The organism is Streptomyces sp. MRC013, assembly GCF_023614235.1.
Classification (GTDB): domain Bacteria; phylum Actinomycetota; class Actinomycetes; order Streptomycetales; family Streptomycetaceae; genus Streptomyces.
Window position 1 is genome coordinate 3,252,522 of record NZ_CP094264.1, and the last position, 115,343, is coordinate 3,367,864.

At 75.0% G+C, this 115,343-nt stretch carries 86 protein-coding genes, 2 tRNA genes, 13 pseudogenes and 1 riboswitch (1 of these 102 only partly in view); of the genes and pseudogenes, 60 read left to right on the top strand and 41 right to left on the bottom strand.

Annotated elements, in window-relative coordinates; genetic code table 11:
* Positions 1–46: 46 nt before the first annotated feature.
* Positions 47–259: a hypothetical protein gene (locus LUW75_RS14970; RefSeq protein ID WP_250336062.1), complete on the top strand. Its 213-nt coding sequence runs from the start codon at positions 47–49 to the stop codon at positions 257–259.
* A 316-nt stretch (positions 260–575) separates the two neighbouring features.
* On the opposite strand, the gene LUW75_RS14975 is transcribed toward LUW75_RS14970, so the two are convergent.
* Positions 576–2,204, bottom strand: coding sequence for a penicillin-binding transpeptidase domain-containing protein (locus tag LUW75_RS14975; protein ID WP_250336063.1), 1,629 nt, complete (start codon positions 2,202–2,204; stop codon positions 576–578).
* Between the two features lie 123 nt (positions 2,205–2,327).
* On the bottom strand, positions 2,328–4,121 hold the full coding sequence (locus LUW75_RS14980) for a dolichyl-phosphate-mannose--protein mannosyltransferase (RefSeq protein WP_250336064.1): 1,794 nt from the start codon (positions 4,119–4,121) through the stop codon (positions 2,328–2,330).
* Positions 4,122–4,271: 150 nt separating this feature from the next.
* Between LUW75_RS14980 and rsmI the strand changes: the two are divergent.
* From rsmI to LUW75_RS14995, 3 genes and pseudogenes are all read left to right on the top strand, one after another.
* Positions 4,272–5,151: pseudogene (gene rsmI, locus LUW75_RS14985) on the top strand (16S rRNA (cytidine(1402)-2'-O)-methyltransferase).
* 72 nt (positions 5,152–5,223) lie between these two features.
* Complete coding sequence (locus LUW75_RS14990) at positions 5,224–5,682, top strand: hypothetical protein (RefSeq protein WP_250336065.1); 459 nt, start codon at positions 5,224–5,226, stop codon at positions 5,680–5,682.
* An 88-nt stretch (positions 5,683–5,770) separates the two neighbouring features.
* Positions 5,771–6,643, top strand: coding sequence for a TatD family hydrolase (locus LUW75_RS14995; RefSeq protein WP_250336066.1), 873 nt, complete (start codon positions 5,771–5,773; stop codon positions 6,641–6,643).
* A 65-nt stretch (positions 6,644–6,708) separates the two neighbouring features.
* Here the strand turns inward: LUW75_RS14995 and LUW75_RS24680 are convergent, their stop codons facing one another.
* Positions 6,709–7,704, bottom strand: coding sequence for a pentapeptide repeat-containing protein (locus LUW75_RS24680; protein WP_349816421.1), 996 nt, complete (start codon positions 7,702–7,704; stop codon positions 6,709–6,711).
* Between LUW75_RS24680 and LUW75_RS15000 the strand changes: the two genes are divergently transcribed.
* The 5 genes and pseudogenes from LUW75_RS15000 (at position 7,586) to LUW75_RS24980 (ending at position 11,985) form a co-directional block, all read left to right on the top strand.
* Positions 7,586–8,740 (top strand): ubiquitin-like domain-containing protein, encoded by a 1,155-nt coding sequence (locus tag LUW75_RS15000; RefSeq protein WP_462933739.1) that lies wholly within the window; start codon positions 7,586–7,588, stop codon positions 8,738–8,740. The two genes, LUW75_RS24680 and LUW75_RS15000, sit on opposite strands and share 119 nt — an antisense overlap.
* A pseudogene (rsmA, locus tag LUW75_RS15005) lies at positions 8,737–9,593 on the top strand (16S rRNA (adenine(1518)-N(6)/adenine(1519)-N(6))-dimethyltransferase RsmA). The gene LUW75_RS15000 and the pseudogene rsmA overlap by 4 nt, the downstream one beginning before the upstream one ends.
* Positions 9,590–10,483 (top strand): 4-(cytidine 5'-diphospho)-2-C-methyl-D-erythritol kinase, encoded by an 894-nt coding sequence (locus tag LUW75_RS15010; protein WP_250336067.1) that lies wholly within the window; start codon positions 9,590–9,592, stop codon positions 10,481–10,483. The pseudogene rsmA and the gene LUW75_RS15010 overlap by 4 nt, the downstream one beginning before the upstream one ends.
* A 135-nt stretch (positions 10,484–10,618) precedes the next feature.
* A complete protein-coding gene (locus LUW75_RS15015) occupies positions 10,619–11,830 on the top strand; it encodes an acyltransferase family protein (protein WP_462933740.1) in 1,212 nt (403 codons plus the stop codon).
* Positions 11,803–11,985 (top strand): hypothetical protein, encoded by a 183-nt coding sequence (locus LUW75_RS24980; protein ID WP_462933741.1) that lies wholly within the window; start codon positions 11,803–11,805, stop codon positions 11,983–11,985. Before LUW75_RS15015 ends, LUW75_RS24980 begins: the two co-directional genes overlap by 28 nt.
* Positions 11,986–12,057: 72 nt before the next feature.
* Here the strand turns inward: LUW75_RS24980 and LUW75_RS15020 are convergent, their stop codons facing one another.
* On the bottom strand, positions 12,058–13,119 hold the full coding sequence (locus LUW75_RS15020; RefSeq protein WP_250336068.1) for a hypothetical protein: 1,062 nt from the start codon (positions 13,117–13,119) through the stop codon (positions 12,058–12,060).
* Positions 13,120–13,453: 334 nt separating this feature from the next.
* Here LUW75_RS15020 and LUW75_RS15025 point away from each other — a divergent pair, with 334 nt between their 5' ends.
* The 7 genes and pseudogenes from LUW75_RS15025 to LUW75_RS15055 all read left to right on the top strand — a co-directional run bounded on the left by LUW75_RS15025 (position 13,454) and on the right by LUW75_RS15055 (position 22,567).
* Positions 13,454–15,280, top strand: coding sequence for an ABC-F family ATP-binding cassette domain-containing protein (locus LUW75_RS15025; RefSeq protein WP_250336069.1), 1,827 nt, complete (start codon positions 13,454–13,456; stop codon positions 15,278–15,280).
* Positions 15,281–15,546: 266 nt separating this feature from the next.
* The gene (locus tag LUW75_RS15030) at positions 15,547–17,364 is read left to right on the top strand and encodes an outer membrane protein assembly factor BamB family protein (protein WP_250336070.1); all 1,818 of its coding nucleotides are present in this window, start codon (positions 15,547–15,549) and stop codon (positions 17,362–17,364) included.
* A gap of 79 nt (positions 17,365–17,443) precedes the next feature.
* Positions 17,444–19,237 carry an outer membrane protein assembly factor BamB family protein gene (locus LUW75_RS15035; RefSeq protein ID WP_250336071.1) on the top strand — a complete coding sequence of 598 codons (1,794 nt, stop codon included), beginning with the start codon at positions 17,444–17,446 and terminating at the stop codon, positions 19,235–19,237.
* Between the two features lie 216 nt (positions 19,238–19,453).
* A complete protein-coding gene (locus tag LUW75_RS15040) occupies positions 19,454–20,146 on the top strand; it encodes a helix-turn-helix transcriptional regulator (protein ID WP_250336072.1) in 693 nt (230 codons plus the stop codon).
* A 31-nt stretch (positions 20,147–20,177) separates the two neighbouring features.
* Positions 20,178–20,342 (top strand): annotated as a pseudogene (locus LUW75_RS15045) (galactose-1-phosphate uridylyltransferase); the annotation flags it as partial.
* Positions 20,339–21,298 carry a UDP-glucose 4-epimerase GalE gene (gene galE / locus LUW75_RS15050; RefSeq protein WP_250336073.1) on the top strand — a complete coding sequence of 320 codons (960 nt, stop codon included), beginning with the start codon at positions 20,339–20,341 and terminating at the stop codon, positions 21,296–21,298. The pseudogene LUW75_RS15045 and the gene galE, both read left to right, overlap by 4 nt.
* A gap of 503 nt (positions 21,299–21,801) precedes the next feature.
* A pseudogene (locus LUW75_RS15055) lies at positions 21,802–22,567 on the top strand (LuxR C-terminal-related transcriptional regulator).
* On the opposite strand, the gene LUW75_RS15060 reads toward LUW75_RS15055, so the two are convergent.
* Positions 22,526–23,023, bottom strand: coding sequence for a MarR family winged helix-turn-helix transcriptional regulator (locus LUW75_RS15060; protein ID WP_250336074.1), 498 nt, complete (start codon positions 23,021–23,023; stop codon positions 22,526–22,528). The pseudogene LUW75_RS15055 and the gene LUW75_RS15060 overlap by 42 nt on opposite strands.
* 131 nt (positions 23,024–23,154) lie before the next feature.
* On the opposite strand from LUW75_RS15060, the gene LUW75_RS15065 reads away from it, so the two are divergent.
* A complete protein-coding gene (locus tag LUW75_RS15065) occupies positions 23,155–23,982 on the top strand; it encodes a trans-aconitate 2-methyltransferase (protein WP_250336075.1) in 828 nt (275 codons plus the stop codon).
* A gap of 257 nt (positions 23,983–24,239) precedes the next feature.
* On the opposite strand, the gene LUW75_RS15070 is transcribed toward LUW75_RS15065, so the two are convergent.
* Both LUW75_RS15070 and LUW75_RS15075 read right to left on the bottom strand, forming a co-directional pair.
* A complete protein-coding gene (locus tag LUW75_RS15070) occupies positions 24,240–24,911 on the bottom strand; it encodes a TetR/AcrR family transcriptional regulator (RefSeq protein WP_250337681.1) in 672 nt (223 codons plus the stop codon).
* Entirely contained in the window at positions 24,911–25,885 is a 975-nt protein-coding gene (locus tag LUW75_RS15075; protein WP_250336076.1) for an acyl-CoA desaturase, read from the bottom strand. The genes LUW75_RS15070 and LUW75_RS15075 overlap by 1 nt, the downstream gene beginning before the upstream one ends.
* A 319-nt stretch (positions 25,886–26,204) precedes the next feature.
* On the opposite strand from LUW75_RS15075, the gene ppc reads away from it, so the two are divergent.
* The gene (gene ppc / locus LUW75_RS15080) at positions 26,205–28,934 is read left to right on the top strand and encodes a phosphoenolpyruvate carboxylase (protein WP_250336077.1); all 2,730 of its coding nucleotides are present in this window, start codon (positions 26,205–26,207) and stop codon (positions 28,932–28,934) included.
* Positions 28,935–29,013: 79 nt separating this feature from the next.
* On the opposite strand, the gene LUW75_RS15085 is transcribed toward ppc, so the two are convergent.
* The 7 genes from LUW75_RS15085 to LUW75_RS15115 form a co-directional block, all read right to left on the bottom strand.
* Positions 29,014–29,784, bottom strand: a complete 771-nt coding sequence (locus LUW75_RS15085) for an LPXTG cell wall anchor domain-containing protein (RefSeq protein ID WP_250336078.1) — start codon at positions 29,782–29,784, stop codon at positions 29,014–29,016.
* A 223-nt stretch (positions 29,785–30,007) separates the two neighbouring features.
* Positions 30,008–30,481, bottom strand: a complete 474-nt coding sequence (locus tag LUW75_RS15090) for a hypothetical protein (RefSeq protein ID WP_250336079.1) — start codon at positions 30,479–30,481, stop codon at positions 30,008–30,010.
* 55 nt (positions 30,482–30,536) lie between these two features.
* On the bottom strand, positions 30,537–31,133 hold the full coding sequence (gene pth, locus LUW75_RS15095; RefSeq protein ID WP_250336080.1) for an aminoacyl-tRNA hydrolase: 597 nt from the start codon (positions 31,131–31,133) through the stop codon (positions 30,537–30,539).
* A 74-nt stretch (positions 31,134–31,207) separates the two neighbouring features.
* Positions 31,208–31,789: a 50S ribosomal protein L25/general stress protein Ctc gene (locus tag LUW75_RS15100; RefSeq protein ID WP_250337682.1), complete on the bottom strand. Its 582-nt coding sequence runs from the start codon at positions 31,787–31,789 to the stop codon at positions 31,208–31,210.
* Positions 31,790–32,130: 341 nt separating this feature from the next.
* Positions 32,131–33,108, bottom strand: coding sequence for a ribose-phosphate diphosphokinase (locus tag LUW75_RS15105; RefSeq protein WP_250336081.1), 978 nt, complete (start codon positions 33,106–33,108; stop codon positions 32,131–32,133).
* 110 nt (positions 33,109–33,218) lie between these two features.
* Positions 33,219–34,664, bottom strand: coding sequence for a bifunctional UDP-N-acetylglucosamine diphosphorylase/glucosamine-1-phosphate N-acetyltransferase GlmU (glmU, locus tag LUW75_RS15110; RefSeq protein WP_250336082.1), 1,446 nt, complete (start codon positions 34,662–34,664; stop codon positions 33,219–33,221).
* Positions 34,665–34,780: 116 nt separating this feature from the next.
* Positions 34,781–34,853 (bottom strand) — tRNA-Gln (locus LUW75_RS15115).
* Positions 34,854–34,978: 125 nt separating this feature from the next.
* Between LUW75_RS15115 and LUW75_RS15120 the strand changes: the two genes are divergently transcribed.
* Positions 34,979–36,349 carry a sensor histidine kinase gene (locus LUW75_RS15120; RefSeq protein ID WP_250336083.1) on the top strand — a complete coding sequence of 457 codons (1,371 nt, stop codon included), beginning with the start codon at positions 34,979–34,981 and terminating at the stop codon, positions 36,347–36,349.
* 36 nt (positions 36,350–36,385) lie between these two features.
* Here LUW75_RS15120 and LUW75_RS15125 read toward each other — a convergent pair whose 3' ends face one another.
* Together LUW75_RS15125 and LUW75_RS15130 are read right to left on the bottom strand one after the other, a co-directional pair.
* Positions 36,386–36,874, bottom strand: coding sequence for an SUKH-3 domain-containing protein (locus LUW75_RS15125; protein WP_250336084.1), 489 nt, complete (start codon positions 36,872–36,874; stop codon positions 36,386–36,388).
* 11 nt (positions 36,875–36,885) lie between these two features.
* Complete coding sequence (locus LUW75_RS15130; RefSeq protein WP_250336085.1) at positions 36,886–37,425, bottom strand: YwqJ-related putative deaminase; 540 nt, start codon at positions 37,423–37,425, stop codon at positions 36,886–36,888.
* A gap of 233 nt (positions 37,426–37,658) precedes the next feature.
* On the opposite strand from LUW75_RS15130, the gene LUW75_RS15135 reads away from it, so the two are divergent.
* Together LUW75_RS15135 and LUW75_RS15140 are read left to right on the top strand one after the other, a co-directional pair.
* Positions 37,659–38,642: an SMI1/KNR4 family protein gene (locus LUW75_RS15135; RefSeq protein ID WP_250336086.1), complete on the top strand. Its 984-nt coding sequence runs from the start codon at positions 37,659–37,661 to the stop codon at positions 38,640–38,642.
* A 7-nt stretch (positions 38,643–38,649) separates the two neighbouring features.
* Positions 38,650–41,355, top strand: a pseudogene (locus LUW75_RS15140) (SUKH-4 family immunity protein).
* Between the two features lie 128 nt (positions 41,356–41,483).
* Here the strand turns inward: LUW75_RS15140 and LUW75_RS15145 are convergent.
* Positions 41,484–41,849 carry a hypothetical protein gene (locus LUW75_RS15145; RefSeq protein ID WP_250336087.1) on the bottom strand — a complete coding sequence of 122 codons (366 nt, stop codon included), beginning with the start codon at positions 41,847–41,849 and terminating at the stop codon, positions 41,484–41,486.
* A gap of 644 nt (positions 41,850–42,493) precedes the next feature.
* Here LUW75_RS15145 and mfd point away from each other — a divergent pair.
* From mfd to LUW75_RS15160, 3 genes and pseudogenes are all read left to right on the top strand, one after another.
* A pseudogene (gene mfd, locus LUW75_RS15150) lies at positions 42,494–46,023 on the top strand (transcription-repair coupling factor).
* 74 nt (positions 46,024–46,097) lie between these two features.
* Positions 46,098–46,784 (top strand): HNH endonuclease family protein, encoded by a 687-nt coding sequence (locus LUW75_RS15155; protein ID WP_250336088.1) that lies wholly within the window; start codon positions 46,098–46,100, stop codon positions 46,782–46,784.
* Between the two features lie 321 nt (positions 46,785–47,105).
* Positions 47,106–47,330, top strand: a pseudogene (locus tag LUW75_RS15160) (N-acetyltransferase); the annotation flags it as partial.
* A gap of 81 nt (positions 47,331–47,411) precedes the next feature.
* On the opposite strand, the gene LUW75_RS15165 reads toward LUW75_RS15160, so the two are convergent.
* Complete coding sequence (locus tag LUW75_RS15165; protein WP_250336089.1) at positions 47,412–48,239, bottom strand: DUF4190 domain-containing protein; 828 nt, start codon at positions 48,237–48,239, stop codon at positions 47,412–47,414.
* Between the two features lie 1,202 nt (positions 48,240–49,441).
* Here LUW75_RS15165 and LUW75_RS15170 point away from each other — a divergent pair.
* Complete coding sequence (locus tag LUW75_RS15170) at positions 49,442–50,998, top strand: serine/threonine-protein kinase (RefSeq protein ID WP_284453879.1); 1,557 nt, start codon at positions 49,442–49,444, stop codon at positions 50,996–50,998.
* Positions 50,999–51,019: 21 nt separating this feature from the next.
* Here the strand turns inward: LUW75_RS15170 and LUW75_RS15175 are convergent, their stop codons facing one another.
* Together LUW75_RS15175 and LUW75_RS15180 are read right to left on the bottom strand one after the other, a co-directional pair.
* Entirely contained in the window at positions 51,020–51,829 is an 810-nt protein-coding gene (locus LUW75_RS15175) for a class I SAM-dependent methyltransferase (RefSeq protein ID WP_250336090.1), read from the bottom strand.
* Positions 51,830–51,839: 10 nt separating this feature from the next.
* Positions 51,840–54,241, bottom strand: a pseudogene (locus LUW75_RS15180) (YfhO family protein).
* Between the two features lie 123 nt (positions 54,242–54,364).
* Between LUW75_RS15180 and LUW75_RS15185 the strand changes: the two are divergent.
* The 4 genes and pseudogenes from LUW75_RS15185 to LUW75_RS15200 all read left to right on the top strand — a co-directional run.
* A pseudogene (locus tag LUW75_RS15185) lies at positions 54,365–55,300 on the top strand (glycosyltransferase family 2 protein); the annotation flags it as partial.
* A gap of 22 nt (positions 55,301–55,322) precedes the next feature.
* Complete coding sequence (locus LUW75_RS15190; RefSeq protein ID WP_250337684.1) at positions 55,323–55,742, top strand: GtrA family protein; 420 nt, start codon at positions 55,323–55,325, stop codon at positions 55,740–55,742.
* An 82-nt stretch (positions 55,743–55,824) separates the two neighbouring features.
* On the top strand, positions 55,825–56,472 hold the full coding sequence (locus LUW75_RS15195) for a SurA N-terminal domain-containing protein (RefSeq protein ID WP_250336091.1): 648 nt from the start codon (positions 55,825–55,827) through the stop codon (positions 56,470–56,472).
* A gap of 22 nt (positions 56,473–56,494) precedes the next feature.
* Positions 56,495–57,478 (top strand): nucleoside triphosphate pyrophosphohydrolase, encoded by a 984-nt coding sequence (locus LUW75_RS15200; RefSeq protein ID WP_250336092.1) that lies wholly within the window; start codon positions 56,495–56,497, stop codon positions 57,476–57,478.
* A gap of 310 nt (positions 57,479–57,788) precedes the next feature.
* Here LUW75_RS15200 and LUW75_RS15205 read toward each other — a convergent pair whose 3' ends face one another.
* On the bottom strand, positions 57,789–58,238 hold the full coding sequence (locus LUW75_RS15205; RefSeq protein ID WP_250336093.1) for an ATP-binding protein: 450 nt from the start codon (positions 58,236–58,238) through the stop codon (positions 57,789–57,791).
* 603 nt (positions 58,239–58,841) lie between these two features.
* On the opposite strand from LUW75_RS15205, the gene LUW75_RS15210 reads away from it, so the two are divergent.
* The 10 genes and pseudogenes from LUW75_RS15210 (at position 58,842) to LUW75_RS15260 (ending at position 70,421) form a co-directional block, all read left to right on the top strand.
* Entirely contained in the window at positions 58,842–60,011 is a 1,170-nt protein-coding gene (locus LUW75_RS15210; protein WP_349816422.1) for a transcriptional regulator, read from the top strand.
* A gap of 837 nt (positions 60,012–60,848) precedes the next feature.
* Positions 60,849–62,126, top strand: a complete 1,278-nt coding sequence (locus tag LUW75_RS15215) for an Eco57I restriction-modification methylase domain-containing protein (RefSeq protein WP_250336094.1) — start codon at positions 60,849–60,851, stop codon at positions 62,124–62,126.
* On the top strand, positions 62,123–62,848 hold the full coding sequence (locus tag LUW75_RS15220; RefSeq protein WP_250336095.1) for a PaeR7I family type II restriction endonuclease: 726 nt from the start codon (positions 62,123–62,125) through the stop codon (positions 62,846–62,848). Before LUW75_RS15215 ends, LUW75_RS15220 begins: the two co-directional genes overlap by 4 nt.
* Before the next feature lie 246 nt (positions 62,849–63,094).
* A complete protein-coding gene (locus tag LUW75_RS15225) occupies positions 63,095–64,366 on the top strand; it encodes a cytochrome P450 family protein (protein WP_250336096.1) in 1,272 nt (423 codons plus the stop codon).
* Positions 64,367–64,460: 94 nt separating this feature from the next.
* Positions 64,461–65,478 (top strand): annotated as a pseudogene (locus LUW75_RS24340) (transglycosylase family protein).
* 260 nt (positions 65,479–65,738) lie between these two features.
* A riboswitch (cyclic di-AMP (ydaO/yuaA leader) is annotated at positions 65,739–65,906 on the top strand.
* A 3-nt stretch (positions 65,907–65,909) separates the two neighbouring features.
* Positions 65,910–66,584 (top strand): LysM peptidoglycan-binding domain-containing protein, encoded by a 675-nt coding sequence (locus LUW75_RS15240; protein WP_250336097.1) that lies wholly within the window; start codon positions 65,910–65,912, stop codon positions 66,582–66,584.
* 399 nt (positions 66,585–66,983) lie between these two features.
* Positions 66,984–68,279 (top strand): phosphopyruvate hydratase, encoded by a 1,296-nt coding sequence (eno, locus tag LUW75_RS15245; RefSeq protein WP_250336098.1) that lies wholly within the window; start codon positions 66,984–66,986, stop codon positions 68,277–68,279.
* 98 nt (positions 68,280–68,377) lie between these two features.
* Entirely contained in the window at positions 68,378–68,851 is a 474-nt protein-coding gene (locus LUW75_RS15250) for an FtsB family cell division protein (RefSeq protein ID WP_250336099.1), read from the top strand.
* A gap of 98 nt (positions 68,852–68,949) precedes the next feature.
* Entirely contained in the window at positions 68,950–69,498 is a 549-nt protein-coding gene (locus tag LUW75_RS15255) for a DUF501 domain-containing protein (RefSeq protein WP_250336100.1), read from the top strand.
* Positions 69,495–70,421, top strand: a complete 927-nt coding sequence (locus tag LUW75_RS15260) for a Ppx/GppA phosphatase family protein (protein ID WP_250336101.1) — start codon at positions 69,495–69,497, stop codon at positions 70,419–70,421. The genes LUW75_RS15255 and LUW75_RS15260 overlap by 4 nt, the downstream gene beginning before the upstream one ends.
* Before the next feature lie 10 nt (positions 70,422–70,431).
* Here the strand turns inward: LUW75_RS15260 and LUW75_RS15265 are convergent, their stop codons facing one another.
* Both LUW75_RS15265 and LUW75_RS15270 read right to left on the bottom strand, forming a co-directional pair.
* Complete coding sequence (locus tag LUW75_RS15265) at positions 70,432–70,701, bottom strand: type II toxin-antitoxin system RelE family toxin (protein ID WP_250336102.1); 270 nt, start codon at positions 70,699–70,701, stop codon at positions 70,432–70,434.
* Positions 70,698–70,970 carry a type II toxin-antitoxin system Phd/YefM family antitoxin gene (locus LUW75_RS15270; protein WP_250336103.1) on the bottom strand — a complete coding sequence of 91 codons (273 nt, stop codon included), beginning with the start codon at positions 70,968–70,970 and terminating at the stop codon, positions 70,698–70,700. Before LUW75_RS15270 ends, LUW75_RS15265 begins: the two co-directional genes overlap by 4 nt.
* A 783-nt stretch (positions 70,971–71,753) precedes the next feature.
* On the opposite strand from LUW75_RS15270, the gene LUW75_RS15275 reads away from it, so the two are divergent.
* Positions 71,754–73,133, top strand: a complete 1,380-nt coding sequence (locus LUW75_RS15275) for an NAD(P)/FAD-dependent oxidoreductase (RefSeq protein ID WP_250336104.1) — start codon at positions 71,754–71,756, stop codon at positions 73,131–73,133.
* A gap of 533 nt (positions 73,134–73,666) precedes the next feature.
* Here LUW75_RS15275 and LUW75_RS15280 read toward each other — a convergent pair.
* Together LUW75_RS15280 and LUW75_RS15285 are read right to left on the bottom strand one after the other, a co-directional pair.
* Positions 73,667–76,198 carry an ABC transporter permease gene (locus LUW75_RS15280; RefSeq protein ID WP_250336105.1) on the bottom strand — a complete coding sequence of 844 codons (2,532 nt, stop codon included), beginning with the start codon at positions 76,196–76,198 and terminating at the stop codon, positions 73,667–73,669.
* Positions 76,199–76,261: 63 nt separating this feature from the next.
* Positions 76,262–77,032: an ABC transporter ATP-binding protein gene (locus LUW75_RS15285; protein ID WP_250337686.1), complete on the bottom strand. Its 771-nt coding sequence runs from the start codon at positions 77,030–77,032 to the stop codon at positions 76,262–76,264.
* Between the two features lie 428 nt (positions 77,033–77,460).
* Here LUW75_RS15285 and LUW75_RS15290 point away from each other — a divergent pair.
* Positions 77,461–77,547, top strand: a tRNA-Leu gene (locus LUW75_RS15290).
* A 364-nt stretch (positions 77,548–77,911) separates the two neighbouring features.
* Here the strand turns inward: LUW75_RS15290 and LUW75_RS15295 are convergent.
* Complete coding sequence (locus LUW75_RS15295) at positions 77,912–78,430, bottom strand: hypothetical protein (protein WP_250336106.1); 519 nt, start codon at positions 78,428–78,430, stop codon at positions 77,912–77,914.
* 649 nt (positions 78,431–79,079) lie between these two features.
* Here LUW75_RS15295 and LUW75_RS15300 point away from each other — a divergent pair.
* Positions 79,080–79,958: a Bax inhibitor-1/YccA family protein gene (locus LUW75_RS15300; RefSeq protein ID WP_250336107.1), complete on the top strand. Its 879-nt coding sequence runs from the start codon at positions 79,080–79,082 to the stop codon at positions 79,956–79,958.
* 357 nt (positions 79,959–80,315) lie between these two features.
* Positions 80,316–80,660: a hypothetical protein gene (locus LUW75_RS15305; protein ID WP_250336108.1), complete on the top strand. Its 345-nt coding sequence runs from the start codon at positions 80,316–80,318 to the stop codon at positions 80,658–80,660.
* A gap of 13 nt (positions 80,661–80,673) precedes the next feature.
* Here the strand turns inward: LUW75_RS15305 and LUW75_RS15310 are convergent, their stop codons facing one another.
* From LUW75_RS15310 to LUW75_RS15320, 3 genes are all read right to left on the bottom strand, one after another.
* Complete coding sequence (locus tag LUW75_RS15310; RefSeq protein WP_462933797.1) at positions 80,674–81,576, bottom strand: hypothetical protein; 903 nt, start codon at positions 81,574–81,576, stop codon at positions 80,674–80,676.
* Between the two features lie 249 nt (positions 81,577–81,825).
* Complete coding sequence (locus tag LUW75_RS15315; protein ID WP_250337687.1) at positions 81,826–83,046, bottom strand: acetyl-CoA C-acetyltransferase; 1,221 nt, start codon at positions 83,044–83,046, stop codon at positions 81,826–81,828.
* Positions 83,047–83,251: 205 nt separating this feature from the next.
* The gene (locus LUW75_RS15320; protein ID WP_250336110.1) at positions 83,252–84,250 is read right to left on the bottom strand and encodes an SGNH/GDSL hydrolase family protein; all 999 of its coding nucleotides are present in this window, start codon (positions 84,248–84,250) and stop codon (positions 83,252–83,254) included.
* Positions 84,251–84,365: 115 nt separating this feature from the next.
* Here LUW75_RS15320 and LUW75_RS15325 point away from each other — a divergent pair, with 115 nt between their 5' ends.
* Positions 84,366–85,751: a cystathionine beta-synthase gene (locus tag LUW75_RS15325; RefSeq protein ID WP_250336111.1), complete on the top strand. Its 1,386-nt coding sequence runs from the start codon at positions 84,366–84,368 to the stop codon at positions 85,749–85,751.
* 401 nt (positions 85,752–86,152) lie between these two features.
* On the opposite strand, the gene LUW75_RS15330 is transcribed toward LUW75_RS15325, so the two are convergent.
* Entirely contained in the window at positions 86,153–86,764 is a 612-nt protein-coding gene (locus tag LUW75_RS15330) for a hypothetical protein (RefSeq protein ID WP_250336112.1), read from the bottom strand.
* An 815-nt stretch (positions 86,765–87,579) separates the two neighbouring features.
* On the opposite strand from LUW75_RS15330, the gene LUW75_RS15335 reads away from it, so the two are divergent.
* Both LUW75_RS15335 and LUW75_RS15340 read left to right on the top strand, forming a co-directional pair.
* Entirely contained in the window at positions 87,580–88,440 is an 861-nt protein-coding gene (locus LUW75_RS15335; RefSeq protein WP_250336113.1) for a MurR/RpiR family transcriptional regulator, read from the top strand.
* A 118-nt stretch (positions 88,441–88,558) separates the two neighbouring features.
* On the top strand, positions 88,559–89,125 hold the full coding sequence (locus LUW75_RS15340; protein WP_250336114.1) for a hypothetical protein: 567 nt from the start codon (positions 88,559–88,561) through the stop codon (positions 89,123–89,125).
* A gap of 107 nt (positions 89,126–89,232) precedes the next feature.
* On the opposite strand, the gene LUW75_RS15345 is transcribed toward LUW75_RS15340, so the two are convergent.
* Entirely contained in the window at positions 89,233–90,558 is a 1,326-nt protein-coding gene (locus LUW75_RS15345) for a type III PLP-dependent enzyme domain-containing protein (protein WP_250336115.1), read from the bottom strand.
* A 139-nt stretch (positions 90,559–90,697) separates the two neighbouring features.
* On the opposite strand from LUW75_RS15345, the gene hutU reads away from it, so the two are divergent.
* From hutU to LUW75_RS15370, 5 genes and pseudogenes are all read left to right on the top strand, one after another.
* Positions 90,698–92,356 carry a urocanate hydratase gene (gene hutU, locus LUW75_RS15350; RefSeq protein ID WP_250336116.1) on the top strand — a complete coding sequence of 553 codons (1,659 nt, stop codon included), beginning with the start codon at positions 90,698–90,700 and terminating at the stop codon, positions 92,354–92,356.
* A 118-nt stretch (positions 92,357–92,474) separates the two neighbouring features.
* Entirely contained in the window at positions 92,475–93,677 is a 1,203-nt protein-coding gene (locus LUW75_RS15355) for an allantoate amidohydrolase (protein WP_250336117.1), read from the top strand.
* Positions 93,674–95,007 (top strand): annotated as a pseudogene (locus LUW75_RS15360) (formimidoylglutamate deiminase). The gene LUW75_RS15355 and the pseudogene LUW75_RS15360 overlap by 4 nt, the downstream one beginning before the upstream one ends.
* Positions 95,008–95,033: 26 nt before the next feature.
* On the top strand, positions 95,034–96,359 hold the full coding sequence (gene hutI, locus LUW75_RS15365) for an imidazolonepropionase (protein WP_250336118.1): 1,326 nt from the start codon (positions 95,034–95,036) through the stop codon (positions 96,357–96,359).
* Positions 96,360–96,448: 89 nt separating this feature from the next.
* Positions 96,449–96,661 carry a DUF4287 domain-containing protein gene (locus tag LUW75_RS15370; protein ID WP_250336119.1) on the top strand — a complete coding sequence of 71 codons (213 nt, stop codon included), beginning with the start codon at positions 96,449–96,451 and terminating at the stop codon, positions 96,659–96,661.
* 33 nt (positions 96,662–96,694) lie between these two features.
* Here LUW75_RS15370 and LUW75_RS15375 read toward each other — a convergent pair whose 3' ends face one another.
* On the bottom strand, positions 96,695–97,543 hold the full coding sequence (locus LUW75_RS15375) for a class I SAM-dependent methyltransferase (protein ID WP_250336120.1): 849 nt from the start codon (positions 97,541–97,543) through the stop codon (positions 96,695–96,697).
* Positions 97,544–97,669: 126 nt separating this feature from the next.
* On the bottom strand, positions 97,670–98,551 hold the full coding sequence (locus LUW75_RS15380) for an RNA polymerase sigma factor SigF (RefSeq protein ID WP_250336121.1): 882 nt from the start codon (positions 98,549–98,551) through the stop codon (positions 97,670–97,672).
* A gap of 252 nt (positions 98,552–98,803) precedes the next feature.
* Between LUW75_RS15380 and LUW75_RS15385 the strand changes: the two genes are divergently transcribed.
* Both LUW75_RS15385 and LUW75_RS15390 read left to right on the top strand, forming a co-directional pair.
* Positions 98,804–99,172, top strand: a complete 369-nt coding sequence (locus LUW75_RS15385) for an STAS domain-containing protein (protein ID WP_168440646.1) — start codon at positions 98,804–98,806, stop codon at positions 99,170–99,172.
* A gap of 176 nt (positions 99,173–99,348) precedes the next feature.
* A complete protein-coding gene (locus LUW75_RS15390; RefSeq protein WP_250336122.1) occupies positions 99,349–99,873 on the top strand; it encodes an ATP-binding protein in 525 nt (174 codons plus the stop codon).
* A gap of 518 nt (positions 99,874–100,391) precedes the next feature.
* Here the strand turns inward: LUW75_RS15390 and LUW75_RS15395 are convergent.
* Positions 100,392–101,894: a peptide MFS transporter gene (locus LUW75_RS15395; RefSeq protein WP_250336123.1), complete on the bottom strand. Its 1,503-nt coding sequence runs from the start codon at positions 101,892–101,894 to the stop codon at positions 100,392–100,394.
* 411 nt (positions 101,895–102,305) lie between these two features.
* Here LUW75_RS15395 and LUW75_RS15400 point away from each other — a divergent pair, with 411 nt between their 5' ends.
* Positions 102,306–102,983, top strand: a complete 678-nt coding sequence (locus LUW75_RS15400; protein ID WP_250336124.1) for a response regulator transcription factor — start codon at positions 102,306–102,308, stop codon at positions 102,981–102,983.
* Between the two features lie 12 nt (positions 102,984–102,995).
* Positions 102,996–104,267, top strand: coding sequence for an ATP-binding protein (locus LUW75_RS15405; protein ID WP_250336125.1), 1,272 nt, complete (start codon positions 102,996–102,998; stop codon positions 104,265–104,267).
* 13 nt (positions 104,268–104,280) lie between these two features.
* On the opposite strand, the gene LUW75_RS15410 is transcribed toward LUW75_RS15405, so the two are convergent.
* From LUW75_RS15410 to LUW75_RS15420, 3 genes are read right to left on the bottom strand one after another with little or no spacing between them, the layout of a single operon-like run.
* A complete protein-coding gene (locus LUW75_RS15410; protein WP_284453836.1) occupies positions 104,281–104,892 on the bottom strand; it encodes a hypothetical protein in 612 nt (203 codons plus the stop codon).
* Positions 104,889–106,346, bottom strand: coding sequence for a sensor histidine kinase (locus tag LUW75_RS15415; protein WP_250336126.1), 1,458 nt, complete (start codon positions 106,344–106,346; stop codon positions 104,889–104,891). Before LUW75_RS15415 ends, LUW75_RS15410 begins: the two co-directional genes overlap by 4 nt.
* On the bottom strand, positions 106,343–107,047 hold the full coding sequence (locus tag LUW75_RS15420) for a response regulator transcription factor (RefSeq protein ID WP_250336127.1): 705 nt from the start codon (positions 107,045–107,047) through the stop codon (positions 106,343–106,345). Before LUW75_RS15420 ends, LUW75_RS15415 begins: the two co-directional genes overlap by 4 nt.
* 142 nt (positions 107,048–107,189) lie before the next feature.
* On the opposite strand from LUW75_RS15420, the gene LUW75_RS15425 reads away from it, so the two are divergent.
* Together LUW75_RS15425 and LUW75_RS15430 are read left to right on the top strand one after the other, a co-directional pair.
* The gene (locus LUW75_RS15425; RefSeq protein ID WP_250336128.1) at positions 107,190–108,023 is read left to right on the top strand and encodes an SGNH/GDSL hydrolase family protein; all 834 of its coding nucleotides are present in this window, start codon (positions 107,190–107,192) and stop codon (positions 108,021–108,023) included.
* Between the two features lie 205 nt (positions 108,024–108,228).
* Positions 108,229–109,263 (top strand): annotated as a pseudogene (locus LUW75_RS15430) (acyltransferase family protein); the annotation flags it as partial.
* Between the two features lie 348 nt (positions 109,264–109,611).
* Here LUW75_RS15430 and LUW75_RS15435 read toward each other — a convergent pair.
* Entirely contained in the window at positions 109,612–110,163 is a 552-nt protein-coding gene (locus LUW75_RS15435) for a GtrA family protein (RefSeq protein WP_250337689.1), read from the bottom strand.
* A gap of 151 nt (positions 110,164–110,314) precedes the next feature.
* Between LUW75_RS15435 and LUW75_RS15440 the strand changes: the two genes are divergently transcribed.
* The 3 genes and pseudogenes from LUW75_RS15440 to LUW75_RS15450 all read left to right on the top strand — a co-directional run bounded on the left by LUW75_RS15440 (position 110,315) and on the right by LUW75_RS15450 (position 113,187).
* Complete coding sequence (locus LUW75_RS15440; protein ID WP_250336129.1) at positions 110,315–111,454, top strand: 5-(carboxyamino)imidazole ribonucleotide synthase; 1,140 nt, start codon at positions 110,315–110,317, stop codon at positions 111,452–111,454.
* 28 nt (positions 111,455–111,482) lie between these two features.
* A complete protein-coding gene (purE, locus tag LUW75_RS15445; RefSeq protein WP_250337690.1) occupies positions 111,483–111,980 on the top strand; it encodes a 5-(carboxyamino)imidazole ribonucleotide mutase in 498 nt (165 codons plus the stop codon).
* 14 nt (positions 111,981–111,994) lie between these two features.
* Positions 111,995–113,187: pseudogene (locus LUW75_RS15450) on the top strand (dipeptidase).
* A 149-nt stretch (positions 113,188–113,336) separates the two neighbouring features.
* On the opposite strand, the gene LUW75_RS15455 reads toward LUW75_RS15450, so the two are convergent.
* The 3 genes from LUW75_RS15455 to LUW75_RS15465 all read right to left on the bottom strand — a co-directional run.
* A complete protein-coding gene (locus tag LUW75_RS15455; protein WP_250336130.1) occupies positions 113,337–114,371 on the bottom strand; it encodes a CU044_5270 family protein in 1,035 nt (344 codons plus the stop codon).
* Positions 114,368–115,006 carry an RNA polymerase sigma factor gene (locus LUW75_RS15460; RefSeq protein WP_250336131.1) on the bottom strand — a complete coding sequence of 213 codons (639 nt, stop codon included), beginning with the start codon at positions 115,004–115,006 and terminating at the stop codon, positions 114,368–114,370. The genes LUW75_RS15455 and LUW75_RS15460 overlap by 4 nt, the downstream gene beginning before the upstream one ends.
* A 180-nt stretch (positions 115,007–115,186) precedes the next feature.
* Positions 115,187–115,343, bottom strand: the end of a protein-coding gene (locus LUW75_RS15465; protein WP_250336132.1) for a UDP-glucose dehydrogenase family protein. Its footprint extends 1,187 nt past the window's final position; only the last 157 of its 1,344 coding nucleotides appear in the window; its start codon lies off the right edge, out of view; it ends in the stop codon at positions 115,187–115,189.

A 115,343-nucleotide genomic window follows, 5' to 3' on the forward strand; every position in this document is an offset into this window, starting at 1 on the left:
TTGTTACCGTGGAATGACGTGCAGTCACTCAGAGGAGTCACCCGTGATGGAAATCGGCATGTTCCTGGGTCTGCTCGTCGCGACGGCCCTGGCCCTGATCTTCGTGCTCCTGCGACGGGGCGACCACCCTACGGAGGACGTCGAGGGCCTTCTCATCGAGCAGCGACGGCGCTTACAGGCCCACCAGGACCGGATCGACTACGCCTCCCTCTCCACCTACACCCTCCTGAACGGCACGAGCGACCGTCACCTCCCCTGACGGGCGGGCCCCGGAGACCCCCGCCCGCCCGCACCGGAGCCGGTCACCCGTACCGGCTCCGGTCGCGCCGGGCCCGTCCCCGGCAGTCCGGCTGCCGCTCCGGCCACCGGGTGGCGTGGCCGCACGCAGCGCTTCGCGGCACACCGAGGGCCGGTCGGCCCCGTCGCCGACCGGTGTCGTGGGATCCGTGCGGCCCGGCGCTCCCGCGGCCCGGCGAGCCCTCCGAGGGCGCTCCCCGGCCGCGGGTCCCCCGCCGGAGTCCGCTCACCGCACACCGGGCCGGCGGGGCGCCGGCGCGGCCTTCGGAAGCCGCCGCTCAGCGGGCGTTCAGCACGGACGCCACCAGCGGGCCCGCCGCGTCGCCGCCGTGGCCGGCCGCCTGGACGACGGCCGCGGCGGCCAGGTCGTCGGCGAACCCGGCGAACCAGCTGTTCGGCCGCCCCTGGTCGTCCACCTCCGCGGAGCCGGTCTTCGCGCCCTTGTCGCCGCTCACCCCGGCCATCGCCTTCGCGCCCGTGCCGTGGCCGCGGGCGGTCGCGCGCATCATGTCGCGCAACTGGCGGGCGGCCGAGGGGTCCAGACCGCGGGGCGTCCGGGCGATCTCCCGGCCGTCGAGGGAGGCCGGGACGACGACCGGCTGCCTGAAGACGCCGCTCTTCGCGGTCGCCGTGACGGAGGCGATGTTCAGGGCGTTCATCTGGACGGTGCCCTGGCCGATGTACTGGGCGGCGGCCACCCCGCCCGTCTCGGCCGGCACCGAACCGTCCGAGGAGGGCACGCCCGTCCGCCACTCCAGCCCGATGCCGAAGACGTCCCGCGCCTCCTTCCCGAGGGCGGCGTCGTCGCCCACGTCGTCGATGAGCTTGACGAAGGCGGTGTTGCAGGAGCGGGCGAAGCTCTCCCGGAAGGTCCCGCCGTCGATGGAGAAGCCGTCGAGGTTGCGGAACGCGGTGCCCTGGTACATCGCCTCGGCGGGGCACTGCGCGGCCCGGTCCGCGGCCACGAGGCCCTTCTCCAGCAGCAGCGCCGCCGTGACGATCTTCATCGTGGAGCCGGGCGCCTGCCTGCCGAGGAACGCCGCGTTCCAGCCGTCCTTCCGGTTGTTGGCGACCGCCCGCACCTCGCCCGTGCTCGGCTTGATCGCGACCACCGAGGACTCGGGGTACCGCTTCACCGCCTTCTCGGCGGCGGCCTGCACCCCGGCGTCCAGCGTCGTGCGGACCTCGCCCGGCTCGCCCTCGCGCAGCGTCAGCAGGGTCCGGTCCGCCGCGTCGCCCTCGCCGGAGACGACGAGCTCCACGCCCGAGGTGCCGCCCGCCTCGGCGCCGTACCGCTGGCGCAGCTCGTCCAGGACCGGCCGGAGCGACGGGTACCGCTCCGCCGTCAGCTCCGCCCCGTTGCGGTCGAGTGCCCGGACGGCGGGGGCGCCGGAGGAGGTCACCCGCAGTGCCCGGCCGTCCTTCAGCTCCGGGTGCATGACGGCCGGCGACCAGTCGACGCGCGGCTGCCCGGTGGAGAGCCCCCGCACGACGCCGAGGCGCGACGTGTACGTCCACGGGACCCGTGCGCCCCCGTACGAGACGACGGCGCTCACCGTGAACGGCACCGCCGTCCCCTCGGGCGCCCCGGCCGCGGCCCTCATACCCCCGATGTGGGTCTCCGTCAGGTACCCGGCCAGCGCGGACTGCGCCGCGACCGGGTCGTCGGTGAACCGGGCCGCCCCGGCCGCGTCGCCCTTCGCCCACGCGGCGAGGAAGCCCTTCGCCGTCGCCTCGACCTCCTCGGCCGTGACGGGCCCGGTGCGCCGGGACGCGCCGTCGGCCGACGCGGCGGTGGTCCTGCCACCGGTCAACCCGTCCCACAGGTTGTACGCCCCGTACCCGACGCCTCCGGCGACGACGGCGAACACCCCGCCGACGACCGCCGTTCTCACTCCGCTGCGCATGGTCGCGGTTCCCCTCCGCCGGCGCGTTCCCCGAACGCGCTCGTGATCCCCCGACCGGAGACCCTACGCCGCGCGGTCGAACGTCTGCACGCCCGTTATCCGAACGGGATCAACCGCGGACCCTCACACCCACGTGTCCAGCCACATCCGGGCCCGCCACTGGTCCATGGGGATCGTCTGGCCGGTGTAGAGGGGCCAGAAGTAGATGAAGTTCCACACGATCAGCAGGACCAGGACGCCCGCGCCGATGGCGCCGACCGCGCGGCGGCGGTCCGCGCGGCCGTCGGGGTCGGGGGCGCCGTCCGGACCCGGCGGGGGCGCGGCCGGGCCGAGCATCGCGCCGATCATCATGGCGACCGCCAGGCACAGGAACGGGACGAACACCACCGCGTAGAAGAGGAAGATGGTCCGCTCCTGGTAGAGGAACCACGGCGCCCACCCGGCCGCGACCGCGCAGGCGATCGCCCCGGCGCGCCAGTCGCGGCGGAAGAACCAGCGCCACACCACGTACAGCAGGGCGAAGCAGGCCGCCCACCACAGCAGCGGCGTGCCGATCGCGAGGACCTCGCGCGCGCACTTCTCCGCCGCGTCCGCCGGGCAGCCGTCCCGGCCCGGCGCGGGCGACTCGTAGAAGTACGACACGGGGCGGCCCAGGACGATCCAGCTCCACGGGTTCGACTCGTAGGTGTGGCCCGACGTGAGGTTGACGTGGAAGGTGTACACCTCCGACTCGTAGTGCCACAGGCTGCGCCACCAGTCGGGGAACAGCCACGACCAGGAGCTGTCCCGGCCCCCGCCGGTCGACGCCCAGGTCCGGAAGTAACCCCTGTCCGACAGGATCCACCCGGTCCAGGAGGCGACGTACGCGGCCAGCGCCACCGGCACCGTCGAGACGAACGCCGGCAGCACGTCCCGCCGCAGCACCGCCGCGTACGGCCGGTGGGCGCCGGCCGTGCGCCGGGCGCCCACGTCCCACGCCACCGTCAGCAGCCCGAACGCGGCCATGACGTACAGGCCGTTCCACTTGGTCGCCGCCGCCAGGCCCAGCGTCACCCCGGCCGCCAGCCGCCACGGCCGCCAGCCGAGCCGCAGGGTCTCCGCGATCCGGGCGTCCGGCCGCAGCACCCCGTCCGCGTCGACCGGCAGGGCCGCCGCGAGCCGCCGCCGCGACCGGTCCCGGTCCACCAGCAGGCAGCCGAACGCCGCCAGCACGAAGAACATCAGCACCTGGTCGAGGAGGGCCGCACGGCTCATCACGAAGTGCAGCCCGTCCACGGCGAGCAGGCCGCCCGCCAGGCAACCGAGGAACGTCGACCGGAACAGCCGCCGCCCGATCCGGCACAGCACCAGCACCGACAGGGTGCCGCACACGGCCACCATGAAGCGCCAGCCGAACGGCTCGAACCCGAACAGCCACTCGCCGAACCCGATGACCCACTTGCCGACCGGCGGGTGCACCACGTAGCCCGGCTCCACCGGGATCGGGACCGCGCCGGGGTCCTTCAGGACGGCCTTGTCGACGTCCTTGGGCCACGAGCCCTCGTAGCCGTTGTGGATCAGCGCCCAGGCGTCCTTGGCGTAGTACGTCTCGTCGAATATGACCGCGTGCGGCGACCCCAGGTTCCAGAACCGCAGCACCCCCGCGACCAGCGCGACGAGCAGCGGCCCGCCCCACGGCGCCAGGCGCACCAGCGCCCGCGCCACCCGGGGCGGCAGCCCGAACCCGCCCCGCGGGCGGAGAGGCGCACCGGCGTACGGCGGCACCAGCCGCTCCCGCAGGCCCGGCACCGTGCGCGGGACGTACCCGAACCGGCGCAGGCGCCGCTCCCAGGGAGGCGGCTCACGGCGCCCGAGGGAGGCGGTGGGCCCGCCCGGGCCGTCCTGTCCGTGCAGGGCCTGAGGCGCAGTACTGGTCACCGCGCCATCGTAGGGAACGCGCCCGTGGGACTCGCCCGGTCGTGTCGTGCCCGTCGGGTGGGGTCGGTCGGGTCGTGTCGTGCCCGTCGGGTGGGGCGCCGGTGGGGCTCCACCGGACCGCGCCGCCCGTCCGGCTGCGAGGATGGCCCCGTGACAGGAACGCTCGTACTCGCAGGTACCCCGATCGGTGACGTCGCCGACGCCCCGCCCCGCCTCGCCGCCGAGTTGGCCGGGGCCGACGTCGTCGCCGCCGAGGACACCCGCCGGCTGCGGCGCCTCACCCAGGCCCTCGGCGTGCAGCCGCGCGGCCGGGTCGTGTCGTACTTCGAGGGCAACGAGGCGGCGCGCACCCCGGAGCTGGTCGAGGCCCTCGCGGGCGGCGCCCGGGTGCTGCTGGTCACCGACGCGGGCATGCCGTCCGTCTCCGACCCCGGTTACCGGCTGGTCGCCGCCGCCGTCGAGCGGGACGTCAGGGTCACCGCCGTGCCCGGCCCGTCCGCCGTGCTCACCGCCCTCGCCCTGTCCGGCCTGCCCGTCGACCGGTTCTGCTTCGAGGGCTTCCTGCCCCGCAAGGCGGGGGAGCGGCTGGGCCGGCTGCGGGAGGTCGCCGCCGAGCGCCGCACGCTCGTCTACTTCGAGGCCCCGCACCGCCTCGACGACACGCTCGCCGCGATGGCCGAGGTGTTCGGCGCCGACCGGCGCGCCGCCGTGTGCCGGGAGCTGACCAAGACGTACGAGGAGGTCAGGCGCGGCGGCCTCGGGGAGCTGGCCGCGTGGGCCGCCGAGGGCGTGCGGGGGGGAGATCACCGTCGTCGTCGAGGGGGCCCCCGAGTCCGGGCCCGCCGACCTCGACGCGGCCGAACTGGTCCGCCGGGTCCGGGTGCGGGAGGAGGCGGGGGAGCGGCGCAAGGAGGCCATCGCCGCCGTCGCCGTCGAGGCGGGGCTGCCCAAGCGGGAGGTGTTCGACGCGGTCGTCGCCGCGAAGAACGCGGAAGGAAATCACCCGAAAGCGGATAAAAGGCTATCGTGAGAAGCACAGTCCTCACCCGTTGAGGCAGGCCGCCCGCGAAGGCGTCCCCCGCGGCGGCGGGAAGGAGCCGGCATGAGCGAGACCTCCGGCGTCCCGGTCGGTCACGAGGCGTACGCCTTCACCTGCATGAGGTGCGGGTACGGCTGGGAGCAGGCGTACGACATCGAGCACCACACCGACGTCACCGGTCAGGACTTCGTCGTCTACCGCAGCGAGGGCCGGCGCGTGCCGTCGCCCCTGTCGAAGCCGGCGTGCCCCAACTGCGGGCGCAACGTCGTGCGGATCATGGGTTCCGGCCGGATCTCGGTCGTGCTCGACCACGGCGAACCCCGGCACGAGGGGTCCGGCGCCACCCTCCGGAGGGCCGCTCCGGTGGCGACGACCGGGCCGATCGGCCAGGAGCTGGAGGAGAGGCCGCCGGCCGACGCGGACCCCGTGTCGGGCCCGGGGGCCGAGCGGTCCGGGGCGACGCGGGTGGGCGGGCCGGAGCCGCGCCGACGCCGCCTGCCGCACCTCTTCCACCGCGGCTGACCCGCCGGAACGGGAGGGGCGGGTGGGACCGGGAGGGGCGGGCGGGACCGGGAGGGGTGGGCGTCCCGGTCTTCCGTACGATCGGGGCATGAGTTCCAAGGACGCCCCGCCGCCGCTGCCCGAGCCCCTGCCCGTCGCCGTGGCCGACTCCCACACCCACCTCGACATGCAGGGCCCGACCGTCGAGGAGGCACTGGTCAAGGCCGGGCTGGTCGGCGTCGAGACCGTGGTCCAGGTGGGCTGCGACCTGGAGGGCTCGCGGTGGGCGGCGGAGACGGCCGCCCGGTACGCGAACGTCCACGCCGCCGTCGCCCTCCACCCCAACGAGGCGCCGCGCATCGTGCTGGGCGACCCGGAGGGAGCCTCCTCGCGGCAGGGCCCGCGCGAGGCCGGCGGGGACGCCGCGCTCGACGACGCGCTGGCGGAGATCGACCGGCTCGCCGCCCTCGACCAGGTGAAGGCCGTGGGCGAGACGGGGCTGGACTTCTTCCGCACGGGGCCCGAGGGCAAGGAGGCGCAGGAGCGCTCGTTCCGCGCCCACGTCGAGATCGCCAAGCGGCACGGCAAGGCCCTGGTCATCCACGACCGCGAGGCCCACGAGGACGTGCTGCGCGTCCTCGCCGAGGAGGGCGCCCCGGAGCGGACCGTCTTCCACTGCTATTCGGGCGACGCCGACATGGCGCGGGTCTGCGCCGAACGCGGCTACTACATGTCGTTCGCCGGGAACGTCACCTTCAAGAACGCCCAGCCGCTGCGCGACGCCCTGGCGGTGGCTCCGCTGGAACTGGTGCTGGTCGAGACGGACGCGCCGTTCCTGACGCCCGCGCCGTACCGCGGCCGGCCGAACGCCCCGTACCTCGTCCCGGTCACCGTCCGCGCCATGGCGGCCGTGCGGGGGATCGGGGAGGAGGCGATGGCTGCGGCGATCGCGGAGAACACCGCTCGCGCGTTCGCCTACTGAGGGCGGCGGAGGATCGCGACACGACGCTGTGTAGCCGAATGGTACGTTTATGTGACCGCCGTGGGCTAAGGTCCCCGGTTCGTGAAGACCTCTCGCGAACACCGCTGCCGTCCGACCCCCGCCTCGTCCCCGGCCCGCGCCGCATCCCCGCGCGCCGCCTCCCCGGCCCGCGCCGCCTCCCCGGCCCGCACCGCCTCCCCGCGCGGTGCGACGGCCCCGCTCCGCGCGACCCGGACCGCCCGGGCCGCCTCCGGGCCCGGCATCCCGCCGCACACCGGGATCCCGCTCGAACCGGCCGCCCCGCCTGAACCCGGGGCCCCGCCCGATCCCGCCGCCCCGCCCGAATCGGGTGCCCCGCCCGGACCCGGGGCCCCGCCTGATCCCACCGGACCGGACCCGGCCGCACCTCGATCCACCCCGCCGGGCCGTACCGCTCGGAAGTCGGCTTCGTCCGCGTCTGTTTCGTCGAAGTCGGGTTCGTCGAAGTCGGCCTCGTCCGGGTCCGTGTCGCCGGGCCGTGCTGTTCGGAAGTCGGCTTCGTCCGCGTCTGTTTCGTCGAAGTCGGGTTCGTCGAAGTCGGCCTCGTCCGCGCCCGTCCCGTCGAGCCGCGTCGCTCGGAAGTCGGCCTCACCGAAGTCCGCCCCGTCGAAGCCTGCTTCACCGAAGTCCGCCCCGCCGAAGCCCGCTCCCCCGAAGCCCGCCCCGCCGAAGCCCGCTCCCCCGAAGCCCGCCCCGCCGAAGCCCGCTCCTCCTACGCCCGCCCCGTCGAAGCCCACCCCACCCACGCCCACCCCGCCCACGCCCGCCCCGCCGAAGCCCGCTCCCCCGAAGCCCGCTCCCCCGAAGCCCGCTCCGTCCGCCGCCCCCGGCCGCGTACGGGCCGAGGCGGCCGAGGCGGCCGGAGCGGTCGGGCCGGCCGGTCCGGGGCGGTTGCGGTGGTTCGTGCCGCAGGTGCTCGTGGTCGCCGGATTCGTCGCCGTCCTCGTGAGCGGCGCCGTCCTCGCCGCCGACCACAAGACGGTCCGGCTCCGTGTGGACGGCGTGCCCCGCACCCTCCACACCTTCGCCGACGACGTGGGCGAGCTCCTCGCCCTCGAGGGCGTCACCACCGGCCGGCACGACCTCGTCGTCCCCGCCCCCCGCACGCCCCTGGCCGGCGGGGAGGAGGTCGTCGTGCGCTGGGGCCGCCCACTCCGGCTCGACCTCGACGGCCGCGCCCGCCGCGTGTGGACCACCGCCCGCACGGTGGACGAGGCCCTGCGCGCCCTCGGTGTCCGCGCCGAGGGCGCGCACCTGTCCGTCTCGCGCTCCGCTCGCATCGGCCGTGAGGGGCTCGCCCTGGCCGTACGCACCGAACGCGCCGTGACGTTCCGCGCCGACGGCCGCGAGCGGACCGTCCGCACCAACGCCGCCACCGTCGCCGAGGCCCTCCGCCACGCCCGGATCACCCTCCGGGGCCGCGACACGACCTCCGCGCCCCTCGGCGCCTTCCCCCGCGCCGGCCAGACCGTCACCGTCCTGCGCGTCAGGGACCACCGCGAGACCCGGTACGAGACCGTCCCGTACGAGGTGCGCCGCGTCGAGGACCCCGAGCTGTACCGGGGCACCGAGGTCGTGGACCGGGAGGGCCGCCCCGGCCTGCGCCGCCTCACCTACGAGACCTGCACCGTCGACGGGGTCCCCCGCCACACCCGCAGGACCGGCGCCACCCTGGTCCGCGAGCCGGTCGCCCGGGTCGTCCGCGTCGGCACCCTGGAGCGCCCCCGGTCACGCACCGGGACGGCGCCGCCCCGCACCGGGACGGCGCGGACCGGTTCCGGGACGGCGCAGGCCCGCCCCGGTCCCGCCGCCGGCGCCGACGACCTGGACTGGGCCGCCCTCGCCCAGTGCGAGTCCGGCGGCCGCCCCGACGCCGTCGACCCCTCCGGCACGTACGGCGGCCTCTACCAGTTCGACGTCGGGACCTGGCACTCCGTCGGCGGCACCGGACGCCCCCAGGACGCCTCCGCCGCCGAGCAGACATACCGGGCGAAGCTGCTCTACGCGCAACGGGGGGCGAGTCCGTGGCCGCACTGCGGCCGTAGGCTGTATCAGTGAGCACCACTGAGCCCGACGCACTCCTCGGCCCCGCCGACGTCCGCGAACTGGCCGCAGCCCTCGGGGTGCGCCCCACCAAGCAGCGCGGCCAGAACTTCGTCATCGACGCCAACACCGTCCGGCGCATCGTCCGCACCGCGGAGGTACGCCCCGACGACGTCGTCGTGGAGGTCGGGCCCGGACTCGGCTCCCTCACCCTCGCCCTGCTGGAGGCCGCGGACCGCGTCGTGGCCGTCGAGATCGACGACACCCTCGCCGCGGCGCTGCCCGCCACGATCACCGCCCGCGCGCCCGAGCGGGCCACCCGCTTCTCCCTGGTCCACGCCGACGCCATGGACGTGCGGGAGTTGCCCGGCCCGCCGCCCACCGCGCTCGTCGCGAACCTGCCGTACAACGTCGCGGTGCCCGTGCTGCTGCACATGCTCGACCGCTTCCCGACCGTCGAGCGCACCCTCGTGATGGTCCAGGCGGAGGTCGCCGACCGGCTCGCCGCCCGCCCCGGCAACAAGGTGTACGGCGTGCCGTCGGTGAAGGCCAACTGGTACGCGGAGGTCAGGCGCGCCGGTTCCATCGGCCGCAACGTCTTCTGGCCCGCGCCCAACGTCGACTCCGGCCTCGTCTCGCTGGTGCGCCGCGACCCGCCGGGGACCACCGCCACCAAGCGCGAGGTCTTCGCCGTCGTGGACGCCGCGTTCGCGCAGCGCCGCAAGACCCTGCGCGCCGCGCTGGCCGGCTGGGCCGGATCGCCCGCCGCCGCCGAGGCCGCGCTCGTCGCGGCCGGGGTCTCCCCCAGGCGCGGGGGGAGTCCCTGACCGTGGAAGAGTTCGCCCGTATCGCGGAGGCCCGAGCGTGAGCGTCACCGTACGAGTCCCGGCCAAGGTCAACGTCCAGCTGGCGGTCGGCCCCGCCCGCCCCGACGGCTTCCACGACCTGGCCAACGTCTTCCTCGCCGTCTCCCTCCACGACGAGGTGACCGCCGCCCCGGCCGACTCCCTCCGCGTCACCTGCGAGGGCCCCGACGCGGACCAGGTCCCCCTGGACCGCACCAACCTCGCCGCGCGCGCCGCGGAACTCCTCGCCGCCCGGTACGGCATCGCCCCCGACGTGCACCTCCACATCGCCAAGGACATCCCCGTCGCCGGCGGCATGGCGGGCGGCAGCGCCGACGGCGCGGGCGCCCTCCTCGCCTGCGACGCCCTGTGGGGCACCGGTGCGAGTCGTGCCGAACTCCTAGAAATCTGCGCCGAGTTGGGGAGTGACGTGCCCTTCTCCCTGGTGGGCGGCGCGGCCCTGGGCACCGGTCGCGGCGAGCACCTCACCGAACTTCCGCTCGGCGGCTCCTTCCACTGGGTGTTCGCCGTCGCCGACGGCGGCCTGTCCACGCCCGCCGTGTACGCCGAGTTCGACCGGCTGAGGCCCGGCGCCCCCGCGCCCGCCGCCTCCCCGGTCCTCCTCGACGCGCTGCGCGACGGCGACACCGCCGCCCTCGCCGGTGCCCTCGCCAACGACCTCCAGCCCGCCGCGCTGTCCCTGCGCCCGTCGCTCGCCGAGACGCTCGCCGCGGGCACGGCGGCCGGGGCGCTCGCCGGGATCGTGTCCGGGTCCGGCCCCACCACGGCGTTCCTCGTCAAGGACCGGGAGGCGGCGGAGTCCGTCGCGGCGGCCCTCATCGCGTCCGGCACGTGCCGGACGGCCCGCACGGCCACGTCCCCCGCGCCCGGCGCCCGGGTGCTCGCCGCCTGAGCGCCCGGCCCGGGTGCTCACCGCGTGCCCGGGCCGGGCGCGCACCGGCCGCGCGCCCGGCGCCCGGGTACTCACCGCGCGACTGAGTAGGCGTACTCTCCCGGCCCCCTGCGGTCGGGGGCGAACCTGGCCCGCATGCTGCGTACGGGAACGGGATCCGGGCCGCGCGACCTCGCCGCCGCCACCCCCGCCACCAGGGACCGCTACGTCGACCTCCTGCGGGTCGCGTCCCTGGCGGTGGTCGTCCTCGGGCACTGGCTGATGGCCGCGGTGACCGCCGACGGGAAGGTCGGCAACCTCCTCGCGGTCGTGCCCGCCCTCCAGGTCCTCACCTGGGGGCTCCAGGTGATGCCGGTGTTCTTCTTCGTGGGCGGCTTCGCGCACGCCCTGTCGTACCGGTCCCGGCCCGGGTACGCCGCGTTCGTGCGCGGCCGGGTGCGCCGGCTGCTGCGCCCGACCGTCCTGTTCGCCGGGGTGTGGGGCGTGGCCGCGCTCGCCGTCCGGTCGCCCGGAGACGGCGACGGGCTCACCGGTACGGCGCTGCGCCTGGTGACGCAACCCCTGTGGTTCGTCGGCGTCTACCTGGCGATGGTCGCACTCGCCCCGCCGCTGCTGCGGCTCCACCGGCGGTGGGGCTGGGGCGCCTTCGCCGCGTTGGCGGGCGGGGCGGCCGCGGTGGACCTGCTGCGGTTCGCCGGGGACGTGCCGTACGTCGGGTTCCTGAACTTCGCCCTCGTGTGGCTCGCCGTCCACCAGCTGGGCTTCCTCCGCGCGGACGGCCGCCTGGGCGCCCCCCGGGCGCTCGCCTCGGCGGGGCTGGCCGGCGCGGTGGCACTGGTCGCCCTCGGGCCGTACCCGCTGTCGATGGTGGGCATGCCCGGCGAGGAGGTGTCCAACATGGCGCCCCCGACGCTGGCCCTGCTGTGCCACGGGGTGTGGCTGGTCGGGGCGGTGGAGCTGCTGCGCGGCCCCGGTACGCGGCTCGTCGCCCGGGCCCGCGTCTGGTGGGTGGTCGTCGCGGCGAACGGGATCGCCATGACCGCGTTCCTGTGGCACCTGACGGCGATGCTCGGCGTGTACGGCGCGATGCTCGCGCTGGGCGTGCCGCTGCCGGAGCCGGCGTCCGGCGCGTGGTGGGCGCAGCTGCCGGTGCGGGTGGTGTCGGCGGCGGCGGTGACGGCCCTGCTGGTCCGCCTCTTCCACCGGGCGGAGCGCCCCGCCCGCCCCCGCGCCCGCGGTGCGGCCCCCTCCCCGGCCCCCGGTCCCGGCCCCGTCGGGAGGCCCCGGCCCCGTCCTCGGCCTCCGACTACGGTTCGGCGGTGCCGGCGGCGCTGGGTGTCACCCTGAGCCTGCTGGGCGTCCTGGGCCTGTCGGCGGTGGGCTACGGGGGCCTGCTGGAGGGACGCAGCGCGGTCCTGGTCGCCGTACCGGTCACGGCCCCGCAGGCCCTGCTCCTCGTCCTGACCGGCTGGCTCCTGGTGGAGCTCCGCCGCCCGTCCTGACCCGACCGGGCCGCACCGGGCCGTGGTGGCCGGCCGCGCCACGCCGGCCGGCCCGGTCCGGCCGCGCCGGGATCAGGCGGGGGGCCGGCAGTGGTGGAGGCCGGCGGAGGCCGCGGCGAACGCCTTCAGCGCGGTTCGCAGCGACGCGTGGTCCAGCGCCAGCCCGTCGTCCGGCACGATCTCGTACACCCCCGTCCCGTCCGCCCCCGGGCACTCCGCCGTCAACCGGTAGCGTCCCGAGGGCGACCGGGCCGCGCCGTTCGCCGGCAGCGCCCCGCCCCGGCCGGACAGCGCCGTCTCCCCGTACGGGCCGTAGGACGCCGTGAAGGTGTACAGCGGGCTCCCCAGGCCGCTCCCCAGCACGCACCGCTCCACCGGCGCCGGCCGCGCCGGGGTCTCGGCGGCCGTACCGGCGCCCCACCGCCGCGCGGTGGCCGCGTCCACGACGCCCCGGCACGTCCCGGACGCCCGGGCCAGCGGGCGCCGCGGGTCCACGACGGGGACCGCCACGTCCCGCACCGTCCCCTCCACGGCGCGGCCCACGGTGCAGCCGGTGCGCCGCGCGTACGAGCGGGCCGTGTCCGCCAGGGCGGACACCAGGCGCGTCCGGGCCGCCCCGTCCTCGAAGGACGCCCCGCGCGCGAGCCGCCCGTCCGCCACCGCGAGCAGCCCGTCGCCGGACTCGTCGCCGCAGTCCAGCAGCAGCACGGCCCGCCCCCGCGCGGCGTCCGCGCCGGCGCCGTACGAGAAGGACCCCGTCCACCCGCCGCCCAGCGGCACGGCGCCCTCGCCGGGGTCCGCCCGGGCCCCCGGCCCGAGCGGCTCCGCGGCGTTGCGCACCCGCACCTCCACCCCGGCCTCGCCGCCGGGGGCCGAGACGGAGCAGCGCCAGCCGTCCTGCCGCAGCTCGCTCGAAGCGCTCAGCGCGGAGTCCGGCAGCAGCGCCCGCACGGGGTCGGCCGCGAGGTGCCCCTCGCAGGCGCCGTCCAGCGCGGGCCCGCCGCCGCTCCAGGCGTCGTACCCGCCGGACAGCCAGAACGCCCCGCCGGCCACCACGGCCGCCGCCGTCGCGACGGCCGCCCACCGCGCCCCCCGGCGCCGCCGGGGTCCCCGGTCCCTGTCGTCCTCGCTCATGTCGTACCTCTCGCCGATGGACCTCGTGCGGACACGGACACGCGGCGCGGCGCCCGGCGGCCCTCCCGCCCCGCCGGCCGCCCGGTGCGGCCGGGGAGCCCCTCGGCCCGTACGCGGGCGGGACCGCGCCGCGCTCCTCGCCGGCGGTGCCGCCGGGCCCCGTACGGACGGTCGCGTCCCCGCCGCGGCGAGGGGCGCGGGCCCCGCCGCGCGCCGGGGAGGGCCGCCCCCGCCGCGTGCGCCGCTCCGGTCGCCGCACGCTACCGCACGGTGGGGCGCCTCCCGGCGCCCACTACCCTGGAGGGTCGACCCGTCCCGCCACATCAGGAGTGAAATGGCCGCCAACCTGGTCAATGTCGAGGCCGTCAGCAAGGTGTACGGCACCCGTGCACTGCTCGACGGTGTCTCCCTCGGCGTCTCCGAAGGCGACCGGATCGGCGTCGTGGGGCGCAACGGCGACGGGAAGACGACCCTGATCCGCGTCCTCGCCAAGCTGGAGGAGGCCGACACCGGCCGCGTCACCCACAGCGGCGGACTGCGCCTGGGGGTGCTCACGCAGCACGACTCGCTCGACCCGGCCGCGACCGTGCGCCAGGAGGTGATCGGCGACCTCGCGGACCACGAGTGGGCGGGCAGCGCCAAGGTCCGCGACGTGCTCACCGGCCTCTTCGGCGACCTGGACCTGCCCGGTTTCCCGCAGGGCCTGGACACGGTGATCGGACCGCTGTCCGGCGGTGAGCGGCGCCGCATCGCGCTCGCCAAGCTGCTGATCGCGGAGCAGGACCTGATCGTCCTCGACGAGCCCACCAACCACCTCGACGTGGAGGGCATCGCCTGGCTCGCCCGGCATCTGCGGGCCCGCCGCTCGGCGCTGGTCTGCGTCACCCACGACCGCTGGTTCCTCGACCAGGTGTGCACGCGCATGTGGGACGTCCAGCGCGGCACCGTCCACGAGTACGAGGGCGGCTACTCCGACTACGTCTTCGCGCGGGCCGAGCGGGAGCGGATCGCCGCCACGGAGGAGACCAAGCGGCAGAACCTGGTGCGCAAGGAGCTGGCGTGGCTGCGGCGCGGCGCCCCGGCCCGCACGTCGAAGCCGCGCTACCGCATCGAGGCGGCGAACGAGCTGATCGCGGACGTGCCGCCGCCGCGCGACACGAGCGAGCTGATGCGGTTCGCGTCGGCGCGGCTCGGCAAGACCGTGTTCGACCTGGAGGACGTGACCGTCCAGGCCGGTCCGAAGGTGCTGCTGAAGCACCTGACCTGGCAGCTCGGCCCGGGCGACCGGATCGGCCTCGTCGGCGTGAACGGCGCGGGCAAGACGTCGCTGCTGCGGGCGCTCGCGGAGGCCGCCGCGACGCAGGGCGAGAAGCAGCCCGCCGCCGGCCGGATCGCCGTCGGCCGCACCGTGCGCCTCGCCTACCTGTCGCAGGACGTGGCGGAGCTGCCCCCGGCGCTGCGCGTGCTGGAGGCGGTGCAGCAGATCAGGGACCGCGTCGACCTCGGCAAGGGCCGGGAGATGACGGCGGGCCAGCTGTGCGAGAGGTTCGGTTTCACCAAGGAGAAGCAGTGGACGCCCGTCGGGGACCTGTCCGGCGGTGAGCGCCGCCGCCTCCAGCTGCTGCGGCTGCTGATGGACGAGCCGAACGTCCTCTTCCTCGACGAGCCGACCAACGACCTCGACATCGAGACGCTGACGCAGCTGGAGGACCTCCTCGACGGCTGGCCCGGCTCGATGGTCGTCATCTCCCACGACCGGTTCTTCCTGGAGCGCACCACGGACCGGACGTTCGCGCTGCTCGGCGACGCGACGCTGCGGATGCTGCCGCGCGGCATCGACGAGTACCTGGAGCGCCGGCAGAGGATGGTCGAGGCGGCGTCCGCGCCCGCCGCCGCTCCGTCGCCCGCCGCCCCGGCCGCCGCGGCGAAGGCCGCGAGGACGGCCTCCGCGGCCGACGCCCGCGCCGCGAAGAAGGAACTCCAGAGGATCGAGCGGCAGCTCGACAAGGTCTCCGGCCGGGAGGCCGCCCTGCACGCCCGGATCGCCGAGAACGCCACGGACTTCGCGAAGGTGGCGGAACTCGACGCGGAGCTGAGGGAACTGGCGGCCGAGCGCGAGGACTTGGAAACGCGCTGGCTGGAACTGGCCGAGGACGCCTAGCCACCGGGCGCGCGGGGCTTCCTCAAAACCGCGTAGAGAAGGCGTGGAGAGCCGATAACGGAGGCGTCACGGGCCGGTCCTCCCTTGGGAACAGGGGTGGTACCGGCCCCTCTGCGCCTGTGGGGCGGGTGGTACAAAGAAACCCCGCTCGACTCACGTAACAGTGCGACATCCCTGTCCGAACCGCTCCATTCCGGCCATGCGCTCGCGCCGGGATCGCGGGGGAGGCCGGTCGGCCAGCGGACCGCACGAAGGGGGAAGCGCTGATGACTCAGCCGCCCAGCCAGCAACCGCCGCAGGGAGGCTTCGGGTCTCCGCAGGACCCGCGCGGGGTCCCCCGGCCCCCGGCCCGGCCGCCCGCCGCCCCGCCCGCGCCCCCGGCGCAGCCGCCGGCCGCCCCGCCCCCGGCGCAGGCCGCTCCCGGGTACGGCTTCCCGCAGGCCCCCGGACAGCCCCCGGCCCCCGGGTACGGCCACCCGCAGGCGCCCGGTCCGTACGCCCAGCCCGGTCCGTACCCGCAGCCCGGCCCGTACGCCCAGCCCGGTCCGTACCCGCAGCCCGGCCCGTACGCGCAGCCCGGCCCGTACGGCGGCCACCCGACCCAGCCCCCGCATCCCGGCGGCCCCGTGCCGCCCGGCGGCGGCCCCTCCAGGGGCAGGACCACCGCGGTCATCGCCGCGGCGGTGGCCGCGCTGCTCGCCGTGGGCGGCGTCACCACGTGGGCGCTCACCGGGAACGACGAGGACGGCGGGACCACCACCGCCCGGCCGTCGGACTCCGGGTCCGGGCCGTCCGCGTCCGTCGACAAGGGCGACGGCACCGGCGGCGGCCGCGAGGCGGAGGACGACCTGAACGCCGGCCGCCAGCCGGGCGAGGCCAAGGTCGAGTGGCTCCTCAAGAACGACGTGGACCTGCCGCGCAACGGCGCCGACGTCTACGGCCCGTGGGTCGTCGGCGACACGATAGCCAAGGCGATGTACCGCGGCGTCGAGGGCTTCTCCACCGCCGACGGCGAGAAGAAGTGGAGCATCCCCTTCACCACGGACGTCTGCGAGGTCCCGCACGCGCCCACCGCGAACGGGGTCATCGTCGTCGGCCTCAAGGACGGCACCGGCGACCGCGCCGACTGCCGCGTCCTGCAGCAGGTCGACCTGAAGTCCGGCAAGGCGGGCTGGAGGACGGAGGTCCCCAAGAGCACCGGCTTCAACGCGCTCTCCGACCCGACGCTCGCCATGGCCGGCAACACCGTCGTGGCCGCCGGCACCGGCAGCTCGTACGGCTTCTCCCTCACCGACGGCAAGCAGGTCTTCGGCAAGCCCTCCGACGGCTGCCAGCCCTACGCCTTCGCCGGCGCCGGCACGCGCCTGGTCGCCGCCGCCAGCTGCCGGGTCTCCGACTACAAGAACCCGCAGCAGGAGGTCTGGGACGTCGACCCGGCCACCGGCAAGCCGAAGTGGAAGTACCAGCTGGCGCGCGGCTGGGAGGTCGACAAGGTCTACTCGGCCAGCCCGCTCGTGGTGAACGCGGTCCACGAGGAGAAGAAGCAGCGCACCATCCTGGTCCTCAGCGACGCGGGCAAGCTGCGCTCCCAGCTCTCCGGCGGCGGCGACAAGTACCGCACCCAGTGCGGCGGCGGCTTCGTCGTCTTCGGCCAGCGCCTCCAGGGCTGCGCGGGCGTGGCGGCCGACGCCGACACGTTCTACATGTCGACGGAGCCCACCGCCCTCACCCGCGGCACCAACGACGTCGTCGCCTTCGACCTGGGCACCGGCAAGCCCAAGTGGCGCGCCAAGGCGGGCCCGGACAAGACGATGCTCCCGCTGCGGATGGAGGGCGGGAAGCTCCTCGTCTACATCGAGGGCTCCTGGGACCGCGGCGGCGCCGTCGCCACCCTGGCCCCGACCGGCGGCAAGCCGACCGTGCTGCTCCAGCACCCGGCGTCCGTCGCCCGGATCGAGCGGGACTTCTGGCAGCCGCGGTACGAGTACGCCGACGGCCGGTTCTTCATCGCCAGCGGCCGGGTCAGCGCCCGGGACGACAAGGCCGAGCTGGAGACCAAGACCATGATCGCGTTCGGCGGATAGCGCCGGTCCCGCGCCGGGACGCGCCGCGGCCGGCGCCGACGGAACCGACGACCCCCTTCCCCCCCGAGGTACGCACACGATGACGCAACCGCCCCCACCGCCCAACCAGCCCCCCGGCCCGCCCGACCAGCCCCCCGGCCCGCCTCCGCAGGGCGGGTTCGGCGCCCCGCAGGACCCGCCGCCCGGCGGCTTCGGCGCGCCCGTCCCGCCGCCGCCCGGGCAGCCGGTGCCCCCGCCGTACGGCCACCCCCAGGCCCCACCCGTCCCGCCGCCGGGACAGCCGGTGCCCCCGCCGTACGGCCACCCGGGCGGGCCGCCCGTCCAGCCGCCCGGCGTCCCCGGCGGGCCGCCCGCGTACGGTTACCCGACCGCGCCCGTGCACCAGGCGGCGCACCCGCAGCCGGGCGCGGGCGGCGGGCGGGGGAGGCTGTCCGCGCAGATGCGGATCGTCGTCGCGGCGGCCGTCGCGGTCGCCCTGATCGTCGGCGGCGGCGTCTGGTACGCGTCCGTCAAGGGCGACGAACCGGCGGCGTCGACCGCGAGCGGCGGCACCGCCGGGGGCGGCGGGCAGGACGGCGCCGCCCCCGAGGCCCCGGACGGCGCCGGCAGCGAGAAGGTGCCCGCCGACACCCAGGCGAAGGTGGCCTTCCAGATCCCCGCGCCGGTGGTCGCCGACACGGTGACCACCGCGGGTTCGTGGCTGACCGACGGGACGTACGCGAAGTCGGGCGTCAACGAGGTCGTCGGCTACGACGCGGTGAAGGGCACGAAGCGGTGGAGCGTGCCGCTGCCCGGCGAGATCTGCGCCGCCACCCGGCACGTGAAGGACAACAAGACCGCCCTGGTCTTCCAGCCCTCCAAGCCGACCCCGCAGGTGAAGTACCCGGCGTGCTCCGAGGTCGGCGTGATCGACCTGGAGGCCGGCCGGATGCTGTGGACGAAGTCCGTGGCGGGCGCCTCCCAGGGCGACCGCAAGGTCGCCTGGGACGAGGTGACCATCGGCGCGAACACCGTCGCCGCCGGCGGCACCCACGGCGGCGCGGCCTGGGACCTCGCCACCGGCAAGGAGCTCTGGCGGCCCCAGGAGGACGCCGAGGGCTGCTACGACATGGGCTACGGCGGCGGCGAGGGCCTCGTCGCGGCCCGCAAGTGCGGCGACAGCGACAACCAGTACGTGACGATCCAGAACCTCGACCCCGTCACGGGCGCGCCGCTCTCCGCGTACCGGATGCCGACGGGCGTCGAGTACGCGTCGGTCGTCTCCACCAGGCCGCTGGTGGTCGCGGCCGACGTCGGCGACACGGCGGGCGACGGCTCCGGCATCTCCGACTTCTTCTCCATCGACGAGAAGACCGGCAAGCTCAAGGCGAAGATCGTCGCGGACGCCGAGCGGTACGCGGGCGAGTGCCGCTCCACCGACGTGGAGAACTGCGAGAAGCTCGTCGTCGGCAACGGCCGCCTGTACGTCCCGACCGAGCAGCACGAAGGCGCCGGCGAGGACTACAACCGCGTCAACGAGATCGTCTCCTTCGACCTGGCCACCGGCAAGCTCACCGGCCAGCGGCTGGACTCGGGCACCAACGCGCAGCTGTTCCCGGTGCGGATGGACGGGGGCGACCTCATCGCGTACCGGACGCCCGGCTACGAGCGGGGCGGGCAGGTCGTCAGCGTCGACGGCGCCTCCTTCAAGGAGACCGTGCTGCTGAGGACCCCGGTGGAGCGGGCGATCGGCAACGCCGAGCGGAGCCTCGCCGAACGCGAGAGGATGATCTACCGCGACGGGCGGCTGTACCTGGCCGACCGCTTCGTGTCGAAGCCGTCGACGGTGGTGAAGGAAACGCGTTACCTGGCGCTGGTGTTCACCACCGGGTGATCCCGTGCGCCCCTCCGCGGCCCGGCCGTCCCCCGGACGCGCCGGGCCGCGGGCTTCCCCGGCGTCACGCCGTGATTCCCCAAGTCCCCCCGGACGGAGGAGAATTCGACATTGTGGGGGCGTCCCGGCGGTAAGGGGAGCACAACGCCCGGTAAGCGTGTAGCTTGCCGGGTCATGGACGGCCGGGCGGCCGCTCCGAGGGGTTGGGGGTTCTCGATGGGCGTGCGCCTGATGGTGGTCGACGACCACCGTCTGCTCGCCGAGGCGCTCGCCTCGGCCCTGAAGCTGCGCGGGCACCGCGTGCTCGCCGCCGCCGCGCCGGCCGCGGGCGCGGCCGAGCTGGTGGTGAGCCGCGCCCCCGAGGTGTGCCTGCTCGGCACGGCGGCCCCGGCGGAGCCGGGCGCCTTCGACCCGGTCGTACGGATCAAACGGGACCGTCCCCAGGTGTCCGTGCTGGTCCTGGGCCCGGTGCCCAGCCCGCGCGGCATCGCGGCGGCCTTCGCGGCCGGCGCCTCCGGGTACGTGCGCCACGACGAGCGCATCGAGGGGGTCGAACGCGCCATCGCGAAGGCCCGCGCGGGCGAGGCCGCCGTCACCCCGCAGCTGCTGCAGGGCGCGTTCACGGAGCTGCTGAACCCCACCACCACCCCCGACGACGAGGGCCGGCGGCTGCTGCGGATGCTGACGCCCCGCGAGGTGGAGGTCCTGGTGCGGGTCACCGAGGGCGAGGACACCAGGGCGGTCGCCGCCGGCATGGGAATCGCCCCGAGCACGGCCCGCACCCACGTGCAGCGGGTCCTGATGAAGCTCGGGGTCGGCTCCCGGCTGGAGGCCGCCGCCCTGGCGGCCCGCACGGGCCTCCTGGACCGCGCCGCCGCCGACCTCCCGCGCGCCGCCCACCGGGAGTAGGCCCCGCCCCGGGGCGCGACGGGCCCGCTCGGGGCGCGACACGTCCGCGCCGCGCCGCGAGCTTTTCACCCTCCGACGCACATCCGGCAAGCTGGAGTTCCCCGCGGGCTTCGAACCGGAGGCGAGCGTGTTCGCCGACGACGTGCCGCCGGAGGCCGCGGCCCGGCGACTGCGAGAGGTAGCGAGCGCATCATGAAGTACCTGGTAACGGGCGGGGCCGGCTACGTCGGGAGCGTCGTCGGGGCGCACCTGCTGGAGGCCGGCCACGAGGTGACGGTCCTCGACGACCTGTCGACCGGCTTCCGCGAGGCCGTCCCGGACGGGGCCGCCTTCGTCGAGGGCCGCGTCCAGGACGCCGCCCGCCTCCTCGACGCCTCCTACGACGGGGTGCTGCACTTCGCGGCGTTCTCGCAGGTCAGCGAGTCCGTCGCCGAGCCGGAGAAGTACTGGGACAACAACGTCGGCGGCACGATGGCGCTGCTCGCCGCGATGCGCGGGGCCGGCGTGCGCCGCCTGGTGTTCTCCTCCACCGCGGCGACGTACGGCGAGCCGGCCTCCGTCCCCCTCACGGAGACCGCCCCCACGGCGCCCACCAGCCCGTACGGCGCCTCGAAGCTCGCCGTCGACCACATGATCGGCGGGGAGGCCGCCGCGCACGGCCTGGCCGCCGCCTCCCTGCGGTACTTCAACGTGGCCGGCGCGTACGGCGCGTACGGCGAGCGCCACGACCCCGAGTCGCACCTGATCCCGCTCGTCCTCCAGGTCGCCCTCGGCCGGCGCGAGGCGATCTCCGTGTACGGGGACGACTACCCGACCCCGGACGGCACCTGCGTCCGCGACTACATCCATGTCGCGGACCTCGCCGAGGCCCACCTCCTCGCCCTGGACGCCGTCGTCCCCGGCGAGCACCTGATCTGCAACCTCGGCAACGGCAGCGGCTTCTCGGTGCGCGAGGTCGTCGAGACCGTCCGCGAGGTCACCGGCCACCCGGTGCCCGAGGTCGGGGCCGGACGGCGCCCCGGTGACCCGGCCGCCCTGGTGGCGTCGGCGGCCGTCGCACGGGAGCGGCTCGGCTGGCGGCCGTCGCGCACGGACCTCGCGGACATCGTCCGCGACGCCTGGGACTTCGCGCGCCGTCGCGCGGCGGAGTAGGGAACGGCGCGGAGCGGAACGGCGCGGGCCCGTCGGGCGACGGAGCGGGAGAGCGCGCCCGGGCCCCCTGCCCGCACCCGGTGCCCGCGACTCCCTGCCCCGGCCCCCAGCCGCGACTCCCTGCCGGAGGCCCCGGCCCGCGGCCCCGCTCGTGACGCCTGCCCGTGGAGCCGGCCCCGGTCCCGGCCCCGGCCGGCGGGGCGTGCGGCCGGGACCGGGCCGGGGGCGCCGGGCCGGAGCGGAGCCGTCGGTCCGCGCCCCGCGGCGGCGAGCAGCACAGGGGGAACGGCCCGGTCGGCCAGTTCTGCAAATCGGCTTCCGGTCCGCGCCCGCGCCCGTACCCTGATGCACAACATCGGTGGGGGCCGGTGCTGATCAGGGGGCGAGACAACCGGGCACGGCGCCCGGAGCGGGGCGGCACCGGGGCACGGCGGCGGCCGCGCGCCCCCCGTGCGCGACCCGGCTCCGGGCGTCGTACCCGCTCCGGCCCGCTTCCTCGACGCATGGGGGTGTCAGTGGTCCGTATCCGGGTTCTGGTGGTGGACGACCACCGCATCTTCGCCGAGTCGCTCGCCGCGGCACTGGCGGCCGAGCCCGACGTGGACGTCGCCGCGGCGGGCAGCGGCCCCGCCGCGATGCGCTGCCTCGACCGCGCGGCCGCCGAGGGCCGCCCGTTCGACGTCCTCCTCGTCGACGCCGACCTCGGCGCGGCCGCCGGGCCGGCCGCGCCGAGCGCCGTCCCGGACGGCGCCGCCGGGGGGCATCTCGCTGGTCGCCGCGGTGCGCGAGGCGCAGCCGTCCGTACGCACCGTGGTCCTCGCGGGGAAGGACGACCCGCGCCGCGCCGCGCTGGCCCTCCAGGCCGGGGCGAACGGCTGGGTCGCCAAGGACTGCTCCCTCCAGCGGCTGCTCGGTGTGATCCGGGGCGTCCTGCGCGACGAGACCCACCTGGCGCCCGCGCTGCTCACGGAGGTGTTACGGGAGGTGACGGCGGCGCGCAGGCACCGCACGGAGAGCGAGCGGCTCGTCGAGTCGCTCACGCCGCGCGAGCGGGAGGTGCTGTGCTGCATGGTCGCCGGGCTGGGCCGCAAGGCCGTCGCCGAGCGCCTCTTCCTCTCCCCGCACACCGTCCGCACCCACATGCAGAACGTGCTCGGGAAGCTGGGCGTGCACTCCGCGCTCGCGGCGGTCGCGCTGGCGCGCCGGGCGGGGATCGGGCCCGCCGGGTCAGCCGGGGACGTTGTCGAACGGGGCGGTCAGCCGGCGTAGCAGCGCCGCGAGCTCGGTGCGCTGGGCGCGGGGCAACCGGGCGAGGATGGCCCGCTCGTGGTCCAGCAGCCCGGCGAGGGCCTGGTCGGCGCGGTCGCGCCCCTCCGCGGTGAGGCGGACGAGGACGCCGCGCCGGTCGGTGGGGTCGGGCAGCCGTTCGACGAGGCCCTTCTTCGCGAGCCGGTCGATGCGGTTGGTCATCGTGCCCGAGGTGACGAGCGTCTGCGTGAGGAGCTGGCCGGGGGAGAGCTGGTACGGGTCGCCGGCACGGCGCAGCGAGGTGAGGACGTCGAACTCCCACGGCTCCAGCTGGTGCTCCGCGAAGGCGAGGCGGCGCGCCCGGTCCAGGTGGCGGGCCAGCCGGGAGACCCGGCTCAGCACCTCGAGCGGCTCCACGTCGAGGTCCGGGCGCTCGCGGCGCCATGCAGCGACCAGACGGTCGACCTCGTCCTCCATGACGATCAGTGTAGGCGCTCTGTCGATGTGAAGTCTCTTGACGTCAAGAAACAAGTGTTCGTGTGATTGGAAGGGTTCCGGCCGGAGCAACGTTTGGCTGAGACATCTCGCACCAGCAAGGGGAACTGACCATGCATTCCGCACCGATTTGGGATCCTCGGCAGTATCTGCGCCACTCCGGGCACCGCACGCGGCCGTTCCTGGACCTGCTCGCCCGGATCCCCGAGCTGCCGGCCGCCGAGGAGGGGCGGCCCGCCCGCATCGCCGACATCGGCTGCGGCCCCGGCAACATCACCGCGCTCCTCGCGGACCGCTGGCCGGACGCGCACATCACCGGCTTCGACCTCTCGCGCGAGATGCTCGACCGGGCGGAGGCGGACCACGCCGGACCCACCCCGGGCGGCGGCCGCGTCGACTTCCGGTACGCCGACGCGGCCGGGTGGACGCCCGGGGAGCCGTACGACCTGATCGTCTCCAACGCCGCGCTGCAGTGGGTTCCCGGCCACGCCGAGTCCTTCGGCGGCTGGCTGGAGGGGCTCGTCCCCGGCGGCACCCTGGCCTTCCAGGTGCCGGCCAACTTCACCTCCCCCAGCCACGCGCTGCTGGCCGAGCTGTGCGAGTCCCCGCTCTGGCGCGACCGGCTCGGCGGGCACGGACGGCGGTACGTCCACGTCCTGGGGACGACGGAGTACCTGGAGCGGCTGGCGGACCTCGGCTGCGCGGCCGACGTGTGGGAGACCGTCTACGCCCAGCTCCTCCAGGGCGAGGACCCGATCCTCGACTGGACCAAGGGGACGGCCCTGCGCCCGGTCCTCACCGTCCTCGGGGACGACGGGGAGGCGGTGTCGGAGTTCCTCTCCCAGTACCGCGACCTGCTGCGCAAGGCCTACCCGCCGGGTCCCCACGGCACGGTCTTCCCCTACCGCCGCATATTCGCCGTCGCCCGCAGGGAGTACTGACACCGGCCGCGCCGGCCGGTTCGCGGGGGGCGCCCACGGCCACGGCCCGGGTACCCCCGGCGCACGGCGCCGGCGCGGCCGTTCCCGGCCACGGGGGCCGCCGCCCGCGGGGAGGGCGCGCTCCGGGCACGGGCGGGCGGCGCGCGCGGCGCGGTCCGGCGGGGCGACGGGTCCGGCGGGAGCGGGCGGACCGGGCGCGGCGACGTCCTCCGGCGACCCGGCGGCGGCGCGGCGCTGTCCGGCGGATCGGGCGGGGGTCAGGACTTGCGGTGGCCTATGAGCCGGGGCTTCTGCTCCATGCCGTCCAGCCCGTGCCACGCCAGGTTGACCAGGTGCGCCGCCACCTCGGCCTTCTTCGGCTTCCTGACGTCCAGCCACCACTGCCCGGTCAGGGCGACCATCCCCACCAGCGCCTGCGCGTACAGGGGGGCCAGCTTGGGGTCGAAGCCCCGGGCCTTGAACTCCAGGCCCAGGATGTCCTCGACCTGGGTGGCGATGTCCGAGATCAGCGAGGCGAACGTACCCGTCGACTGGGCCACCGGCGAATCCCTCACCAGGATCCGGAAGCCGTCCGTGTACGTCTCGATGTAGTCCAGCAGCGCGAACGCGGCCTGCTCCAGGAGCTCGCGCGGGTGCCCCGCCGTGAGCGCGCCGGTCACCATGTCCAGGAGCTGGCGCATCTCCCGGTCGACCACGACCGCGTACAGCCCCTCCTTGCCGCCGAAGTGCTCGTAGACGACCGGCTTCGACACCCCGGCCTTCGCCGCGATCTCCTCGACCGACGTGCCTTCGAAGCCGCGCGCGGCGAACAGGGTCCGGCCGACGTCGAGCAGTTGCTGGCGCCTCTCGGCACCGGTCATGCGGACCCGGCGCCCGCGCCGGGGTTTGTCACCACTGGTACCGCTGCCGTCGTTCGCCACACCGTCCATCATGCCGCGTTCGCGGGGCGGGTCTGCCGACGGGCTTCGATCCGCTCCTCGGTGGGCCAGCGCACGTCGTACGCCCAGCCCAGTTTCTCGAACCAGCGGATCAGCCGCGCGCTGGAGTCGATCTGGCCCCTCATGACGCCGTGCCGGGCGCTCGTCGGGTCCGCGTGGTGCAGGTTGTGCCAGGACTCGCCGCACGACAGGACCGCCAGCCACCACACGTTGCCCGAGCGGTCGCGCGACTTGAACGGGCGCTTGCCCACCGCGTGGCAGATCGAGTTGATCGACCACGTGACGTGGTGCAGCAGCGCCACCCGCACCAGGGAGCCCCAGAAGAACGCCGTGAAGGCGCCCCACCACGACATCGTCACCACTCCGCCCACCAGCGGCGGGATCGCCAGCGACACGATCGTCCACAGGACGAACTGGCGGGAGATCCGGCGCAGTGCCGGGTCCTTGATCAGATCCGGGGCGTACTTCTGCTGCGGCGTCTGCTCCTCGTCGAACATCCATCCGATGTGTGCCCACCACAGGCCCTTCATCAGGGCCGGCAGCGTCTCCCCGAACCGCCACGGCGAGTGGGGGTCGCCCTCTCCGTCCGAGAACCTGTGGTGCTTGCGGTGGTCGGCCACCCAGCGCACCAGCGGCCCCTCCACCGCCAGCGAGCCCATGACCGCCAGCGCGATCCGCAGCGGGCGCTTCGCCTTGAACGACCCGTGGGTGAAGTAGCGGTGGAAGCCGATCGTGATGCCGTGGCAGCCGATGAAGTACATCGCCGTCAGCAACCCGAGGTCGAGCCAGCTCACCCCCCATCCCCAGGCCAGCGGCACGGCCGCCACCAGGGCGAGGAACGGCACGGTGATGAAGAGGAGCAGGGCGATCTGCTCGACGGACCGCTTGCTGTCGCCGCCCAGCGTGGCGGACGGCGGGTCCTGCTCGCGGGCGGTGCGGTCGAGCACTTCAGGGCTTGTGGTCATGGGCGTCCCCTTGAGGGTGAGGGAGAGGGCTGGCGGTGGGAGAGACGGACGGAGGCCCGGGCGGACCTTCCTACGGTTCCGTAACCTACGGAGTCGTAAGTATGGCAGTGCCCGGGCCCCGGGCAAGAGGCCGAGGGCGGCGCCGTCCGGACGGGCGCCTATCCTGGGTGCCGTCGGACAGCGCGGTCCGCAGTGTCCCGCCGGGACCGTCTCGCGAAAGCCGGCTTGCGGGAACCAGCCGGTGCGTCGACGGGGCGATCCCGGGGACACCTCAGCAGTACCCCTCCAGACGTGTTCATCACTGCAAGGAGCCGCACCCGTGAGCAGTGCCGACCAGACCCCCTCCGCCGCCGCCGAACTGCGCGCCGACATCCGCCGACTGGGCGACCTCCTAGGCGAGACGCTCGTACGGCAGGAAGGGCCCGGGCTCCTGGAGCTCGTCGAGAAGGTCCGCCGCCTGACGCGCGAGGACGGCGAGGCCGCCGCCGAGCTGCTGGGCGACACCGACCTGGAGACCGCCGCCCGGCTGGTCCGCGCCTTCTCCGTCTACTTCCACCTCGCCAACGTCACCGAGCAGGTCCACCGGGGCCGCGAGATGCGCGCCCGCCGCGCCACCGAGGGCGGCCTGCTCGCCCGTACGGCCGACATGCTCAAGGACGGCGACCCCGAGCACGTCCGCGAGACCGTCCGCAACCTCAACGTCCGCCCGGTCTTCACCGCGCACCCGACCGAGGCCGCGCGCCGCTCCGTGCTGAACAAGCTCCGCCGGATCGCCGCCCTCCTCGACGAGCCGGTCACCGCCGCCGACCGCCGCCGCCACGACCTGCGCATCGCCGAGAACATCGACCTCGTCTGGCAGACCGACGAGCTCCGCGTCGTCCGTCCCGAGCCCGCCGACGAGGCCCGCAACGCCCTCTACTACCTGGACGAACTGCACGCCGGCGCGGTCGGCGACGTCCTGGAGGACCTCGCCGCCGAGCTGGAACGGGTCGGCTTCGAGCTGCCGGCCGGCACCCGCCCGCTGACCTTCGGCACCTGGATCGGCGGCGACCGCGACGGCAACCCCAACGTGACCCCGGACGTCACCTGGGAGGTGCTGGTCCTCCAGCACGAGCACGGCCTCACCGACGCCATCGAGACGATCGACGAGCTGCGCGGCCTGCTGTCGAACTCCATCCGGTACGCCGGGGCCACCCCGGAGCTGCTCGACTCCCTCCAGCGGGACCTGGACCGCCTGCCGGAGATCAGCCCCCGCTACAGGCGGCTCAACGCCGAGGAGCCGTACCGGCTCAAGGCCACCTGCATCCGGCAGAAGCTCGTCAACACCCGCGAGCGCCTCGCCCGGGACACCCCGCACCAGGAGGGCCGCGACTACCTCGGCACCGCCGAACTGCTCCGGGACCTCACCCTCGTCCAGACCTCGCTGCGCGAGCACCGGGGCGGCCTCTTCGCCGACGGCCACCTGGACCGCACCATCCGCACCCTGTCCGCGTTCGGCCTCCAGCTGGCCACGATGGACGTCCGCGAACACGCCGACGCCCACCACCACGCGCTCGGCCAGCTGTTCGACCGGCTCGGCGAGGAGTCCTGGCGCTACGCGGACATGCCCCGCGAGTACCGGCGGAAGCTGCTTGCCAAGGAGCTGCGCTCCCGCCGCCCGCTCGCCCCGACGCCGGCGCCGCTCGACGAGGCCGGGCAGAAGACCCTCGGCGTGTTCCACACCGTGAGGGCGGCGTTCGAGCGGTTCGGGCCCGAGGTCGTCGAGTCGTACGTCATCTCGATGTGCCAGGGCGCCGACGACGTGTTCGCCGCCGCCGTCCTCGCCCGCGAGGCGGGTCTGGTCGACCTGCACGCGGGCTGGGCGAAGATCGGCATCGTGCCGCTGCTGGAGACGACCGACGAGCTGAGGGCCGCGGACGTCATCCTCGACCACATGCTCGCCGACCCGTCCTACCGGCGGCTCGTCTCGCTCCGCGGCGACGTGCAGGAGGTCATGCTCGGCTACTCCGACTCCTCCAAGTTCGGCGGCATCACCACCTCCCAGTGGGAGATCCACCGAGCCCAGCGCAGGCTCCGCGACGTGGCCCACCGCCACGGGGTGCGGCTGCGCCTGTTCCACGGCCGCGGCGGCACGGTCGGCCGCGGCGGCGGCCCCTCGCACGACGCGATCCTCGCCCAGCCCTGGGGCACCCTGGAGGGCGAGATCAAGGTCACCGAGCAGGGCGAGGTCATCTCCGACAAGTACCTCATCCCGTCCCTGGCCCGGGAGAACCTGGAGCTGACCGTCGCCGCGACGCTCCAGGCGTCCGCCCTGCACACCGGGCCGCGCCAGCCGGACGAGGCCCTGGCCCGCTGGGACGCGGCCATGGACACCGCCTCCGAGGCCGCCCACACGGCGTACCGGGCGCTCGTCGAGGACCCGGACCTCCCGGCGTACTTCTTCGCCTCCACCCCGGTCGACCAGCTCGCGGAGCTGCACCTGGGCTCCCGGCCGTCCCGCCGCCCCGACTCGGGCGCCGGGCTCGACGGCCTGCGGGCCATCCCGTGGGTGTTCGGCTGGACGCAGTCGCGGCAGATCGTGCCCGGCTGGTACGGCGTGGGCTCCGGCCTGAAGGCGCTGCGCGACGCGGGCCCGGACGACGTGCTCGACGAGATGTACGAGCGGTGGCACTTCTTCCGCAACTTCCTGTCGAACGTCGAGATGACCCTCGCCAAGACGGACCTGCGGATCGCCCGCCACTACGTCGACACGCTCGTGCCCGACGGGCTGAGGCACGTCTTCACCACCATCGAGGCCGAGCACGCCCTCACCGTGGAGCAGGTCCTGCGGATCACCGGCGAACGCGAACTGCTGGACGCGCAGCCCGCGCTGAGGCAGACGTTCCAGATCCGCGACGCCTACCTGGACCCGATCTCCTACCTCCAGGTCGCCCTGCTGAAGCGGCAGCGCGACGCGGCGGCCGCCGGCGAGCCGGCCGACCCGCTGCTCGCCCGGGCGCTGCTGCTCACCGTGAACGGCGTGGCGGCCGGCCTGCGCAACACCGGCTGACCGCGTACACCGCGCGGGCGGGCCCCCGCCGGATCTCCTCCGGCGGGGGCCCGCCCGTTCGGGCGCGCGGGGCGCGTCGTCAGTGCTGCTGGGCCTTGCGGCGGCGCATCACCAGGAAGGCACCGCCGGCGACGAGCGCGGCGGCGAGGCCGCCGAGGGCCGCGACGGGGGCGCTGCTGCCGGTCTCGGCCAGGTCGCCCTCCGGGGAACCGCCGGACGGGGACGGCGCGCCGGTCGGCGCGGCGCCGCCCGGGGCGGCCTCGGACGGGGCCGGGGCGCCCGGCGTCGAGGACGGGGCCGGCGAGGACGCGGGAGGCTCGGACGGGGTGCCGGAGGGGGTTCCGCCCGGCGTGCCGGACGGCGTGCCGGAAGGGGTGGTCGACGGCGTGCCGGAGGGGGTGGTCGACGGCGTGCCGGACGGGACGGGCTTCCCGTCCGGGCAGTCGCTCTTGAAGACCTTGTGCTTGGGGGCGCCCTTCATGCCCTCCCAGCTCCAGAACAGCTTGTACTGGCCGTCGGGAAGGGTCATGTCCCCGGTGCGGCCGTGGCCCTCGGCGTCGAGGGTGATCGCGCCGCCCTTGACGGTCGTGCCCTTCTCGGCCTCGTTCTTGGCCCAGGCCTGGATCTCCCAGGTGACCTTCTGGGCCGCGTCGAACTTGAAGGCGTCGAGGTAGAACTCGCAGACCTTGGGCTCGTTCTTCGTGAGCTCCTCGCCGGTCCGGGCGTCGTGGATCTTTACGGTGCCGTTGTCGCCTTTGGTGGCGGGGGCGGCGTGGGCGGCGGGGACGAGCGTCAGGCCGCAGACCGCGGCCGCCACCAGAGCGCCGGTGGTCTTCGAAAAGGTGCGCATGGGCAGTCCAACGTGAGAGGTGACTGGGCCGTGGGGGGCGGCTCAGCTTCCTGTGACGTCGCACACCAGTCAAGGGTGATTAAGGGCATCCAGGCGGGTTCATTCCGTTTGCCGCCCTCGATTTCGATAACGGTTCGGTCAATTCCGGTTTGGTTGTACGGGAGTCGGTACGGGTTCCGCCACAACTCGGCCGTTCGGACCCGCCCGACGCCCCGCCGGGGCGTCACAGCGTCAGGAAGGACGCCCCCAGCAACACCCCGCCGGCCGCTCCCGACACCCAGGCGGCGCGGGGCCGGCGCATCCCGGCGCCGAGGACCGGGGCCGCGAGCAGCAGCGCGCCGCCCAGCGGCAGCCACGCGTGCAGCCCGCCCGCCCAGCCGGCGCGGACGGCCTCGGTGGTGTCGGGCTTCACGACGACCTCGTACCGGCCGTCCTCCTCGACGGCGACGGACCGGGCGATCGTCACGTCCGTACGGGGCGGCTCCGCGGGCGCCTCCGGGACGAAGCGCCCGGTGCACACCTCGTCGCCGCAGCCGGCGACCGTCAGGGTGCCGCGCTCGCGGCCCTTGGGGAGCAGCACGTGCTGCGCGGCGTCCCAGGAGGCCCGGGCGCCCGCGGCCACCAGCACCAGGACGACCAGCGCCATGGCGGCGAGGCGGGCGTACGGGAGTACGGCGATCCGCTTCTTCGAACTCATGGGGCGCGATCCTTGGCCACGGATGCACGCCGGGTCAATCCCGTCGACCGGCCCGTCAGGAGTTGTACGCGGACTGCGCCCGCTCCAGCCCCTCGGTGACCAGCGCCTCGACGGCGTCGGCGGCGCGGTCCACGAAGTAGTCGAGCTCCTTGCGCTCGGCGGCGGAGAAGTCCTTGAGGACGAAGTCCGCGACCGGCATCCGGCCGGGCGGGCGGCCGATCCCGAACCGCACCCGGTGGTAGTCCGGACCCATCGCCTTCGTCATCGACTTGAGGCCGTTGTGGCCGTTGTCGCCGCCGCCCAGCTTGAGGCGGAGCGTGCCGTAGTCGATGTCCAGCTCGTCGTGGACGGCCACGACGTTCCCGGTGGGCACCTTGTAGAAGTCCCGCAGGGCGGTGACGGGCCCGCCGGACAGGTTCATGTACGACATCGGCTTGGCGAGCACCACCCGCCGGCCGGACGGGCCGGGCAGACCCATCCGCCCCTCCAGGACCTGCGCCTGCGCCTTGCCGTGCCGCTTGAAGGAGCCGCCGGTCCGCCCGGCGAGGAGGTCGACCACCATGAAGCCGACATTGTGCCGGTTCCCGGCGTAACCGGGCCCCGGGTTCCCCAGCCCCACGATCAGCCAGGGGGCGCTGGCGTCCGTCGTCATCTGCGTGTGCCTCCGGATAGGGGTGTGGGGGGTGCCGGGGCACCCCCCACGGGGACGTCGGGCCGCGGCCCGGATCAGGCCTCGGCGGCCTCTTCGCCCTCGGCGGCCGGCTCCTCGGCCTGCGCGGCCAGAACCTGCAGGACGACGGCGTCCGCGTCGACGGCGAGGGAGACGCCCTTCGGCAGGGCGATGTCCTTGGCCAGCACGGAGGCGCCGGCCTCCAGGCCCTCGACGGAGACGGTCAGGGCCTCGGGGATGTGGGTGGCCTCGGCCTCGACCGGCAGGGCGTTCAGCACGTGCTCCAGGAGGTTGCCCCCGGGCGCCAGCTCGCCCTCGGTGTGGACCGGGATCTCGACGTTGACCTGCTCGCCGCGGTTCACGAGCAGCAGGTCGACGTGCTCGATGAAGCCCTTCAGCGGGTCGCGCTGGACGGCCTTCGGGATGGCCAGCTCGGTCTTGCCGCCGAACTCCAGCGCCAGCAGGGCGTTGGAGGTCTTCAGGGCCATCATCAGGTCGTGGCCCGGCAGGGTCAGGTGGACCGGCTCGGTGCCGTGGCCGTACAGGACGCCGGGAACCTTGTTCTCGCGGCGGATGCGGCGGGCGGCACCCTTGCCGAACTCGCTGCGGGTCTCGGCGGTGAGCTTCACCTCGGACATGGCGCACTCCTCGTATGCGGGGACGGACATCTGGTCGCGGTCACTCGGCCACGACTGGACTGGCCTGCTACGAAGAGCGCGTCGATAACGGACCGCCGCGGTCGCCTGGACCGCGGCCTCCCTCGCCGAGCAACTCCGACAGTCTACTCGCCGGGCACGCGCCCACCCAATCGATCATCGGACCGCCCGGACCGCCCCGCACCACCCGGGCGTACGGGCCTCCGGAGGGCGGACCGCCCGGACCGGCGGTCCGCACCGCCCGGTTCCCCCGGGTCCCCGGGAACGAGGAGGGCCGCCTTCCCCGTCCGGGGAGGCGGCCCTCGCGGCGGGGCCGTCCGCCGCTACTGCTGCTCCTCGAAGAGGCTGGTGACCGAGCCGTCCTCGAACACCTCGTGCACCGCGCGGGCGATCGTCGGCGCGATCGACAGCACCGTGATCTTGTCGAGCTTCAGCTCGCTCGGCGTCGGCAGCGTGTCGGTGAGCACGAACTCGCTCACCCTGGAGTTCTTGAGCCGGTCCCCGGCCGGGCCGGAGAGGATGCCGTGCGTCGCGGTGACGATGACGTCCTCGGCGCCGTGCGCGAACAGCGCGTCGGCGGCGGCGCAGATCGTCCCGCCCGTGTCGATCATGTCGTCGACCAGGACGCACACCCGGCCCTCGACCTCGCCGACGACCTCGTGGACGGTCACCTGGTTGGCGACGTCCTTGTCGCGGCGCTTGTGGACGATCGCCAGCGGGGCGTCCAGCCGGTCGCACCAGCGGTCGGCGACCCGTACGCGGCCGGCGTCCGGGGAGACGATGGTCAGCTTGGAGCGGTCGACCTTCGCGCCCACGTAGTCCGCGAGGACCGGCAGCGCGGTCAGGTGGTCGACCGGGCCGTCGAAGAAGCCCTGGATCTGGTCGGTGTGCAGGTCCACGGTGAGGATGCGGTCCGCGCCCGCGGACTTGAGCAGGTCGGCGACGAGGCGCGCCGAGATCGGCTCGCGGCCCTTGTGCTTCTTGTCCTGCCGGGCGTAGCCGTAGGACGGGATGATCACGGTGATGCTCGCGGCGGAGGCCCGCTTGAGGGCGTCGATCATGATCAGCTGTTCCATGATCCACTTGTTGATCGGAGCCGTGTGGCTCTGGATCAGGAAGCAGTCCGCGCCGCGCGCCGACTCCTGGTACCGGACGTAGATCTCGCCGTTGGCGAAGTCGTAGACCTTCGTCGGCACCAGGGTGACGGCCAACCGGCGCGCGACCTCCTCGGCCAGCTCGGGGTGGGCGCGGCCGGAGAAGAGCATCAGCTTCTTCTCGCCGGTCGTCTTGATCCCGGTCACAGCACTGTCTCCTCAGAGGTGTCCTCTGGCCGCGTTTCCCCTGAGCCGCGAACCAGCCGAATTCGTATGCGTGTATCACGGTACGCCCAGTAAGGCGTACGTGTTTTCGATCAGCTCTCGCCGCCGGCCTTCTCCGAGGCCGCCGTGGCGGCCTGGGCGGCGGCGCTTCCGGGCCGCTTCCGGGCCACCCAGCCCTCGATGTTCCGCTGCTGGCCGCGGGCGACGGCGAGCGCGCCGGCCGGCACGTCCTTGGTGATCACGGACCCGGCGGCCGTGTAGGCGCCGTCCCCGACCGTGACGGGGGCCACGAACATGTTGTCCGACCCGGTCTTGCAGTGGGACCCGATCGTCGTGTGGTGCTTCTTCTCGCCGTCGTAGTTGACGAAGACGCTGGCGGCGCCGATGTTCGTGTGCTCGCCGATGGTGGCGTCGCCGACGTACGACAGGTGCGGCACCTTCGTGCCCTCGCCGACCGTCGCGTTCTTCGTCTCGACGTAGGTGCCGATCTTGCTCCGGGCGCCCAGGCGCGTCCCCGGGCGGAGGTAGGCGTACGGGCCCACGGAGGCGCCCTCGCCGATCACGGCGGAGTCCGCGACCGTGTTGTCCACGCGGGCGCCCCGGCCGACCTCGGTGTCCCGCAGGCGGGTGTTCGGGCCGACCTCGGCGTCCTCCGCGACGTGGGTGGCGCCCAGCAGTTGCGTGCCCGGGTGGACGACCGCGTCCCGCTCGAACGTCACGGTGACGTCGACCTGCACGGACGCCGGGTCGACCACCGTCACGCCGTCCGCCATGGCGCGCTCCAGGAGTCGCCGGTTGAACAGCGCCCGGGCCTCGGCGAGCTGGATCCGGTTGTTGATGCCGAGGATCTCGCGGTGGTCGCCCGCGACGGACGCGCCGACGCGGTGGCCGGCCTCGCGCAGGATGCCCAGCACGTCGGTGAGGTACTCCTCGCCTTGGCTGTTGTCCGTGCGGACCTTGCCCAGCGCGTCCGCCAGGAGCCGCCCGTCGAACGCGAACACGCCGGAGTTGATCTCCCGGACGGCGCGCTGCTCCTCGGTGGCGTCCTTGTGCTCCACGATCGCGGTGACGGCGCCCGTGGCCGGGTCGCGCACGATGCGGCCGTACCCGGTCGCGTCCGGCACCTCGGCGGTCAGCACGGTGACGGCGTTGCCGTCCGCGGCGTGCGTCGCGGCCAGCGCGCCCAGCGTCCCGCCGGACAGCAGCGGGGTGTCGCCGCACACCACGACCACGGTGCCGTCGACCCCTCCCAGCTCCTCCAGCGCCATGCGGACCGCGTGCCCGGTGCCGTTCCGCTCGTACTGGACGGCGGTGCGCGTCCCGGTGCAGTGCTCCCGCAGGTGGGCGGCGACCTGCTCGCGGGCGTGGCCGACGACGACGCAGAGGTGCTCGGGGCCCAGCTCGCGCGCGGCGGAGACGACGTGTCCGACGAGGGAACGCCCGCAGATCTCGTGCAGGACCTTCGGGGTCTTGGACTTCATGCGGGTGCCCTCACCCGCGGCGAGGACGATGACTGCGGCCGGGGGGTTGGCGCTCACGGGTGGCCCTTCGGCTTCGGGTGGTGGACACCCGCAGGATACCGGGGGTTTCCGAGGCGGAGGGAGGGCGGGTCCCGGCCGGAGGGCACGGGACCCGTGCGAGGGTGGCGCGACGGCTCCCCCATCAGGATTCGAACCTGAACATACGGGACCAAAACCCGCAGTGCTGCCTGATTACACCATGGGGGATCAACCCGGCCGAACCGGACGTGAAGTCGGGTCGCCGGACCGGCACGCACCACTATGCCGTACCGACCGGCCTCCGTGCGACGGTGCCCGGTGGGCCTCCACGGGCCGCCCGTAGGCTGGGGCGCATGACCACGACGGGGGCACACCGGGACACCGCGGGCATGACCCCCCGCGGGTTCGGGTGGTGGGAGAGGCGGCGCGGAGCCGCACTGGACATCGGGCTCGGAGCCGTCTCGGCGCTGGAGTGCGCGGCCGAGGGCGCCGTCTTCGCCCAGACGGCCCATCTGCCGGCGGCGGCCGGGGGGCTGTTCGGGCTGGCCGCCGGAGCGGCGCTGGTCCTGCGGCGGCGCTGGCCCGTCGCCGTCGTCCTCGTCTCCGTCGCCGTGACGCCCGCCGAGATGGGCTACCTGATGGCCGTCGTCGGCCTGTACACCCTCGCCGCCTCCGACGCGCCGCGGCGGATCACCGCGGCGCTCGCGACGATGTCGACGGCCGCGGTCCTCGTCGTCACCTTCGTGCGGCTGCGGCAGGACGTCGCCGCCTCCGACTTCGACCCCGGCTCCTGGTACGTGCCGCTCGTGTCGGTCCTCATGTCGATCGGGCTGACCGCGCCGCCCGTCCTGCTCGGGCTGTACGTGGGGGCGCGGCGCCGCCTCATGGAGAGCCTGCGCGAACGCGCCGACTCGCTGGAGCAGGAGCTGTCGCTCCTGGCCGACCAGGCGGAGCAGCGCGCCCAGCTCGCCCGCACGGAGGAGCGGACCCGCATCGCGCGCGAGATGCACGACGTGGTCGCCCACCGGGTGAGCCTCATGGTCGTGCACGCGGCGGCACTGCAGGCGGTGGCGTTGAAGGACCCCCGGAAGGCGGCCGACAACGCGGCGCTCGTGGGGGAGATGGGACGGCAGGCGCTGACGGAGCTGCGCGAGATGCTCGGCGTGCTGCGCGCGGAGCCGGTACCGCCGCCCGCCGGGGCGCCGTCCGCCGCGTCCCCGGGGGAGCCGCCGGCGGCCGCGGCGCCCGCCGGCGGCGCGGAGGACGGCCCCGGACGGGGACTCGGCGACGTCGGGGAGCTCGTCGAGCAGTCCCGCGCGGCGGGGACCGCCGTCGAGCTGCTCGTCCGGGGCGAGGCCCGCGCGTACGACCCGCACGTCGAGCAGACCGCGTACCGGGTGGTGCAGGAGGCCCTGACCAACGTCCACAAGCACGCGGCGGGCGCCCGGGTCGTCGTGCGCCTCGCCCACCGGGGCGGGGAGGTCGCCGTGCAGGTGGAGAACGGCCCCTGCGACGCGGCCGCCGCGAGCGCCCGCCTCCCCAGCGGCGGCAACGGCCTGCTCGGCATGCGGGAGAGAGTGACGGCGCTGGGCGGCGTCTTCGTCTCGGGCCCCACCGACGAGGGCGGCTTCCGGGTCTCCGCCGTCCTCCCCGCCACCCGGCGGGATCCGGGGGCGGGCGGGGGCCGGGGCCGGTGCGACCGGGACGGGTCCCGGGCCGGGTGAGGTCCGGGCCGGTGCGGCGGGCCGGGGGCCGGCCGCTCAGGGGTTGGTGAGGCGGGCGGGCTGGGCGCCGGTGACGAGGGCCGTCAGGGCGTGGTCGATGTCCGGCCCCAGGTACCAGTCGCCCGCGTGGTCCAGCCCGTACACCCGCCCCTCCACGTCGACGGCCAGCACGCCCCGGTCGTCGCCCTCGGCCCCCAGCGGCGCCAGCTCGGTCTCCAGCGCCCGCCCCAGGTCCGACAGGCTCCGCGCCAGGTGCAGCCCCGCCAACGGGTCCAGCAGCAGCGGGCTCGGCGCGATCTGGCGGCCCTGGCCCGGAGGCGTTATCCGCAGCCCCCCGAACTCGGCCCACACCTCCACCGCCGCCGGGAAGACGCTGTGCCGGTGCCCGGTGGGGGACACGTGGGCCCGCAGTGCGTCGGCCCACTGCTCGGCCTGCCTCATGTCCCGGCGGCCCGGCCGCCAGCCGGCCTCCCGCAGGGCGGCGTCCACGGCGACGGAGAAGCGGGTGGTGTCGAGGTCGGGCATGGCGGGCGCGGTCAGCCGTTCTCGTGGGACGGGGTCGGATCGACGGGACGTACACCGAAGTGCGCGAGCAGGGCGGCGCACGAGCGGCACGGTGCGGCGTAACCGCCGTGCAGCGGGTCCCCGTCCTCGCGGATCCGCCGGGCCGTGATCTTGGCGTTCTTCAGGGAGCGCTTCGCCTCGCCGGTCGTCAGCGGTCTGCGCCGGGCCCGTTTGGACCGGCCCTCCTCCACGGCGGTCAGGTGCCGCGACAGCAGGATCGCCTCCGGGCAGCGCCCGGTGAAGCGCTCCCGCTGCCCGCTCGTGAGCGCGTCCAGGAAGTCCTGGACCAGGGGGTGGAGCGCCGGGGGGTGGTCGCCCCGCGCCGCGGTGCACGTGAGGGTCTCGCCGCGCACCGAGAGCGCCGCGCCCACCGTCGGCAGGATGCCGTCGCGGCGGTGGCGGAGCGCGGGGGCGCGGTCGGGGGCGGCGGTGCTCCAGGAGAGGCGCGGATCCCCGCCGCCGGGCCCCGCGTCGCGGGCGGCGGGCGCCGTTCCTGACTGCGCTGCGTGCATGGTGCGTGCGTCTCCCCTTCTGTGCAATCCCCCCCAGTTGCGTGGACAGACTGCCAAACGGGTGAGGAGATGGGAAACGGGGTCACCGGAACGGCCCAGCGGCATGCCCCCGCGATCGCCGAGCGTTCACCCGGACGTGACGGATGGTCACCGCCGCGGAGGGCCGGGACCGCCTCCGGGCCCACCGCATAGGCTGTGCGGAACCAGCAAGCAGCAGCCAGGGGGCAACCGCCATGACGACAGGTCGGCTCGGGCACCAAGCCGCGCCGCCGAACGCGGCCTACGCGGGACAGCTCGTGCACTTCCCGGACCCCGTCCGGGCCGCCCGCCACCCCGCGGGGGTGCGGGTGGACGCCGAGGGCTTCCCGGACTTCTCCCCGTACGCCCGCGCCGCCGCGGAGGTCGCCGAGCCGCCGGAGGGCTTCGGCGTGGACGAGCTGCGGCTGACCGACCACGTCTCCGCGAACGCCGCGCTCAAGGCCGCCGGCCACCCCCTGTGGGACGCGCTCCCGGCGGTCGCCACCCCGCACGGCTGGACCTGGCACCACGTTCCCCGCACCCGCCGCATGGAACTGGTCCCCGTCGAGGTGAAGGCGCTGCTGCGGCACCACGGCGGCCTCGCCACCGCGGCGGTCGACCAGGGCAAGCGGGGCACGCGGCCCCTGCAGGAGACCCGACCCGCCCACTTCGGGCTGCCCAGGAGCGCCGTGTCGGTGACGGAGGCGCAGCTCCAGGGCGTCGAGGAGGACCTCGGCTACCGGCTGCCCGGCCCCTACCGCTCCTTCCTCAAGGCCGCCGGCGGCTGCGCCCCGGTCGGCGTCGCCCTCGACGCGGAGCTGGGGCTCCTCGTCGACCAGCCGTTCTTCACGGTCCGCGACGAGGCGGGCGTCAACGACCTCGTGTACGTCAACAAGTGCCTGCGCGACCACCTGACCAAGGACTACCTGGGCGTCGCCTTCGTCCAGGGAGGGCTGCTGGCGGTCAGGACGCGGGGCGCCGGGGCGGGCTCGGTGTGGTTCTGCCCGTACGACGACGCCCGGGACGGCGACGGGTCGGCGATCGGGGAGCGCATGGAACGGCTCCTGCTGCCGTGCGGCGCGGACTTCGACGAGTTCCTGCTGCGGCTGGCGGGCAGCCCGCCGGAGCTGGAGACGGTGGCGAACCTGATGGTGGACGGCGGCTTCGCCCGCGCCGTCCCGGTCACGGGTGAAGGGTGACGGTCCGATGGTGACGTTCGCACAGGCGCAGGAGCGCGCCGAGGAGTGGGTCAACGGCGACGTACCGCCGTACCAGCACCGCGAGGTGCGGGTGCGCGAGTTCGAGCTGGGGTTCGTCGTCTGGGCGGAGGACCGTCCCGACGGCCCCTCGTCGGACGGCGGCGGGCAGCGGCTGGTCATCGCCCGCGACAGCGGCGAGGCCACGCTCTGGCCGCGGCTGCCGGTGGGCGAGGTGATCCGCCGGTACGAGGAGGAGTACGGCGCCCGGGCGGCGGCCGACGCCCCGCCGCCCCGGCAGCCGGAGCGCATCGACCTGAACCAGACGTCCTTCCTGCTGACACCGCCGGAGTGGCTCCAGGACGCGGCGGATCGCATGGGGGTCCCGGACCGGAGGGCCGGGGAGCCGTCGGGCGCGGAGCCGGTCGCGGACGGCGGCGCCGGTACGGGTCCGGAGCCGGCCGCGGGGAGTGGCGCGCCCGAGCCGGACACCGCGCCCGTGGCGGGCCCGGCACCCGTGGCGGACGCCGCGCCTTCGCCGGGTGCGGCGCCTGCGGCGTCGGTGCCGTTCGCCCCGCCCGGCACCGGCCCCGGCACGCCGGCCGGCGGCTCGTCCGACCGGCGGCCGGCGGGCGCCGACGACACCCCGTCCGGTACCCGTCCGGACGACGGGGCCCCGCACGGCACCGCCCCGGCCGGTACGGACGCGCGCGCCGCCGCGCCCGGCGGTACGCCTCCGGGGGGCGCGTCCCCGTTCGACACCCCTTCCGGCGGTGCGGCCACCGGCCCGGACCACGAGCCGACCGCCCCCGACGGGGTGCCCGCCACCCCGCCGCCGTTCGCCTGGAACGACACCAGCACCTCGGCCGGCGCGGCCGACGACGTCTCCGTCCCCCTCCCGGCGACCGTGTTCGCCCCGCCGCTGTCCGGCTCGGACGACGACGACACCCCGCCCCCCCGCCGTACCCACCGACGCGCCGACCGCGCTGATGCAGGGCGGCAGCGGGCTCCCCCGCACGGCCGTCGGACCCGTCCTCGACGCGGACGCCGCCGGACTCGCGGACGCGGTCACCGGCAAGGCGTCCGCACCGCCGCGCGCCCCCGGGGGCGGTACGCGCGGGGGCGGCCCGACGACCCCGCCGCCTCCCGGCGCGCCGGGTGCCCCCGGTGCCCGCCCGGCCGCCGGGACGCCGACCCCGCCGCCCGGGGCGGCGCCGGACCCCGGGACGCCCGCCGGCGGGTACGTACCGACGCAGTTCGTCGCACAGCTCCGCCCGGACGGGCCGAAGCCGCCCGGTGCCACGCCGCCCGGCGGCGGGGTGGACACGGCGCAGACGATGCTCGCCCACCCGGGCCCCGGCGGCCCCCCGCCGCCCCCCGGCCCGCCCGGTCCCCCCGGCCCGCCCGCGCCGCCCGGTGCCACGCCGCCCGGCGGCGGGGTGGACACGGCGCAGACGATGCTCGCCCACCCGGGCCCCGGCGGCCCCCCGCCGCCCCCCGGTGCGCCGGGTGCGCCGGGCGTCCCCGCGCCCCCCGGCGTGCCGGGCCCCGGCGGAACGCCCCCGGAGGGGTGCACCACGCCGCGACGATGCTGGCCCACCCCGGCCCGGGCGGCCCCCCGGCGCCCCCCGGTCCGCCGGGGGCGCCCGGCGGTCCCGGTGCGCCCGGGGCCGTACCGCCACCCGGCGCGGTACCGCCGCCGCCCGGCGCGCCCACGTACGGGTATCCGCAGCCGGCCGGCCTGCCCACGGTCGGCCCCGGCTACCAGGTCGTCCTGCGCTACCGGGCGCCGGACGGCTCGGAGGCGCAGATCATCCGGCGCTCCGCGCCGGGCACGCCGCACCCGGAGTGGCAGATCCTGCACGAGCTGCGCGCCCTGAACGTGCCGCCGCAGCAGGTGCTGGAGCTGCACACGGAGCTCGCGTCGTGCGAGCTGCCCGGCGGCTACTGCGCCCGGATGGTCCGGGAGACCTGGCCGCAGGCGCGGATCACGTCGATCGCCCCGTACGGACGCGACCACGCCAGCCGTCAGCAGGGCATGCGGCAGCTCATCGCCCACCAGGGCGAGCTGCACCAGGTGGCGGACGGCCCCGCGCGCCCCGCGCCGGTGCGCGCCCCGCTGCCGCAGGTTCCGCCGGCCCCGCCGATCCCGCCGGAGGGCGTCGCGCAGGAACTGGCGGGCGCGTTCGGACCGCACGGCATCTGCCGGTTCGACCAGCGGGCCGTGTCCCGCCAGGGCGTGCCGGAGCTGGTGGCGCGCACCCTCGTGTGGGCGGGCCTGCCCGCGGACTTCGGGCCGTTCTTCTGGGCGCAGCCGGCCCAGCCGGTCGTTCCGACGCTGGCGGAGCTGGCCGTGCAGCGCCAGGTGCAGCCGGCGCCGGACGCGGGCTCCTACCTGGTGCTCGGCTCGGACTTCGGCCGGGCGGTCTGCGTCCAGTACGGCACGGCGCACATCGTCGCGGTGCCGGTCGAGGCCGGTCCGGGCGGCCGGCCGGTGGCCCCGCAGTTCGTGAACACGGGCCTGCCGGAGTTCACCCGCTGCCTGGCGCTGCTGGGCCGCATGTGGCGCCTGCGCTTCGGCCTGACGCCGGAGCAGGCGGGCCGCTGGACGGTCGACTTCCAGGCCCAGCTCGCGATGCTCGACCCGGCGGCGCTGGCCTCCCCGGAGAGCTGGTGGTCGGTCCTCCTGGAACAGATGTGGGACGGCCTGCTGTAACGGCCGGCGGGGTCCCGGCACGCCGAAGGGCACCGTGCCGGGGCCCCGCCATGACAGGGGCTCGGGAGAGCCCGGCCCTGTACGGGGGAGTCGTCGCGGATCGGGGCGGGACCCCGGGCGCCCGGGGGTCAGCCCAGCGACCTCTCGACCGCCTCGAAGACGTCCGCGTCGGTCTCCTGCTGCCGGGTGGGCAGGCCGGGCCGGTCGGCCGCGTAACCGGGCTTCGGGTCCTCGAAGTGCCGGCACATCCGGGCGGTCCGGCACGTCGCGACGAACCGGCCCTTCTGCTCGCGGGAGAGCCGCGCGGTGGTGCCGCCGCTGACCTCGACGAACTGGCGCACCTGCGCGTACACGGCGCCCGCGGCCTCCCGCTCCCACCGCGGGGTGTCGTCCCACGGAGTCACGTACCCCGGCTTCGGCTCGCCGGGGAAGTGCCGGCGCACACCGGCGATCCAGGCCTCCCGGAAGAGTCGTGCACCCTCGGTCTGCGCCATGGCCCACCCTCTCTTCACGGCGTGCCCAAAGCGACGATCCGCCCCCTCAGCCCGGCCGCGCGCGGGTCGCGGCCGAGGGGAGCCGACTCGTCGCACGGGTCTCGGAGTCCCCGTGCGACGTACCCGGAGGATGAGACCTGTCCGGTGGTCGGCCCGCCACCCGGGAGGGGAGGCCGCTGCCTGTTCGACGGTCATGCCGGGAAGCACACGTGGGAAGAGGACCCGCCCGCCTGAGGACGGTTCGCGCGCAGCCGATCCCGGGGCGCCCTCCCGGCACGTCGCGGGTGACTCCCCGGTACGGTCCCGGGGGCGCCGGAGCCGTACCGGAGAGTCCCACGCCGTTCACGCCCCGCGTCCGGGGGCCGGGCGCCGTGCGGACGAACGCCGCCGTCGCCGCCCGCCTCGCCCGCCCGCGGGTCCGTGCCTCCCGCACACCCCGTCCCCCTCATGCCTTCCGCCCGCCCGCCGGCCTTCCGCCCCGCCGTACCCCGGCCCGTCCGCTCGGGCGGCCGTCGGCGGGCGGGTCCGGCTCCTGACGCGCCCCTCCGCTCGCGGGCGTAGGCTGGGAGGACCCCGGCCCGTACTTCGCGTCGGGTCTTTCGCGTTGCCCACCCCCCCCACGATCCCAGGGACGGAAAGCCCCCATGAGCCTGCACGGTCTGCTCGACGCCGTCGTCAAGGACCCCGCCCTCGCCGAAGCCGTCAAGGCCGCCGCCGACGGGCACCGGGCCCACGTCGACCTGGTCGGCCCCCGGCGGCGCGGCCCTTCGCGGTGGCGGCGCTGGCCAGGGACGCCGCCCGGCCCGTGCTGGCGGTGACCGCGACCGGCCGGGAGGCGGAGGACCTGGCCGCCGCGCTGCGCAGCCTGCTCGACCCCGACCGGGTCGCGGAGTACCCGGCCTGGGAGACCCTGCCGCACGAGCGGCTGTCCCCGCGCAGCGACACCGTCGGGCGGCGCCTCGCCGTGCTGCGCCGCCTCGCGCACCCGTCGCCGGACGATCCCGCGGCGGGCCCCGTGCAGGTGGTCGTCGCACCGATCCGCTCCGTGCTCCAGCCGCAGGTCAAGGGCCTCGGCGACCTGGAGCCGGTCAGCCTGCGGACCGGGCGGAGCGCCGACCTGGGGGCGGTCGTCGAGGGCCTGGCGGCCGCCGCGTACCAGCGGGTGGAGCTGGTGGAGAAGCGCGGCGAGTTCGCCGTGCGCGGAGGCATCCTCGACGTGTTCCCGCCGACCGAGGAGCACCCCGTACGCGTCGAGTTCTGGGGCGACGACGTCGAGGAGATCCGCTACTTCAAGGTCGCCGACCAGCGGTCCCTGGAGGTCGCCGAGCACGGGCTGTGGGCGCCGCCCTGCCGGGAGCTGCTGCTCACCGAGCAGGTCAGGCAGCGGGCCGCCGCGCTCGCCGAGGCCCACCCGGAGCTGGGCGAGCTGCTCGGCAAGATCGCCGAGGGGATCGCCGTGGAGGGCATGGAGTCCCTCGCGCCGGTCCTCGTCGACGACATGGAGCTGCTGCTCGACGTGCTGCCGCAGGGCTCCATGGCCGTGGTCTGCGACCCGGAGCGGGTCCGCACCCGGGCCGCCGACCTGGTGGCGACCTCGCAGGAGTTCCTCCAGGCGTCCTGGGCGGCCACGGCCGGCGGCGGGGAGGCGCCGATCGACGTGGGCGCCGCGTCCCTGTGGTCCATCGCCGACGTGCGGGACCGGGCGCGCGAGCTGGGCGTGGCCTGGTGGACGGTGTCGCCGTTCGCGCCCGACGCCGAGCTGGAGGCCGACACGATCCGGCTGGGCATGCACGCCCCGGAGTCGTACCGGGGCGACACGGCCCGCGCCCTGGCCGACACCAAGGGCTGGCTCGCGGACGGCTGGCGCACCGTCTTCGTGACGGAGGCGCACGGCCCGGCGGCCCGCACGGTCGAGGTGCTGGGGGGCGAGGGCGTCGCGGCCCGCCTCGCCGGGGACCTGGCGGAGATCGCCCCGTCCGTGGTGCACGTGGCGTGCGGGGCGATCGAGCACGGCTTCGTCGACGCGGGCCTGAGGCTGGCCGTGCTGACGGAGACCGACCTGACGGGCCAGCGGGCCGCGGGCAGGGACGGCCGCCGGATGCCGACGCGCCGCCGCAAGACGATCGACCCGCTCACCCTGGAGGCGGGCGACCACATCGTTCACGAGCAGCACGGCGTCGGCCGGTACATCGAGATGGTGCAGCGCACGGTGCAGGGCGCCACCCGCGAGTACCTGCTGGTCGAGTACGCGCCCGCCAAACGCGGCCAGCCCGGCGACCGGCTGTACATCCCGACCGACCAGCTGGAGCAGGTCACCAAGTACGTCGGCGGCGAGGCCCCCACCCTGCACCGGCTCGGCGGCGCCGACTGGACCAAGACCAAGGCGCGCGCGAAGAAGGCCGTCAAGGAGATCGCCGCCGACCTGATCAAGCTGTACTCGGCGCGGATGGCGGCGCCCGGCCACGCCTTCGGCCCGGACACGCCGTGGCAGCGGGAGCTGGAGGACGCCTTCCCCTACGCGGAGACGCCCGACCAGCTCTCCACCATCGCCGAGGTGAAGGAGGACATGGAGAAGTCGGTCCCGATGGACCGGCTGGTCTGCGGCGACGTCGGCTACGGCAAGACGGAGATCGCCGTGCGGGCCGCCTTCAAGGCGGTGCAGGACGGCAAGCAGGTCGCCGTCCTCGTCCCGACGACGCTCCTGGTGCAGCAGCACTTCGGCACGTTCTCGGAGCGGTACGCGCAGTTCCCCGTCGTGGTGAGGGCGCTGTCGCGGTTCCAGTCGGACGCGGAGGCGAAGGCGACGCTGGAGGGGCTGCGGGACGGCTCCGTCGACGTGGTCATCGGCACGCACCGGCTGTTCTCGTCCGAGACGAGGTTCAAGGACCTCGGCCTGGTCGTCGTGGACGAGGAGCAGCGCTTCGGTGTGGAGCACAAGGAGCAGCTGAAGAAGCTCCGCGCCAACGTCGACGTCCTGACGATGTCCGCCACGCCCATCCCGCGCACCCTGGAGATGGCCGTCACCGGCATCCGCGAGATGTCGACCATCACCACCCCGCCCGAGGAGCGGCACCCGGTCCTCACCTTCGTCGGCCCGTACGAGGAGAAGCAGATCGGCGCCGCGATCCGCCGCGAGCTGCTCCGCGAGGGCCAGGTGTTCTACATCCACAACCGGGTCGAGTCCATCGACCGGGCCGCCGCCCGGCTCCGCGAGATCGTGCCGGAGGCGCGGATCGCGACGGCGCACGGCCAGATGTCGGAGCAGGCGCTGGAGCGGGTCGTCGTGGACTTCTGGGAGAAGAAGTTCGACGTGCTCGTGTCGACGACGATCGTCGAGTCGGGCATCGACATCTCCAACGCCAACACGCTGATCGTGGAGCGCGGCGACAACTTCGGCCTCTCCCAGCTGCACCAGCTGCGCGGCCGCGTCGGCCGGGGCCGCGAGCGCGGGTACGCGTACTTCCTGTACCCGCCGGAGAAGCCGCTCACCGAGACCGCGCACGAGCGCCTCGCGACGATCGCCCAGCACACCGAGATGGGCGCCGGCATGTACGTCGCCATGAAGGACCTGGAGATCCGCGGCGCGGGCAACCTGCTGGGCGGCGAGCAGTCCGGCCACATCGCGGGCGTCGGCTTCGACCTGTACGTGCGGATGGTCGGCGAGGCCGTCGCCGACTACCGGGCGTCCCTGGAGGGCGGCGCGGAGGAGGAGCCGCCGCTGGAGGTCAAGATCGAGCTGCCGGTCGACGCGCACGTCCCGCACGACTACGCGCCGGGCGAGCGGCTGCGCCTCCAGGCGTACCGGGCCATCGCCTCCGCCAACTCGGAGGAGGACGTCAAGGCCGTGCGGGAGGAGCTGACCGACCGGTACGGCAAGCTGCCCGAGCCGGTCGAGAACCTGCTCCTCGTGGCGGGCCTGCGGATGCTGGCGCGCGCCTGCGGGGTCGGCGAGATCGTCCTGCAGGGCAACAACGTCCGCTTCGCGCCGGTCGAGCTGCGCGAGTCGCAGGAGCTGCGCCTGAAGCGGCTGTACCCGCGCACGGTGATCAAGGCCTCGGCCCGCCAGATCCTGGTGCCCCGCCCGACCACGGGCACGATCGGCGGCAAGCCCGTGGTGGGGCGCGACCTGCTGGCGTGGACGGGCGAGTTCCTCGCGACGGTCCTCGGCTCGTAGCGGCGGGCGGGACGGGGGGCGGGACGGGGGGCGGGAGTCCTCCCGTGCGGGAGCGGCCCCCTAGGATCCCGACCATGCCGACCGCAGTCCGCGCCGCCCGCCGCCCCCTCGCCGCCGCGCTGGCGGCCGCCGTCCTCGTCCTGTCCGGGTGCACGGCGGACGGGGAGGGGGGCGCGGGCACCGGCACCGACGCGCCCGCCGGTTCCGCGCTCGCCGCCGTCGACACGCTCACCGTCAGGGGCCGGGCGCCCAAGACGGGGTACGGGCGGGAGAAGTTCGGCCGCCCCTGGGCGGACACGGACGGCAACGGCTGCGGTACCCGCGAGGACGTCCTCGTACGGGACGCCACCGGTGTGCGCCTCAAGGACGGCGACCGGTGCAGGGTGGCGCGGGGCGTCATCGAGCGGGACCCCTACACGGGGCGGCGGATCGAGTTCCGGCGGGGCGACGGCAAGGTCGACGTGGACCACGTGGTCGCCCTGTCCGATGCCTGGCAGAAGGGCGCCCACCGGTGGGACGCGGCCAAGCGCCTGCGCTTCGCCAACGACCCGCTGAACCTGCTCGCCGTCGACTCGTCCGCCAACCGCCGCAAGGGCGACGGCGACGCGGCGACCTGGCTGCCGCCGTCGAAGGGGTTCCGCTGCCGGTACGTGGCGCGGCAGGTGGCGGTGAAGCGGAAGTACGGGGTGTGGGTCACCGCCGCCGAGCGGGACGCGATGCGGCGCGTCCTGAACGGCTGCCCCGGCGAGCCGCTGCCCTGAGGCGGGAGCCCGGCCCCTGCCCCCGTCCCGGCTCCTGCCCAGGGGGCCGCCCGCCCCGGGCTCCCGCCCCGCCGCCGCGCCCCGCCGGAGCCGGGTGGGAAGTCCGCGGCGGTGCGGGGAGGCGGGCGCCTGGCCTCCCCGGGTGGAGATGGGTGCCGCCAGTCTCGCGGAACGGCCCGAGCTGGTGGGCGCCCTCTGGCGGATGCCCCGTCCGTGACCGGAGTCCATGCTCCAGGACCCCGTGTCGGACCCGGGGCCCCCGGATGGTCGCCGGGGTCCCCGGGTACGCGTTCCTGGCGCTGGGCGGCGAGGAGCGGGTCGTGGCTGCGGGGCCACGTCCGCGCGGGCGGCGTGATCGGCCCGGTCGCCGCGGTGTCCACGACGATCAGCGGGACCGTGGAGCGGTGGCGGGAGCGGACCGGGCTGCCGTTCGGCGCGGACGGGCCGGTGGAGGTGCCGTTCGCGCTGACGCCGGTCCGCTGCGAGGCGTCGCACGGGTACGCCGTGTACGTCGAGCCGAACGCGTGGGTGCGCCACCGGCCGTGAGGCCGGCGGCGCGCGTCCGGGGGGCGCGGGTGTGCGGCGCGCGGTCCCCGCGCGCCGCACACCCCACGGGGAGCCGTCCGCTCAGAACTTCAGCTCCCACTGCTGCTCTTCGTGCTCCAGGCCCGGGGTGACCTCGACGGTGAGGGTCTTCGCGTCGGCGGGGACGCTGAAGGCGTACGTGCCGGTGGCCTTCTTGCCGGGGGCGAGGGAACCCGTCACGCCGTCCAGGTCTCCGTCGAAGATCTGCTCGGCGGTGACGCCCTCCGTACCCGCACGGGCCTCCAGGAGCACCAGGTCGCCGTCGAACTTCGCCTTGCTCGCGTTCTCGACGACGACGGTGACCTGGTAGGCCTTGTTGCCCGCGGTGTGGCCGGCCGCGAACTCGCTCGGCTGGAAGGGCTTCGCCGCGGAGACCGTGATCTTCAGATCGTCGTCGTAGATGATCGTCTCGTCGGCGGCCAGGGTCTCGGGGACCTCGCCGCCCTTCGCGCCGCCCGTGTCACCCGGGGCGGCCGAGCCCTTGCCACCGCCGGAGGTGTCCTTCGGAGCGGTGTTGGACAGCTCCTTGTTGATGTCCTTCACGGCCTCGTTCACGACCACGGCCGTGACGATGCCGACCACCACGGAGAGGACCAGCCCCACCAGTCCCAGGACCGTGCCGGCGACCGCCACGCCCTTGTTGGCGGCGGCGCCGCGCTTGGCGCGGCCGATGCCGACCCAGCCCAGGATCAGGGCCAGCAGACCGAGGATGCCGCCCAGCCAGAACAGCAACGGGAAGAGCGCGAAGACCACACCGATGATGCCGAGCACCAGCGCGGCCGTACCGAGGCCGTTGTTCGGCGGCCCGACCGGGACGGGCGGGGCGGGGTGCGGCGCGCCGTACTGGGGCTGCTGCGTGGGGTGGGACATGGGTGCCCTCCGGGCGAAGACATGAAGACGTGAGGTGTGGTGGAGCTTGGCGCAGCCCCGTGAGCGTCCATCACATCAGAGCTTGTGAACGGAGTCAACATGTTTTTACTTTCCTGGTTCGGTTGGCGATGTGAAAGGGCGTCACAGGGGGCCGCTGTACGACGCCGGGCACCGGGCGACCGGAGGGGCACCCGCGTGCGGAGGCGGCGCCTGCGTGCCGGAGGCGGCGGGAGCGTGCCGGAGGGCGCGGGAGCGGCGGGAGCGGCAGCCGCCGGAACCGTCGGAACCCCACCGCCACCACGGTCACCACGGTCACCACGGCCCCGGGACCGCCGGGGCCGCCGGGGCCGTCGGGGCCGTCGGGGCCGTCGAGATCGCCGAGACCGCCGGACCCGCGCCGAGCCGCGCCGGCCGACCGCCTCGGGGGAGCGGCCGGTGCCCGGGGCGTGCCGCACGGCCCGGCGGCCGCCGGACGGCACGCCGGAGGCGTGAGCAACCGCACGGCCGATCCGTGCAACCGTGCGACCGCCGCCCGTGTCGCTGTATACGCTCGTCCCCGTATCGAACGTCCTCCCCCACCCCGGCCCCCTGGAGGAGCCATGTACGGCCCCGGCCCCGTGCCACCGCAGCGTCGTACGCCGATCCACGTCGTCGTGCTCCGCGTCCTGTTCGCCGTGCTGCCCCTGCTCAGCCTGGGCTTCCTCACGGGGGCGGCCACCCTGAGGCTCGCGCTGGTGACGCGGCGGCTCCTCGACTGGTGGCTGTTCGGCCTCTCGGTGTTCCTCACGGTCACCTGCATGGTCCTCACCGCGGACGACACGGACAGCAGCCGGTCCGACCTCGGGGTGGCGGGCCTCCTGCTGAATGCCGCGCTGTTCACCGGGTACTTCCTCTACGCCGACATCCGCCACCACGACCTGCGCGCCACCGCCGCGGCCCCCTCGCCCTACGCGACCACGTTCCCCCGCGGGCGGCGGCTACGGGTACCCACAGCAGGGCGCGACGTACCCGGGGACGCCCCCCGCGGCGGCGCCGCCGTACGGCGGGCCGCAGCCGCACGCCGTGCCGGGGGGCCCGGTCCCGCCCCGGGGGCGGTCCCCGCTCCCGCCCCGGGCCGACGAGCCCGCCGCGCCCCGCATCGACCGGGTCCGCGCCGAACTGGACGAGCTCAGCGACCTCCTCCGGCGGGAGGACGGCGGCCGGTGAACGGACGGGTCATCACCGGCCGGTACGAGCTGGCCGCGGTCATCGGCCAGGGCGGCATGGGCCAGGTCTGGACGGCGTACGACCGGCGGCTCGACCGGCGCGTCGCCGTCAAGCTGCTGCGCCCCGACCACATGGCCGCCGCCACCCTCGCGGAGGAGATGCGCCGCCGCTTCGTCCGGGAGTGCCGGGTCACCGCCCAGGTCGCCCACCCCGGCCTGGTCACCGTGCACGACGCGGGCGAGGACGGCGGCGACCTGTACCTGGTCATGCAGTACGTCGAGGGGGCCGACCTCTCCGACCACCTCGCCGAGCACGACCCCTACCCCTGGCGGTGGGCCGTCTCCGTCACCGCCCAGATGTGCGCCGTGCTCGCCGCCGTCCACGCCGTGCCGATCGTCCACCGCGACCTCAAGCCGCGCAACGTGATGGTGAAGCCCGACGGCACGATCACCGTCCTCGACCTGGGCGTCGCGTCCGTCCTCGACACCGACACCACGCGCCTCACGCACACCGGCTCGCCCATCGGCAGCCCCGCCTACATGGCGCCCGAGCAGGCCATGGGCGGCGCCGTCGGCCCGTACACCGACCTGTACGCCCTCGGCGTCGTCCTCTACGAGCTGCTCAGCGGGAAGGTGCCGTTCGCCGGCTCCACCGCCCTCGGCGTCCTCCACCGCCACCTGTACGAGCCCCCGCCGCCCGTCCGGCAGCTCCGCCCCGACGTACCCGAGGCGCTGGAGGCCCTGGTGCAGCGGCTCCTCGCGAAGGACCCCGCGCACCGGCCCTCCGGCGCGCAGGAGGTGTACGAGGCGCTCGTCCCGCTGCTCCCGGCGCGCGGCGCCGGACCGGCCGGCCCCATGGACCCCACCCGGCCGTTCACCCGCCCTCTCGCGCCCTGGCCGGAGCGCGCGTCCGCGCCCGCCGCGGCCGTCCGGGTCCCGCCGCCCCCGGCCGCCCCGCCGGCCGGCGCCCCCGCCGCCGGGCGGTCCGGCGTGGCCGCCGCCGTCGACGAGGTGAAGCGGCTCCTCGGCGAGGGACGCATCACCCAGGCCGTCGACCTCCTCGGCGCGATCCTCCCGACCGCCGCCGCCGAGCACGGCGAGCACTCGCACGTCGTCCGCGTACTGCGCAGGCAGTACGCGACGACCCTCATGGACGACGGCCAGTACCGGCGCGCCCTGCCCGAGCTGCGCCGCCTCGCCGCCGACCGGGAGGCCGAGGCGGGACCGGCCGACCCGCAGACCCTCCAGTACCGCCACGACGCGGCGGTCTGCCTGGAACAGCTGGGCGAGGCGGCGGAGGCGCTCGCCGAGTACCGGGCGATCCTGCCGTACCACGAGAGCGCCCGGCGGCAGCCCGGCGCCGACCCGAGCCGGGCGTTCGGCATCCGCCACCGGATCGGGCACCTGCTGCTCACCACGGGCGACCACTCCGGCGCGTACCAGCAGTTGCAGAACCTGCTGTACGACACGGAGCGCGCCTACGGCCCCTACCACCCGCTGGCGGGCGAGCTGCGCCGGGCGCTCACCCACCAGCAGCAGGTGCGCGGGCGCTGACCCGGCGCGCCGCCCGGACGGTCAGGCGGCCCCGGCGTGGTACACGGAGTCCGCCGCCCCGCCCAGCGGGCGCAGCCCCGGGCCCGGCAGCGCGTCCGGGGAGACCACCACCGCGCCGGGCACCGCCAGGGCGCCGGCGCCGTCGTGCGGGGCGTCCAGCAGCACCACCCCGTACCGCCGGTCCCCGACCAGCTCGCGGACCCGGGGCTCGTCCAGCCCGCCGCGCACCAGCCGCACCTCGTCCGGATGCCCGCCGCCCAGCGCGAGGTTGTCCCGCACGACCTCCTCGCGGACGGACCCGCCCTCCAGCGGACCGACGAGCGTCAGCCGCGCCTCCATCCCGTGCCGCCGCAGCATCCTGCGCAGCGCCGCCGCGAACAGCCCGTGCCGGGCGCCGACCTCCAGCACCTCCACCACGCCGCCGGTCCCGTCGCCCGCCGCGAGGAGGGGGACCGCCGCCAGCCGCCCGCACACGTCGGACACCGTGCCCCCGATCCCGCCGACCCCCAGCGCCTCCAGCGCCACCAGGTGCCGGTACGCCACGGTGACGTCCTCCCGCACCCGCTCGTCCGCCGCGCCGGTCACCGCGCGGACCTCGCCGACGAGCCGGTCCACCTGCGCGGGCGTCGGCATCCGGTGCGCGTCGCGGCCGGCCCGGTCGAGCAGCAGCCCGAGCCCGTAGCTCTGCCTGCGCAGGTCGGCCACCTCGTGGTGCAGGGCGTCCAGGTCCTTCTGGAACGCGTACGTGACGCGCTCCATGCGCTGCTCGACCAGGGAGAGAGCGGGCCGCAGCAGCCGCTTCGTCAGCGGGTTGCTCAGGAGAGAGGGCATGCGGGGCAAGCTACGCCGATCCGGCCGGGTCCCGGGAGACGGCGCGGTGGTGCACGGGTGAAGTGTTGGTGGCGTCCCGGCGACGCGCACGCCGGAGGCGCACCACCGCCCCTGCCAGCACCAGCAGCGCCGCCGCCCCGCCCGCCGCCCCGGCCCGCAGTCCCGGCGGGCGGAACGCGCAGCTCACCGACGACCCGCCCGACACGTCCACGGCGACCAGCCCCAGGTACCGCCCGGCCGGCCGGCCCCCGCACCGCCACCCGGCGATCCGGGGCGCCGCCAGGACCGCCACCCCCCGCGCCCCCGGCGGGAGCACGGCGCGCACCCCGGAGCCGTCCGCCCGCACCTCCACCGCCGCCGACGCCCGCAGCCGGGCCACCGCCCCGCCCAGCCGGCCCCGGTCCAGGCAGCCGACCGCGCCCTCGGGCACGGCGCCCCGGCCCCGCCACTCCACCCGCGCACCGGGGGCGCGCTGCGTGCCGAGCGGGACCATGGCGGCCCGCCGCCTGGGCAGCCCGCCGCGCAGCTCGGCCGGCCGGCCGGCACCACCGAGGCGGGCCGTGCCGGTGAAGTCGGGCGCCCAGGCGAAGACGTCGCTGCCGACCGGGCACACGCCGTCCGCGGGGAGGTCGTAGACGCGCGCCCCGAGCAGCAGCTCCTGGTTGCGGAAGGCGGAGGGGCCGTACCGGGGCTCCCGCCCCGCGGGGCCGGCCCCCGGCCGCACCGTGACCAGCGGCAACCGCTCCCGGTTGCGCACCAGCGCCCCGTCCCGCCAGCGCGCGCCCACCGCGAACAGGGCGTCCGTCACCGGGTTGTCGAGGCTCTGCAGGTTGCGCCCGTGCGACGTCCAGCCGCCGCCGAGCGCGGCCAGCGTCCGCGTCCACACCGCGGGGGTGTGGCTGCTGTAGTACGCCGCGCCCTCCCCGCCCACCAGCAGCGGGTCGTTGCCGGTGAGCCGGGGCCGCCCCGGGTCGGTCCGGTAGGCCGGCCAGCCGTCGGCGGCGCGCACGGCCGCCGCCCGCGCCTCGTGCGCGGCGCCCCAGGCCGGGTAGTCGTCCAGCCGCGCGGGCCGCTCGCGGTCGGCGTACGCGGTGGTGGCGGCGGCCGGCACGACCACGGTGCCCGCCAGCAGCGCGCCCCCCACGGCCCGCACCACCCGCCGCTCCGCGCGCCCCAGCAGCACCACCGCCCCGACGGCGACGGCCACCCCGCCCGCGAAGAGCGCGTACGCCGGGGGCGTCGCCAGCGCGCTCCCCGCGGCCGCCGCCGCCACGGCGGCCAGCACGCCCGCCCCGCCCAGCAGCGCCCGCCACCCCGGCCAGCCGGCGGCCACCCCCGTCCACGCGGCCATCACCACCACACCGGCCAGGACGAACGTCTGCCGGTACGGGCTGCCGTTCGGCGTGGCGAACACGTGCCACACCAGGTGCGTCGGCTCCCACTGCAGGGACAGCAGCACCCCCGCCACCAGCCCGCCCCACACCAGCCGCTCCCGCCCGGCCACCCCCGGTGGAACGGCAGCGCCGCGGCCGCCAGCAGCGCCCCCGCCCCCAGGAACAGCGCCGGGGTGAAGAAGCCGTACGTCGCCGGCAGCACCCGCGCCGCCAGGTCCGCCCACTCCGCCGCGTCGAAGCGCCGCGTCCACCCCGGGTACGCGTGCCGCGACCCCAGGAACACCGGGACCAGCACGGGCGCGGCGAGCCCGACGCCCGTCAGCACCACCGCGGCGGCCCGCCCCAGCACCCGGGGCCGCGCCCCGCCCCGCGCGAGCAGCACCAGCGCCGCGCCGAGCGTCGCCATGTACGCGGTGTAGAAGTTGGCCACCCAGCACACGGCGACCACCACGGGCCCCAGCACCGGCCGCCGCCCCGCGCGCACCCACTCGGCGACCAGGCACAGCAGCGGGAAGGCGATCAGCCCGTCCAGCCACATCGGGTTGTACGAGGCCTCCGCCACCGCCCAGCCGCACAGCGCGTACGCGGCTCCCAGCACGGCCGCGCCCCACCGGTCGCCCCGGCGCTGCCGCAGCAGCGCCAGCGCCATGGCGGCGGCCGCCGCGCCGATCTTCAGCACCGTCACCACGTACACGGCCAGGTCGATCCGCTCCCGCGGGAACACCGCGACGAGCGGGGCGAACGGGCTGGTCAGATAGGTGCCGAGGTCCGGCAGCAGACTGCTCCCGTACCCCGAACGCCAGTTCAGCGGACCGGTGTCGGCCCGCCCGTGCAGCAGGTCCCACAGGTGGGCGTGGAACGGCACGAACTGGTTGCCGAGGTCGTTGACGGCGCGGGTGCGCGCCCCGAACGGGAAGGTCCGGGAGGCGGCGTCGCCGGCGCAGACGGCGAACACGGCGAACAGGGCGGCCGCACCGCAGGCGCGCGCGGCGGACGGGGGGGTACGGGACTCGGCCACGCCTTCGAATATCGCACCGGGAAAACGGAATGCCGGAGCCTCCGGGGCGAGTTCACCGGATGTCCGCCTGTCCGCCACGGAAGGGGTCAGCCCCCGACACGCACGGCCGTTTCCGTTGGCACCGTGCTGATCTCGATAGTGGTGCCCTGCTACGACGAAGAGGAGATCATCGCCCGGTTCCACGAGCACGTGACCGCGGAATTGGGCCGCCTCGCGGCGGACTTCGAACTCGTCTACGTGGACGACGGAAGCCGCGACCGCACCCTGGAGATCCTCCGGGAGCGGGCCGCCGCCGACCCGCGCGTCCGCTACGTCTCCTTCAGCCGGAACTTCGGCAAGGAGGCCGCCATGCTCGCCGGCCTCCGCCACGCCGCCGGCGACGCGGTGGTCCTCATGGACGCCGACCTCCAGCACCCGCCGCGGCTCGTCGGCCGCATGCTGGACCTGCACGCGGAGGGCTACGACCAGGTCGTCGCCCGCCGCACCCGCGAGGGCGACCGGGTCACCCGCACCCTGCTCGCCCGCGGCTACTACCGGGTGATCAACCGCCTCGTCGACGTGGAACTCGCCGACGGGGTCGGGGATTTCCGGCTGCTGTCCCGCCGGGTCGTCGACTCGGTGCTGGAACTCACCGAGTACAACCGCTTCTCCAAGGGGATCTTCGCCTGGGTCGGATTCCCCACCACGACGTTCGAGTACCAGAATGAGACACGCGAGCAGGGCCGCTCGAAATGGACGTTCCGGAAACTCCTCAACTACGGGCTCGACGGTCTGCTCTCCTTCAACGACAAACCGCTCCGCGCCGCCCTCTACCTGGGATCCCTGCTCCTCTCCGCGGCCTTCCTCCACGCGGCGTGGATCGTCGGCGACGCCCTCCTCAACGGCGTCGACACCCCCGGGTACGTCACCCTCCTGGTCGCCGTCACCGCCCTCGCCGGTGTCCAGATGGTCATGCTCGGCCTGATCGGGGAGTATGTGGGACGCATCTACTACGAGGTGAAGCGGCGCCCGCACTTCCTGGTGAAGGCGGCCAACACCGGCGCACCGCGCACCCGACCGTCCCCGGGGAGCTCAGCCGAAGATGACCGGCACCAGCGGCCAGATCGTCAGGTTCGCCCTGGTCGGGGTGGTGAACACCGGTACGTACTACGGCTGCTACCTGCTGCTCCTGGCGTGCGGCCTGCCGTACGTCGCCGCGCACGTCGCCGCGTTCCTGCTGTCGATGACCGGCTCGTTCCTCCTCAACAGCCGCTTCACCTACCGCACCCGCCCCACCTGGCGGAAGTTCCTGCTCTTCCCGCTGACCAACGCCGCGAACTTCGTGATCACCACCGCCGGCGTCTGGCTGCTGGTCGGTGTGGCGGGCCTGTCCAGCCGGTACGCCCCGCTGCTCGCCGCCGCGGCCGCCGTCCCCGTCACGTTCGTCGTCTCCCGGGCGGTCCTGCTGCGGCCCGAGAACCACGAGGGCCGCGACTCGTTGGTAGAAGTGGCTCCGAAGTAGTGACCCGGGCCAGGGCCACTGCCTACCATCGATCACCGCAAGGTCGTTGACACAGACGTACGACCCACGCCGGGAGGCCCCTTTGCACCGCCGCCGTCGCACCGCGCTCTCCGTGTCCGCCGCCCTCCTCGCCGCGGCACCCCTCCTCACCGCCTGCGGCGGCGTCCATCCGGGCGCGGCCGCCGTCGTGGGCGGGGACCGGATCGAGACGGCCGCGCTCCAGTCGCAGGTCCGGGGCGTCCGCTCCGCCCAGGAGGCCTCTCCGCAGGCCGAGCGGATGATCCGCGCCACCGGTGACCTGAGCCGCCAGAAGCTCAACGGGATGATCTTCGACCGGGTGGTGGAGAAGGTCGCCGCCGACGCCGGGATCACGGTCAGCCGCAAGGAGGTCCAGCAGACCCGGCGCGCCGCCGCCCGCCAGTACGGCGGGGACCGGGAGCTCGTCGCGGTGCTGCTCCAGCAGCAGGGCACCGCTCCGGGCGAGGTCGACGGGGTGGTCCGGCGCGAGATCCTCATGAACAGGATCGCCGAGAAGCACGGGGTGGCCAACACCCCCGAGGGCCAGGAGCGGCTCACTGAGCTGTTCGGCGCCGCGTCCAGGGACCTCGGAGTCGAGGTGAACCCCCGGTACGGCACCTGGGACCACGACAGGATCCAGCTCGGCGAGCACCGGGCCCCCTGGCTCCGCCAGGTCACCCGGGACCCGGCGGACGCCCCGACGGGGCTGTAGGGGCGGGCGGTAGGTTCGAGGGGTGAACGCTCACGCCGCAGGCACCCCCGGAACCGGCCGCATCGTCCTGATCACCACCAGCCACCGGGTGGCCCCCGGCGTGCTGTCCTGGCCGGCGTGGCGGACCCTGCGCGCCGCCGACGCGGTGCTGTGCCCCGACCGGGACCACCCGCAGCTGCCGTACCTCCGCGAGGCCGGGGTCGCCGTCGAGATCGCCGCGCCCGCGGCGCGGGAGCTGGTCGACGCCTGCGCCGGGGGCCGCACGGTCGTCGTCGTCGCGTCCGGGGAGGGCGACCGGGACCTCACCGACGGGCTGGCCCGCCTCGCCGGCTCCGGCCGCACCGCCATGCCCGACCTGGAGCTGCTGCCCGGCTCCTACGACCTGCCCGGCGCCCGCCTCCTCGACCTGGTCGAGGTGATGGACCGGATCCGCCGCGAGTGCCCCTGGTCGTCCCGCCAGACCCACCGGGGCCTCGCCAAGTACGCCATCGAGGAGGCGTACGAGCTGGTCGAGGCGATCGAGGACGGCGACCGGGAGGAGCTGCGCGAGGAGCTGGGCGACGTCCTCCTCCAGGTCGTCTTCCACGCCCGGATCGCAGAGGAGGCGGAGGAGGAGCCGTTCTCGCTGGACGACGTGGCGGGCGGCCTGGTCGAGAAGCTGGTCCACCGCCACCCGCACGTCTTCGGCGAGGAGACCGCCGAGACGCCCGAGCAGGTCAAGGAGCACTGGCTGCGCACCAAGGCCGCCGAGAAGCGGCGCACCTCCGTCACGGACGGCGTCCCCCTCGGCCAGCCGGGCCTCGCCCTCGCGGCGAAGCTGGCGGGCCGGGTCCGCAGCGCAGGCCTGGACGTCCGGCCGCCGTCCGGCGAGGGCGTCGGCTACGCCCTGCTGGAGATGGCGGCCCGCGCGGAGGCGGACGGCGTGGACCCGGAGGCCGCGCTGCGGGCGGCGGCCCGCGCGTACCGCGACGCGATCCGCGCGGCGGAGGGCCACCCGGCCGGTTGACGGGGCCCGCGCCGGCCCCCACCCCCTGCGGGCCGTCGCCCCCCCTGCGGGGCGCCACTTCCGGACCTCCTCCACCACCCGGGTCCTCCGTACCGGCACTTTCTGCCCCGTGGCGTCGGACGAGGCCGGGTCTCCGCCGGAGCGGGGCTGCGGGCGGTCGCCGTACGGCGGCAGGAGAGCAGAGGGATCATGCCGCCTTCTTCGGGTGCCGGTCGCGGGCGCCAGCCTGCCGGGACGCGGCCCGAGGTGCGGCCGTCGAACATCCGCCGGCCCAGGGGCCCGGCGGCGACGGCATCCGTTACGGCGGCCGTCACAACCTCCCGTCGGGGAGCACGAGGGTGCACCAGGTCGTCGTACCGTCCTCGCTGACACCCCATGTCCGTGTGAGGGCGGCGACGGGCAGCGGACCGCGGCCGTCCTCGGCGTCGTCGTCCGCGGCGCGCGGCCGTGCCGGAGTGGTGTTGCCGTCGCTGACCTCGATGCGCAGCTCACCGGCGAGAACGGTCACCTTCAGCCCGACCTTGCCCTTGCCGTGCTGGATTGCGTTCGCGACCGGTTCGGAGACGACCAGTACGGCGTCGTCGATCAGCGGGGCGACGGCAGGGCCGTGGTGGCGGAGGTGGGCGGCGGTAATCCGGCGCATGTGCCCGACGCGGTGGACGGCCGGCTCGAAGGAGACCACGAAGCCGGACGCGGCCGACCGGCCGGCAACCGTCGCGGGCGGTTGCGGGCCCGGCTCTGCGGCGACACGGCCGATCACCGCCGCCCTCCTGCCGGCCATTCGGCGTGCGCTGCGATCACGGGGGCGAGCACGGACCGCCCATGGAAGCGGCGGAGCCACCGTCCGCACACAGTCGGACCCGGACTGTCCACGTCGATCCGCCGGGCGCGGCCGGTGGTGTTCGGGGCGCCGGCGCCCGGTCGTACCGGTAGCGACGGCCACAGGCCGCTGGCAGCGCTCCCGGTCTGCCGGGCCGCGTGGGCGATCGGGTTCGGGGCGGGTGGTCGTACGACGTCGAGATCCTTCGTACTCGTGGCGAGTCCGAGCATCGCGGCTCCTCCGGTCATGCGGGGCGGGGCCCGCGACCTTCTGGGACATGAGGCCGCAGCCCGAGGTCGAGGGCAGGCGGTTCGTCCCGGCCCCAGGGCGGCGCCGCCCATCCAGCGACCGGGTGCCGTTCGGGCGGAGGTGCCGGGAAGCGGTGCATTCGCCTGCGGGGGGCCGGAACGGGGGGCCAAAGCGGGTATCACCCTTGCGATCACACAGGAGGCGCGGCGCATGATGACTCCGGACGGGATCGGCGTCCTCTTACGGGGTGTCCGTGAGCGTGCGGGCCGTACGCGAGAAGAGCAGGCGCAGCGGATGGAAGAAGCCCGAGGCGGCCGGTTCTTCGATCCGGAGAACCTGAAGAGGTGGGAGACGGGGCGGCGATTGCCGACACCCGTCTTCCACGAGGCGATCGCCCGTGCTTACGGGGTGACGGTCGCTGAGGTCCGCCGGGCCGTCACCGTGTCCCGTCAGGCCCGCCGCCACGGCAGAGGAGAGGTGAGCGACGTGGACCGACGACGCTTCGTGGGGGCGGCCGCCGCGGTCGGTGCAGCCGGGTTGCCAGGGATCGCCCAAGCGAGGGAGGCCGTCGACGGGGCCCCGGTCACCGCGCCCGACGGTGACCTGACCTATCTGGAGTCGGCGTACGAGCGGCACCGCGGCGGGTACCGGGGCCGGTCCCCGGATGCGGTACTGGCCGACATGCGGACCGACCTGGACCTGCTTCGTCACACCCTGGCCCGGCCGCACTCGGCGCGGGCCCGCGCCGGTCTGGTCCGCACGACCGCCGGCCTGGCCGGGCTCGTGGCGATCATCCAGCACGACCGTGGTGACCAACCGGAGGCGACCCGCTGGTTCTCCACCGCTGCGCGGGCCGCGCGGGAGTCCGGCGACCGGCGGGTCACCGCGTGGGTCCTCGCTCGGCACGCGATGGTCGGTGTGAACTACGGGGCGCCGCGCCAGGCCGCCGTCCTCGCGGCGAAGGCACGACGCGCGGCCGGCGCGGCGCCGACAGCCGCCGCCGCGCTGGCCGCCGCCGTGTCCGCGCGGGCGCTCGCCGCGCTCGGGGATCACTCCGGGGCGAGGGCCGCGCTCGTGGACGTCCGCTCGTTCGCGAACCGCCTCGACGGCGGCGAGGCGGCCGACACGTGGACCGGCTACCCGGCACAGAAGCACCTGGTGCACATGTCCCAGGCGTACACGCTGCTGGGGGACACCCGCGCAGCGTACGAGGCGCAGGAGCAGGCACTCGCCTTGACCGGCGGCGGGTCGGTGATGACGCGGGCGCTGCTGACCCTGGACCGGGCGGCGTGCCTGTACAAGGACGGTGACCCTTCGTCAGCGGCCTCGACGGCGGCCGACGCGCTGGAACGGCTGCCGGCCCCCTACCGCAGCGGCCTGGTGGGGTCTCGTGCCGCGGCACTGCACCGGCGGCTCACCGGCCGGTCCCGGGAGCGGCTCGGGCAGTTTCTTACCGAGGGCTGACCCGCGACCGCACTCCCGCAGCCGGCTGTGGTCGCGGGAGCGTCCGTATATGCCGGGTGGACGGGTGTCACGCCGTGTCCGGAGCGGTTCGGCCAGCCGGGGTGGCGGTCCCGGGGACAGGCCGGTCCGGTGGTCGTGGAGCGCCGCGGCCTCCTGGCCGGCAGGACCTCGCCCGCCTTGCTGCCGGGGCGCGCCACCACGCCCAGCCAGCCGACTTCCTCGTGCCCCAGGCTTCTGCGCCGCTTCGGCCGGTGCCTGCGGCCGCAGACCATCGGAGCCGTCGGCATCAGGCCCTCCGGAGTGAGCGGGCATGTGCCGCCCGCTTCCCCGATCGGCGCAACATGCGTGTGGAATGTGACCGTCTGACCACTCCCTGTGGACAAGGTGCGGGTTCGGGGAAGCCCGGCGGTACTGTCCCTGGCGTGGCAACTACCGCACTGTTCGGTACCGACGACCTTCCCCTCCCCGTGTCCCTGCAGGAGGCCGTGGAGCACGGTGAGGTGTTCACGCGCGCCTGGGTAGTCGAGTTCATCCTGGACCTTCTCGGCTACACGGTGGAGAAGGACCTCTGTGACCTGAGGCTCGTGGAGCCGGCCTGCGGCGGCGGCGCTTTCCTCACCGTGATCGCTTCCCGGGTCAGTGCGTCCTGCCGGGCGCACCAGCGGCCCATCGCGGACGCGGTCGACGCCGTTCGCGCCTTCGACCTGCTGGGCCGCAACGTGGAGCAGAGCCGGACGCTGGTCACGCGAACACTGCGAGAGGCGGGCTGGGACCCGAGTGACGCGAGGAGGGTCGCCGTGGCGTGGGTGAGGCGGGGCGACTACCTCCTGCAGTCGGATGCCGAGCATCGCGCCGACTACGTCGTGGGCAATCCCCCCGTACATCCGGCTCGAAGACGTCCCCGACGACCGGCTGGCCGCTTACCGCCGGGCCTGCCCCACCATGAGCGGCCGGGCCGACATCTACATCGGCTTCTACGAGGTGGCGTTGCGGAGCCTCAACCAAGGAGGCCGACTGGGGTTCGTCTGCGCCGACCGCTGGATGCGGAACCAGTACGGCCGACGGCTGAGGGAGTTGGTGGCCAAGCGCTTCAGCATGGACCTCGCCCTCGTGATGCACGATGTCGACGCCTTCGACGATCATGTTTCGGCCTACCCCGCGATCACCCTCATCTCGAACAGACCTCAGGGGCCAGCGGTCGCCGCGGACACGAACCGTACCTTCGGAGCGGAACAGGCGCGGGACTTCGCCGACTGGTACCTCGCGGGCGGATCCTCGACGGTCACCGCGACTTCCCACCAGGCCGCCCGCATGCCCCACTGGTTCCCGGGGGAGGACTCGTGGCCGGCCGCGTCGCCGGCCAGGCTCGCGGTCTTGGAGGACCTCACCGAGCGGTACCGGCCCCTGGAGGACGCCGGCACCGGAACGAGGATCGGTATCGGCATCGCCACAGGCGCGGACAGAATTTTTCTTACCAGGGACAAAGGCCTGGTCGAGGCGGACCGCCTGCTCCCCATGGCCATGGTCCGCGACACCACCAGCGGCACGATCGACTGGGGCGGCACGTACCTGGTCAATCCCTGGACGGCCACCGGTGACCTGGTCGACCTCGGCGCGTACCCGCGTCTCGCCGCCTACTTCGAGAAGCACGGCGAGACCCTGCGCAAGCGCTACGTCGCGATCAGACAGCCCCAGCGCTGGTACAAGACGATCGACAAAGTCGACCACCACCTCACCCGCCGCCGGAAGCTGCTGTTTCCGGACATGAAGCTGAAGATCCATCCGGTCCTCGACGAAGGTGGCTTGTATCCTCACCACAACCTGTACTTCATCGTCTCGGACGTCTGGGACATGCGCGTACTCGGTGGCCTTCTGCTGTCCAAGGTCGCGGAGGCATTCGTGGAGGCGTACGCGGTCAAGATGCGCGGGGGCACCCTCCGCTTCCAGGCCCAGTACCTCCGGAAGATCCGCGTCCCCGACCCGGGGACGATCGGCGAGGACGACCGGGCCGCTCTCGCCGAAGCCTTCGACAAGCGGGATGTCGAGGCCGCCACCGAGGCCGCTCTGCGCGTGTACGGACTTATCGAGCTGCCTGACCAGGAGAACGGACCTTGACGGTCACCCGGCAGGACTTCGAGGCAGCCATCGCGGCGTACTGGGGTGCCAAGGAACTCCAAAGGGAGCAATCGGCGATCAAGAACGCGGTGGGGGCGGGCACGGCGGGTTCCGTACGAGGCGGCAAGCACTTCGACGCCATTGCGACACTCCTGGCGAAGTTCTTCCTGGACACCGGCTACCCATCTGCGGGCATTCGCGTCACCAAGTCCCAGGGTCTCGAACTGCCCGGCTACTACCGGCCGCAGAAGCAGTGGGATCTCGTGGTGGTTCACGAGGACGTCCTCGTGGCGGCGTTCGAACTGAAGGCGCTGGGCGGGCCGTCGTACGGCAACAACTACAACAACCGGGTCGAGGAGGCACTGGGCAGTGCCGTGGACTTGCGCCGAGCGGCCCTTGCCGAGCTGTACCCGAAGGAGAAGCCCTGGCTGGGCTACTTCTTCGTCATGCAGGACGGTGAGGAATCCCGGAGGCCGGTCAAGACGACCAGGGGAGCCCTCCCTGTGGACGGAATCTGGCATGGGACGTCGTATCAGGACGGGTTCGGGATCTTCTGCGAGAGGCTCATGGCCGAGCGGCTCCACGACGCCGTGTGCTACGTCACGTCCTCGGCCGAGGACCCGAAGCCGACCGAACCGGTCGAGAGCCTCGACTGGCGCCACTTCTCCGCGGCGATAAACGCTCGCCTCACGTACTTGAAGGACCTCGGGATTCCCGGATGAACGCGACGCCGGGAGGCGTCGGAGGCGCGCGGCTGTCAGGCACGGGTGTGAACGGTCGTCATCCTGCCCAGTCTGGTGCGAATGCTTTCGTGGGTGGGGCGTGCGGGCTCGGTAATTTCGGAAAGGCAACGGCTTCTCGGCTCTGCCCGTCCGGACGCGCGAAGCCGCCGGCACCGGCGGTCCGGGCACGCGGCGGTCCGGGCTCCCGCGGGGCCACGCGCCGCGCCGGGCGGATACCGTCGGGGGGTGAACGCCGCCGACGGTCCCGCCGCGCCCCCCGAGCTCTTCACCTGGGAGTTCGCCACCGATCCGTACCCGGCGTACGCCTGGCTGCGGGAGCACGCGCCCGTGCACCGGACCCGGCTGCCCAGCGGCGTCGAGGCGTGGCTGGTCACCCGGTACGCCGACGCCCGGCAGGCCCTCGCCGACCAGCGGCTCAGCAAGAACCCCGCGCACCACGACGAGCCCGCCCACGCCCGGGGCCGGACGGGCATCCCGGGGGAGCGCGAGGCCGAGCTGATGACGCACCTGCTCAACATCGACCCGCCGGACCACACGCGGCTGCGGCGGCTGGTGTCGAAGGCGTTCACCCCGCGCCGGGTCGCGGAGTTCGCCCCGCGCGTGCAGGAACTGACGGACCGCCTGGTCGACGGTTTCGCGGCGAGGGGGGAGGCCGACCTCATCCACGAGTTCGCCTTCCCCCTCCCCATCTACGCCATCTGCGACATGCTCGGGGTGCCCGCCGAGGACCAGGACGACTTCCGGGACTGGGCCGGGCAGATGATCCGGCACGGCGGCGGGCCGCGCGGAGGCGTGGCGCGGGCGGTGAAGCGGATGCGGGCGTACCTCGTCGACCTGATCCACCGGAAGCGGGAGGACCCCGGGGACGACCTGATCTCCGGCCTCATCCGCGCCTCCGACCACGGCGAGCACCTCACCGGGAACGAGGCCGCGGCGATGGCGTTCATCCTGCTGTTCGCGGGCTTCGAGACGACCGTGAACCTCATCGGCAACGGCACGTACGCGCTGCTGCGCAACCCCGGCGAACGCGCCCGGCTCCAGGCGTCCCTGGCCGCCGGCGAGACGGACCTGCTGGCCACGGGGGTCGAGGAGCTGCTGCGGTACGACGGGCCGGTGGAGCTGGCGACCTGGCGCTTCGCGACGGAGCCGCTCACCGTCGGCGGGCGGCGGATCGAGCCGGGCGACCCCGTCCTCGTCGTGCTGGCGGCGGCCGACCGGGACCCGGAGCGGTTCGACGACCCGGACGCCCTGGACCTGGGGCGGTCGGACAACCAGCACCTCGGGTACGGGCACGGCATCCACTACTGCCTGGGCGCGCCGCTCGCCCGGCTGGAGGGACGGACCGCGCTGGCCACCCTCCTGAGGCGGCTTCCCGACCTGCGCCTCGCCGTGGATCCGGACGAACTGCGGTGGCGCGGCGGGCTCATCATGCGCGGGCTGCGCACCCTCCCGGTGGAGTTCACCCCGGAGCCTCCTGACGCCCCGTCACCTCTGTGATCTTCGCGTGATATCGCGTGCACCGGCTTGTGACAGGCGTTCGACTGCCGCTACGTTCACCGTCACCTCAGCAGTCGCGCGAAAGGTCCCACGCATGCGCTCCGGTAACGGACGACACCGTCGACCCCGTCAGGCCCCCGCCCTCGTCGTCGCCGCGGGGGTGACCGGATCGGCGATCGCCCTGCCGCTGCTCGGCGCGGGCACCGCGTCCGCCGCCGACGCCGCCACCTGGGACCGGGTCGCCGAGTGCGAGACCGGCGGCATGTGGAGCGCCGACCTCGGCAACGGCTACTACGGCGGCCTCCAGCTCTCGCAGGAGGCCTGGCAGGCGTACGGCGGCACGGCGTACGCGCCGCGCGCCGACCTCGCCACCCGCGCCCAGCAGATCGCCGTCGCGGAGAAGGTCTTCGCCGCGCGGGGGCTCCGCCGCGTGGGAGACGTGCGCGCCCATCGCGGGCCTGGCCGACGGCGGCGAGTCCGCCCCGGTCGACTCCGCCCCGGCCGGGGCCGGTCCGACCGGGTCCGCCCCGGACACCGCGCCGGACCCGGCCGCGAGCACCGGGGCGGACGCCGGGGCGCCGCGGGAGCCCGCCGGGCGCACGGGCACCGCCACCGGCGCCGGGGGCTCCCCGGCCCCGGCTCCCGGTGCGACGCAGGGGGAGGCGCGGACCGCCCCGGAGGCGTCGGCCCCGCCGGCCGCGCCGCCCGCCGGCGACGCGTCCGCGCCCGCCGGCGACGCGCCCGCGGCCCGCGACGGCGCGGACGGCCCCGCGGCCGGCACGGGCAGGCACCGCGGCGAGCCGGCCGAGGAGGGGGCCGCGACCGTCCCGGACGCCGCCGCAGGACCCGCGGGGCCCGGCGACCCGGTCGGCGGGCGCGGGGGCGACGGGCACGCCTCGCGGGGCGACGGGGCGGCGCGCACGGCGGACGGCCTCGCCGCGGACGGCACGTACACCGTCCGGCCCGGCGACAGCCTGTCGGCCATCGCGGACACCCACGAGGTGCCCGGCGGCTGGCCGGCGCTCTACGGTGCGAACCGCGAGGTCGTGGGCGCCGACCCCGACCTCATCCTCCCCGGCCAGAGCCTCGATCTGGGCGCGGACGAGGGGTAGTTACCGGCTGAATGTCCGTTTCCTGAAAATGAGACAAGAGTCTCTTCGCCCCAACTCGCGCTCCCTCGCCGTCCGGTCCGTCCGTTTCCGCCCCTACCTGCGCAAACGCCCCTGAGGGGTGGGTATGTAGGGATGGATTGACCTGGATGTCCCTTTTTGATCTCGGGGTGGGTCTGTGCGTACCGTCGTTGTCGCTCGCCACCGCGGGCCCCGTCCGACCGGTAACGCCGAATCCTGCCGCCGGACGACGGGAACAGTCGACGCTTCCAGCGCCGCAGGCAGGAGCGGGGGAACCAAGGTAGGCGCCGGACCCGGCCGTCGGAAGACGACCGGAACCGGCTCGGGGTGAAGCCGCGCCCAGTGCGCGGCCGGGCACTCACCAGGCCCGAACCCGACAGCTCACCTCGCAGGCGTCGGTGAGGAGATCCGCCATGCTCAATTCCGGCAAGGGCAAGCACCGCCGTCCCTCCAAGGCCGTCCGTCTCGCCGCGTTCGCCGGCATCACCGGTGTCGCCGTCGCCGCCCCGCTGGTGGTCGCCGCGCCCGCCGGCGCCGCGACCGCCGCCGAGTGGGACCGCGTCGCGCAGTGCGAGTCCGGCGGCGACTGGTCCATCAACACCGGCAACGGCTACTACGGCGGCCTGCAGTTCTCGGCCTCCACGTGGGCCGCGTACGGCGGCACGCAGTACGCCCCCACCGCCGACCGGGCCGGCAAGGCCCAGCAGATCGAGATCGCCGAGAAGGTCCTCGCGGGCCAGGGCAAGGGCGCCTGGCCGGTCTGCGGCGTCGGCCTGTCCGGCACGCCGTACGGCGGCGGCGCCGAGCGCACCGCCGAGCAGCCCGCCACGCGCGGCGAGCAGCGCACCGCACCCCGGGCGGCCCCCGAGGCCGCGCCCAAGGCCGAGTCCGGGACCGTCACCACCCCGGCCGGCGAGAAGGTCGAGAAGGGCGACGGCGAGTACGAGGTCGAGACCGGCGACACGCTCAGCTCCATCGCCGCGGCCGAGGACGTCAAGGGCGGCTGGAAGAAGCTGTTCGACCTGAACGACGACATCGTCGACGACGCCGACCTCATCCACCCGGGCCAGCGGCTCCACCTGAGCTGACCCGTACGGCGGGGGCCGGCCGGGGGACCACCCGGCCGGGCCCTCCGCGAGCCGGCCCCGGTCCGCCGCGCGTCCCCCGTGCGCGGCGGGCCGGGGCCTTCCCCTGCGCGGACGTCCCGGCGGGCGGCGGGAACGGGGCCGTCCTCCGTACGGGCGGCCCGTCCCCGGACGGGCGCCCCCTCGGGGGTGGGAGGAGCGGGGCGCGCGGGGCGGCCGTCGCTCCGGCGGGGCGGTGGCCGCCCCGCGTCGGCAAGCGCGGGCTTTCCTCCCGTAAAAGACCACTTCGACCACTTTGCCGCCCCGGCGGGCGGCCGGTCGCGGGCGCCGGCCCCCGGGGCGGCTAGGCTCTTGCCGCAAGGCGAAAGAGCCCGCACTCCACGCGTCACATCCCAGAAGGAGATGCTCGTGCCGTCCATCGACGTCGTCGTAGCCCGGGAAATCCTCGACTCCCGAGGCAACCCCACGGTCGAGGTCGAGGTCGGCCTCGACGACGGCAGCACCGGCCGTGCTGCCGTCCCGTCCGGTGCCTCCACCGGTGCGTTCGAGGCCCTCGAGCTCCGCGACGGCGACAAGGACCGCTACCTCGGCAAGGGTGTCGAGAAGGCCGTCCTCGCCGTCATCGAGCAGATCGGCCCGGAGCTCGTCGGCTACGACGCCACCGAGCAGCGGCTGATCGACCAGGCGATGTTCGACCTGGACGCCACCCCGGACAAGTCCTCCCTCGGCGCCAACGCCATCCTCGGCGTCTCCCTCGCCGTGGCGCACGCCGCCTCCGAGGCGTCCGACCTGCCGCTCTTCCGCTACCTGGGCGGCCCGAACGCGCACCTGCTCCCGGTGCCGATGATGAACATCCTGAACGGCGGCTCGCACGCCGACTCCAACGTGGACATCCAGGAGTTCATGATCGCGCCCGTGGGCGCGGAGTCCTTCTCCGAGGCCCTGCGCTGGGGCACCGAGGTCTACCACACCCTGAAGAAGGTCCTGAAGGACAAGGGCCTGTCCACCGGCCTCGGCGACGAGGGCGGCTTCGCACCGGACCTGGACTCCAACCGCGCCGCCCTCGACCTCATCATGGAGGCGATCAGGCAGGCCGGCTACACCCCGGGCCGGGACGTCGCGCTCGCCCTGGACGTCGCCGCGTCCGAGTTCCACAAGGACGGCGCGTACCAGTTCGAGGGCAGGTCCCGCACGGCCGCCGAGATGACCTCGTACTACGAGGAGCTCGTCGCCTCGTACCCGCTGGTCTCCATCGAGGACCCGCTGTTCGAGGACGACTGGGACGGCTGGAAGGCCATCACCGAGCGGCTCGGCTCGAAGGTCCAGCTCGTCGGCGACGACCTGTTCGTCACCAACCCCGAGCGCCTCGCCCGCGGCATCGAGGAGGGCGCCGCCAACGCCCTGCTGGTCAAGGTGAACCAGATCGGCTCCCTCACGGAGACCCTGGACGCCGTCGAGCTGGCCCAGCGCAACGGCTTCAAGTGCATGATGTCCCACCGCTCCGGCGAGACCGAGGACGTCACCATCGCCGACCTGGCCGTCGCCACCAACTGCGGCCAGATCAAGACCGGCGCCCCGGCCCGCTCCGAGCGCGTCGCCAAGTACAACCAGCTGCTGCGCATCGAGGAGATCCTCGACGACGCCGCGGTGTACGCCGGCCGCAGCGCGTTCCCGCGGTTCCGCCCCGCGAACGGCTGAGCGCGCGGGGCTGCGCCCCGTCGCCCCCGGTTGCGTACGTCCCCGGTCGCGGTCCCGTACCGTGTCCGGGGACGTCGTACGTGAGGAGGGGCGAGCCGATGGGCCAGGACCGGGACCGGTTCTCGACCGCGACGAGGCTGCGGCTGCTCGGCGAGCAGACCGCCGCCCGCGTCTACCGCTCCCAGAGCCGCCGCCAGGCGCGCCGCTCCCGGCTCACCGGGCGGGCCGCCTTCCTCGCCCTCGTCGTCTGCACCATGGTCGTCGTCCTCGCCTACCCGATGCGCCAGTACGTGTCGCAGCGCGGCGAGATCGCCGAGCAGGAGCGACTGGCCGAGGAGGCCGCCGCCCGCGTCGAGCGGCTGCGCGACGAGAAGGCCCGCCTCCAGGACGACGCGTACGTCAAGCGGCTCGCGCGCCGGCACCTCCACTACGTGATGCCCGGCGAGACCGCCTTCGTCATGAACGACCCCGAGGCGGAGCGGCGGCACCGCGCCGACCAGGGCGGCAACGGCCGGCCCTGGTACTCCAACGTCTGGGACGGCGTGGACCGCGCCGACCAGCAGTACCGGTAGTCACAGCAGTACCGGGACAACCACCAGCAGGACCGACAGCCGCCGGCGGCCGCCGAAGGCCCCGGGCCCCACCAGTACCGAGCAGGATCAAGGCAGGCATGGAAACGCCCCCTCCGCAGACCGACCGCACCGAGCCGACCGAGGCCGACGTCGCGGCCTTCAGGCAGCAGCTCGGCCGCCCGCCGCGCGGCCTGCGGGCCATCGCGCACCGCTGCCCGTGCGGCGAGCCCGACGTCGTCGAGACCGCCCCCCGGCTCCCCGACGGGACGCCGTTCCCGACGACGTACTACCTCACCTGCCCCCGCGCGAACTCCGCGATCGGCACGCTGGAGGCGAACGGCGTCATGAGGGAGATGACCGAGCGCCTCGCCGCCGACCCCGAGCTGGCCGCCGCCTACCGGGCCGCGCACGAGGACTACGTCGCGCGCCGCGACGCCATCGAGGTCCTGGTCGGGTTCCCCAGCGCCGGCGGCATGCCGGACCGCGTGAAGTGCCTGCACGTCCTGGTCGCCCACTCCCTGGTCGCCGGGCCGGGCGTGAACCCGCTGGGCGACGAGGCGCTGGCGATGCTCCCCGAGTGGTGGGCGAAGGGGCCCTGCGTGAGCACCGGGTGCGGCGGCGGGGCCGGGGACGGGGGCGCACGGTGACCCGGGTGGCGGCCGTCGACTGCGGCACGAACTCCATCCGCCTCCTCGTGGCGGACGTCGACCCCGACACGGGTACCCTCGTCGACCTGGACCGGCGGATGACCGTCGTCCGCCTCGGCCAGGGCGTGGACCGCACGGGCCGGCTGGCCCCGGAGGCGCTGGAGCGGACGTTCGCGGCGTGCCGCGAGTACGCGGCCGTCATCCGGGAGCTGGGCGCCGAGAGGGTCCGCTTCGTGGCGACCTCCGCGTCCCGCGACGCCGAGAACCGCGACGACTTCGTGCGGGGCGTCCTGGACGTCCTGGGCGTCGAGCCGGAGGTCGTCACCGGCGCCCGGGAGGCCGAGTTCTCCTTCGTCGGGGCGACGAGGGAGCTGGCCGGGAACGACGAGTACCTGGTCGTGGACATCGGCGGCGGCTCGACGGAGTTCGTCGTCGGCGCCGGGCACGTCGAAGCGGCCCGGTCGGTGGACATCGGCTGCGTACGCCTGACGGAGCGCCACGTCCGCCACGACCCGCCCGCCGAGGACGAGGTCGCCGCGATCCGCGCCGACGTGCGCGCCGCGATCGCCCTGGCGGAGGAGACCGTCCCGGTCCGCGGGGCGCGCACCCTCGTGGGCCTCGCCGGCTCCGTCACCACGGTCGCCGCGATCGCCCTGGGCCTGCGGGAGTACGACTCGGCGGTGATCCACCGCTCCCGCATCCCCTACGAGCGGGTCGCCGAGGTCACCGCCCGGCTGCTGGCGATGACCCACGACGAACGCGCCGCGATCCCCGTCATGCATCCGGGCCGGGTCGACGTCATCGTCTCCGGCGCCCTGGTCCTGCGCGAGATCATGGAGTACGTCGGCGCCTCCGAGGTCGTGGTGAGCGAACACGACATCCTGGACGGGATCGCGTTCCATACGGCACTCGACGCGCGGTAGGAGGCGGGCGCTACAGGTTGCGGTAGACGTCCCGCCGGTCGCCCACCTTGACGACGAGGACGACGAGTTCGCCGTCGTTGATCTGGTACGCGACCCGGTAGTTGCCGACCCGGAGCCGGTAGAGATCCGAGGGGCCGGCGAGTTTCTTGATGTCGGCGTCCTCACGGTACGGATCGTCGCCGAGAGCGGTCAGTGCGGTCAGGATGCGCATGGCTTCGGGTCGGCCGATGGCCCGGATCTGCCGCTGTGCTGCCGTGGTGAACCGGAACGCGTACTTCACGCGGCGTCTTCACTCCGCTCGCTGAACAGGTCCGCCAGCAGCTCGGCCATCGAGACGGTGGGCTCACCACCGGCCAGAACTGCTTCCGCTTCGCGGGCCAGCAGCACGTCGGCCGCGTCTTCCAACGCCTCGAAGTCCGCGATCGGCACGACTGCGGCAACCGGGGAACCGTTGCGTGTGATGACGGTCGGAACTCCTTCCTCGGCCTGGTTGATGTGTTCTGCGAGGTGTGCGCGTGCGTCCCTCACGGTCGCGGTGTTCTTGGCCATGGACTCAGTGTACGCATTCACGTGTACACGCCGCCAGCCGCGAGAGTCGCGTTCGTGGGCCATCCTCGACGGGATCGCCCACCACGCGGCGGGCGAGGCCCGTTGAGGGCCGGTGCCCGGCGGTGTCCGCTGGGCCGGTGGCGCCCGCTCGTCATCGGGAGGCGGCTCCGTCTGCCGATGACGGCGGGGGTGAGGCCGGGCGGGGCGTCACAGCGTGCGGTGGACCTCTCGCCGGTCACCCGGCCCGCCCCGGCCGCCCGGGGCCGGCTCCGCCCGTCCGGCGCCCGGCGGTCGAGCGTGCGCCGTCCGGCCCGCGCGGCCCCGGGGGCGGGCCGCGCGGCGCCCCTCCGGAAGGCCCGGCCCCCGTCGTGGAAGCGGCTGCGGAAGCCGCCCCGCCGCAGGGCGGAGGGCGCCCGGCCGGGTCCGCCGGGCCGCCCCGGCGGACCCCTGCGGGAAAGTTCGTGAAGTTCTTCACAAGGAAAGCCGCCCCTGTCGGCCCGTAAGGGCCCCGTAAAGGCGGTGCGCCCGCCGATCGCCGGGGCGGGGCCGCTGTCGCGGCCGTGCGGGCGGTCCGCGCTCCGGGAGGGCGGAAGGTGGCGTTCACCCGGTGTTTCGATTGAAGCTGCCAGCTCAGCGGGGTGATCAACGTGTCCGCCGGAGGCCGGGTTCCCCTCCTCCGGCATGACCTCGATCACGCGGGCGGCGGAGTGTAGCAGAGCGGGCGCGACAGGGTGTGAAGGGGTTCACGAGTCACGCCCCCCGGAGGGGTGGATACTCGATGGCATGAGCACCACGGAGCGTCCCAGGATCCTCGTTGTAGGCGGTGGGTACGTAGGCCTGTACGCAGCTCGGCGCATTCTCAAGAAGATGCGTTACGGCGAGGCGACCGTCACGGTCGTCGACCCGCGCTCGTACATGACGTACCAGCCCTTCCTTCCCGAAGCCGCCGCCGGCAGCATCTCGCCGCGGCACGTCGTCGTCCCGCTGCGACGCGTGCTGCCCAAGGCCGAGGTCCTGACCGGCCGGGTCACCACCATCGACCAGGAGCGCAAGGTCGCCACCGTCGCGCCCCTGGTGGGCGAGGCGTACGAGCTGCCGTTCGACTACCTGGTGATCGCGCTCGGCGCGGTCTCCCGCACCTTCCCGATCCCCGGCCTCGCCGAGCAGGGCATCGGCATGAAGGGCATCGAGGAGGCCATCGGCCTGCGCAACCACGTGCTCGAGCAGCTGGACAAGGCCGACTCGACCACCGACGAGGAGGTCCGCCGCAAGGCGCTGACCTTCGTCTTCGTCGGCGGCGGCTTCGCCGGCGCCGAGACGATCGGCGAGGTCGAGGACATGGTCCGCGACGCCGCCAGGTACTACCGGAACGTGTCCCGCGAGGACATGCGCTTCATCCTGGTCGACGCCGCGGACAAGATCCTCCCCGAGGTCGGCCCGAAGCTCGGCAAGTACGGCAAGGAGCACCTCGAGGCCCGCGGCGTCGAGGTCTACCTGAGCACGTCCATGGACTCCTGCGTCGACGGCCACGTGGTGCTGAAGAACGGCCTCGAAGTCGACTCCAACACGATCGTGTGGACCGCCGGCGTGAAGCCGAACCCGGCGCTGGCCCGCTTCGGCCTGCCGCTCGGTCCCCGCGGCCACGTCGACTGCCAGCCGACGCTCCAGGTCACGGGCACCGACTACATCTGGGCCGCGGGCGACAACGCCCAGGTCCCGGACCTCGTGGGCCGCAAGGCCGGCAACGAGAACGCCTGGTGCCCGCCCAACGCCCAGCACGCGCTGCGCCAGGCCAGGGTGCTCGGCGACAACGTCCTCTCCGGCATGCGGGGCTTCCCGCAGAAGGAGTACAGCCACGCCAACAAGGGCGCGGTCGCGGGCCTCGGCCTGCACAAGGGCGTCGCGATGATCGTCATGGGCAAGGTGAAGATCAAGCTCAAGGGCCGTCTCGCCTGGTACATGCACCGCGGTTACCACGGCATGGCCATGCCGACCTGGAACCGGAAGATCCGCGTCTTCGCGGACTGGACGCTCGCGATGTTCCTCAAGCGCGAGGTCGTCTCGCTCGGCGCCATCGAGTCGCCGCGCGAGGAGTTCTACGAGGCGGCCAAGCCGGCTCCGGCGCCCGCCGCCGCCCAGCAGGAGAAGGCCAAGGCCTCCTGAGGCCGGCCGGGGCGACCCGGCCGCCTCCCCGCGGTTCCCCGGCGAGGGGCCGCCCGCCATCCGTGGTGCGGGCGGCCCCTCGCCGCGTCGTGGCGCGGCACCGCGCCGCCGTCATCGCGGTGCCGCCGTACGCCGCCACCACCGCACGCCGCCACGGCGCCATCGCACCCGGCCCGGCTCCGGCTTCCGGGCCGACCCGGGCCGACCCGGGCCGACCCGGGCCGACCCGGACGGTGCCCGGGCGGCCCCGGGGGGCGGGCGGCCCCGGACGACCCCGACGCCTCCCCGGGCCCGGACGACCCCGACGCCTCCCCGGGCGACCCCAGCCGGCCCCGGGCCGCTCCGGACGGCCTCCCGGGCGCCTCGGTCCGCCGTCGACCCCAGACGCCCCCGGGGCCGCCTCAGACGCCCTCGGGCGCCCCCGGGCGGCCCTGGACGGTCCCGTCCGGCGGGTGTGGGCCCGCGTTCGCACCGACGGCGAGGGCCGGGCCCCCGTCATGCGACGGGGACCCGGCCCTCCGGCGGTGCGTCCGCTACTCGGCCTTGATGGCGCTCAGCATGTTCAGCTTCGCCGCGCTGCGCGCCGGCCACATCGCGGCCAGGACGCCGACCAGGCCGGCGAGCAGGAGGAAGAGCCCGATCCGGTCCCACGGCAGGGTCAGCGTGTACCCCGGCAGGCTGTCCCTGACGGTCTCCCCGACCGCCCAGCCGAGGAACGACCCGAGGGCGACGCCGACGACCGCGCCGTACAGCGAGATCACCACGGCCTCCAGGCGGACCATCCGCTTCACCCGGCGCCGGTCCAGGCCGATCGCGCGGAGCATGCCGATCTCCTGCTGCCGTTCGAAGACCGACATGGCCAGGGTGTTGACCACTCCCAGCACGGCGATGAGCAGAGCCATCGCCAGCAGGCCGTACATGATGTTCAGCATCATGTTGATGACGCCGCCGAACGAGTCGCGGATGTCCTTGTGGTCCATGAAGTCGACGGCCGGGTTGTTCCCCAGGGACCGGGCCAGCGCCTTCTCGTTGGCGGCGCTGGCCCCGCCCTCCACCGAGACGAAGACGGAGGGGATGTACGGCTCGGGGTCGTGCGGGGCGACGACCTTCCGGTCGATCAGGACCGGCGAGAGGAACTCGGAGTCCCGGTAGACCGCGCCGACGGTCAGCGTGCCCTTCTCACCGTCGCCGTACGTGACGGCGACGGTGCCGCCGACCTTCCAGCCGCGCGACTCGGCGGTCTTGCGGGCCACGGCGATCTGGCCGCGCGCCAGCGAGTCGAGCGAGCCGGCGGTCGGCTCGATCTTCAGGACCTCCTCGACGTCGCCGGGCGTGACGGCGGAGACGAAGGCGGGCTTCCCGCCGAGCTCCATGCGGGACGCCTGCTCCGGCGAGACGGCGGTGACGCCGCGGGTCTTCTCCAGCGCGGTCAGCACGGACGGGTCGAGGGAGCCGCCGCCGGCCATGCGGACCATGTAGTCCGCCTTGATCTGGTCGGTGGTCGCCTGGTCGAGGGACCGGCCGACGGTGACGCCGAGCACCGACAGGCCGGTGACCAGCGTGAGCCCGATGGCCAGCGCCGAGGCGGTCGCGCCGGTGCGGCGCGGGTTGCGGACGGCGTTCTGCCCGGCGAGCTTGCCGGAGACGCCGAACACCCCGACGAGCAGCGGCCGTACGGCGGCGATCAGCGGCCGCGACAGCAGCGGGATCAGCATGATGACGCCGACCAGGGCGAGGAACGCGCCCCCGGAGACGAGGAGCCGGCCGAGGTCGCCGGCCTTGGCGGCGCCGAGCACGATCACGCCGGAGCCGATGGCGGCCAGGCCGCCGCCGATGCTGTTGCGCAGGACCAGCGACTTCTGCGTGGGCGCGGCGTGCACGCTGTTCATCGCGGCGACCGGCGGGATCTTCGCCGCGCGACGGCCCGGCAGCCACGCCGCGAGCACCGTGACCAGGAGGCCGACCCCGAGCGCGGACAGCACGGGCACGACACCGAGGACGAGCGGGCCGTCCGGCACCTTCACCTCGAACGCCGCCATGCCGGAGCGCAGTCCCACGGCGAGCGCGATGCCCAGCAGGTAGCCGGCGGTCGAGGCGACGAGGCCGACGATGCCGGCCTCCGCCAGGACCGAGCGGGTGATCTGCCGGCGGGACGCGCCGACGGCCCGCATCAGCGCGACCTCCTTGGTGCGCTGCGCGACGAGCATCGTGAAGGTGTTGGCGATCAGGAAGACGCCGACGAACAGGGCGATGCCGGCGAACCCGAGGAAGACCTGGTTGAAGGCGCTCATCCCCTCCTCGATCTCCTCGGCCTGCTGCACCGAGAGCTCCTCGCCGGTCTGCGCCCCGGCGTGTTCGGGGAGCAGCGGCTCGATCGCGGCGAGGATCCGGTCGTCGTCCGCGCCGGGCGCGGCGGTGACGGTGGCCTCCGCGAAGTAACCGGGCTTGAGGAAGAGGCTCTGCGCGGTCCCCGTGTCGAACAGGACGAGGCTGCCGCCGGCGCCGACCGCGCCGTCGTCGGTGGTGAAGACGCCCTGGAGGCGGAAGGTCCGCACGGGGCCGTTGGTGGCGACGCGGACGGTGTCGCCGACCTCGTACCGGCCCTTGGCGGCGGTCTCCCGGTCGAGGGCGATCTGGCCGGCGGCCACGGGGCCGCCACCCTCCACGAAGGCGTACCGGGCGTCCCTCCCGTCCTTGCCGGGGGCGAAGTTGGAGCCCTTGTTGGACCACTCGACGCCGATCAGCCTGCCGTCCCGGTCGGGGACGCCGGCGAAGCCCTCGACGCGGCCGGTGACGGAGGCGACCCCCGGCACGGCGGAGATCCGGTCGAGCACGGCGCGGGAGAGGCCCGGTTCCCCCCTCGCCTCCCCGGGGTCCGGGTGGGAGGCGATGGAGACGGCGACGTCGTCGTAGCTCTTGGCGGCCTGCCGGGTGAAGGCCCGGTTCAGGGTGTCGGTGAAGACGAGGGTGCCGGAGACGAAGGCCACGCCGAGCATGACGGCGAGGACGGTCATCAGCAGTCTGGCCTTGTGCGCGAGCACGTTGCGCAGGGCGGTACGGAACATGAGGCGAGTCCTGGGGTGGAGGTGTCCGGTGTCGGGAGGGGCGGGCGCGGGGGCGGCCCCCGGTCAGCTGGTCCGGCCCTTGGCGTCGAACTCCTTCATGCGGTCCAGCACCCCGTCGGCGGTGGGCGCGATCATCTCGTCGACGATCCGGCCGTCCGCCAGGAAGATCACGCGGTCGGCGTAGGAGGCGGCACCCGGGTCGTGGGTGACCATCACGACGGTCTGCCCCAGTTCCCGTACCGAGTTCCGCAGGAAGCCCAGCACCTCGGCGCTGGAGCGCGAGTCGAGGTTGCCGGTGGGCTCGTCGCCGAAGACGATCTCCGGCCGGGAGGCCAGGGCGCGGGCGACGGCGACGCGCTGCTGCTGGCCGCCGGAGAGCTGCGCCGGGCGGTGGCCGAGCCGCGCGGACAGGCCGACCATGTCGATGACCCGGTCCAGCCACTGCTTGTCCGGCCTGCGGCCCGCGATGTCCATGGGGAGCGTGATGTTCTCCAGCGCGGTGAGCGTGGGAAGCAGGTTGAAGGCCTGGAAGATGAAGCCGATCTTGTCCCGGCGCAACTGCGTGAGCTGCTTGTCCTTGAGGGCGCCCAGCTCCGTGTCGCCGACGCGGACCGATCCGCTGGAGAAGGTGTCCAGGCCGGCCACGCAGTGCATCAGGGTGGACTTGCCGGAACCGGACGGGCCCATGATCGCGGTGAACTCGCCCTGCGGGAACTCCACGGTCACCCGGTCGAGGGCGACCACCCGGGTCTCGTCCTGCCCGTAGACCTTGGAGAGGTCCGTGGCGCGGGCGGCCACCGCGGTGGCGCGGCGTGCGGTCGTCGGGGTGGGGATCACGAGGGGGACTCCTGTCACACACGGGTTCGTCGAGGACCGTCCCATCGTCCGTGTCCCGCCCCCGCCGGGCGTCCGCCCGCGTGCCCGTTCCCGGGGCCGCCTGAAGTCTGACGGCCCGGCGAGCCACTCCTTCTGAGGTATGACGTCACCCCCGAGTGCCTCCCCTGAGCGGGGTACGGGGCGGTGCGGGTCCCGCCGACGGGGACCCGGCGTGGACGCGGCGTGGACGGACGGCGACTTTCCGTCATTCCGCCGGAACGGCAGGTACGGCCGTGAACCCCGCACCGCTGCTGCGCAACGCCCTCACCGTGTGCTGACGGCCCCTCAGACTCCAATAAAATAAGACAACATCGGGCCACTGCCTCGTCGTTCGAAGGGCACGCACGGATAGGCTCACGTGCTGACGCGGAGGAGTCGCGCGTCATGCCCGGATGGTGGAACGCAGACACGGCGAGCTTAAACCTCGCTGGCCTACGACGGCCGTGCGGGTTCGAGTCCCGCTCCGGGCACCAGGTGGGTACGGGCCTCCGGCCCAGGGGGAACAACGCGGGGTTCCGTGCCCTCGGTGCGGCGTGGGAACACGCCGGGAACACCGGGGGCTGTGCTGTGCCCGCGGCGAGCGCGCACCCGCGCGAGAAGCGCGGGGACGAGTCCGGCGGGACCTCCGGCCACCGGCGGAGCGGCGTCCGGGCCGTGCCCGCGGCGGGGCGGCCCGAGTGCCCCGCAGGCGGCCGCTCGGCGGGCGTCTGCGCACGCGCCGGCGACGGGACCGGCGGGCGGGAACCGCCGGCCCGGGCGCGGGGCCGGAGTGCCGGACCGCGGTGCCGCCGACGCGGCCGGGGCGCGACGGAAGCGTGCGGGACCCGGCGACCGGGCTCACGGGAAGTACAGGGCGGCCTTCTCCAGTACGTGGCCCGTGAACATGCCGCCCCAGGCGACCCCGCCCCGGTAGATCGAGGTCCGTACGGCACCCGGAGCGGTCTCGACCGTGAGGGGACGGGCGACCAGCGACATGTCGAGGATCCGGGCGTCCGAGGCGGCCCAGCGGGCCGCCTCGGGCCGGACGCGTGCGCTCACCAGGGCGGGGAGCACCAGTGCCGCGTTGCGGGCGCCGGGTACGCCGCCGCGCAGGCTCTTGGCGTAGTGCGTGGCCCACGCGGTGAACTCCCCCAGGACGGCCACGTCGACCTCGGGGACGGCACTCGCGAAGACGAACAGTTCGGCCTTCGTCCCGAACCAGCGGACCCTGCGGTCGGCGCGGTGGCCGGCCACCACCCGGCGGTCGTTCCAGCGCGGGGAGGTCACCGCGCAGCCGTCGTCCGTCAGCCGTGCGTGGAGTGCCGTGAGGTACGTGTCCGCCGCGTCGGCGGCCGGTTCGGTCGGGTGCGGGCTCATGCGGGGATCCTCCAACACCCCTGGCGGGCGGGGGAAGAGGGGACGGGGACCGGGCTGCCCCACGCGGTCCCGGGGCGGCGGCGGCTCCGACGGCGGGGGCCGTCCCGGAACGGGACGCGGACGCGGGGCCCGCACCCCCGCACGCCCCGTCCGCCCGGGGCGGAACGCCGTCGGCGGCCGGAGCGGCGGGCGCCCCGCGGGGCCGGGCCCGCGATCGGGCCGTCCCCGGCCCCGGGCTGAACGGGACCGCCCGGGCGTTCGGCCCCGCCGCGGGGCGGGGGAGCGCTCCGGTCCGTGTTCCGCGGGCACCGGGGGAACGCGGAGGGCCGGCGGACCGCCGGGCTCCAAGGCGTGCTCCCGACCGCGCTCCCGCGGGAAACACGGAATCCGGCACGCGGGGAGGAGGCGTGCGGTCGCGCGAGGACGCGGGTGTTCTCACCGGGGCCGGGCGCTGCCGCGGGCCGGAAGCGGTGCCGGTCCGGGCTGGGGCCCCGCTCCGGCGCCGACGGCTCGGGGAGGTTCCGGAGCCACACGGGGTCGCGCGATCGAGATCCGGGAGCGAAAGATCCTCCCCGAGCACTAGGGTGTTTCCTTTGCTTCCCCATTACTCTGGTTGCAAGGCCGCGCACGGCGGCCATGGAGGAGTGAGATGAGGAGCAGCAACCCGGTCTTCTCGCGACGGGGGTTCAGCCGCGACAACGGCTACGCGGGCTTCAACGCGCAGCAGCAGGCCGGGGGCCCCGCCGCTGGAACCAACCCGTACGCGACGAACCCGTACGCGACCGACCCCTACGGGCAGCCTGACGCCCAGCACGGCGCCCCGCCGCAGGCCCCGGCCCGCGCGGGGGCCATGACCATCGACGACGTGGTGTCCCGCACGGCCATCACGCTCGGCACGGTGTTCGTCACCGCGACGCTCGCCTGGTTCCTGCTGCCGGTCGACCCCGCCAACCTCGGCAGGTCCTACGGCATCGGCATCGGCGCGGCCCTGGTGGCCTTCGTCCTGGCGATGGTGCAGTCCTTCAAGCGCAAGGCGTCGCCCGCCCTGATCCTGGGGTACGCGGCCTTCGAGGGCGTCTTCCTCGGCGTCATCTCCAGCGCCGTCTCGACGTACGTCACGGCGGGCGCCGTCCCGCAGGCGGTGCTCGGCACGATGGCGGTCTTCGCCGGTGTGCTCATCGCGTACAAGATGCGCTGGATCCGCGTCACCCGCCGCTTCTACGGCTTCGTGATGGCGGCCGCGGTCGGCTTCGTCCTGCTGATGGCGGTGAACATGCTGTTCTCGCTGTTCGGCGGCGGTGACGGCCTGGGCTTCCGCAGCGGTGGCCTCGGCATCGTGTTCGGCATCATCGGCATCGTCCTCGGCGCCTGCTTCCTGGCGCTGGACTTCAAGCAGGTCGAGGACGGCATCGCCTACGGCGCTCCGCGCGAGGAGTCGTGGCTGGCGGCCTTCGGCCTCACCCTGACCCTGGTCTGGATCTACCTGGAGTTCCTGCGGCTGGTGCAGATCCTCAGCGGCGACGACTGACCCCGCGGTCGGTGGAGGGCCCGCCCGGTTCGTCCGGGCGGGCCCTTCCGCGTCGTGCGGGGGCGCCGCCCGGGGCGGCCCGGCGGGCCGCGCCCGCGGAACGGACCACGCCGGCGCGGCCGTCCCCGCCGGGCGCCGGCCCGCCCCCTCCCCGAAGCGGACGGCGGGCGCCCGCCGCGACGGTACGGGGCCGACCGGACGCCACGGGCCGTGCGGCGGGGCACCGGGCGGCGGGCACCTCCGGAGGAGCCGGGGCACCGCCGCGTCCGCCCGCCGCGCGCGGGCGCTCCCACGCGTCACCGCGCCCGGGCGCCCGCCCGTTGGCGGCGGCGGATCGACGCCGCATAGGGTCGCGGTGTGCACGACACGACGGAACTGGACGAGGCCGTGGGCCGTCTCGCCGACCGGCTGCGGGCCGCCCCGCAGAGCCGGCTCAGGCAGGGTGCGGCCGCGGAGGGGCTGGCGCTGGCCAGGGAGCTGGCGGCGCGGGCGCAGCGGCTGGAGGGCGCGGCGGAGGTGCGCGTCATGCCCGACGCCGGGGTGTTCGCGGTGGGGGACCAGCTGGCAGTCGCCGGCGCGGACCTCGCCGAGGCGCTGCGCGCCGCCGCGCGCCGGGACGGGGCGTCCGCGGCGGCGCTGGCCGGGGAGCTGGCGGAGGCGGTGGAGTCGGTCCGCGCGGCGGCGGCGCGGACGGCCCTGTAGGGGACGGACGCCCCTACACGGAGGCGATGACCCGGTCGGCGAGGACGTAGACGTTCTCCGCGTCGCCGCAGGAGAACGTCAGGGCGTACGCGCCGGAGATGCCGGACCCGCCCAGCAGGAAGGGGGTGGCGCCCCGGCGCAGGGCCTCGGCGAGGCGTTCGGCGGTCTCGCGGTGCCCGGGGGTCATGCACAGCGTGGCGCCGTCCTCGAAGACGTACACGTCGAGCGTGCCGAGCGGCCCGGGGCGCACGTCGGTCAGCGCGGTGCGCGCGGCGGCCAGCTCCTCCAGGCGCGCCATGGTCCGTTCGTGGTCGGTGACGACCGGCGTGCGGACGGGCACGAAGTCGGGGTGGGAGGGGTGCCGGCGGCGGGCCGCGGCCAGCTCGGGGGAGTCCTCGGGGTGTTCGGGGCAGTCGCCCGCCCCGGCGGGCTCGGAGAACTCCCCGCCCGGCAGGCCGGGGAAGTCGGGAAGCCGCGCGCCGGTGAGGTCGCCGTCCGCGTCGTACCCGGTGTCGAGCCCCAGCGACTCCAGGCCCGCCAGGTCGGACTGGCGCGGCACGAAGTAGGGGCCGTCGTCGCCGACGCCGCCGACCGGACCGGGGGCCCCGTCCAGCAGGGAGGCGGGGGAGTCGGTGGCGTCCCGGGCCTCCTGGGCGGCCCAGAACGCGCGGGCCTCGGCCAGCTCGCGCTCGCGCTCCTCGGCCAGCGCCTCGGCGACGGCCGTGCGTATCTCCTCCGCCGTCGTGACCTCCGCGGAGCGGGCGTGCGGAACGGTCGGACGCCGCTCCGCGGCGCCGCGGGCGGCGAGGTCGGCGCGCAGGGCGGCGATCTGCCGGCGCAGCCCGTGGACGGCGTAGAGGGCAGCGGCGCCCACGGCCGCGGCGGCGGCCGTGGTCAGCAGCAGGGCGAGAGACATGGCGCTCACTGACTTACTCCCGGTTTCTATCGATCCCCCGCACTTCCTACCTCAGCTTCTCCCGGCTGTGGACCCGGTGTCAGTGCATTACGTCACGAATTGGACAGTTTTCTTTCGCGGGCGTTTTGCACTGTCACGACCCTGACCTGCACAAACGAATCTCCCCCGGGAGATAGGTCACATCCTGGGGGAGATTCGGTCACGGCCGGGACGCGGCGCGACCGCGGGGGCCGGGCCGGGGAAGCCGGGTCAGGAGAGCCGCTCGATCACCATGGCCATGCCCTGACCACCGCCGATGCACATGGTCTCCAGACCGAACTGCTTGTCGTGGTACTGGAGGCTGTTGATCAGCGTCGTGGTGATGCGGGCGCCGGTCATGCCGAAGGGATGGCCGACGGCGATGGCGCCGCCGTTGACGTTCACCTTGTCGAGCGGGATGCCCAGGTCCTTGTAGGAGGGGATCACCTGGGCGGCGAACGCCTCGTTGATCTCGACCAGGTCGATGTCGCCGACGGTGAGGCCGGCGTGGGCGAGCGCCCGCCTGCTGGCCTCGACCGGGCCGTACCCCATGATCTCGGGGGAGAGGGCGGAGACGCCGGTGGAGACGATCCGGGCGAGCGGGGTCAGGCCCAGCTCACGCGCCTTCGCGTCGGACATGACGACGAGGGCGGCGGCGCCGTCGTTGAGCGGGCAGCAGTTGCCCGCGGTCACGCGCCCGTCGGGGCGGAAGACCGGCTTGAGCGCCTGTACGCCCTCCAGGGTGACGCCCGCGCGGGGGCCGTCGTCCTTGCCGACGACGGTGCCGTCGGGGAGGGCCACCGGGGTGATCTCGCGCTCCCAGAAGCCGTCCGCGATGGCCTGCTCGGCGAGGTTCTGCGACCGCACGCCGAACTCGTCCATCTCCCGGCGGCTGACGCCCTTCAGCAGGGCGAGGTTCTCGGCGGTCTGGCCCATCGCGATGTACGCGTCCGGCACCAGGCCGTCCTCGCGCGGGTCGTGCCACTCCCGGGCGCCCCTCTCGGCGGTGGCCGCGGTGCGGGCCTGCGCCTCGGCGAAGAACGGGTTGCGGGTGTCGGGGAGGGTGTCGGAGTTGCCCTTCGCGTACCGCGAGACGGTCTCGACGCCCGCGGAGACGAACACCTCGCCCTCCCCGGCCTTGATGGCGTGCAGGGCCATGCGCGTGGTCTGCAGGGACGAGGCGCAGTAGCGGGTCACGGTGCAGCCGGGCAGGTGGTCCATGCCCATCCGCACGGCGACGATGCGGCCCATGTTGAAGCCCTGCTCGCCGCCGGGCAGGCCGCAGCCGAGCATGAGGTCGTCGATGTCCCGCGGGTCCAGCTCGGGGACCTTGGCGAGGGCGGCCTGGACGATCGTGGCGGTCAGCTCGTCGGCCCGCAGGTCCTTCAGCGAGCCCTTGTGGGCCCGGCCGATGGGGGAACGGGCGGCTGAGACGATCACGGCTTCGGGCATCACGGCTCCAGGGTGGGCGGGCGGGCGGCTGGAAGGGAAGTTACCCCTACGTAGAGCCCGGGTCACCGCAGGGGAGGTGTGACCCCCGCCGCACTGCCCGGCGCCAGGTCAGCCGGTCCTCCCGGGCTCCGGACCGCCGGCCCCGTCGCGGACCGCGCCGTCCGCGACGGGGCGGGGGCGCGGGGCGGGGGCCCGGGCCGAGGGGTCACACCGGGTCGCCCTCGGCGGGACGCTCCGGGGCAGCGCACTCCGTGAGGCGCCGCCGGCGGCGGTGCCTGAGCAGGGCCCACGGCGCGCGGGCGCCCGCGACCTCCGTACCGGCCTCCTCCGCCGCCTCCGCCGCCGCCACGGCCACCGGCAGCACCCCCTCCCCCCGGTTCGCCTCCGGCCGCTCCGGGCCGGGCCACACGCCCAGGGCCGCGCACACCGTCGGCAGGACCGCCATCGCCGCCGTCGCGTACCCCTCCGCCGACGGGTGGTAGTTGTCGGCGCCGAACATCTCCCGCGGGTTCGCCGCGAACTCCGGACCCAGCAGATCGCCCAGCGACACGGTCCGGCCGCCCCGCTGCACCACCGCGATCGTCTGCGCCGCCGCCAGCTGCCGCGAAAGCCGCCGCGCCAGCCAGCGCAGCGGCTGGTACACCGGCTCGATGGTGCCCAGGTCGGGGCAGGTGCCGACGACCACCTCGGCGCCCGCGGCGCGCAGCCGCCGCACCGCCCCCGACAGGTGCCGCACGGACTGCGTGAGCGGCACCCGGTGGGTGACGTCGTTCGCGCCGATCATGATCACGCAGGCGTCCGGGACCCGCTCCGGGTGCGCCAGCAGCAGGGTGGTCTGCCGCTCCAGGTCGTCGGAGCGGGCGCCGGGCAGCGCGACGTTCCGCAGTTCCACGGGCCGCTCGGCCACCTGGGCGAGCCCGGAGGCGAGCAGCGCGCCCGGGGTCTGGCCGACGCGCCGCACGCCCTGGCCCGCGGCCGTGGAGTCGCCCAGCATGGCGAGCCGCAGCGGATTCCCGTCGAAGCCGCGCCCGTACAGCCCGTCCGCCGTCGGCGGCAGCGGCGCGACGCCACCGCCCAGGGACCGCTTCGCCAGCCGCATCTCGGCCAGCAGCACCCCTGCCGCGGCCACCCCCAGCAGACCGGCGCCCCCGCCCCCGTACGCCGCGCCCGCGGCGATCCGCCGTGCCACCCTCGCCCTCGACATAGGCGTGGCCACCTCCTTCGTACGGTCTGTGAGCTAACTGCCCGATGACGGTGCCCGGCTACGCATCCGCTCGGCTTACGCTGGCTGGACCATCACGGAGACCCGGAGACTTACGGTGCGAATCCACGACTCGATGATCAGCCTCGTCGGCAACACCCCGCTGGTGAAGCTCAACAGCGTGACCGCGGGCATCCAGGCCACGGTCCTGGCCAAGGTCGAGTACTTCAACCCCGGCGGTTCGGTGAAGGACCGCATCGCCCTGCGCATGATCGAGGCCGCGGAGAGGAGCGGCGAGCTCGTGCCCGGCGGCACCATCGTCGAGCCGACGTCCGGCAACACCGGCGTGGGACTGGCGATCGTGGCCCAGCGGAAGGGCTACAAGTGCGTCTTCGTCTGCCCGGACAAGGTGTCCACGGACAAGATCAACGTGCTGCGGGCGTACGGCGCCGAGGTCGTCGTCTGCCCCACGGCGGTCGACCCGGAGCACCCGGACTCGTACTACAACGTCTCCGACCGCCTCGTACGCGAGATCCCCGGCGCCTGGAAGCCGGACCAGTACTCGAACCCGAACAACCCGCGCTCGCACTACGAGACGACCGGCCCGGAGCTGTGGGAGCAGACGGACGGGCGGATCACCCACTTCGTCGCCGGCGTGGGCACGGGCGGCACCGTCTCCGGCACCGGCCGCTACCTCAAGGAGGTCAGCGACGGGAGGGTCAGGGTCGTCGGCGCCGACCCGGAGGGCTCGGTCTACTCGGGCGGTTCCGGCCGCCCGTACCTGGTGGAGGGCGTCGGCGAGGACTTCTGGCCGTCCGCCTACGACCGGACGGTGACGGACGAGATCGTCGCCGTCTCCGACAAGGACTCCTTCCAGATGACCCGCCGCCTCGCCAAGGAGGAGGGCCTCCTCGTCGGCGGCTCCTGCGGCATGGCCGTCGTCGCGGCGCTGCGCGTCGCCGAGGGGCTCGGCCCGGACGACGTGGTCGTCGTCCTGCTGCCGGACAGCGGCCGCGGTTACCTCTCCAAGATCTTCAACGACGAGTGGATGGCGGACTACGGCTTCCTGGAGGACGCCGGCCCGTCCGCGCGCGTCGGGGACGTGCTCCGCCACAAGGAGGGCGACATCCCGAAGCTGGTGCACATGCACCCGGAGGAGACGGTCGGCGAGGCGATCGAGGTGCTCCGCGAGTACGGCGTGTCGCAGATGCCCATCGTCAAGCCGGGCGCCGGCCACCCGGACGTGATGGCCGCCGAGGTCGTCGGCTCGGTCGTCGAGCGGGAGCTGCTGGAGGCGCTGTTCACCCAGCGCGCCTCCCTCGGCGACCCGCTGGAGAAGCACATGAGCGCCCCGCTCCCGCAGGTCGGTTCCGGCGAGCCGGTCGAGGACCTGATGGCCGTGCTGGGCCGGGCGGACGCGGCGATCGTGCTGGTCGAGGGCAAGCCGACCGGTGTGGTCAGCCGCCAGGACCTGCTGGCGTTCCTGGCCCGCGACGGCAGGTGACGGCCGGGCGGAGCGGGTGACGGCCGCGCGCGTCGGCACACGGTCCACGGCCGGGCGGCCGGGGGTCGCGTGAACGGTACGGGGACGGCGCACGGCGGAAGCATCCGCTCGGCACGCACCCGGCACCGTGGCGGCCGCCGGCGCCACGGACCTCCGGAGCGGCTCCCGGACCCCCGCCGGCGCCGCGGAGCGGCGACCGCCCCGGCCCGGATCCGGGTCCCCGCACGGACCGCTGTCGCCCCACCCCCCGGTGCCCGGGGAGCGGCGGCGTCCGTACGGCCGGGGCCGTGTGGGGAGCGGGTCGGGGCGGGGTCCCGGAGCGCGGTGGGCGTCCCGGGACCGGACGTACGCCCGGGGTGCGCTCGTCCCGGCGCTCCGCGGACGGCTCCGTCCCGGACGCGTCAGTACGTCGCCTCCGCCCAGAAGCCGAACACCCTCCTGAAACCGGCCCCCACGGCCCCGCGCCGCGTGAGGACCGACCGGTCGACGCCGGCGAACAGGGCCGCGAGGGCGAGGTCCGCGGGCAGCACCCGCCCCGCCGCCCGCACGGTCAGCCTCCTGCCGCCCGCGATGCCCGACCGGCGCACGGTGACGAGGACACCGGGGTCCTCGCCGTCGGCGAGCCGCGTCAGCCGGTACGCGTGCCTGCCGATCGCCGTCAGCCGGTAGTGGTCGCCCAGGTACCGCAGCCGCAGGGAGCGGCCCCGGCGGGTGACGGCCCACCGGTTCCGGTCCAGGCCGGCGAGCCGGCCGTCGACCCGGCACGTCGCGCGGTTCAGGGTGGGCATGGAGACGAGGTCCGAGAGCAGGCCGCGGGTCTCGAACCTGGCTGTGGGGAGACGGTCACCGCCGGCCTCGGTCACGATGGCGCCGGAGGCGTGCGGGGGCGCCGGCCAGACCACCCGGACCTCGCCGAACTCCGGGGACCTGCCCCGCCAGCCGTACTGCGGCCGGCCGCCCGGCTCACGCCGCTTCTCGTACGCGAGCGTGAACGGGGAGACGGTGGTGTGCATGGGTTCCTCGTCGGTCGAACGGGTCGGGGGCGCCACCCGACTTCTCGGCGCCGCCGGCGGTGTCGTTTCCGAGGCCCTCCGCCCCGTCGAGGGCCCGGTCCCCGACCCTGCCGGCGGCCTCGTGGTCGTCCCGGGTCGGGCGGCCGGCGTACACGGCACCCGTGTCGACCGCCGGGCCGGCCGTGACCGGGCCGGGTGCGGGCCGGAGCGGGCGCGGACCGGGTCGGGCGCCGCGGTGGGCGCCGCCGTGGAGGCGCGGGGCGCGGTGCCGCCGGGACCGGTGGCGGACCCGGAGGGACCGGCCCCGGTCACGTCGGTGCCGTACGTCGCCGGGTCGGCCGCGCCGCAGCCGTGGGCCGTCGTCGGCGGGCGGCCGGTTCGGACGCGTCAAGGCGTCCTGCCGCGCCGCCGCCCCGGACCGCGGCCGCGGAGCCTCCCCGTCGAACCCCATGTGCGCCGACCCCCGATGCCGTTGAGCGAACACGCGCCGGTTTCGTGTACGAAGCCGTGCGGCTCCGGAAGCGGCCACGCATGGTGGACGGTTTCGGGCCCCGTTGTCAACCGCGCTTCCGAGCCCCGGACTCGTGGGCCCGCGGGGATCCGGTGGAGGGAGGAGGCGGGGCGGGTCCGTGACGAAGGCGGAGCCACGGCGTCACGCCACCCCTCGGCCGAGGGCGGTGGCCGCCGCGCCCGGTCGCCCGCCCGTCGCGGGCTGCCCGGGCCTCCCGCTTTCCCGGCGGAGCAGGTCTTGCATATGGTCTATTCAGTTACTGCGGTGGCTGAATAGACCCGAGGTGGAGGGCAGGGGTACCGACATGAGCGACACCCCCGGCGTACGGTTGCAGGCGCTGTTCGAGGGGCACCGGCTGACGCCGACGCAGCGGCGGATCGCCCATTGGATGGTGCGGCGCGCCGCCGACGTGCCGTTCCTGTCCAGCGTGGAGCTGGCCGAGCTGGCCGGGGTCAGCCAGCCGTCCGTCACCCGCTTCGCCGTCGCCCTCGGTTTCGACGGCTACCCCGCGCTGCGCAGGCACCTGCGGGAGGTCGCCCCCGCCGAGCCCGCCCGCGTCGCCCCGGGCGAGGCGCCCGAGGGGACGACGGGGGCCAACGAGTACCAGCAGGCCGTCCACGCCGAGATCGAGAACCTGCGCCACCTCGCGGAACTGCTCGCCGACCCCGCGCCGGTCGAGCGGGCCGGCCGGCTGCTCGCCGCCTCCCGCCCCCTGCCCGTCCTCGGGCTGCGCGCCGCCGCCGCCCAGGCCCGCGGCTTCGCGTACTTCGCCGCCAAGGTCCATCCGGACGTCCGGGTGCTCGACGAGGGCGGGTCGATGCTCGCCGACCGCGTCGACGCCGCCGTACGGGCCGGGGCCACCGTCCTGCTCTGCTTCGCGCTGCCCCGCCACCCGCGCGAGGTCCTCGACGCCCTGGAGTACGCCAGGGCCGCCGGGCTGACCGTGGTGACCGTCGCCGACTCGGCGTTCGCGCCGGTCGCCCGCCACAGCGACCTGCTGCTCCCGGCCGCCGTCGGCACCGCCCTCGCCTTCGACACGGCGTGCGGGCCGATGCTCCTCGGGCGGGCGCTGCTGGAGGCGATGTGCGACGGGTTGCCGGAGGCGCAGGCGCGGCTGGAGGAGTTCGACGCGCGGGCCGCCGCGCGCGGGCTGTTCGTCGAGTAGCACCGCCGGACCGGGCCCTCCGGGGACCCTGCCGGACCGGGTCCCGGGTGCTCGCGGGCCGGTTGTACCCTGCCGGGCACGCATCCGCATCGCAGCCGGGGCAGGAGGAGGACGGGACGTGGCACGCGGAGGTCAGGTGCTGGCGAGGGTCGCCGTGGCGGTACGGGCCGGGGCGGCGCCCCTGTTCTGGTCGGGGCTGGCCGGGGCGGCCGTGGGAACGCTGCCGCCCGGACTGACGGGGCGGCGCATCGGCCTGCTCGCGGGGACCGCGCTGTTCCTGGTGGCGGCCGCGGCGGTGCTCCTCGCCCGGCGCGGCCGCTACACGGCGCCGGCCGCCGCCGCCGTGCGGGCCGCCCGCGCGGACGTCCTGCAGGACCGGGCCGCCACCCTCCGCGCCCGGCGGCGCGCCCGTCGCCCGTGGCTGCTCCCGGCCTTCCCGGTGGCCGTCGGGTCGTCGTTCGCGGTGCCCGCCGCGGTCGGGCTGTTCGTCGCGGGGCTGGGCGCCGGGCTGTGGCTGAAGGCGGTGTGGATCGGCCGCCGCGAGGCCGCCGCCGACCGGTTGCTGTGGATCGGCGCCGACCTGCTCGCCGAGGGCGGCCCGGCCGGCCGGCACGTCACCGCGTACCGGACGACGGGGATCGCCGCGGGCGACGCCGCACCCGGAGGGGCGCGGCGCCGCCGCTGACGCCGGGGTGGCGCCCCCCGCGGCGGAGAGGTGCCGCGACGTCCCGCCCCCGGAGGGGCTTCCGGCGTTCTCGCGGGGGCGTGCCGCCGGCTCGGTGGGGGCCGCCGCTACTCCCGCACCAGCGCGTCCCTCCGGTCCCCGCCCGCCTCCGCGACGATCTCCGAGAGCGGCTGCGGCGGCCGCACGGTGGTGAACCGCACCGTGCCGTCCGGCCGGACCGCGTACCCGTACACACCCGGTCTGGGCAGGGAGTTGTACGCGTAGTGGTGCGCGAAGTAGTAGGCGCCGGTGTCCAGCGCCGCCACCACGTCGCCCGGTACGAGCCGCGGCAGCGCCCGGGCCGCGGCCAGCAGGTCCCCGGCGAAGCACGCGGGCCCGGCCACGTCCTGGTCGACGGCCGGCCCGGCCTTGGGCCGCCCCCGCGCGTCGTACGCGGAGATCCGCAGCGGCCAGGCCGCGGGGGCGTACACGGTGCGCGCGGCGACCTGGACGCCGGCGTGGGTGACGGCGATCGGCCTCGAACCGGAGGTCTTGGTGTACTCGACGCGGGCGAGCACCGTGCCGTGCTTGGCCAGCAGCGACCGGCCGAACTCGGTGACCAGCCCGTACCTCCCGTCGAACAGCCCCGGCACCTCGGCGGCGAGCAGCCGCGCGTACGCCTCGTGCGTCGGGGCCTCCTCGTCCGACGCGAAGTTCACCGGGAGGCCGCCGCCGATGTCGACCGTGTCGACCTGGCGCCGCCCGGCCGCCGCGTTGATCTCCTCGGCGAGCTCGTACACGGCGCGGACCCCGGCCGCCATGCGGGCGAGCGGGACGCCCTGGGAGCCGGAGTGGGTGTGCAGGCGCGTCAGCCACGGGCGGTCCAGGAACGCCCGCACGATCCATTCGCGCGCCCCGGCGTCGCGCAGGCCGACGCCGAACTTCGACGTGTCGGTGGCGGTCGCCAGGGCGTCGATCGTGCCGCCGCCGACCTGCGCGTTCACCCGCAGGCCGAGGGGCGGCGGGCCGGCGGGGGCCGCGGCCGGCACGAGGGCGTCGAGGCGGGCCAGCTCCTGGGGGCTGTCGGCGTTGACGGCGACGCCGAGGGCCAGGGCCTCACGCAGCTCGGCGGTGGTCTTGGCGGGCGAGTCGAGGACGGTCAGGTGCGGCGGGACGCCGGCCGCGCGCGCCAGGGCCAGCTCGCCGGGGCTGGCGACCTCGGCGCCCAGCCCCTGCTCGTACAGCAGGCGCAGGACGGGGACGAGCGGGGACGCCTTGACGGCGAAGGCGTGCAGCACGGGCGCGTCGGTGACGGCGGCGAACGCGGCGCGCAGGGCGGCGGCGGAGGCGCGGACGCCGGCGGTGTCGAGGAGGGCGACGACGGGTTCGGCGGCGGAGGGCAGCGCGTGCCCGACGGCTGCGCGGACGGCCCGGTCGCGACGGTCGGAAGCCATGTCCCCAGCCAAACACCCGCCGTGCGGCCGCGCAGCTGTTGACTACAACTATTCAGTCCAGCAGGATGTGAATACCTCATTCACGGGAGTGAGCGTCGTCCCAGTGGCCGCAGGGCCGAGCATCCGAGGAGGCACCCCCATGTCAGGACCCCGACCCGTACGGGCCCCGCGCGGTACGGAACTGAGCGCCCTGGGGTGGCAGCAGGAGGCCGCCCTGCGGATGCTGCAGAACAACCTCGACCCCGAGGTCGCCGAGCACCCCGACAAGCTCGTCGTCTACGGCGGCACCGGCAAGGCCGCCCGCGACTGGCGGTCCTTCGACGCCATGGTCCGCACGCTGCGCACCCTGAAGCAGGACGAGACGATGCTCGTCCAGTCCGGCCGCCCGGTCGGCGTCCTGCAGACCCACGAGTGGGCCCCGCGCGTCCTGATCGCCAACTCCAACCTGGTCGGCGACTGGGCGAACTGGGAGGAGTTCCGCCGCCTGGAGGCCCTGGGCCTCACCATGTACGGACAGATGACCGCGGGCTCCTGGATCTACATCGGCACCCAGGGCATCCTGCAGGGCACCTACGAGACGTTCGCCGCCGTCGCCGAGAAGAAGTTCGGCGGCACCCTGGCCGGGACGATCACCCTCACCGCCGGCCTCGGCGGCATGGGCGGCGCCCAGCCGCTCGCCGTCACCATGAACGACGGCGTCGCGATCTGCGTCGACTGCGACCCGCGCGCCATCGAGCGCCGCATCGAGCACCGCTACCTGGACGTGCGGGCCGACTCCCTCGACCACGCCCTCCGGCTCGCCGTCGAGGCCCGCGACGACCGCCGCCCCCTGTCGATCGGCGTCCTCGGCAACGCCGCCGAGCTGGTGCCGCAGCTCCTCGCGACGGGCGCCCCCATCGACATCGTCACCGACCAGACCTCGGCCCACGACCCGCTGTCGTACCTGCCGGTCGGCACCGCCTTCGAGGACATGGCGGACGCGGCCGCCAAGGACCCGGCCGGGTTCACCACCCGTGCGCGCGAGTCGATGGCGAAGCACGTCGAGGCGATGGTCGGCTTCATGGACGCCGGCGCGGAGGTCTTCGACTACGGCAACTCCATCCGCGGCGAGGCGCGGCTCGCCGGGTACGACCGGGCGTTCGCCTTCCCCGGCTTCGTCCCCGCGTACATCCGCCCGCTGTTCTGCGAGGGCAAGGGCCCCTTCCGCTGGGCGGCCCTGTCGGGCGAGGCGTCCGACATCGCCAGGACCGACAAGGCGATCCTCGACCTGTTCCCGGAGAACGAGTCGCTGGCCCGCTGGATCAAGATGGCCGGCGAGCGCGTCCACTTCCAGGGCCTGCCCGCCCGCATCTGCTGGCTCGGCTACGGCGAGCGCGACCGCGCCGGCGAGCGCTTCAACGACATGGTGGCCTCCGGCGAGCTGGCCGCCCCCCTCGCCATCGGCCGCGACCACCTCGACTGCGGCTCCGTCGCCTCCCCGTACCGGGAGACCGAGGCGATGCTCGACGGCTCGGACGCCATCGCGGACTGGCCGCTGCTCAACGCCATGGTCAACGTCGCCTCCGGCGCGTCCTGGGTCTCCCTCCACCACGGCGGCGGCGTCGGCATGGGCCGCTCCATCCACGCGGGCCAGGTCACGGTCGCGGACGGCACGAAGCTCGCCGGCGAGAAGGTCCGCCGGGTCCTCACCAACGACCCCGGCATGGGCGTCATCCGCCACGTGGACGCGGGCTACGACCGCGCCGACGAGGTCGCCGCCGAGCGCGGCGTCCGGGTCCCCATGCGGGAGGAGGCGTGAACGACGGCCGCCCCGCCGCGGAGGAGCGCTCCCCGGCGGGAGGAGGCTCCCCCGGGCCGGGCGGGAGCGCCCGCGGGAGACCGCCGGCGCGCCCCGCGCGGGCGCGTCGTTCCACGAGATGTGGGACGGCCTGCGCGGGATCGGCCGCGACGCCGGCTCCGGCGGCTACCGCCGCTACGCCTGGACCGGCGCCGACGCCGACTGCCGCGCCTGGTTCCGGGAGCAGGCCGAGGCCCGGGGCCTGGCCTACGAGACCGACCGCAACGGCAACCAGTGGGCCTGGCTGGGCGACCCGCGGGGCACGGACGCCGTCGTCACCGGCTCCCACCTGGACTCCGTCCCGGACGGCGGCGCGTTCGACGGCCCCCTCGGCGTCGTCTCCTCCTTCGCCGCCGTCGACGAACTCCTCCGCCGGGGCGCCGCCCCCGCCCGCCCCCTCGCCGTGGTGAACTTCGGCGACGAGGAGGGCGCCCGCTTCGGCCTCGCCTGCGTCGGCTCCCGCCTCACGTCGGGGCAGCTGACGAAGGACGCCGCGTACGCGCTGCGCGACGGCGGCGGGACGAGCCTGCCGCAGGCCATGGAGGCGGCCGGGTACGACCCGGCGGCCATCGGACCCGACCCGGAGCGCCTCGCCCGGATCGGCGCGTTCGTGGAGCTGCACGTCGAGCAGGGCCGCGCCCTGGACCTCTCCGGCGACCCCGTCGGCATCGCCTCCGCGATCTGGCCGCACGGCCGCTGGCGGTACGACTTCCGGGGCGAGGCGAACCACGCCGGCACCACCCGCCTCGCGGACCGCCGCGACCCGATGCTGCCGTACGCCGAGACGGTCCTGGCGGCCCGCCGCGAGGCGGAACTGGCCGGCGCCGTCGCCACGTTCGGCAAGGTCGCCGTCGAACCGAACGGCGTCAACGCCATCCCGTCCCTGGTCCGCGGCTGGCTCGACTCGCGCGCCGCCGACCAGGCGGCGCTCGACGCCGTCACGGCGGCCGTGGAGGCCGCCGCGCGGGAGGCCGCCGACCGGCAGGGCGTCGACCTCACCGTCGTACGCGAGTCGTTCACCCCGGTCGTCGACTTCGCCCACGCGCTGCGCGACGAGCTCGGGAAGATCCTCGACCGGGGCGGCGACCGCCCCGTGCCCGTCCTGGGCACGGGTGCCGGACACGACGCGGGCATCCTGTCCGCCTCCGTCCCGACCGCGATGCTGTTCGTCCGCAACCCCACGGGCGTCTCGCACTCCCCGGCGGAGTTCGCCGCCGAGGACGACTGCGCGGCCGGCGTGCACGCCCTCGCCGACGTACTGGAGGGCCTGGCGTGCCGATGACGACGTACTGGCTGGAGCACGCCTGGCTGGGCGGGACGGTCGCCTCCGGCGTCGCCCTGGACGCGGCGGACGGCCGCATCGCCGCCGTCCGCCCGGGGGTGCCCGCCCCGCCGCCGGACGCCACGCCCCTGCGGGGGCTGACGATCCCGGGGCTGGCCAACGCCCACAGCCACGCCTTCCACCGGGCCCTGCGCGGCCACGTCCAGACCGAGCGCGGCACCTTCTGGACGTGGCGGGAGACGATGTACCGGGCGGCGTCCCGGCTCACGCCCGACACGTACCGCGCCCTGGCGACGGCCGTGTACGCGGAGATGGCCCTCGCGGGGATCACCGCCGTGGGGGAGTTCCACTACCTGCACCACGCGCCCGGCGGCACGCCGTACGCCGACCCCAACTCCATGGGCGAGGCGCTGATCGCCGCCGCCGCCGACGCGGGTGTCCGCATCACCCTCCTCGACACCGCCTACCTGTCGTCCGGTTTCGGTGAGCCCCCCGGCGAGCACCAGCTGCGCTTCTCCGACGGCACCGCCGACGCGTGGGCCGAGCGCGCCTCCGCCCTGCAGGACAGGGGCGACGCGGTCCGCATCGGAGCGGCCGTCCACTCCGTGCGCGCCGTCCCCGCCGACCAGCTGGCCACCGTCGCCGACTGGGCGCGCGACCGGAACGCCCCCTCCACGTCCACCTCTCCGAGCAGCCCGCCGAGAACGAGGCGTGCCTCGCCGCCCACGGCTGCACCCCGGCCCGGCTGCTGGCCGACCGGGGCGCGCTCGGCGAGCGGACGACCGCCGTCCACGCCACCCACCTCACCGACGAGGACGTCGCCCTCCTCGGCGGCTCCGCCACCGGCACCTGCATGTGCCCCACCACGGAGCGCGACCTCGCCGACGGCATCGGCCCGGCCGCCGCCCTCCAACGGGCGGGCAGCCCCCTGTCCCTCGGGACCGACAGCCACGCCGTGATCGACCTCCTGGAGGAGGCGCGCGCGATGGAGCTCGACGAGCGGCTGCGCACCCGCACCCGCGGCAACTGGACCGCCGCCGCCCTGCTGCGCGCGGCCACCGCCGACGGGCACGCCTCGCTGGGCCGGCCCGACGCGGGCCGCCTGGAGGCGGGCGCGCTCGCCGACTTCACGACGATCGCGCTGGACACCGTCAGGACGGCCGGCCCGCCACCGCGTCTGGCAGCCGAGACGGCGGTATTCGCCGCGTCGGCCGCGGACGTGCGGCACACGGTCGTGGGCGGCCGCCACGTCGTACGGGACGGGGTCCACGCCCTCGTACCGGACGTACCGCGGGCGCTGCGGGACGCGATCGCCGCCCTGCACGACTGACCCGGCCGAAGGAGGACCCCCGCACCATGAACAGCGGCAACGAACCCGCGAACAGCGACCCCGCGACCGCGGGCCCCGACACGACGAACAGCGCCGTCGCGCCGGCGGCCACCGCGGCCACGCTCATCACGAACATCGCCGGCCTGGTCACCAACGACCCCTCCCTCGGATGGGGGTCCCCCCGCTCGAGCAAGTTCGAGAGCGGGGGAGGGTCCCCCCTCGGACTGATCCGCGACGCGGCGGTCGCCATCGAGGGCGACCGCGTCGTCTGGATCGGTGAGGCCAGCAAAGCACCCGCCACCGACAACCGCGTCGACGTCGGCGGACGGGCCGTGATCCCCGGCTTCGTCGACTCCCACTCGCACCTCGTCTTCGCCGGGGACCGCACCGCCGAGTTCAACGCCCGCATGTCCGGCCGCCCGTACGCGGCGGGCGGCATCCGCACCACGGTCGCCGCCACCCGCGCCGCCACCGACGCCGAACTGGAGGCGAACCTCACCCGCTACCTGGGCGAGGCGCTCCGCCAGGGCACCACGACCTTCGAGACGAAGTCCGGCTACGGCCTGACCGTCGAGGACGAGGCGCGGGCGCTGCGCATCGCGGCCCGCCACACCGACGAGGTCACCTACCTCGGTGCGCACGTCGTCCCCCGGGACCACGCCGACGACCCGGCCCGGTACGTGGCCCTGGTCACCGGGGAGATGCTCGACGCGTGCGCGCCGCACGCCCGCTGGATCGACGTGTTCTGCGAGAAGGGCGCCTTCGACGGCGACCAGGCCCGCGCGATCCTCACCGCGGGCAGGGCCCGCGGCCTGCACCCGCGCGTCCACGCCAACCAGCTTTCGTACGGGCCCGGCGTGCAACTGGCGGTGGAGCTGGACGCGGCGAGCGCCGACCACTGCACCCACCTGACGGACGAGGACGTGGACGCCCTCGCCAACGGCTCGACCGTCGCGACGCTGCTGCCCGGCGCCGAGTTCTCCACCCGCGCGCAGTGGCCCGACGCGCGCCGCCTGCTGGACGCGGGCGTGACGGTGGCGCTGTCCACGGACTGCAACCCCGGCTCGTCGTTCACCTCGTCGATGCCGTTCTGCATCGCCCTGGCGGTACGGGACATGGGCATGACGCCCGACGAGGCGGTGTGGTCCGCCACGGCGGGCGGCGCGGCGGCCCTCCGCCGCGGCGACATCGGCCGCCTCACCCCCGGCGCCCGCGCCGACCTGGCGGTCCTGGACGCCCCGTCCCACGTCCACCTGGCCTACCGCCCCGGCGTCCCGCTGGTCACCCGGGTCTGGCGCGCCGGCGTCCGGGTCGCCGGCCGAGCGGCGGCCGGACCGGCGGTGCCCGAGTGACACACGCCACACGCCGCCCCCGACGAGTCCGGGGGCGGCGCCCGGTCCACCCCCACGGCAGCGCACACGGCAGCGGGAGAGGACCGGAGATGACGCAGCAGGCACGGCCGAAGGGCCCCGCGAGCTACTTCCCGTCGATAGAGAAGAGGTACGGACGGCCCGTCGCGGAGTGGAGGGACCTGATCCGCTCCTCCCCGCTGACCCGGCACGGGGAGCTCGTCGCCTGGCTCAAGGACGCGCACGGCCTCGGCCACGGCCATGCGAACGCCCTGGTCGCCCACACCCTCGCCGAGCGGGCCTGAGCCGCCGGCCCGCCGGGGGAGGGAGAGCCGGGCTCAGCCGGCGGCCAGGGCCGTCCGGACGAGGTGCAGGCGCAGGACGCACGGGACGCGCCCGTCCGGGCCGGCGAGCGGGGCGACCTCCGCGAGGAACGCCCCGCGCAGCGCCGCCGTGTCCGGCCCGGACAGCGGCGCCAGGTCGTACAGGCCCGAGACGGCCCCCCACACCTCCTCCGCGGTCCCGTCGAGCCGCAGCGGCACGGTCTCCCGGACGACGGGCCCGAAGCCGGCGGCCCGCAGCAGCCCGTCGAGGCCCTCGCGGGTACGGGTCCGGGGGTCGCCCAGCCTCGGGACGCGCCGCCCGGCGGGCAGGGCCTCCACGGCGGCCCGCAGCAGCGGCTGGAACCGTCCGTACGCGTCGTCGCCGCCGGGGACGGCCCCGCCGCCCACCACGCACGCGAGGACGCCGCCCGGCGCGAGGACGCGCGCCACCTCGGCGGCGACCCGCTCCACGTCGTCCACCAGCATCAGCACCAGGTGCGACACGCAGGCGTCGAAGACCCCGTCCGCGAACGGCAGCCGCTGCCCCCGCCCCTGCACCAGCGCCGCCCCGGCGGGCACCCCGGCCCGCCCGCGCGCCGCGGCCAGCGCCTCGGCCGACAGGTCCACCCCGGCCAGCACCCGCCCGGCGGGGGCGCCCGCCTCCCGCGCGAGCAGCTCCAGCAGCACCCCGTCGCCGCACCCCAGGTCGAGCACCGCGCCCGCCCCGCGGACCAGGTCGCCCAGCATCGCGTAGCTGGACCGCCCGTCGGGCCCGGCGCCCCGCACCAGTGCCTCCCCGGTGACGCCGGGCCGCTCGGCGTGGAACCGCCGCAGGAACGCCTCTTGCCGCGTGATCGTCGTCATGGCCCCCACCCAACCAGGGGCCGCACCGCCGGGGCGGCCCGCGGGGGCCGGATCCCGCCACGCACGGGAAACGCCCGCGGGCCCGCTCCCGGGAGGGGGGAGCGGGCCCGCGGGCGGACGGGCGGGTCACTCCTCCAGGGTCAGGCCCTCGCGGAGCTTCGCCAGCGTGCGCGAGAGCAGCCGGGAGACGTGCATCTGGGAGATGTCCAGCTCCTCGCCGATCTGCGACTGGGTGAGCCCGGCGACGAACCGCAGCGAGAGGATCTCGCGGTCCCTGGGCGACAGCGACGCGATCAGCGGCTTCAGGGACTCGACGTACTCGACGCCCTCCAGTCCGTGGTCCTCGTAGCCGATGCGGTCGGCCAGGGCGCCCTCGGAGTCGTCCTCCTCCGGCTGGGCGTCCAGGGAACTGGCGGTGTAGGCGTTGCTCGCCGCCATGCCCTCGGCGACCTCGTCCCTGCTGATGCCGAGCCGCTCGGCGAGCTCTCCGACGGTCGGCGAGCGGTCCAGCTCCTGGGCCAGCTCGTCGCCGGCCCTCGCCAGGTCCAGCCGCAGCTCCTGGAGACGCCGCGGGACCCGCACCGACCAGGACGTGTCGCGGAAGAACCGCTTGATCTCGCCGATGATCGTCGGCATGGCGAAGGTGGGGAACTCGACCTCGCGGCTCAGCTCGAAGCGGTCGATCGCCTTGATCAGGCCGATCGTGCCCACCTGGACGATGTCCTCCATCGGCTCGCTGCGCGTCCGGAACCGGGAGGCGGCGAACTTCACCAGGGCGAGGTTCAGCTCGACCAGCGTGTTGCGGACGTACGCGTGCTCGGGGGTGCCCTCGTCGAGGGTCTCGAGCCGGGCGAAGAGCGTCTTGGAGAGCGCTCGCGCGTCGAGGGGCCCGACCTCGTCGTACGGGGGGATGGGGGGGAGGTCCGGGAGGCCGGACGGGTGGATCCCGCGGGGGGATGTTGCCGACGCCGCGTTCTGGGTACGCGTCTCGTCGAGCCGGGGTGACATGGGTGTCCTCCATCGTTCTCGGCATGCGGCCGCCGATTGCCGTCTGTCGTCTCTGCGGTGTGCGGCGCCTCCGAAGCCGGCCGTGTAGGGGTTGCCTTACTAGCCCTACCCGCTCCCCGCGTGCCGGTGCAAGTGGCGGGAGCGAATGTCATTTATCCTTCATATACCCTTTGCGGTGACCTTGGACTACCAGCGAAGACGAATTCGGCGTAGGGTTCTCCCGACCCAACGGCATCGGCGAAGAGGGGCGGAATGGGCCGCGAGACGGTCGGCAGCGCGAATCAGGGCCGGCTTCGTGTAGGGGTCCGGACGGAAGGTTCGAGTGAGATCCTGACGCCGGTGGGTGAGCTCGATCACCACACTGCGGAGCTGCTGCGCGAGCCTTTGGAGGCGGCGATCACCCAGGGCTGCGCGCGCCTGGTGGTCGACTGCTCGGAGTTGGAGTTCTGCGACTCGACGGGGCTGAACGTGCTCCTCGGCGCGCGGCTGAAGGCCGAGGCCGCCGGCGGCGCGGTCCACCTGGTCGCGATGCGGCCCGCCGTGGCCCGGGTGTTCGAGATCACGGGGGCCTCCGTGGTCTTCGAGGTCCACGACTCCCTGGAAGCGGCGCTGACCCAGTAGAGCGGCGTACGGGCGCCATGGGCCGGACACGGTCGATCTGATGGGTGTCGTCCGGAAAGGGACGGGCAGAAGAAGCCAGAAGTCCCCGCGGTGGGCTGCGTGGGGGCACCACTCCTTGTAAACGATGTCGACGTCGACGCAATGACGACCTGGTGAATCGGTGAGGTGACGCGCTGATGGGTGCCGCCCAGCAGCAACCGCCGAGCGGCCTCGGCCCCGAGCCGGACCGCCCTGGCACCCCCTCCGTACAGCGCGTGGCCCCTGACGGCGCGTCCGAAGGGCGGCGGTCGCACCACGAGACGCGCCGTCTCCCGCTGGACGGCGCGAGCGGCATCGTCCCGCTCGCCCGCGACTTCACCCGCCAGGCGCTCTACGACTGGGGCTGGCTCCCCGCCGCCACCGCCGACCGCCGTGCCGCCGCCGAGGACGTCCTGCTGGTCGTCTCCGAACTCGTCACCAACGCCTGCCTCCACGCCGACGGCCCCGAGGAACTGCGGGTCTCCCTGCAGGCGAAGGTGCTGCGCCTGGAGGTCGAGGACCGCAGCGCCGGAGAGCCCGCTCCGCGCACCCCCCACCGCGCGGGCCGGCCCGGCGGGCACGGCATGTTCATCGTGCAGCGCCTCTGCCTCGACTGGGGGGTCGTGAAGGCCCCCACGGGGCCGGGGAAGACCGTCTGGGCGGAGCTGGCCGCGCCGGCGTGAGCGGCCCGCCCGTGTGCGGCGGGCCGCCGGAGGCCCGCCGACGGCCGCTCCCCGCGGCGGTCCCCCGCGGGAGGCCCCGCGCGGGCCGCCGGAGCGCGGACCCGCCCCGCCCTCCGAGGGTGCAGGCACCCCGGGCCTTCCGAGGGGGTGCGCGTCTCCGCTTCCCGAAGGCGTGGGCGCCCGGTTCCCCCGGGGGCGCGCCCCGGCGCCCCGAGGGCGTGTACACCCCGGTCCTGCGGAAGCGCGCCCCCTGCCTCCCGGAGGCGTACCGGCCCCGGCCCTCCGGAGGCGTACGCGCCGACGGCGGCGAAGCCCGGCGCCCGCCCGCGGGGCGCCGAGGAGCTGCGGCGGCGCGACCGCGCCCTCGCGGCGGGGGCGTCCCTCTCCGGCCCCGGCCGCCCCGCCGCAGGCCACGCCCTCCGCCCCGGGGCCGCGGAAGGACCGTGTGGAACGGCGAACGGGCCGGTACGAGGGTTCGTACCGGCCCGTTCGCCGTAGGGGGCGCTCCGGGGAGCGGATTACTTCACGTCGCCCATCAGCTTGGTGATCTTCTTCGACGCGATCATGAACGTGACGCCCGCGGCGGCGGCGATGACCGCCCACATCGTGTAGTACACGGCGTCGCCCAGCACGCCGTTGAGCTTGGTCACCCAGCCGTTCAGGGCGTTGCCCGTCGCGGTGGCCAGGAACCACAGGCCCATGATCTGGCCGATGAACAGCTTCGGCGCCAGCTTCGTCGACAGGGACAGGCCCACCGGGGAGAGGCACATCTCGCCGAGGGTCTGGACCAGGTAGACGCTCAGCAGCCAGAAGACCGTGACCTTGCCGGTCTCGCTGGCCGCCGCGGCGGCGCCGGCCAGGCCCATGATCGCGAAGGAGCCGCCGATGAGCAGCATCGCCAGCGCGAACTTCATCGGGGTGCCGGGCTCGCGGTTGCGCTGGGCGAGCCGCACCCACACCGTGGCGAAGATCGGGGCCAGGACGATGACCATGGTCGGGTTGACGGACTGGTACCAGGAGGCCGGGAACTCCCAGCCGCCGATGACGCGGTCCGTCTTGCTGTCGGCGAAGAGCGTCAGCAGCGAACCGGACTGGTCGTAGATGACCCAGAACAGCACGGCCGTGGCGAAGAACCACACGAACGCCTTGATCTTCGGGCGGTCGTCGCTCCCCAGCGCCGGGTTCCGGAAGATCGCCAGGAAGTAGACGATCGGCACGACGATGCCCGCGATCGCCAGGACGTTGACGATGTGCTCGATGTCGAACGTGCCGAGCAGGACGTCGGCGAGCAGCGCGGCGACGGCGACGGCCGTCCACAGGCCGGCCTTGCGCAGCACGGAGCGCTTCTCCTCCGGCGTGGCCGGGGTGGCGGGCTGCTTGCCGACCTCGCCGAGGTACTTGCCGCCCAGCACGTACTGGACGACGGCCAGCGTCATGCCGACACCGGCGACGCCGAAGCCCAGGTGCCAGTTGACGTTCTCGCCGAGGTAGCCGACGACCAGCGGCGCGATCATCGCGCCGACATTGATCGACATGTAGAAGAGCGTGAAGCCGGCGTCGCGGCGGGCGCCGGGCTGGCCCTCGTAGAGGCCGCCGACCATCGCGGAGATGTTCGGCTTGAGCAGGCCGGTGCCGATCGCGATCAGGCCCAGGCCCAGGAAGAAGGCCACGTCGCCGGGGACGGCCAGCGTGTAGTGGCCCAGGGCGATGATCACGCCGCCGACGAGGACGGCCTTGCGGGCGCCCCACAGGCGGTCGGCGACCCAGCCGCCGGGCATGGCCGCCATGTAGACGACCGCGTTGTAGACGCCGTAGATGGAGGCGGCGAGCGCCTCGCGGCCCTCCAGCGGCCCGTCGAGGACGCCGTGCACCAGGTACAGCACGAGAATGGCGCGCATTCCGTACCAGGAGAAGCGCTCCCACAACTCCGTCATGAAGAGCGTGGCCATACCGCGGGGGTGGCCGAAGAAGGTCTTCCCGGCGGGTTCGCTCGCCGGGTCCTTCGTCAGGCTGGACGCCATGGTCGATCCTTGTTCGTTCGGGACGCGCGCCGCCTCGTGGGCGACCCGCGCCCGCTCCGGGCGGCCGGCACCGGTACGGCGGGTGCCGCACCGGGATCCACGCCCCGCCGCGCGCATCGGACGTCGCGCCGCGAAGCCGGGCCAGGGGTCATTCGTTCACCGAGTGGTGACCGGGGTCTTCGGCGCGTCGGTGGACGCGCCGAAGACCCCGGTCACCACGTCGAGCGTCTGGCAACCCTACGCCACGACTCCGGGGGAGACGGAAGGGCTTGAGAGATGGATCACAGGTTTGACCGGAACCGTACGCATACAATCAAAGGTCGTATTCAGGATGTGGACCGTCACCCCCGCCGTACGGCGGCCGCGGTCCGGCCCCCGCGCCCCGCGCGCCGCGCGGACTACCATCACTGCATGACCCGTGTGCTGCTCGCCGAGGACGACGCCTCCATCTCGGAACCGCTGGCCCGCGCCCTGCGGCGCGAGGGGTACGAGGTGGAGGTGCGGCAGGACGGGCCCGGCGCGCTCGACACGGGACTGCGGGGCGGCGTCGACCTCGTCGTCCTCGACCTCGGCCTGCCCGGCATGGACGGCCTGGAGGTCGCCCGCCGGTTGCGCTCCGAGGGGCACACGGTGCCGATCCTCGTCCTGACCGCGCGCGCCGACGAGGTCGACACCGTGGTCGGGCTGGACGCCGGCGCCGACGACTACGTCACCAAGCCCTTCCGCCTCGCCGAGCTGCTCGCCCGCGTCCGGGCCCTGCTGCGGCGCGGTGCCGCCGAACCCGCCCCGCAGCCCGCGACGCACGGCGTCCGCATCGACGTCGAGTCGCACCGCGCCTGGATGGGCGAGGACGAACTCCAGCTCACCGCGAAGGAGTTCGACCTGCTGCGCGTCCTCGTCCGGGACGCCGGCCGGGTCGTCACCCGCGACCAGTTGATGCGCGAGGTCTGGGACACCACGTGGTGGTCGTCGACGAAGACCCTCGACATGCACATCTCCTGGCTCCGCAAGAAGCTCGGCGACGACGCGGCGAACCCGCGCTACATCACCACCGTGCGCGGGGTCGGCTTCCGCTTCGAGAAGAGCTGAGGCGGACCCTCCGTGCGCCGCCGCCTGATCAACTCCACGCTCGCCGTGGTGCTGGTCGTCATCTCCGTCTTCGGGGTCTCCCTCGTCGTCGTCGAGACCCGGACGATCACCAGCAGCGCCCAGGAGAGCGTCGACTCCGAGGCGCTGCGGCTCGCCAGCATCGTCGACAGCCGCCTGGTCGACGGCGAGCGCGTCGACCCCGACATCCTCTCCGACCGCGGCGGCGCCGAGCGGTACGCCCGGATCGAGATTCCCGGCAGCCCCCGCATCGAGCTCGGCAGCCGCCCGGAGGGCGGCGTCATCCGCGGCACGGCCACGGGGGAGCACGGCGAGAAGGTCGTCGTCGAGGAGTCCCGCTCGTCCGTCGCCCGGGAGGTCGGCCGGACGATGCTGATCATCGGCGCGGTCGCGCTGCTCGCCGTCGTGGCGGCCGTCCTCCTCGCCGTACGACAGGGCAACCGGCTCGCCTCCCCGCTCACCGACCTCGCCGAGACCGCCGAGCGGCTGGGTTCCGGCGACCCCCGGCCGCGCCACCGGCGCTACGGGGTGCCCGAGCTGGACCGGGTCGCGGACGTGCTGGACGCCTCGGCCGAGCGGATCGCGCGGATGCTCACCGCCGAGCGGCGGCTCGCCGCGGACGCCTCCCACCAGCTGCGCACCCCGTTGACCGCGCTGTCGATGCGGCTGGAGGAGATCGCCGTCACCGACGACCTGGACACGGCCCGCGAGGAGGCGACGATCGCGCTCGCGCAGGTCGAACGGCTCACCGACGTCGTCCAGCGGCTGCTCACCAACTCCCGCGACCCCCGCACGGGATCCGCGGTCGCCTTCGACCTCGACGAGGTCGTCAAGCAGCAGATCGAGGAGTGGCGGCCGGCCTACCGCAGCGCGGGCCGGGCGATCGTGCGGTCCGGGAAGACCGGCATGCGGGCCGTCGGCACGCCGGGCGCGGTCGCCCAGGTGCTGGCCGCCCTGATCGAGAACTCGCTGATGCACGGCGGCGGCACGGTGGCCCTGCGCACCCGCGTCACCGGCAACCAGGCCGTCGTCGAGGTCACCGACGAGGGGCCGGGAGTCTCCGAGGACCTCGGTGCGCGGATCTTCGAGCGGGCCATCAGCGGCCGCAACTCCACCGGCATCGGCCTGGCCGTGGCCCGCGACCTCGCGGAGGCGGACGGCGGCCGGCTGGAGCTCGTCCAGCTGAAGCCCGCCGTGTTCGCGCTCTTCCTCAGCCGCGAGACCGTCCGCCGCGACGAATCCCCGGCGTCCCGCACGATCCGGTAGACGGCCGGACGGCCTATCGGCCACCGGCGCCCGCCGGTGCCCGGCCGGTCACCGGGACCACGGTGCCGCGGGGGCCGCAGCGGACGGTCCAGGGCGTCCGGACGGGGGTGAGGTCCTCGTGGACGCGGATGTCGACGCGGGTCGGTGGGCGGCCGCCGGGCACGCGGGCGTGGGCGGCGGTGCAGGTGATCTGGGTGATCGCGGTGACGTCGAGGTCGCCGCCGCCCACGGAGCCGGGGACGAGGACGTCGACGGCTCCGTCGGTGGCGGTGGCGGTGAGCCGCCCGTCCGCGGGCGACAGCCGACTGACCAGGCCGCGTTCGCGTTCGGCGGGGGTGGGGCCCTCCAGGAGCAGGTCGAGGGCCTGCTGGGGGTCGAGCCGCCGGTCCGTGGGGCGGCTGACCGCGCGCGGACCGTACGGCCCGGCGAAGTAGAGCCGGACGGTGCGCTCCTCGCCGCCGGGCCGCTGCACGCCCGAGGCGGGGGCCCCGGCGCCGAGGGGGCCGGTGGGGGTGACGCCGCAGCCGGCGGCGGTCAGGGCGGTGAGCGCGGCGGCCAGGGCGGCGCGGGCGCGGAGCCCGCGCGGGCGGCCGGGGCGGTGGGGGAGGCTGGGGCGGCGGGTCATCGCGGTTCCGGCGGGGAGGGGGCGAGGGGGAGGGTGAGGGTGAAGGCGGCCCCGCCCCCGGGGGCGTTGTCCGCGGCCAGGGTGCCTTCGTGGAGGAGGGCGTTCTCGAGGGCGAGGGCGAGGCCGAGGCCGCTGCCCTGGGAGGGGGAACGGGTGCGGGCCGTGTCGGCCTTGTAGAAGCGTTCGAAGACGTGCGGCAGGTCGCGGTCGGGTATGCCGGGGCCGCGGTCGGTGACCGTGAGCACGGCCCGGCCGCGGTCGGCCCGCGCGCGGACGGTGACGGGCGGACGGCCGTGGCGCAGGGCGTTGCCGACGAGGTTGGCGAGGACGACGTCGATGCGACGGGGGTCGGCGTGCAGCGGCACGGGGCCGGCGAGGTCGGTGGTGACGCGTCCGTCGCCGTCCCAGCCGCGCAGCTGGAGGGTCTTGGCGACGAGGGTCCGCAGGTCGACGTGTTCGGCCCGTACCGCCGCCGCCTTGGCGTCGAAGCGCGAGACCTCCATCAGGTCCTCGACCGTACGGGCGAGGGCGCGGGTCCCCTCGCTGATGAGGCGCACGGCGTCGGCCGTGTCGGGTGGCAGCGTCCCCGAGGCGACCTCCTCGTCGAGGACCTCGGTGACCGCCGCCATGGCCGCGAGGGGCGTGCGGAGTTCGTGGGCGACGTCGGCGGCGAAGCGGCGGGCTCCCGCCTCCATGCGGCGCAGCTCGGCGTCGTCCTTCTCCAGGGTGGCGGCCATGGTGTTGAACGTACGGGTGAGGTCGGCCAGTTCGTCGTGGCCGTCCGCCTCCAGACGGGTGCCGAGCTCCCCGGCGGCGATGCGTTCGGCGCCGTGGTGCAGCCGCCGCACCGGGCGCAGGACGCGGCGGGCGGCGAACAGGGCGGGGACCAGGGCGAGCGCGAGGGCGGGCACCGCCCCCGCCTGGGCGGCGGTGGCCAGGGCGGCGATGTCCGCCTGCTCGTCGTCGAGGGGGAAGGAGGCGTAGACCGTCAGGCCGGAGGGGTCGCCGGAGTCGGCGTGGACGACGGGCATGGCGACGACCGCCCAGGGGCGGCCGCCGTGCTCGACGCGCTGGTACACCGCTCCGCCGCGCTCGCGTACGGCGTCCCGGAGCGTCCGCGGCACGGGCGGGGTGGCGCGGGAGGCGGGGACGGGGGCGCCGTCCCGGTAGGAGGCGGCGGAGTGCCAGGTGCGCGCGCCGCCGGCCTGGTCGAGCTGGCGGGCCAGGTCGCGCAGGTCCGCGGCGGCCGGTGGGAACGGCAGGCCGGGGGCGAGGGAACCGAGCTGGGCGCGCAGGTCGGCGACGGCGCTCCGCTCGGCGCGGTCCAGGATCGCCGAACGCGCCCGCTGGAAGGTGAACCCGGCGGTGAGCAGGGAGCCGAAGGCGGCGGCGAGGAGGAAGGCGACGACGAGGCGCACCCTCAGGCCGCGGGGGACACGGGGCCGCGCGGTCACGGGACGGGTCCGAAGCGGTAGCCGAAGCCGCGCACGGTCTGCACGTACACCGGTGCGCGCGGGTCCTCCTCGACCTTGCCCCGCAGCCGCATGACGCACGCGTCGACCAGGCGGGCGTCGCCGTAGAAGGAGTGCTCCCACACCTGCTCCAGGAGTTGCTGGCGGCTGTAGACCCGGCCCGGCGCGGCGGAGAGGAACAGCAGCAGCTTGAGTTCGGAGGGGGCGAGGGCCAGTTCCGTGCCGTCGCGGGTCACGATGAGCGCCGTGCGGTCCACGACCAGGGCGCCGTACCGCTCACCGCCCGCCGCCGCGGGCGCGGCGGACCCGCCGTCCTGGACGGGGGCCACCCGGCGCAGGACCGCCCTGATCCGTGCTTCCAGGACCTCTCCGCCGGCCGGCTTGACGACGTAGTCGTCGGCGCCGGCCTCCAGCCCCACGACCATGTCGACGTCGTCGCCCCGGGCGGAGAGGATGATGATCGGGACCTGTCTGCTCTCCCGGATGCGACGGCACACCTCCAGCCCGCTCACGCCCGGCAGCATCAGGTCGAGCAGCACCAGGTCGGGACGGTGGCGGTCCAGGGCGAGGAGGCCGGTCTCGCCGCTGCCCGCGACCTCGACGTCGTGCCCCCGGCGCCTCAGCGCGAGGGTGACGCCCTTCTGGACCGCGAGGTCGTCTTCGATCAGCAGGACTCGTGCCATGGCGGGCGCGCTCTCTCCTCCGGCAGCGGGCTGCGGTCTTCTGCGACCAGGGTGCTCGAAGCGTATGACGGCTCGTTCCCCCTTTCGTGATGAAGCGATGACAAGGCGCCCACCCGGCCGTTGGAGGGGCTCCGCTGGAGGCATGGACATCACGCACCGCTTCCGAGCCCCTCGCCGTACCCGTTCCGCCCGCCGCACCGCCGGCCTGGCCCTGGCCTGCGCCGCGGCCGTCCTCGGCCTCACCGCCTGCCAGGGACCGGGCGCCGGCGCCGACCCCGCCGGCCCCGCCCCGGCCGGAGGGCGGCCCGGGGCGACCGCGACCGGGAAGGAGCCCGCCGGGCCGCGCAGGCTGCTGTGGATGGGCGACTCCATCGGAGCGGCGCAGGCCCCGGCACTCGGAGCCGCGATGAGGGCCGGCGGGGTGGAGTTCGCCTCGATGGCCGCCGCCGGAGGCGGTGGCGTGATCGGCGGGACCGCCGCGTCGACCTGGAGGGACCTCCCCGGGAAGCTCAGGTCCTTCGCGCCGGACGTCGTGGCCTACCAGATCACCACCTACGACTGGGGCACCCCCGCCGAGCAGCGCGCCGGGTACGAGCGCCTGGCCAGGACGGTGAACGACGCGGGCGCCCGCCTCCTGATCGTGTCCGCCCCGCCGTTCCGGATCGACGACTTCTACCGGCCGCACCGGGCCGCCATCGCCTCCGCCCCCCGGGTCGCCCGGGACGTCGCCGCCAAGCACCCGGAGACGGTCCGCTTCCTCGACGCGTCCGCGCTGTGGGGCGGTGACAGCGAGGGCGCCGGGGCGCAGCGCAGCAAGGACGGGATCCACTCCTGCCAGCAGGGGTCGGCCGCCTTCGCCGCGTGGTTCGGCGAGCGGCTCGGCGAGCGGTCCGCCTTCACCCCCGCCGCCCCGGACCGGTGGGCCACCGGCCCGTGGACCGGCGACGAGGTGTACGGCCGGCTCGGCTGCGACTGACCACCGCACCGCTCACCGCGCGCCCCGCGCCGTCCGTCCCGTCCGCGTACGAGACGGCTCCACCCGCCGGGTCGAGCCGTCTCGCGGTTCGCCGTCCCGTTCGCCGTCTCGTGGTTCGCCGTCCCGTCCCGCCGTCCCGCCGTCCCGTCCCGCCGTCCCGCCGTCCCGCCGTCCCGTTCGCCGTCCCGCCGTCCGAGGAAGACCCATGGCCGCGCCGCCCACGCCACCCACCCTGCCGCCCGCGCCGACACCGGTTCCGCGCACCCGCCGTCCCCGCACCGTCCCGTCAGCCGGGACGAAACACCGCGTCGCCGCCCTGGACGGGGTGCGCGGAGCGGCCGTCGCGGGAGTGCTCCTCTTCCACGCCGACCGGTTCGGCGGAGGCTTCCTCGGCGTCGACCTCTTCTTCGTCCTGTCCGGTTTCCTCATCACCGGCCTGCTGCTGGAGGAGGCCCGGACGCGCGGCGGCCGTGTCGACCTGCTCGCGTTCTGGGGGCGGCGGGCCCGCCGCCTGCTGCCCGCCCTGGCCGTCATGGTCGCCGGAACCCTCCTCCTGGCCTGGGCCTTCGGATCGCCGTCGCTCTCCCGCCGGGCCCTCGACGACGCCCCCTGGGTCGTCGCCAACCTGGCGAACTGGCACTTCGTCGCCGAGCAGGCGGGCTACTGGCAGTCCGCCGGGAACCAGGTCTTCAGCCACCTGTGGAGCATCGCCGTCGAGGAGCAGTTCTACGTCGTGTGGCCGCTGCTCCTGGCCCTCCCGGCCCGGGGCGGCGACGCCGACCGCCGCATCGCGGTGGTGGCGGCGGCCGGAGCCGTCGCCTCCCTGCTCCTCATGGTCGGTCTGGCCGACCCGGTCGACACCACCCGCGTCTACGAGGGCACGGACACCCGGGCCTTCTCCCTGCTCCTCGGGGCGCTGGCGGCCACGCGGCCGGTCACCCGGCTCCTAGGCCGCGTCGGCGAACGCACGGCCGGCCTGTGCGGCCTGGCCCTGGCGGGCGGCCTCGCGGCGTACTGGCTCACCGCCGACGGGCAGCACACCCCCGGGCTGTTCCGGGGCGGGCTGTTCCTCCACGCGCTGGCCGCCGCCCTGCTCGTCGCCTGCCTCGTCCGGGCCCCCCGCACCGCGGTCGGCCGCGTCCTCGCCGCGCCCCCGCTGCGCCGGCTGGGCCTGATCTCCTACAGCCTGTACCTGTGGCACTGGCCGGTCTTCCTCCTGCTGGACGAGGACCGGCTCGGCCTGGCGGGCTGGAGTCGTACCGCCGTCCTGCTCGCCGTCTCCGTCGCCGTCGCCGCGCTCTCCAAGGCGGTGGTGGAGGACCCCGTCCGGTTCCGGGCCGGCTGGGCGCACGGCCGGGCGGGCGCCGCCGCCGCCCTGGCCGCCCTGGCGGTACTCGCGGTGCTCTGGGCCCTGATACCCCGGCCCCGGATCGGAGCCGGCTCCGTCGACGTCACCCGCCTCCACGCACCTGCGGGCCCGCGGTACGACACCCGCCTCACCCCGCCCGCCGTCCGGGTCCCCGCCCCGCCCGACGTCCGGCGCCCCGCCGTGCGCCCGGCTGCCCGCGGCTCTACGGCACCCGGCCGGTCAGCGGCGGCCCGCCGGGAAGGGGGCCTCCTCCGGCCGCCGCTGTTCCAGGATCGCCGCAGCTCCGGCCTGCTCTCCGGGCACCGCGCCGCCGTCCGCCCCCGTCCCCTCCCGGGCGTCCGGGAGCGCCCGGAAGACCCAGGTGCGGTAGGACCAGAAGCGGAACAGCGTGCCGACGCCGATGCCGAAGAACTTGAAGAAGTTGTTCTGGAGCGGGCTGTCCCAGCCGAACCCGTAGGTCGCCGCGTACAGGATCCCGTTCTCGATCACGACCCCGGCCGCGCTGAACGCGAAGAACAGCGTCGCCTCGCGGGTGCGCCGCGTCTTGTCGCGGTCCCGGTAGGTGTAGTGGCGGTACCCGATGTAGTTGGAGACGATGGCGATGACCGAGGCCAGCAGGCTGGCGCGGACGACGGGCAGGTCCGTGGCCTGGCGCAGGAGGTTGAAGGCCGCCATGTTGACGAGCACGCCGATCCCGCCGACCAGACCGAACTTCGCCACCTCCCGGACGAGCCGTCCCAGCCGCGCCCGTAGGGCGCTCTGTTCCGTCATGGTGATCGTCTCAGTCCCGTCAGCCGGCCGTGTGCGTCAACCCCGCCATGCTAACCACCACCCGGCCGGGACGCGCGGGCGAGCGAACCCGCACGACCCCGTCCGGCGGCCTCCGTCACGTACCGCGAGGTGCGGCGGATACCCTGGGAGGGTGACGTTTCCGGTAGTCGGCATGGTCGGTGGCGGGCAGCTCGCCCGCATGACCCACGAGGCGGGCATCCCCCTCGGCATCAGGTTCAGGCTTCTCAGTGACACTCCGCAGGACTCCGCGGCACAGGTCGTGAGCGACGTCGTCGTCGGCGACTACCGCGACCTGGACACGCTGCGTGACTTCGCGCGCGGCTGTGACGTGATCACCTTCGATCACGAGCACGTGCCGACCGAGCACCTGCGGGCCCTGGAGGCGGACGGCGTTCCCGTCCGCCCGGGCCCCGACGCCCTCGTGCACGCCCAGGACAAGGGCGTGATGCGGGCGAAGCTCGACGCGATCGGCGCGCCCTGCCCCCGCCACCGCATCGTGGCGGACCCCGCCGACGCCGCGGCGTTCGCGGCCGGGGGCGGGGGCTTTCCGATCGTCCTGAAGACGGTGCGCGGCGGCTACGACGGCAAGGGCGTGTGGGTCGTCCGCTCCGAGGAGGACGCCCGCGACCCGTTCCTCGCCGGCGTGCCGGTCCTCGCCGAGGAGAAGGTCGACTTCGCCCGGGAGCTCGCGGCGAACGTCGTCCGCTCCCCGCACGGCCAGGCCGTCGCCTACCCGGTCGTGGAGTCGCGGCAGGTCGACGGCGTGTGCGACACGGTGATCGCCCCGGCGCCCGGCCTGCCCGAGGAGCGGGCCCTGGAGGCCCAGCGCCTCGCCCTGCGCATCGCGGAGGAGCTCGGCGTCGTCGGCCACCTCGCGGTGGAGCTGTTCGAGACCCGCGACGGCCGCGTCCTCGTCAACGAACTGGCGATGCGCCCGCACAACTCCGGCCACTGGACCCAGGACGGCGCGGTCACCTCCCAGTTCGCCAACCACCTCCGGGCCGTCCTCGACCTCCCGCTCGGCGACCCGCGCCCGCGCGCCCGCTGGACGGTCATGGCGAACGTCCTCGGCGGCGACTACCCGGACATGTACCAGGGCTACCTGCACTGCATGGCCCGCGATCCGCAGCTTAAGATCCACATGTACGGCAAGGACGTGAAGCCCGGCCGCAAGGTGGGCCACGTCAACACCCACGGCGACGACCTGGACGACGTGCTGGAGCGCGCCCGCCACGCCGCCGACTATCTGCGAGGAACGATCGTTGAGTAACGCATCCGCGCCGCTCGTGGGCATCGTCATGGGCTCCGACTCCGACTGGCCCGTCATGGAGGCCGCCGCGCAGGCCCTCGACGAGTTCGAGATCCCCTACGAGGTCGACGTCGTCTCCGCGCACCGCATGCCGCGCGAGATGGTCGCGTACGGCGAGCGCGCCGCCGACCGCGGCCTGAAGGCGGTCATCGCCGGGGCCGGCGGCGCCGCGCACCTGCCGGGCATGCTCGCCTCCGTCACGCCGCTGCCGGTCATCGGCGTGCCGGTGCCGCTGAAGTACCTCGACGGCATGGACTCGCTGCTCTCGATCGTGCAGATGCCGGCAGGCGTCCCCGTGGCCACGGTCTCCGTGGCCGGCGCCCGCAACGCCGGGCTGCTCGCGGTGCGGATGCTCGCCGCGCACGACCCGGACCTGCTGGCCCGGATGAAGGAGTTCCAGCAGGAGCTGAACGACCAGGCCACGGAGAAGGGCAGGCGCCTGCGGGCGAAGGTCGAGGGTTCCGCGTCGTTCGGCTTCGCCAAGTGACCGGCGGGGGTCCGGTGCCCGGTGGGCGGGACCTCGACGCGGCCCGCGCGCTGCTCGCCGAGTTCCCCGTCGCCGACGGGCACAACGACCTGCCGTGGGCGCTGCGCGAGCAGGCCGGGTACGACCTGGACCGCCTCGACGTGGCCGCCGACCAGACCGGCCGCCTCCACACCGACCTGCCGCGCCTGCGCGCGGGCGGCGTGGGCGCCCAGTTCTGGTCGGTGTACGTGCGCAGCGACATGGCGGGCGACGACGCGGTCAGCGCGACGCTGGAGCAGATCGACTGCGTCGACCGGCTGCTGGCCCGCTACCCGGCGGAGCTGGCCCCCGCGCTGACGGCCGACGACATGGAGGCCGCCCGCGCCCGGGGCCGCATCGCGTCGCTGAAGGGCGCCGAGGGCGGGCACTCCATCAACGGCTCCCTCGCCACGCTCCGCGCCCTGTACGCGCTGGGCGTGCGCTACATGACGCTCACCCACAACGACAACGTCCCGTGGGCCGACTCGGCGACGGACGAGCCGGCGGTCGGCGGGCTGTCGGCGTTCGGCCGCGAGGTGGTCCGGGAGATGAACCGCCTGGGCATGCTGGTGGACCTCTCGCACGTGGCCGCGACGACGATGCGGGACGCCCTGGACACGAGCGAGGCGCCGGTGGTCTTCTCCCACTCGTCCTCCCGCGCCGTCTGCGACCACCCGCGCAACGTCCCCGACGACGTGCTGGAGCGGCTGCCCGCCAACGGCGGCGTCGCCATGGTCACGTTCGTACCGAAGTTCATCCTGCCCGCGGCGGTGGAGTGGACGGCCCGCGCGGACGAGAACCTGCGGGCGCACGGCTTCCACCCCTGGACTCCACCCCGGAGGCGATGCGCCTGCACGCCGCCTTCGAGGAGGCGAACCCGCGCCCCGTCGCCACGGTCGCCACGGTCGCCGACCACCTCGACCACATGCGGGAGGCCGCGGGCGTCGACCACGTCGGCATCGGCGGCGACTTCGACGGCACGGCCTTCACCCCGGAGGGCCTGGAGGACGTGGCGGGCTACCCGAACCTGGTCGCCGAGCTCCTCGCCCGCGGCTGGTCCCGCACGGACCTGTCCAAGCTGACCTGGCGCAACGCGGTGCGCGTCCTGCGCGACGCGGAGGCCGTCGCCCGCGACGCCTCGGCCCGCCGGGGACCGTCCACGGCGACACCGGCGGAACTCGACGGCTGACCGCCCGCCGTCCGCGGTCCGCCCGCCGTCCGCGGGCGGACCGCCGTCCGTGCCCGCGGGCGGACCGCCGTCCGTGCCCGCGGGCGGGGGCCCGGGGCGGGGCTCCGTGGCGGTGCCGCCGGTGGGCGGCGCCACCGCACCGGTGGGGATCAGGCCGCGCCGTCGGCGCCGGGGCGCTCCTTCTGGGAGTCGACGACGGCGCGTTCGAGGACGGCCGTGCGCTCGATGACGGTGCCGGGCTTGACGGTCCCGGTCTGCTTGACCTGGACGCCCCGGCTGCCCAGGTAGCCGTAGGTGGTGCGGTCGAAGATCATCTCGGTGCGCTCGCCGGTCTGCTCGTCGAGGCGCGCGAGGGCGATGCCGGTGCGTCCGACGGCGTCCTGGGAACCGTCGACGACCACCACGCCGGGGATCCTGGCGGCGGCGCGGTAGAGGGTGGCGGCGGTCCGGGGAGGCAGGAGCTGCTCGCCGACGATCGCCTGGATCTCCTCGAACGCCTGCTGGTGACGGTCGCGCTCGTCGATGCCCACGCCGTAGAGGTGGTCGAGGAGGGCGTCGGGGTCGGCGGGACGGGCCTTGAGCCAGTCGTAGTCGTCGTGGACGACGCCGCCACCCGTGAGGTCCTCGCCGTCGGGCTTGGAGGCGGGGGCGTCCTCGTCGAGCGTGATGCCTCCCGTGGGCTGGTACCCCGGCTCGTCGAGCCAGCCCTTGGTTCCGTCGGGAGACTTCCAGACCTCGCGCAGGTGCAGCGGCTGCACCCACGTCTTGCCCTGGTCGGTGTCGGCGTTGACCTCGGAGGCGAGGTAGGAGACCTTGCTCTTGACGTAGATGTACTGGCCCGGTCCCGGCTCGGGGGTCTTCTGGGCCCCGGCGGCGGCGGCGATCCGCTGGACGGTGGAGGCGAGCCGGTCGGTGCTGCCGGCCACCACGCGGACGACGGGTGCCTCCACCTTCGCCGTGTTCGGCGAGCCCCCGGTGACGCCGATCGCCAGGGCGCGCCGTCGCGGCCGGCGGCCGGACGCGGGGGCGGAGGCGGGGGCGGAGGTGCGGATCTCGTTCAACAGGTGCTCCTCGATCAGCAGCTGGCGGTCGCGGGGCAGCGGGGAGGCGGGCGGGGCCGGCAGCAGCCGCGCAAGCTGCGCGTGGTCCAGGGGCTCGGCCTGCGTGCGGGGCTTGCGGATCATCCGTACGTCTCCTCGTGCATCTCGTACGACCGGGCCGCGAGGGTGCGGCCGCCCTGTACTTGTCCGGGGCCGGTGAGCGGTTCCCGGTTTTCCTTGAGTTCCTGCTCGGCGAGTTTGCGCAGGCGGCTGCGGGCGCGGGAGAGCCGTGAGCGGACGGTGCCGACCGGGACGCCGAGGGCGTGGGCGGCTTCGGCGTACCCGAGGCCCGACCAGACGCACAGGGTGAAGACCTCGCGCTCGGTGCGCCGGAGCCTGGCCAGCGCCCTCTGCGCGGCGGCCAGCTGGTCGGCGTCGGCCAGGCGCCCGACGAGTTCGTCGGCGAAGTCCGGGACCGTCTCCCTGGCCGGCAGGCGGCTGAGCGCGGCCCGGTGGCGGCGGGCCGCGCGGTGGGTGTTGCGCAGGACGTTGACGGCGATGCCCATGAGCCAGGGGAGGGGGCTGTCGCCGTGGTCGAGGAGCCTTTCGCGCAGCCTCCAGGCCTCCAGGAAGGTCAGCGAGACGACGTCCTCGGCGGTGCTCCGGTCACCGGTCACGCGGACGGCGTGCCGGTGGACCAGGGGTGCGTGGTCGCGGAAGAGTTCCCGGAACGCTTCGGGGTCTCCCGCACGTATCCGGGCGTGTAGTGAGTAGTCCACGTCATGCCTTGTCCGCACGGGGCCCGCCGTTCCGGTGACGTACCTCACACGGGGGTGGCCCGGACCGCTCCGCGGACCCGGGCGCCGGCCCGTCGCGGTCGGCCGCCGGGCGGGCGGTCCGCAGGTCCGCGGGGCCCCCGTACCGGTGGTCCGGCGGACGGGCGCTTCGCGGGGCGGGGCCTACGCGCGCGGGCGGCCCATCGCGCGGAACGTCCAGCCCGCCGCGCGCCACAGGTCGGCGTCGAGGGCGTTGCGGCCGTCCAGGACGATCCTCGCGTTCACGACCCGGCCCAGCTCCTCCGGGTCGACCTCGCGGAACTCGCGCCACTCGGTGAGG

Bases quoted from the DNA above. Each gene is read 5' to 3' on its own strand.
- LUW75_RS14970 (WP_250336062.1), top strand. From the start codon at position 47: ATGGAAATCGGCATGTTCCTGGGTCTGCTCGTCGCGACGGCCCTGGCC.
- LUW75_RS14975 (WP_250336063.1), bottom strand. From the start codon at position 2,204: ATGCGCAGCGGAGTGAGAACGGCGGTCGTCGGCGGGGTGTTCGCCGTC.
- LUW75_RS14990 (WP_250336065.1), top strand. From the start codon at position 5,224: ATGAGCGAGACCTCCGGCGTCCCGGTCGGTCACGAGGCGTACGCCTTC.
- LUW75_RS14995 (WP_250336066.1), top strand. From the start codon at position 5,771: ATGAGTTCCAAGGACGCCCCGCCGCCGCTGCCCGAGCCCCTGCCCGTC.
- LUW75_RS15015 (WP_462933740.1), top strand. From the start codon at position 10,619: ATGCTGCGTACGGGAACGGGATCCGGGCCGCGCGACCTCGCCGCCGCC.
- LUW75_RS15020 (WP_250336068.1), bottom strand. From the start codon at position 13,119: ATGAGCGAGGACGACAGGGACCGGGGACCCCGGCGGCGCCGGGGGGCG.
- LUW75_RS15025 (WP_250336069.1), top strand. From the start codon at position 13,454: ATGGCCGCCAACCTGGTCAATGTCGAGGCCGTCAGCAAGGTGTACGGC.
- LUW75_RS15030 (WP_250336070.1), top strand. From the start codon at position 15,547: ATGACTCAGCCGCCCAGCCAGCAACCGCCGCAGGGAGGCTTCGGGTCT.
- LUW75_RS15035 (WP_250336071.1), top strand. From the start codon at position 17,444: ATGACGCAACCGCCCCCACCGCCCAACCAGCCCCCCGGCCCGCCCGAC.
- LUW75_RS15040 (WP_250336072.1), top strand. From the start codon at position 19,454: ATGGGCGTGCGCCTGATGGTGGTCGACGACCACCGTCTGCTCGCCGAG.
- galE (WP_250336073.1), top strand. From the start codon at position 20,339: ATGAAGTACCTGGTAACGGGCGGGGCCGGCTACGTCGGGAGCGTCGTC.
- LUW75_RS15060 (WP_250336074.1), bottom strand. From the start codon at position 23,023: ATGGAGGACGAGGTCGACCGTCTGGTCGCTGCATGGCGCCGCGAGCGC.
- LUW75_RS15065 (WP_250336075.1), top strand. From the start codon at position 23,155: ATGCATTCCGCACCGATTTGGGATCCTCGGCAGTATCTGCGCCACTCC.
- LUW75_RS15070 (WP_250337681.1), bottom strand. From the start codon at position 24,911: ATGGACGGTGTGGCGAACGACGGCAGCGGTACCAGTGGTGACAAACCC.
- LUW75_RS15075 (WP_250336076.1), bottom strand. From the start codon at position 25,885: ATGACCACAAGCCCTGAAGTGCTCGACCGCACCGCCCGCGAGCAGGAC.
- LUW75_RS15085 (WP_250336078.1), bottom strand. From the start codon at position 29,784: ATGCGCACCTTTTCGAAGACCACCGGCGCTCTGGTGGCGGCCGCGGTC.
- LUW75_RS15090 (WP_250336079.1), bottom strand. From the start codon at position 30,481: ATGAGTTCGAAGAAGCGGATCGCCGTACTCCCGTACGCCCGCCTCGCC.
- pth (WP_250336080.1), bottom strand. From the start codon at position 31,133: ATGACGACGGACGCCAGCGCCCCCTGGCTGATCGTGGGGCTGGGGAAC.
- LUW75_RS15100 (WP_250337682.1), bottom strand. From the start codon at position 31,789: ATGTCCGAGGTGAAGCTCACCGCCGAGACCCGCAGCGAGTTCGGCAAG.
- LUW75_RS15120 (WP_250336083.1), top strand. From the start codon at position 34,979: ATGACCACGACGGGGGCACACCGGGACACCGCGGGCATGACCCCCCGC.
- LUW75_RS15125 (WP_250336084.1), bottom strand. From the start codon at position 36,874: ATGCCCGACCTCGACACCACCCGCTTCTCCGTCGCCGTGGACGCCGCC.
- LUW75_RS15130 (WP_250336085.1), bottom strand. From the start codon at position 37,425: ATGCACGCAGCGCAGTCAGGAACGGCGCCCGCCGCCCGCGACGCGGGG.
- LUW75_RS15135 (WP_250336086.1), top strand. From the start codon at position 37,659: ATGACGACAGGTCGGCTCGGGCACCAAGCCGCGCCGCCGAACGCGGCC.
- LUW75_RS15145 (WP_250336087.1), bottom strand. From the start codon at position 41,849: ATGGCGCAGACCGAGGGTGCACGACTCTTCCGGGAGGCCTGGATCGCC.
- LUW75_RS15155 (WP_250336088.1), top strand. From the start codon at position 46,098: ATGCCGACCGCAGTCCGCGCCGCCCGCCGCCCCCTCGCCGCCGCGCTG.
- LUW75_RS15165 (WP_250336089.1), bottom strand. From the start codon at position 48,239: ATGTCCCACCCCACGCAGCAGCCCCAGTACGGCGCGCCGCACCCCGCC.
- LUW75_RS15175 (WP_250336090.1), bottom strand. From the start codon at position 51,829: ATGCCCTCTCTCCTGAGCAACCCGCTGACGAAGCGGCTGCTGCGGCCC.
- LUW75_RS15190 (WP_250337684.1), top strand. From the start codon at position 55,323: ATGACCGGCACCAGCGGCCAGATCGTCAGGTTCGCCCTGGTCGGGGTG.
- LUW75_RS15210 (WP_349816422.1), top strand. From the start codon at position 58,842: ATGGAAGAAGCCCGAGGCGGCCGGTTCTTCGATCCGGAGAACCTGAAG.
- LUW75_RS15215 (WP_250336094.1), top strand. From the start codon at position 60,849: ATGCCGAGCATCGCGCCGACTACGTCGTGGGCAATCCCCCCGTACATC.
- LUW75_RS15240 (WP_250336097.1), top strand. From the start codon at position 65,910: ATGCTCAATTCCGGCAAGGGCAAGCACCGCCGTCCCTCCAAGGCCGTC.
- eno (WP_250336098.1), top strand. From the start codon at position 66,984: ATGCTCGTGCCGTCCATCGACGTCGTCGTAGCCCGGGAAATCCTCGAC.
- LUW75_RS15250 (WP_250336099.1), top strand. From the start codon at position 68,378: ATGGGCCAGGACCGGGACCGGTTCTCGACCGCGACGAGGCTGCGGCTG.
- LUW75_RS15255 (WP_250336100.1), top strand. From the start codon at position 68,950: ATGGAAACGCCCCCTCCGCAGACCGACCGCACCGAGCCGACCGAGGCC.
- LUW75_RS15270 (WP_250336103.1), bottom strand. From the start codon at position 70,970: ATGGCCAAGAACACCGCGACCGTGAGGGACGCACGCGCACACCTCGCA.
- LUW75_RS15275 (WP_250336104.1), top strand. From the start codon at position 71,754: ATGAGCACCACGGAGCGTCCCAGGATCCTCGTTGTAGGCGGTGGGTAC.
- LUW75_RS15280 (WP_250336105.1), bottom strand. From the start codon at position 76,198: ATGTTCCGTACCGCCCTGCGCAACGTGCTCGCGCACAAGGCCAGACTG.
- LUW75_RS15295 (WP_250336106.1), bottom strand. From the start codon at position 78,430: ATGAGCCCGCACCCGACCGAACCGGCCGCCGACGCGGCGGACACGTAC.
- LUW75_RS15300 (WP_250336107.1), top strand. From the start codon at position 79,080: ATGAGGAGCAGCAACCCGGTCTTCTCGCGACGGGGGTTCAGCCGCGAC.
- LUW75_RS15310 (WP_462933797.1), bottom strand. From the start codon at position 81,576: ATGTCTCTCGCCCTGCTGCTGACCACGGCCGCCGCCGCGGCCGTGGGC.
- LUW75_RS15315 (WP_250337687.1), bottom strand. From the start codon at position 83,046: ATGCCCGAAGCCGTGATCGTCTCAGCCGCCCGTTCCCCCATCGGCCGG.
- LUW75_RS15320 (WP_250336110.1), bottom strand. From the start codon at position 84,250: ATGTCGAGGGCGAGGGTGGCACGGCGGATCGCCGCGGGCGCGGCGTAC.
- LUW75_RS15330 (WP_250336112.1), bottom strand. From the start codon at position 86,764: ATGCACACCACCGTCTCCCCGTTCACGCTCGCGTACGAGAAGCGGCGT.
- LUW75_RS15335 (WP_250336113.1), top strand. From the start codon at position 87,580: ATGAGCGACACCCCCGGCGTACGGTTGCAGGCGCTGTTCGAGGGGCAC.
- LUW75_RS15345 (WP_250336115.1), bottom strand. From the start codon at position 90,558: ATGGCTTCCGACCGTCGCGACCGGGCCGTCCGCGCAGCCGTCGGGCAC.
- hutU (WP_250336116.1), top strand. From the start codon at position 90,698: ATGTCAGGACCCCGACCCGTACGGGCCCCGCGCGGTACGGAACTGAGC.
- LUW75_RS15355 (WP_250336117.1), top strand. From the start codon at position 92,475: ATGTGGGACGGCCTGCGCGGGATCGGCCGCGACGCCGGCTCCGGCGGC.
- hutI (WP_250336118.1), top strand. From the start codon at position 95,034: ATGAACAGCGGCAACGAACCCGCGAACAGCGACCCCGCGACCGCGGGC.
- LUW75_RS15370 (WP_250336119.1), top strand. From the start codon at position 96,449: ATGACGCAGCAGGCACGGCCGAAGGGCCCCGCGAGCTACTTCCCGTCG.
- LUW75_RS15375 (WP_250336120.1), bottom strand. From the start codon at position 97,543: ATGACGACGATCACGCGGCAAGAGGCGTTCCTGCGGCGGTTCCACGCC.
- LUW75_RS15380 (WP_250336121.1), bottom strand. From the start codon at position 98,551: ATGTCACCCCGGCTCGACGAGACGCGTACCCAGAACGCGGCGTCGGCA.
- LUW75_RS15385 (WP_168440646.1), top strand. From the start codon at position 98,804: ATGGGCCGCGAGACGGTCGGCAGCGCGAATCAGGGCCGGCTTCGTGTA.
- LUW75_RS15390 (WP_250336122.1), top strand. From the start codon at position 99,349: ATGGGTGCCGCCCAGCAGCAACCGCCGAGCGGCCTCGGCCCCGAGCCG.
- LUW75_RS15395 (WP_250336123.1), bottom strand. From the start codon at position 101,894: ATGGCGTCCAGCCTGACGAAGGACCCGGCGAGCGAACCCGCCGGGAAG.
- LUW75_RS15400 (WP_250336124.1), top strand. From the start codon at position 102,306: ATGACCCGTGTGCTGCTCGCCGAGGACGACGCCTCCATCTCGGAACCG.
- LUW75_RS15410 (WP_284453836.1), bottom strand. From the start codon at position 104,892: ATGACCCGCCGCCCCAGCCTCCCCCACCGCCCCGGCCGCCCGCGCGGG.
- LUW75_RS15420 (WP_250336127.1), bottom strand. From the start codon at position 107,047: ATGGCACGAGTCCTGCTGATCGAAGACGACCTCGCGGTCCAGAAGGGC.
- LUW75_RS15425 (WP_250336128.1), top strand. From the start codon at position 107,190: ATGGACATCACGCACCGCTTCCGAGCCCCTCGCCGTACCCGTTCCGCC.
- LUW75_RS15435 (WP_250337689.1), bottom strand. From the start codon at position 110,163: ATGACGGAACAGAGCGCCCTACGGGCGCGGCTGGGACGGCTCGTCCGG.
- purE (WP_250337690.1), top strand. From the start codon at position 111,483: ATGGGCTCCGACTCCGACTGGCCCGTCATGGAGGCCGCCGCGCAGGCC.
- LUW75_RS15455 (WP_250336130.1), bottom strand. From the start codon at position 114,371: ATGATCCGCAAGCCCCGCACGCAGGCCGAGCCCCTGGACCACGCGCAG.